The 110,642-nt window shown below is 69.0% G+C and carries 114 protein-coding genes and 2 pseudogenes; 54 read left to right on the top strand and 62 right to left on the bottom strand.

Translation table 11 applies throughout. From position 1 onward, the window contains the following. Positions 1 to 699: 699 nt before the first annotated feature. Together ABEA43_RS07970 and ABEA43_RS07965 are read left to right on the top strand one after the other, a co-directional pair. Entirely contained in the window at positions 700 to 849 is a 150-nt protein-coding gene (locus tag ABEA43_RS07970; protein WP_345559968.1) for a hypothetical protein, read from the top strand. Positions 850 to 1,199: 350 nt separating this feature from the next. Further along, positions 1,200 to 1,874, top strand: a complete 675-nt coding sequence (locus ABEA43_RS07965) for a hypothetical protein (RefSeq protein ID WP_345559967.1) — start codon at positions 1,200 to 1,202, stop codon at positions 1,872 to 1,874. A gap of 53 nt (positions 1,875 to 1,927) precedes the next feature. Here ABEA43_RS07965 and ABEA43_RS07960 read toward each other — a convergent pair whose 3' ends face one another. The 19 genes from ABEA43_RS07960 to ABEA43_RS07870 form a co-directional block, all read right to left on the bottom strand. Continuing rightward, positions 1,928 to 3,046: a methyltransferase domain-containing protein gene (locus tag ABEA43_RS07960; RefSeq protein WP_345559966.1), complete on the bottom strand. Its 1,119-nt coding sequence runs from the start codon at positions 3,044 to 3,046 to the stop codon at positions 1,928 to 1,930. A 26-nt stretch (positions 3,047 to 3,072) separates the two neighbouring features. Beyond that, positions 3,073 to 3,198: a hypothetical protein gene (locus tag ABEA43_RS07955; RefSeq protein WP_345559965.1), complete on the bottom strand. Its 126-nt coding sequence runs from the start codon at positions 3,196 to 3,198 to the stop codon at positions 3,073 to 3,075. Between the two features lie 103 nt (positions 3,199 to 3,301). Next, a complete protein-coding gene (locus tag ABEA43_RS07950) occupies positions 3,302 to 3,604 on the bottom strand; it encodes a hypothetical protein (RefSeq protein ID WP_345559964.1) in 303 nt (100 codons plus the stop codon). An 86-nt stretch (positions 3,605 to 3,690) separates the two neighbouring features. Then, a complete protein-coding gene (locus ABEA43_RS07945; protein WP_345559963.1) occupies positions 3,691 to 3,912 on the bottom strand; it encodes a hypothetical protein in 222 nt (73 codons plus the stop codon). A gap of 94 nt (positions 3,913 to 4,006) precedes the next feature. Next, positions 4,007 to 4,351 carry a hypothetical protein gene (locus tag ABEA43_RS07940; protein WP_345559962.1) on the bottom strand — a complete coding sequence of 115 codons (345 nt, stop codon included), beginning with the start codon at positions 4,349 to 4,351 and terminating at the stop codon, positions 4,007 to 4,009. An 84-nt stretch (positions 4,352 to 4,435) separates the two neighbouring features. Beyond that, positions 4,436 to 5,251, bottom strand: coding sequence for an N-6 DNA methylase (locus ABEA43_RS07935; protein WP_345559961.1), 816 nt, complete (start codon positions 5,249 to 5,251; stop codon positions 4,436 to 4,438). 69 nt (positions 5,252 to 5,320) lie between these two features. Further along, positions 5,321 to 5,578: a hypothetical protein gene (locus ABEA43_RS07930; protein ID WP_345559960.1), complete on the bottom strand. Its 258-nt coding sequence runs from the start codon at positions 5,576 to 5,578 to the stop codon at positions 5,321 to 5,323. Positions 5,579 to 5,592: 14 nt separating this feature from the next. Next, positions 5,593 to 6,888: a DUF3987 domain-containing protein gene (locus ABEA43_RS07925; protein WP_345559959.1), complete on the bottom strand. Its 1,296-nt coding sequence runs from the start codon at positions 6,886 to 6,888 to the stop codon at positions 5,593 to 5,595. 82 nt (positions 6,889 to 6,970) lie between these two features. Continuing rightward, positions 6,971 to 7,240 (bottom strand): hypothetical protein, encoded by a 270-nt coding sequence (locus ABEA43_RS07920; protein ID WP_345559958.1) that lies wholly within the window; start codon positions 7,238 to 7,240, stop codon positions 6,971 to 6,973. After that, entirely contained in the window at positions 7,230 to 7,481 is a 252-nt protein-coding gene (locus ABEA43_RS07915) for a hypothetical protein (RefSeq protein WP_345559957.1), read from the bottom strand. The genes ABEA43_RS07920 and ABEA43_RS07915 overlap by 11 nt, the downstream gene beginning before the upstream one ends. Before the next feature lie 120 nt (positions 7,482 to 7,601). Continuing rightward, complete coding sequence (locus ABEA43_RS07910; protein ID WP_345559956.1) at positions 7,602 to 7,730, bottom strand: hypothetical protein; 129 nt, start codon at positions 7,728 to 7,730, stop codon at positions 7,602 to 7,604. A gap of 13 nt (positions 7,731 to 7,743) precedes the next feature. Next, entirely contained in the window at positions 7,744 to 8,265 is a 522-nt protein-coding gene (locus tag ABEA43_RS07905; protein WP_345559955.1) for an antirestriction protein ArdA, read from the bottom strand. 298 nt (positions 8,266 to 8,563) lie between these two features. Further along, positions 8,564 to 8,842, bottom strand: a complete 279-nt coding sequence (locus ABEA43_RS07900; protein WP_345559954.1) for a hypothetical protein — start codon at positions 8,840 to 8,842, stop codon at positions 8,564 to 8,566. Further along, complete coding sequence (locus ABEA43_RS07895) at positions 8,839 to 9,024, bottom strand: hypothetical protein (protein ID WP_345559953.1); 186 nt, start codon at positions 9,022 to 9,024, stop codon at positions 8,839 to 8,841. Before ABEA43_RS07895 ends, ABEA43_RS07900 begins: the two co-directional genes overlap by 4 nt. Continuing rightward, positions 9,024 to 9,608 carry a DUF7178 family protein gene (locus ABEA43_RS07890; RefSeq protein WP_345559952.1) on the bottom strand — a complete coding sequence of 195 codons (585 nt, stop codon included), beginning with the start codon at positions 9,606 to 9,608 and terminating at the stop codon, positions 9,024 to 9,026. Before ABEA43_RS07890 ends, ABEA43_RS07895 begins: the two co-directional genes overlap by 1 nt. A gap of 141 nt (positions 9,609 to 9,749) precedes the next feature. Then, positions 9,750 to 10,046, bottom strand: a complete 297-nt coding sequence (locus ABEA43_RS07885; protein ID WP_345559951.1) for a hypothetical protein — start codon at positions 10,044 to 10,046, stop codon at positions 9,750 to 9,752. Between the two features lie 1,371 nt (positions 10,047 to 11,417). After that, the gene (locus tag ABEA43_RS07880; protein WP_345559950.1) at positions 11,418 to 11,735 is read right to left on the bottom strand and encodes a hypothetical protein; all 318 of its coding nucleotides are present in this window, start codon (positions 11,733 to 11,735) and stop codon (positions 11,418 to 11,420) included. Between the two features lie 46 nt (positions 11,736 to 11,781). Continuing rightward, on the bottom strand, positions 11,782 to 12,396 hold the full coding sequence (locus tag ABEA43_RS07875) for a hypothetical protein (protein ID WP_345559949.1): 615 nt from the start codon (positions 12,394 to 12,396) through the stop codon (positions 11,782 to 11,784). A 117-nt stretch (positions 12,397 to 12,513) separates the two neighbouring features. Continuing rightward, positions 12,514 to 12,894 carry an Lsr2 family DNA-binding protein gene (locus tag ABEA43_RS07870; RefSeq protein ID WP_345559948.1) on the bottom strand — a complete coding sequence of 127 codons (381 nt, stop codon included), beginning with the start codon at positions 12,892 to 12,894 and terminating at the stop codon, positions 12,514 to 12,516. Positions 12,895 to 13,016: 122 nt separating this feature from the next. Between ABEA43_RS07870 and ABEA43_RS07865 the strand changes: the two genes are divergently transcribed. From ABEA43_RS07865 to ABEA43_RS07840, 6 genes are all read left to right on the top strand, one after another. Continuing rightward, on the top strand, positions 13,017 to 13,265 hold the full coding sequence (locus tag ABEA43_RS07865; protein WP_345559947.1) for a hypothetical protein: 249 nt from the start codon (positions 13,017 to 13,019) through the stop codon (positions 13,263 to 13,265). Then, on the top strand, positions 13,258 to 13,761 hold the full coding sequence (locus ABEA43_RS07860; RefSeq protein ID WP_345559946.1) for a DUF6879 family protein: 504 nt from the start codon (positions 13,258 to 13,260) through the stop codon (positions 13,759 to 13,761). The genes ABEA43_RS07865 and ABEA43_RS07860 overlap by 8 nt, the downstream gene beginning before the upstream one ends. A 14-nt stretch (positions 13,762 to 13,775) precedes the next feature. Next, positions 13,776 to 14,624, top strand: coding sequence for a helix-turn-helix domain-containing protein (locus ABEA43_RS07855; protein WP_345559945.1), 849 nt, complete (start codon positions 13,776 to 13,778; stop codon positions 14,622 to 14,624). Positions 14,625 to 14,723: 99 nt separating this feature from the next. Then, on the top strand, positions 14,724 to 15,134 hold the full coding sequence (locus ABEA43_RS07850) for a hypothetical protein (RefSeq protein ID WP_345559944.1): 411 nt from the start codon (positions 14,724 to 14,726) through the stop codon (positions 15,132 to 15,134). Next, positions 15,134 to 15,487 carry a hypothetical protein gene (locus ABEA43_RS07845; protein ID WP_345559943.1) on the top strand — a complete coding sequence of 118 codons (354 nt, stop codon included), beginning with the start codon at positions 15,134 to 15,136 and terminating at the stop codon, positions 15,485 to 15,487. The genes ABEA43_RS07850 and ABEA43_RS07845 overlap by 1 nt, the downstream gene beginning before the upstream one ends. Positions 15,488 to 15,761: 274 nt before the next feature. Continuing rightward, entirely contained in the window at positions 15,762 to 15,890 is a 129-nt protein-coding gene (locus ABEA43_RS07840; protein ID WP_345559942.1) for a hypothetical protein, read from the top strand. Between the two features lie 71 nt (positions 15,891 to 15,961). On the opposite strand, the gene ABEA43_RS07835 is transcribed toward ABEA43_RS07840, so the two are convergent. Both ABEA43_RS07835 and ABEA43_RS07830 read right to left on the bottom strand, forming a co-directional pair. Further along, entirely contained in the window at positions 15,962 to 16,447 is a 486-nt protein-coding gene (locus ABEA43_RS07835; protein WP_345559941.1) for a deoxycytidylate deaminase, read from the bottom strand. 26 nt (positions 16,448 to 16,473) lie between these two features. Further along, complete coding sequence (locus tag ABEA43_RS07830) at positions 16,474 to 16,701, bottom strand: hypothetical protein (protein WP_345559940.1); 228 nt, start codon at positions 16,699 to 16,701, stop codon at positions 16,474 to 16,476. 374 nt (positions 16,702 to 17,075) lie between these two features. Here ABEA43_RS07830 and ABEA43_RS07825 point away from each other — a divergent pair, with 374 nt between their 5' ends. Further along, positions 17,076 to 17,270 (top strand): hypothetical protein, encoded by a 195-nt coding sequence (locus tag ABEA43_RS07825; protein WP_345559939.1) that lies wholly within the window; start codon positions 17,076 to 17,078, stop codon positions 17,268 to 17,270. A 168-nt stretch (positions 17,271 to 17,438) separates the two neighbouring features. Here ABEA43_RS07825 and ABEA43_RS07820 read toward each other — a convergent pair whose 3' ends face one another. Next, the gene (locus tag ABEA43_RS07820) at positions 17,439 to 17,783 is read right to left on the bottom strand and encodes a hypothetical protein (RefSeq protein ID WP_345559938.1); all 345 of its coding nucleotides are present in this window, start codon (positions 17,781 to 17,783) and stop codon (positions 17,439 to 17,441) included. Positions 17,784 to 17,997: 214 nt separating this feature from the next. Here ABEA43_RS07820 and ABEA43_RS07815 point away from each other — a divergent pair, with 214 nt between their 5' ends. After that, positions 17,998 to 18,228, top strand: coding sequence for a hypothetical protein (locus tag ABEA43_RS07815; RefSeq protein WP_345559937.1), 231 nt, complete (start codon positions 17,998 to 18,000; stop codon positions 18,226 to 18,228). A gap of 11 nt (positions 18,229 to 18,239) precedes the next feature. Here ABEA43_RS07815 and ABEA43_RS07810 read toward each other — a convergent pair whose 3' ends face one another. Beyond that, a complete protein-coding gene (locus tag ABEA43_RS07810) occupies positions 18,240 to 19,085 on the bottom strand; it encodes a CAP domain-containing protein (RefSeq protein WP_345559936.1) in 846 nt (281 codons plus the stop codon). Here ABEA43_RS07810 and ABEA43_RS07805 point away from each other — a divergent pair. Further along, positions 19,084 to 19,254: a hypothetical protein gene (locus tag ABEA43_RS07805; RefSeq protein WP_345559935.1), complete on the top strand. Its 171-nt coding sequence runs from the start codon at positions 19,084 to 19,086 to the stop codon at positions 19,252 to 19,254. The two genes, ABEA43_RS07810 and ABEA43_RS07805, sit on opposite strands and share 2 nt — an antisense overlap. 153 nt (positions 19,255 to 19,407) lie before the next feature. Here ABEA43_RS07805 and thyX read toward each other — a convergent pair whose 3' ends face one another. The 19 genes and pseudogenes from thyX to ABEA43_RS07715 form a co-directional block, all read right to left on the bottom strand. Next, positions 19,408 to 20,118 (bottom strand): FAD-dependent thymidylate synthase, encoded by a 711-nt coding sequence (thyX, locus tag ABEA43_RS07800; protein ID WP_345559934.1) that lies wholly within the window; start codon positions 20,116 to 20,118, stop codon positions 19,408 to 19,410. Between the two features lie 12 nt (positions 20,119 to 20,130). Beyond that, a complete protein-coding gene (locus tag ABEA43_RS07795; protein ID WP_345559933.1) occupies positions 20,131 to 21,924 on the bottom strand; it encodes a DNA polymerase in 1,794 nt (597 codons plus the stop codon). A gap of 63 nt (positions 21,925 to 21,987) precedes the next feature. Beyond that, positions 21,988 to 22,524 carry a hypothetical protein gene (locus ABEA43_RS07790; protein WP_345559932.1) on the bottom strand — a complete coding sequence of 179 codons (537 nt, stop codon included), beginning with the start codon at positions 22,522 to 22,524 and terminating at the stop codon, positions 21,988 to 21,990. Positions 22,525 to 22,550: 26 nt separating this feature from the next. Further along, positions 22,551 to 24,587: a ribonucleoside-triphosphate reductase, adenosylcobalamin-dependent gene (gene nrdJ / locus ABEA43_RS07785; RefSeq protein WP_345559931.1), complete on the bottom strand. Its 2,037-nt coding sequence runs from the start codon at positions 24,585 to 24,587 to the stop codon at positions 22,551 to 22,553. Continuing rightward, complete coding sequence (locus ABEA43_RS07780) at positions 24,584 to 25,252, bottom strand: hypothetical protein (RefSeq protein ID WP_345559930.1); 669 nt, start codon at positions 25,250 to 25,252, stop codon at positions 24,584 to 24,586. Before ABEA43_RS07780 ends, nrdJ begins: the two co-directional genes overlap by 4 nt. Before the next feature lie 20 nt (positions 25,253 to 25,272). After that, positions 25,273 to 26,091 carry a metallophosphoesterase gene (locus tag ABEA43_RS07775; protein ID WP_345559929.1) on the bottom strand — a complete coding sequence of 273 codons (819 nt, stop codon included), beginning with the start codon at positions 26,089 to 26,091 and terminating at the stop codon, positions 25,273 to 25,275. Then, complete coding sequence (locus ABEA43_RS07770; protein ID WP_345559928.1) at positions 26,082 to 26,291, bottom strand: hypothetical protein; 210 nt, start codon at positions 26,289 to 26,291, stop codon at positions 26,082 to 26,084. The genes ABEA43_RS07775 and ABEA43_RS07770 overlap by 10 nt, the downstream gene beginning before the upstream one ends. Beyond that, entirely contained in the window at positions 26,288 to 26,620 is a 333-nt protein-coding gene (locus ABEA43_RS07765; RefSeq protein WP_345559927.1) for a hypothetical protein, read from the bottom strand. The genes ABEA43_RS07770 and ABEA43_RS07765 overlap by 4 nt, the downstream gene beginning before the upstream one ends. Further along, positions 26,617 to 26,760, bottom strand: coding sequence for a hypothetical protein (locus tag ABEA43_RS07760; RefSeq protein ID WP_345559926.1), 144 nt, complete (start codon positions 26,758 to 26,760; stop codon positions 26,617 to 26,619). The genes ABEA43_RS07765 and ABEA43_RS07760 overlap by 4 nt, the downstream gene beginning before the upstream one ends. Continuing rightward, positions 26,760 to 27,125 carry a hypothetical protein gene (locus ABEA43_RS07755; protein ID WP_345559925.1) on the bottom strand — a complete coding sequence of 122 codons (366 nt, stop codon included), beginning with the start codon at positions 27,123 to 27,125 and terminating at the stop codon, positions 26,760 to 26,762. Before ABEA43_RS07755 ends, ABEA43_RS07760 begins: the two co-directional genes overlap by 1 nt. Positions 27,126 to 27,161: 36 nt before the next feature. Further along, entirely contained in the window at positions 27,162 to 27,800 is a 639-nt protein-coding gene (locus ABEA43_RS07750) for a toprim domain-containing protein (protein WP_345559924.1), read from the bottom strand. A 16-nt stretch (positions 27,801 to 27,816) separates the two neighbouring features. Next, a pseudogene (locus ABEA43_RS68120) lies at positions 27,817 to 27,921 on the bottom strand (CHC2 zinc finger domain-containing protein); the annotation flags it as partial. Positions 27,922 to 28,014: 93 nt separating this feature from the next. Beyond that, positions 28,015 to 28,143, bottom strand: coding sequence for a hypothetical protein (locus ABEA43_RS07745; protein ID WP_345559923.1), 129 nt, complete (start codon positions 28,141 to 28,143; stop codon positions 28,015 to 28,017). Beyond that, on the bottom strand, positions 28,140 to 28,571 hold the full coding sequence (locus ABEA43_RS07740) for an endonuclease VII domain-containing protein (protein WP_345559922.1): 432 nt from the start codon (positions 28,569 to 28,571) through the stop codon (positions 28,140 to 28,142). Before ABEA43_RS07740 ends, ABEA43_RS07745 begins: the two co-directional genes overlap by 4 nt. After that, the gene (locus tag ABEA43_RS07735; RefSeq protein WP_345559921.1) at positions 28,558 to 29,574 is read right to left on the bottom strand and encodes an AAA family ATPase; all 1,017 of its coding nucleotides are present in this window, start codon (positions 29,572 to 29,574) and stop codon (positions 28,558 to 28,560) included. Before ABEA43_RS07735 ends, ABEA43_RS07740 begins: the two co-directional genes overlap by 14 nt. After that, the gene (locus tag ABEA43_RS07730) at positions 29,466 to 30,296 is read right to left on the bottom strand and encodes a RecB family exonuclease (RefSeq protein WP_345559920.1); all 831 of its coding nucleotides are present in this window, start codon (positions 30,294 to 30,296) and stop codon (positions 29,466 to 29,468) included. Before ABEA43_RS07730 ends, ABEA43_RS07735 begins: the two co-directional genes overlap by 109 nt. After that, a complete protein-coding gene (locus ABEA43_RS07725; RefSeq protein ID WP_345559919.1) occupies positions 30,286 to 30,537 on the bottom strand; it encodes a hypothetical protein in 252 nt (83 codons plus the stop codon). Before ABEA43_RS07725 ends, ABEA43_RS07730 begins: the two co-directional genes overlap by 11 nt. 68 nt (positions 30,538 to 30,605) lie before the next feature. After that, entirely contained in the window at positions 30,606 to 31,034 is a 429-nt protein-coding gene (locus ABEA43_RS07720; RefSeq protein WP_345559918.1) for a hypothetical protein, read from the bottom strand. 824 nt (positions 31,035 to 31,858) lie between these two features. Then, entirely contained in the window at positions 31,859 to 32,662 is an 804-nt protein-coding gene (locus ABEA43_RS07715) for a Nif3-like dinuclear metal center hexameric protein (protein ID WP_345560781.1), read from the bottom strand. 116 nt (positions 32,663 to 32,778) lie between these two features. On the opposite strand from ABEA43_RS07715, the gene ABEA43_RS07710 reads away from it, so the two are divergent. The 3 genes from ABEA43_RS07710 (at position 32,779) to ABEA43_RS07700 (ending at position 36,455) form a co-directional block, all read left to right on the top strand. Further along, entirely contained in the window at positions 32,779 to 34,266 is a 1,488-nt protein-coding gene (locus ABEA43_RS07710; RefSeq protein ID WP_345559917.1) for a flavin-containing monooxygenase, read from the top strand. Positions 34,267 to 34,368: 102 nt separating this feature from the next. Continuing rightward, positions 34,369 to 35,397 (top strand): dipeptidase, encoded by a 1,029-nt coding sequence (locus tag ABEA43_RS07705; protein ID WP_345559916.1) that lies wholly within the window; start codon positions 34,369 to 34,371, stop codon positions 35,395 to 35,397. Then, entirely contained in the window at positions 35,394 to 36,455 is a 1,062-nt protein-coding gene (locus ABEA43_RS07700) for a M20 family metallopeptidase (RefSeq protein WP_345559915.1), read from the top strand. Before ABEA43_RS07705 ends, ABEA43_RS07700 begins: the two co-directional genes overlap by 4 nt. A 281-nt stretch (positions 36,456 to 36,736) precedes the next feature. Here ABEA43_RS07700 and ABEA43_RS07695 read toward each other — a convergent pair whose 3' ends face one another. Then, complete coding sequence (locus tag ABEA43_RS07695) at positions 36,737 to 37,138, bottom strand: SSI family serine proteinase inhibitor (RefSeq protein ID WP_345559914.1); 402 nt, start codon at positions 37,136 to 37,138, stop codon at positions 36,737 to 36,739. A 1,623-nt stretch (positions 37,139 to 38,761) separates the two neighbouring features. On the opposite strand from ABEA43_RS07695, the gene ABEA43_RS07690 reads away from it, so the two are divergent. From ABEA43_RS07690 to ABEA43_RS07670, 5 genes are all read left to right on the top strand, one after another. Beyond that, positions 38,762 to 39,736, top strand: coding sequence for a GNAT family N-acetyltransferase (locus ABEA43_RS07690; protein WP_345559913.1), 975 nt, complete (start codon positions 38,762 to 38,764; stop codon positions 39,734 to 39,736). 65 nt (positions 39,737 to 39,801) lie between these two features. Then, positions 39,802 to 41,241, top strand: a complete 1,440-nt coding sequence (locus tag ABEA43_RS07685) for an Nramp family divalent metal transporter (RefSeq protein ID WP_345559912.1) — start codon at positions 39,802 to 39,804, stop codon at positions 41,239 to 41,241. 544 nt (positions 41,242 to 41,785) lie between these two features. Next, entirely contained in the window at positions 41,786 to 43,657 is a 1,872-nt protein-coding gene (locus ABEA43_RS07680) for a zinc-binding dehydrogenase (RefSeq protein ID WP_345559911.1), read from the top strand. 17 nt (positions 43,658 to 43,674) lie between these two features. Continuing rightward, positions 43,675 to 44,664, top strand: coding sequence for a helix-turn-helix transcriptional regulator (locus ABEA43_RS07675; RefSeq protein WP_345559910.1), 990 nt, complete (start codon positions 43,675 to 43,677; stop codon positions 44,662 to 44,664). 5 nt (positions 44,665 to 44,669) lie between these two features. Beyond that, the gene (locus ABEA43_RS07670; protein ID WP_345559909.1) at positions 44,670 to 45,794 is read left to right on the top strand and encodes a C45 family autoproteolytic acyltransferase/hydrolase; all 1,125 of its coding nucleotides are present in this window, start codon (positions 44,670 to 44,672) and stop codon (positions 45,792 to 45,794) included. Here the strand turns inward: ABEA43_RS07670 and ABEA43_RS07665 are convergent. The 3 genes from ABEA43_RS07665 to ABEA43_RS07655 are packed head-to-tail and all read right to left on the bottom strand — an operon-like array spanning position 45,776 to position 49,463. Then, positions 45,776 to 47,263, bottom strand: coding sequence for an AMP-binding protein (locus tag ABEA43_RS07665; protein WP_345559908.1), 1,488 nt, complete (start codon positions 47,261 to 47,263; stop codon positions 45,776 to 45,778). The genes ABEA43_RS07670 and ABEA43_RS07665 overlap by 19 nt on opposite strands. Beyond that, positions 47,263 to 48,300, bottom strand: coding sequence for an acyl-CoA dehydrogenase family protein (locus ABEA43_RS07660; protein WP_345559907.1), 1,038 nt, complete (start codon positions 48,298 to 48,300; stop codon positions 47,263 to 47,265). Before ABEA43_RS07660 ends, ABEA43_RS07665 begins: the two co-directional genes overlap by 1 nt. After that, positions 48,297 to 49,463: an acyl-CoA dehydrogenase family protein gene (locus ABEA43_RS07655; RefSeq protein WP_345559906.1), complete on the bottom strand. Its 1,167-nt coding sequence runs from the start codon at positions 49,461 to 49,463 to the stop codon at positions 48,297 to 48,299. The genes ABEA43_RS07660 and ABEA43_RS07655 overlap by 4 nt, the downstream gene beginning before the upstream one ends. A 140-nt stretch (positions 49,464 to 49,603) precedes the next feature. Between ABEA43_RS07655 and ABEA43_RS07650 the strand changes: the two genes are divergently transcribed. The 3 genes from ABEA43_RS07650 (at position 49,604) to ABEA43_RS07640 (ending at position 52,771) form a co-directional block, all read left to right on the top strand. Continuing rightward, positions 49,604 to 50,947: a sensor histidine kinase gene (locus ABEA43_RS07650; RefSeq protein WP_345559905.1), complete on the top strand. Its 1,344-nt coding sequence runs from the start codon at positions 49,604 to 49,606 to the stop codon at positions 50,945 to 50,947. 184 nt (positions 50,948 to 51,131) lie between these two features. Continuing rightward, positions 51,132 to 51,731, top strand: a complete 600-nt coding sequence (locus tag ABEA43_RS07645; protein WP_345559904.1) for a TetR/AcrR family transcriptional regulator — start codon at positions 51,132 to 51,134, stop codon at positions 51,729 to 51,731. A 65-nt stretch (positions 51,732 to 51,796) separates the two neighbouring features. After that, positions 51,797 to 52,771, top strand: a complete 975-nt coding sequence (locus ABEA43_RS07640; protein WP_345559903.1) for an AurF N-oxygenase family protein — start codon at positions 51,797 to 51,799, stop codon at positions 52,769 to 52,771. On the opposite strand, the gene ABEA43_RS07635 is transcribed toward ABEA43_RS07640, so the two are convergent. Next, on the bottom strand, positions 52,743 to 53,537 hold the full coding sequence (locus tag ABEA43_RS07635; RefSeq protein ID WP_345559902.1) for a class I SAM-dependent methyltransferase: 795 nt from the start codon (positions 53,535 to 53,537) through the stop codon (positions 52,743 to 52,745). The two genes, ABEA43_RS07640 and ABEA43_RS07635, sit on opposite strands and share 29 nt — an antisense overlap. Positions 53,538 to 53,588: 51 nt before the next feature. Here ABEA43_RS07635 and ABEA43_RS07630 point away from each other — a divergent pair, with 51 nt between their 5' ends. Together ABEA43_RS07630 and ABEA43_RS07625 are read left to right on the top strand one after the other, a co-directional pair. Beyond that, positions 53,589 to 54,263, top strand: a complete 675-nt coding sequence (locus tag ABEA43_RS07630) for a copper resistance CopC family protein (RefSeq protein WP_345559901.1) — start codon at positions 53,589 to 53,591, stop codon at positions 54,261 to 54,263. Continuing rightward, positions 54,260 to 55,291, top strand: a complete 1,032-nt coding sequence (locus ABEA43_RS07625) for a CopD family protein (RefSeq protein ID WP_345559900.1) — start codon at positions 54,260 to 54,262, stop codon at positions 55,289 to 55,291. The genes ABEA43_RS07630 and ABEA43_RS07625 overlap by 4 nt, the downstream gene beginning before the upstream one ends. A 60-nt stretch (positions 55,292 to 55,351) precedes the next feature. On the opposite strand, the gene ABEA43_RS07620 is transcribed toward ABEA43_RS07625, so the two are convergent. Together ABEA43_RS07620 and ABEA43_RS07615 are read right to left on the bottom strand one after the other, a co-directional pair. Continuing rightward, positions 55,352 to 56,533, bottom strand: coding sequence for a hypothetical protein (locus ABEA43_RS07620; RefSeq protein ID WP_345559899.1), 1,182 nt, complete (start codon positions 56,531 to 56,533; stop codon positions 55,352 to 55,354). Positions 56,534 to 56,593: 60 nt separating this feature from the next. After that, positions 56,594 to 57,859 (bottom strand): cytochrome P450, encoded by a 1,266-nt coding sequence (locus tag ABEA43_RS07615; RefSeq protein WP_345559898.1) that lies wholly within the window; start codon positions 57,857 to 57,859, stop codon positions 56,594 to 56,596. A 45-nt stretch (positions 57,860 to 57,904) separates the two neighbouring features. Between ABEA43_RS07615 and ABEA43_RS07610 the strand changes: the two genes are divergently transcribed. From ABEA43_RS07610 to ABEA43_RS07595, 4 genes are all read left to right on the top strand, one after another. Further along, positions 57,905 to 58,312 (top strand): PaaI family thioesterase, encoded by a 408-nt coding sequence (locus ABEA43_RS07610; protein WP_345559897.1) that lies wholly within the window; start codon positions 57,905 to 57,907, stop codon positions 58,310 to 58,312. Between the two features lie 116 nt (positions 58,313 to 58,428). Further along, positions 58,429 to 58,836 carry a nuclear transport factor 2 family protein gene (locus ABEA43_RS07605; protein WP_345559896.1) on the top strand — a complete coding sequence of 136 codons (408 nt, stop codon included), beginning with the start codon at positions 58,429 to 58,431 and terminating at the stop codon, positions 58,834 to 58,836. A gap of 57 nt (positions 58,837 to 58,893) precedes the next feature. Further along, positions 58,894 to 61,479, top strand: coding sequence for a CocE/NonD family hydrolase (locus tag ABEA43_RS07600; RefSeq protein WP_345559895.1), 2,586 nt, complete (start codon positions 58,894 to 58,896; stop codon positions 61,477 to 61,479). Continuing rightward, on the top strand, positions 61,476 to 62,330 hold the full coding sequence (locus ABEA43_RS07595; RefSeq protein WP_345559894.1) for an ABC transporter permease: 855 nt from the start codon (positions 61,476 to 61,478) through the stop codon (positions 62,328 to 62,330). The genes ABEA43_RS07600 and ABEA43_RS07595 overlap by 4 nt, the downstream gene beginning before the upstream one ends. On the opposite strand, the gene ABEA43_RS07590 is transcribed toward ABEA43_RS07595, so the two are convergent. Continuing rightward, positions 62,327 to 62,785: a GNAT family N-acetyltransferase gene (locus ABEA43_RS07590; protein WP_345559893.1), complete on the bottom strand. Its 459-nt coding sequence runs from the start codon at positions 62,783 to 62,785 to the stop codon at positions 62,327 to 62,329. The genes ABEA43_RS07595 and ABEA43_RS07590 overlap by 4 nt on opposite strands. 232 nt (positions 62,786 to 63,017) lie before the next feature. On the opposite strand from ABEA43_RS07590, the gene ABEA43_RS07585 reads away from it, so the two are divergent. Further along, positions 63,018 to 65,138, top strand: coding sequence for an ATP-binding protein (locus ABEA43_RS07585; protein ID WP_345559892.1), 2,121 nt, complete (start codon positions 63,018 to 63,020; stop codon positions 65,136 to 65,138). Between the two features lie 15 nt (positions 65,139 to 65,153). On the opposite strand, the gene ABEA43_RS07580 is transcribed toward ABEA43_RS07585, so the two are convergent. Then, positions 65,154 to 66,074 carry a terpene synthase family protein gene (locus tag ABEA43_RS07580; protein WP_345559891.1) on the bottom strand — a complete coding sequence of 307 codons (921 nt, stop codon included), beginning with the start codon at positions 66,072 to 66,074 and terminating at the stop codon, positions 65,154 to 65,156. A gap of 646 nt (positions 66,075 to 66,720) precedes the next feature. Between ABEA43_RS07580 and ABEA43_RS07575 the strand changes: the two genes are divergently transcribed. Continuing rightward, positions 66,721 to 67,620: a proteasome assembly chaperone family protein gene (locus tag ABEA43_RS07575; protein WP_345559890.1), complete on the top strand. Its 900-nt coding sequence runs from the start codon at positions 66,721 to 66,723 to the stop codon at positions 67,618 to 67,620. A gap of 385 nt (positions 67,621 to 68,005) precedes the next feature. Beyond that, positions 68,006 to 69,046 (top strand): Gfo/Idh/MocA family oxidoreductase, encoded by a 1,041-nt coding sequence (locus ABEA43_RS07570; protein ID WP_345559889.1) that lies wholly within the window; start codon positions 68,006 to 68,008, stop codon positions 69,044 to 69,046. A gap of 34 nt (positions 69,047 to 69,080) precedes the next feature. On the opposite strand, the gene ABEA43_RS07565 is transcribed toward ABEA43_RS07570, so the two are convergent. After that, on the bottom strand, positions 69,081 to 69,872 hold the full coding sequence (locus ABEA43_RS07565; protein WP_345559888.1) for a tyrosine-protein phosphatase: 792 nt from the start codon (positions 69,870 to 69,872) through the stop codon (positions 69,081 to 69,083). Positions 69,873 to 69,936: 64 nt separating this feature from the next. Between ABEA43_RS07565 and ABEA43_RS07560 the strand changes: the two genes are divergently transcribed. Next, complete coding sequence (locus ABEA43_RS07560; protein WP_345559887.1) at positions 69,937 to 70,809, top strand: hypothetical protein; 873 nt, start codon at positions 69,937 to 69,939, stop codon at positions 70,807 to 70,809. Positions 70,810 to 70,911: 102 nt separating this feature from the next. On the opposite strand, the gene ABEA43_RS07555 is transcribed toward ABEA43_RS07560, so the two are convergent. Together ABEA43_RS07555 and ABEA43_RS07550 are read right to left on the bottom strand one after the other, a co-directional pair. Then, the gene (locus ABEA43_RS07555; RefSeq protein ID WP_345559886.1) at positions 70,912 to 73,437 is read right to left on the bottom strand and encodes an ATP-binding protein; all 2,526 of its coding nucleotides are present in this window, start codon (positions 73,435 to 73,437) and stop codon (positions 70,912 to 70,914) included. Positions 73,438 to 73,526: 89 nt separating this feature from the next. Next, entirely contained in the window at positions 73,527 to 75,635 is a 2,109-nt protein-coding gene (locus ABEA43_RS07550) for a M6 family metalloprotease domain-containing protein (RefSeq protein ID WP_345559885.1), read from the bottom strand. A gap of 105 nt (positions 75,636 to 75,740) precedes the next feature. On the opposite strand from ABEA43_RS07550, the gene ABEA43_RS07545 reads away from it, so the two are divergent. After that, complete coding sequence (locus ABEA43_RS07545; protein WP_345559884.1) at positions 75,741 to 76,898, top strand: PucR family transcriptional regulator; 1,158 nt, start codon at positions 75,741 to 75,743, stop codon at positions 76,896 to 76,898. 60 nt (positions 76,899 to 76,958) lie between these two features. Next, entirely contained in the window at positions 76,959 to 77,987 is a 1,029-nt protein-coding gene (locus tag ABEA43_RS07540) for an amidohydrolase family protein (protein WP_345559883.1), read from the top strand. A 65-nt stretch (positions 77,988 to 78,052) separates the two neighbouring features. Here ABEA43_RS07540 and ABEA43_RS07535 read toward each other — a convergent pair whose 3' ends face one another. Continuing rightward, positions 78,053 to 78,520 carry a MarR family winged helix-turn-helix transcriptional regulator gene (locus ABEA43_RS07535; protein WP_345559882.1) on the bottom strand — a complete coding sequence of 156 codons (468 nt, stop codon included), beginning with the start codon at positions 78,518 to 78,520 and terminating at the stop codon, positions 78,053 to 78,055. A 71-nt stretch (positions 78,521 to 78,591) separates the two neighbouring features. On the opposite strand from ABEA43_RS07535, the gene ABEA43_RS07530 reads away from it, so the two are divergent. The 7 genes and pseudogenes from ABEA43_RS07530 (at position 78,592) to ABEA43_RS07500 (ending at position 84,620) form a co-directional block, all read left to right on the top strand. Next, on the top strand, positions 78,592 to 80,325 hold the full coding sequence (locus ABEA43_RS07530) for an ABC transporter ATP-binding protein (RefSeq protein ID WP_345559881.1): 1,734 nt from the start codon (positions 78,592 to 78,594) through the stop codon (positions 80,323 to 80,325). A 104-nt stretch (positions 80,326 to 80,429) separates the two neighbouring features. Beyond that, entirely contained in the window at positions 80,430 to 81,683 is a 1,254-nt protein-coding gene (locus ABEA43_RS07525; RefSeq protein ID WP_345559880.1) for an MFS transporter, read from the top strand. A 112-nt stretch (positions 81,684 to 81,795) separates the two neighbouring features. After that, positions 81,796 to 82,227 carry an Hsp20/alpha crystallin family protein gene (locus ABEA43_RS07520; protein ID WP_345559879.1) on the top strand — a complete coding sequence of 144 codons (432 nt, stop codon included), beginning with the start codon at positions 81,796 to 81,798 and terminating at the stop codon, positions 82,225 to 82,227. 60 nt (positions 82,228 to 82,287) lie between these two features. Beyond that, complete coding sequence (locus ABEA43_RS07515) at positions 82,288 to 82,617, top strand: MerR family transcriptional regulator (protein WP_345559878.1); 330 nt, start codon at positions 82,288 to 82,290, stop codon at positions 82,615 to 82,617. A 34-nt stretch (positions 82,618 to 82,651) separates the two neighbouring features. Then, positions 82,652 to 83,053: pseudogene (locus ABEA43_RS07510) on the top strand (gamma-glutamyltransferase); the annotation flags it as partial. Positions 83,054 to 83,168: 115 nt separating this feature from the next. Further along, the gene (locus ABEA43_RS07505; RefSeq protein ID WP_345559877.1) at positions 83,169 to 84,203 is read left to right on the top strand and encodes a gamma-glutamyltransferase; all 1,035 of its coding nucleotides are present in this window, start codon (positions 83,169 to 83,171) and stop codon (positions 84,201 to 84,203) included. 93 nt (positions 84,204 to 84,296) lie between these two features. Next, positions 84,297 to 84,620 carry a DUF5709 domain-containing protein gene (locus ABEA43_RS07500; RefSeq protein ID WP_345559876.1) on the top strand — a complete coding sequence of 108 codons (324 nt, stop codon included), beginning with the start codon at positions 84,297 to 84,299 and terminating at the stop codon, positions 84,618 to 84,620. Here ABEA43_RS07500 and ABEA43_RS07495 read toward each other — a convergent pair. Continuing rightward, entirely contained in the window at positions 84,613 to 85,263 is a 651-nt protein-coding gene (locus ABEA43_RS07495; RefSeq protein WP_345560780.1) for an HAD family hydrolase, read from the bottom strand. The genes ABEA43_RS07500 and ABEA43_RS07495 overlap by 8 nt on opposite strands. Before the next feature lie 186 nt (positions 85,264 to 85,449). On the opposite strand from ABEA43_RS07495, the gene ABEA43_RS07490 reads away from it, so the two are divergent. Next, on the top strand, positions 85,450 to 86,106 hold the full coding sequence (locus ABEA43_RS07490) for a Uma2 family endonuclease (RefSeq protein ID WP_345559875.1): 657 nt from the start codon (positions 85,450 to 85,452) through the stop codon (positions 86,104 to 86,106). Here the strand turns inward: ABEA43_RS07490 and hrpA are convergent. Both hrpA and ppgK read right to left on the bottom strand, forming a co-directional pair. After that, a complete protein-coding gene (hrpA, locus tag ABEA43_RS07485; protein ID WP_345559874.1) occupies positions 86,096 to 89,965 on the bottom strand; it encodes an ATP-dependent RNA helicase HrpA in 3,870 nt (1,289 codons plus the stop codon). The genes ABEA43_RS07490 and hrpA overlap by 11 nt on opposite strands. Before the next feature lie 100 nt (positions 89,966 to 90,065). Beyond that, complete coding sequence (gene ppgK / locus ABEA43_RS07480) at positions 90,066 to 90,788, bottom strand: polyphosphate--glucose phosphotransferase (RefSeq protein ID WP_345559873.1); 723 nt, start codon at positions 90,786 to 90,788, stop codon at positions 90,066 to 90,068. A 217-nt stretch (positions 90,789 to 91,005) separates the two neighbouring features. Here ppgK and ABEA43_RS07475 point away from each other — a divergent pair, with 217 nt between their 5' ends. Beyond that, on the top strand, positions 91,006 to 92,058 hold the full coding sequence (locus ABEA43_RS07475; protein WP_345559872.1) for a TIGR03118 family protein: 1,053 nt from the start codon (positions 91,006 to 91,008) through the stop codon (positions 92,056 to 92,058). A gap of 165 nt (positions 92,059 to 92,223) precedes the next feature. After that, positions 92,224 to 92,970: a TenA family protein gene (locus tag ABEA43_RS07470; protein ID WP_345559871.1), complete on the top strand. Its 747-nt coding sequence runs from the start codon at positions 92,224 to 92,226 to the stop codon at positions 92,968 to 92,970. On the opposite strand, the gene ABEA43_RS07465 is transcribed toward ABEA43_RS07470, so the two are convergent. Then, a complete protein-coding gene (locus ABEA43_RS07465; protein ID WP_345559870.1) occupies positions 92,870 to 93,448 on the bottom strand; it encodes an HAD family hydrolase in 579 nt (192 codons plus the stop codon). The genes ABEA43_RS07470 and ABEA43_RS07465 overlap by 101 nt on opposite strands. Positions 93,449 to 93,577: 129 nt before the next feature. Here ABEA43_RS07465 and ABEA43_RS07460 point away from each other — a divergent pair, with 129 nt between their 5' ends. After that, on the top strand, positions 93,578 to 94,396 hold the full coding sequence (locus ABEA43_RS07460; protein WP_345559869.1) for a DUF4253 domain-containing protein: 819 nt from the start codon (positions 93,578 to 93,580) through the stop codon (positions 94,394 to 94,396). A gap of 83 nt (positions 94,397 to 94,479) precedes the next feature. Here the strand turns inward: ABEA43_RS07460 and ABEA43_RS07455 are convergent, their stop codons facing one another. Both ABEA43_RS07455 and ABEA43_RS07450 read right to left on the bottom strand, forming a co-directional pair. Then, positions 94,480 to 95,274, bottom strand: a complete 795-nt coding sequence (locus ABEA43_RS07455) for an SAM-dependent methyltransferase (protein WP_345560779.1) — start codon at positions 95,272 to 95,274, stop codon at positions 94,480 to 94,482. Positions 95,275 to 95,495: 221 nt separating this feature from the next. Next, the gene (locus tag ABEA43_RS07450) at positions 95,496 to 96,752 is read right to left on the bottom strand and encodes a Scr1 family TA system antitoxin-like transcriptional regulator (protein ID WP_345559868.1); all 1,257 of its coding nucleotides are present in this window, start codon (positions 96,750 to 96,752) and stop codon (positions 95,496 to 95,498) included. Positions 96,753 to 96,975: 223 nt separating this feature from the next. Here ABEA43_RS07450 and ABEA43_RS07445 point away from each other — a divergent pair, with 223 nt between their 5' ends. From ABEA43_RS07445 to ABEA43_RS07420, 6 genes are all read left to right on the top strand, one after another. Continuing rightward, positions 96,976 to 97,800 carry a hypothetical protein gene (locus tag ABEA43_RS07445; RefSeq protein WP_345559867.1) on the top strand — a complete coding sequence of 275 codons (825 nt, stop codon included), beginning with the start codon at positions 96,976 to 96,978 and terminating at the stop codon, positions 97,798 to 97,800. A gap of 173 nt (positions 97,801 to 97,973) precedes the next feature. Then, positions 97,974 to 98,645 carry a hypothetical protein gene (locus tag ABEA43_RS07440; RefSeq protein ID WP_345559866.1) on the top strand — a complete coding sequence of 224 codons (672 nt, stop codon included), beginning with the start codon at positions 97,974 to 97,976 and terminating at the stop codon, positions 98,643 to 98,645. Positions 98,646 to 98,658: 13 nt separating this feature from the next. Then, positions 98,659 to 98,874 carry a hypothetical protein gene (locus tag ABEA43_RS07435; protein WP_345559865.1) on the top strand — a complete coding sequence of 72 codons (216 nt, stop codon included), beginning with the start codon at positions 98,659 to 98,661 and terminating at the stop codon, positions 98,872 to 98,874. 73 nt (positions 98,875 to 98,947) lie between these two features. Further along, a complete protein-coding gene (locus tag ABEA43_RS07430) occupies positions 98,948 to 99,694 on the top strand; it encodes a maleate cis-trans isomerase family protein (protein WP_345559864.1) in 747 nt (248 codons plus the stop codon). Then, positions 99,691 to 100,857, top strand: coding sequence for an FAD-dependent oxidoreductase (locus ABEA43_RS07425; protein WP_345559863.1), 1,167 nt, complete (start codon positions 99,691 to 99,693; stop codon positions 100,855 to 100,857). Before ABEA43_RS07430 ends, ABEA43_RS07425 begins: the two co-directional genes overlap by 4 nt. Before the next feature lie 58 nt (positions 100,858 to 100,915). Beyond that, the gene (locus ABEA43_RS07420; protein ID WP_345559862.1) at positions 100,916 to 102,676 is read left to right on the top strand and encodes an RNA polymerase sigma factor; all 1,761 of its coding nucleotides are present in this window, start codon (positions 100,916 to 100,918) and stop codon (positions 102,674 to 102,676) included. Between the two features lie 38 nt (positions 102,677 to 102,714). Here ABEA43_RS07420 and ABEA43_RS07415 read toward each other — a convergent pair whose 3' ends face one another. Next, on the bottom strand, positions 102,715 to 104,649 hold the full coding sequence (locus ABEA43_RS07415; RefSeq protein ID WP_345559861.1) for a Xaa-Pro dipeptidyl-peptidase: 1,935 nt from the start codon (positions 104,647 to 104,649) through the stop codon (positions 102,715 to 102,717). 74 nt (positions 104,650 to 104,723) lie between these two features. On the opposite strand from ABEA43_RS07415, the gene ABEA43_RS07410 reads away from it, so the two are divergent. The 3 genes from ABEA43_RS07410 to ABEA43_RS07400 all read left to right on the top strand — a co-directional run. Then, positions 104,724 to 105,806, top strand: a complete 1,083-nt coding sequence (locus ABEA43_RS07410; protein ID WP_345559860.1) for an ADP-ribosylglycohydrolase family protein — start codon at positions 104,724 to 104,726, stop codon at positions 105,804 to 105,806. Between the two features lie 237 nt (positions 105,807 to 106,043). Beyond that, positions 106,044 to 106,703, top strand: a complete 660-nt coding sequence (locus ABEA43_RS07405) for a FadR/GntR family transcriptional regulator (RefSeq protein WP_345559859.1) — start codon at positions 106,044 to 106,046, stop codon at positions 106,701 to 106,703. A gap of 249 nt (positions 106,704 to 106,952) precedes the next feature. Next, positions 106,953 to 110,642, top strand: a 3,690-nt coding sequence (locus ABEA43_RS07400; protein WP_345559858.1) for a hypothetical protein, incomplete at its 3' end; no start/stop codon positions are given.

The following is a 110,642-nucleotide window of genomic DNA, read 5'->3' as shown; positions in this document are numbered from 1 at the left end:
ACGAGCACGAGTTGGTGGTCGAGTCGGTCGGCCCGGCCGACACCATCGAGGTGGGCTACCTCCCCTTCGGGGGCGGTGGCACCCCTGGCGAGCAGGGACCACCCGGAGAAGATGGCGCCAGCGCTTACGACATCGCCGTAGCAGACGGCTACACAGGCACCGCGGCCGAATGGCTCGCCTCCCTGCGAGGCCCGCAGGGCGAGCCCGGCCCGACCGGTCAAGTCGGTCCGGCCGGTGCGGACGGTGCGGCAGGCCCTGAAGGACCCGACGGCCCGCAGGGACCCGAAGGTCCCCAGGGCATCCAGGGCCCGCCTGGGGCGCAGGGTCCCATAGGCGTTACCGGTCCGCAAGGACCACAAGGCGTCCCCGGTGCGCGTGGCGAGACCGGCCCTCAAGGTCCGACCGGTCCTGAAGGACCTCAAGGGCCCGTGGGCCCAAAGGGCGATCAAGGTGTCCAGGGACCTGCGGGTTCCGCTGGTATCGGCATCGCTCCCGGTGGTCTGGCCGGTCAGGTCCTGGCCAAGGCCAGCAACGCCGACTACGACACCTACTGGACAACCGGCAGCGGCGGCGGGGAGGGCGGTGAGCCGATCCCCGGACCCGAGGGCAAGTCCGCCTACCAGGTGGCCGTGGTCAACGGGTTCGTCGGCACGGAGTCCCAGTGGCTGGCATCTCTCGTCGGCCCCGAAGGGCCGCAGGGTGGCCCTGGACCTCAAGGACCGCAGGGCGAGACCGGGCCAGCCGGCCAGCAAGGCGAGCAGGGCCTTCAGGGTCTCCAGGGGCCAGCCGGCCCCGCTGGTGACCAGGGACTTCAGGGTCCCGAAGGCCCGCAAGGTCCGATCGGCCTGACCGGCGCGACCGGTTCCCAGGGACCACAGGGTATTCAGGGTGTCCCCGGCCCGAAAGGAGACACCGGCTCGGCCGGTCCGGAAGGGCCTGCCGGTCCTCAAGGGCTTCAGGGCGTCCAAGGACCTCAGGGCCCCAAGGGCGATCAGGGAGGCCCCGGCCCCCAAGGTGATGTGGGCCCGCAGGGCGCACAGGGCATTCAGGGAGCTGCCGGTACACCCGGCGCTCAAGGTCCCCAGGGCGAGGCTGGCCCGCAGGGCGAAGTCGGCCCCCAAGGTCCCGCTGGCTCCCAAGGCGCGCAGGGCCCGGCCGGTAACGACGGCCAGGACGGCGCGAGCGCATACGCTCTCGCGGTGGCCGGTGGGTTCGTCGGCACACAGGCCGAATGGCTCGCCTCGCTGCAAGGCCCCCAGGGACCGCAGGGTGTGCAGGGTCCCATCGGTCCTGACGGCCCGCAGGGCATCAAGGGCGACACCGGAGCGACCGGCGGGCAAGGCCCGCAGGGTGAGCGCGGCCCGCAAGGCATTCAGGGAACCCAGGGCACGCAGGGCCCGAAGGGCGACACGGGCGCGACTGGCTCACAGGGTCCCAAGGGTGACAAGGGCGACCAAGGGATCCAAGGTCCTGAGGGCCCTCAGGGTCCAGCAGGCGAAGGGCTTACTTCGACAGCGTGGACCGACTGCACCTATGGCTCGGGCATCACCTCGTACAACACCGCGAACAAGGTCCAGGTGCGCCTGATCGGGTCCATGGTGTTCATGAAGGGGATGGTCAGGAAGACCGACAGCTCGAACCTCGGCACTTCCCTGGGTAAGAGTCAGGTGTTCGTCGTCGTCCCCGTGGGCTTCCGGCCCCCCACTGACGCCTACATCACGGTCACGGCTTTCGAGCACTCCACATCGGATGCCGTCCCCGTGTTCGCCGCGCAGGTGGCTGCCTCCACGGGCAACATCTTGGTCTTCCAAGGGTCCTCGTACCGAGGGACCGTAGCCCGACTCGAAATGTGCGCTTCCTGGCTCATCGACTGACGTGTAGAAGAAAGAAGGAAGTCCCCGGCTCAGTTGCAGCCGGGGACCACCCCTCATCGATGGATCGGCTGTGGGTGCTGCGTCGGGCTATCCAGCCAGATTCGCTGTCCCTCGGGGGTAACTGTCATGCCGAACCGCTCCCGGCCCGGCTCACCCCAGCCCACCCAGCGGAAGTAGGCGTCGGTTATCTCCTCCCAGACAGGCCGATCACCATAGAGGTACACCGGATACTCGGTGTCGCCAGGTCGTCCGTGCACCACCGCGTACTGGGCAGGGTCTTCGGGATCGAGGACCCACAGCCAGAACACACCCTCCTGGACAAGGGTGCGAGTGCGCAGACCGGTGAGCCCCGCCATAGCCAGACGAGCACCAGGCGACGCGCGCCCGATCATCCGGGGGTCCAGCCGGGTGACTGTCTCCCCGGTGTAGCGCTCGTCGGAATCCCCATCAGCGTCGCGCTGGGCGCGCATCAGCATGTAGGAAGCGAAGCCCGTGAACCGGCCAACCGCCCCGGTTCCGGGGACGACCCTGAGCCGCAGGCCGTGGCCGTCTCCCATGCCGCAGTCGTACGGGAGGACGATCGTCCCGCCCGGCCGGGTCTGCTCCACCCAGGCGTACGGCACGCGGTAGATACCGCAGGTGACGTGTACCCCGTCGAACGGGGCACGGTCTGGGCAGCCGGCCGCGCCGTCGCCGACGATCAGGCGAGGTTGCACGCCCGCAGCAGCCAGGTTCTTGGCTGCCTGCTCGGCAACGACTGGGTCCACCTCGACCGAGGTCACCTCGCCTTGGTCACCGACCAGGTAGCTGAGCAGCGCTGCCGTCCACCCCGTTCCGGTGCCCACCTCCAGCACGCGATCCCCCGACCTGGGCGACAGCCATTTCAGGAGATCGGCCACCGTGCTGGGGGCGGATGCGGACGAGGTTGGCTTGCGGGCTCCTAGCTCGATCGCGCCTGCGCCATCATCGACTTGCGTGATGATCGTGCTGTCGGCGTACACGGATGCCCACCATGTTGTGGGGTCGGTGTTGCGGTCGATGAGGGTTTCCCGCTCGTCGTATCCCTCCACGGACAGTGCCCGAGTCGGGATGAACGGATGCCGGGGTACCGAGCGAAGTGCGTCACAGATCCAGTCGGATCGGGGAGCGATGGCGATGATCTCGTCGAGCATCCCCTGGACCCGCGCCGATGGGTCGGTCACTTCTTCCCGCCGCCGCCGTGCGAGCCGCCGCCGCCGCCCTTCTTGTCGTCTTTGGCCGGGTCGGGTTTCGGAGGGACGTACGGCTTGTCCTTCTTCGGTTCGCCTTCGTGCTTGTTGCCCACGTGGGGAACTCCTTCGCGAAACTCTCGACCAGTCCGCGTAACGTGACGATACGGCTACACGCTGAGATCGACAAGTCACTTCTCGGACTGTGACCTCTAACCTTCAGTGCTGGGAATTGTTGGGCTCGCCGGCCTCCCCGCTGTGTGGAAGCCCAAGCTCCTCTTCCCACGCCTGGATGAGCGGATCGTCGGGACTCCTGCCCTGGGCGTACAGCATGAGCAGGTTCATGGCCGTGATCGCCTCGTTGCGAGTGAAGACCCGACCGTGATCCCAATCGCTGATCATCCAGCCGCCTGCGGGCGTCTTGGTGGCGACGTTCGGGATCACGTTGCTGATCATGCGATCGTCGTGAATCTCCAGCCACGCATCAGAACCCGCGATGCTCAGACGTCCTTCTCTCACCATGCGGCGGGGCGTACCCGGACCCAGGTAGACAACAGCCCCAGAAACGACAAAGACCCCCGGCCGAAGCCGGGGGCCCTAGCGGCTGACTATGAGGGCAGTCGGCGCTGTATGTCGATCAGGATGTCCAGCATTTGCGCCTGGGTGTCCTTGACCGCCGCGACCTCGGACCGGAGATCCTTCAGGCGGCTGTCCACGCTGTTGATGCGCTCGGTGAGCTGCTGGCCCTGTTCCATCTGGTCGGCCTTGATCTGGATCAGCTCCGAGTCCATCGTGGAGGCGAACCGGAGAGCCGCATCCTTCATACTCACTTCGATCTTCCCTTACCTTGGGGGTAAGGGACCTGGCTGATATCCGCAGTCAGGTCCCGCTGTCTTTCAGAGTAGCTGATCGTTATGTCCTAGATCAGTTCTTCTTGTCGTACTTCTCCATGAGGCTCGCCTTGCATCCGGCGAGGAATGCGTCGTGGTCCTCCGTCGAGGTCATCTTGGCTGTCGCGTTCAAGTCCCTCCGCGCTTCGTCCTTGATGGCGAACTCCAGCGCACCCGTGCAGGTGGTGTAACTGAGTCCCATGTTCTTCACGTACTCGTCGTTGCCGATCATGAATCCGTGCTGCTCGCCCTCGAAGTAGAAGCGGCTCTTGGCCATCTCCTCCGCACTGGCGGGGCCGTAGGCCACCCAGAGGGCGAAGCCGAGCCCGACGAGCGTGAGGGCCTGGGTGACGAGTAGGGGCTTCGTGAGGTTCTTCATGATCTCTCCTGTGGGATTGAAAGCGACTTGAGGGTACATTCAGCCCACAAGCGCCGTAACCGCCATAAACCTCACGGTTTGGTCTCAGCCCTCCATCAGTGCTTCAAACTCTTTCGTGGTCTTGATCAGCCTGTAAGCGCCAGCCGCTTGCTTGACCACCTCGGTCCACCGCTGAACTGCTCCGGCCTTGTGCTTGGTGGCCTGCCTGTCGTGGTCTCCGTGCCGGATCGTGTCTCCCTGGAACACGAGGACGTTCCCTCCCAGATTCCACACCAGGGCGTTGACCGCGCTGGCGGCTGCCGAGATGGGGTCAACGTCGGCCATGTGCCATACGTAGTCGGCGGGGTCACCGCCGAGCTGCTTGATGCGGTGGGCGTAGGCCCGCACCATGCCCCCGGTTCCGGCGCACGGCTCGCCGAACTCCTCACCCTTGGGCGGGACCTCCGGGATCATCATGGTCGCCATGGTCGCGCAGACGTCCGGGGGTGTGTGGTACTCGCCCAGGCCCTTCCGGGCTCCGTGTGAGCGCAGGTCAGTCACGACGTAGCTCAGGATGTCGGTCTCAAGACCCTGGACGGACTTGATCCGCCTGCGCATCGCCGCCTCAGCGACGGCCTTGGCCGCCTTCAGCGTGTGCTCGTCGGGGTCCTCGTCCAACCAGCTCGTGATCGGACGGGCCATCTCCGCCAGGTGCGGGTGATCCAGCCACCAGTACCCCCACACCTTCCGCAGCAGGGCTGCGAACTCCTCGGGGGCCATGGTGGGCAGCGTGATCAGCGCATCCGGGTGGGTGACCATCACGGAGGCCACTACACCCACGGGGACCTCCATCCGGCTTCCCCCATGGTGGCTGTACCAGACGGCGCTGACCGCCTCGGCGATCCCTTGCTCAGGTCTCATCGGTTCCCTTCCTCGGGCATGGAAAAGCCCCGGCCGGTCCGGCTCGGGGCTGCTGGTGACGTCTGGGCGTTACTCGTACGCGAGGTGCTCGAACACCTCTCGCGCCGTACGCCGGTTGGGGTAGAACTTCGTGCGGTGGGGCTGGTCGCTGGACCCGAAGTGCGAACGCTGGACGAACCAGCGGTGCGTGCCCCCGGCCAGGGTGAGGGTGACGGTTCCCGCACCCCGGATGTCTCGATCTGCCGTGTCGAAGAACCGGACCCGCGCACCCTCTCGGTCACGCGGGATGTCCGGCTTCCAGGCAAGCCCGTCAGGCTTCCAGGTCACTTCTTCCTTCTTTCTTAGGCGACCGCGAACAAGGCGTCGGTCGTCTCCTCAGTGATCTTCATGCGGTCAGCCGGCGAGTTGTCGATCTTGGACTCCTCCTCTGCCTCAACCCAGGTGAACAACGTGGCCGGGCGGCCACCCTCGGACCGGAGCTTGGAGGTCTTGACCTGCTCGCAGGCATCGGTGATGGCGCGGATCTCAGCGGCCCTGACCTTCTGGAACTTGCGGGCGACCTCGGTGGAGGTGACACCGTCGTCCCCGGCCTCCTGGATGAAGGCCAGGATGCGAGCCGGGATGTCATCCCCGGTCGCCTCGGCCTCGGGCAACGTGTAGGTCACCGTGGAGACCATGTAGGTGATCAGGGCCAGCGCAGCATCGAAGTCCTTGACGCTGACCTCCTGACGCTTGTCCGCCAGGGCGTAGAGCCCGGCCAGGCGGATCATGTACGCCATGGCTCGCTCGGTGTACTGCCCGAGAGCCTCGTTCCCGGTGGTCAGGGCGTCGCAGATCTCCCGGTGCTTAGACTCGAAGACCTTGGCCACCTTCGCGGGCACCGTCACATCGGTGATCTCCTGGGCGAAGTTGACCATCTGCCGGAAGCGGTTGCCCAGCTTCTCGATGGCCTCATCAGGGCTCTTGGTGGAGAACACCGGCAGCTTCTTGGACTGGTAGACCCAGACCGGGAAGAACCTGTTGTAAGTGCCGCCCGTGGCATCCTTGCTGCCGCTGATCGCACCCCAGTTGCGGGGCTGGATGTGGCCCACGATCGAGACGTGGGGCTTCATGATGATCAGGTCGGTCTGGCTCGTGCGGTGATTGATCGTTGCCCCGTCCCACGCCTTGCGCAGGTAGGTACCGATCTTCGTGTCCCGCTTGGCATTGGACACGAACGTGTCCATCTCCTCTTCAACGAACATCAGCGGAGCCGACACATTGCGGATCGCACGCTCGGACAGCTCGGCGGCGAAGCCCAGGCCCGTGGCCGGGCAGCCGTAGATCACGTTGTTGAGTCCGAAGGCCCCCAGGCCAGACGTGATCACCTTCATCGCGATGCCCGTGGCCGTGCCCTTGCGACCCACGCCGGTCGGGCCGACCAAGACCGGCCAGAAGCTCAGAGGCATGGACCCCTTGCCCGTGGCCACATTCGGTCCCTGGCCCAGGGCCGCGCTGAACCCGGCCAGCAGAGTCACGAGCACCCCGACGTTGGACCCTTCGGTGTACTCATCCAGCTCGTTGACCATCTCGCCAAGCGGACCGGTGAACATCTCATCCGTTGCGACAGGCATTTCGTTGGTGACGTTTTTCGACATGGCAAAGCCCTCTCAGTGCATGAAGTAAGTGGGGTGGTGTAGAGGCTCGGTAAGGCCCCCCGAAGGGGGCCAGGCCCAACCGCTAAACCCGAGTGCGTTCGTCGTTCCAGTGGTAACCGCAGTCCGCAGGGGGCAGACCCTCGCGAAGTTCCTCGACGCGCAGTTCTGCCATTTCCTCTTCCACCTCGGCGAGGTCCGTCATATCCACGCACCGGGCATCCTGAAGGTGGATTGAGAGCGCCAGGCTCTCCGCGTATTCAGGGCTGTGAGCGCTGACCACCCACGTGTATGGGGCCTCGCCGTCCTCACGCTCGCTGCCGGAAATGGTCACGGTGTAGGTCTTAAGCGGCATGGCGAATCTCCAGTCCATCAATGTCGAGCGTCACGCCCTCGGCTGAACCCCAGCCGTGGATTTCCTCGTGTGCGTGCATGACCGCCATGCGAAGCACGTGATGCCATTGGTCGGGGAACAGGGCCCGCAACTGATCGGCGATGATGTCCGTTGCGGTGGTCACCTCGCACGCGGGGTCACCGTGCTTGTTGTCGGTATAGAACTCGCGGGTAGCAAATCCCATGTCGATTGCGTCACTCATAGCAGTTTCCGTTTCCCTTGCATCGGTCGTCGTAATTGGCTTCGTGGCAGTGACTGAACCCGCACCAGTCGCAGGTGCCAGGGCACGTAGGCCCTTTGTCGCAGCACTCGATCTCATCCATCACTGAATCCGGTTAATCCCGAGCAGGTCGAACAGATCGCAGGGCCCGCAGAGCACTTGACCTTCCTCGACCTTCCAGAACTCCAGTCCGTTGCCGCATTTCTCGCAGAGCGGCTGTTCGTAACCCATGTGCGTGTACCTTTCAGTGACGCCAGAAGACGTGACCGTTGTCAGAGATCCAGAAGTCTTGCTCGAAGGAGACGACGTCCACCTCGACCGTGAAACCGGGAGGGACGTTCTTAAAGAACTCGGAGTAGACCTCAGCTCCGAAGTCGATCGCGAAGTCTTCAAGGGACTTCCACTGACCCCGGTACCTGTCGGGGAATTCGCTGATCGCTGCGCTGAGGTATTCGACGCCCCCGACGTTGGCGAGGTAGTCACTGAACGCGTCCCGCTCGTATTCGGGGAGATCGGTGAGGAATTCGTGAGCCTCCCAGACCGTCTCAAGGCTGGTGAGTTCACCGAACGAGATACCGCAGTCGCTTTCGTAGTCGCTCAGGATGAATTCCTCAGCGTTCCGCGTGACCTCCCCGACCTTGGACCGGAACTCGTCGAAGTCCTCGCAGGAGTCGAGGTCAATCCAGTCCCCGACGTGGCGACCTGAGACATACTCGGAGAGATTCCAGAAGTGAACCGAGATGTTGGGAGTAGCGGTCTTAAGCATGTGCATTTCCTTTCGCGATATGGTGAGCGGATTGCTCGGTAAGGCGGCCCGTAGGCCGCCAGGCCCAACACTCCGATCAGGGGATGCGGTTGGCCTCAACCAGCCGATAGAAGTACTTGCCGACGTACATAGGGCCGATGTGCGAATCGCAGTAGAGCCCGTTCGTTGAACGCTGAGCCCAAAAGCTGCTGTGCGTTGTTATGTGTGTGGCGTATTCCTCGCACTCGGTTGCCTGGCAATGCGTTCGCTTGAGTGGTGCGAAAAGCCAGTCGAGCCCGACTACTGGCGTGTCCATTGGTCAAATCCTCTCGATGGGAGAGCCACCGCAGGCCAGCTCGGCCGCATGGACGGGGCAATATGGGTCGCGGTATTCGCTGTCCAGGTACTGTGCCGGTTGGTCGCAGTCAGTGCATATTTCCGCCATTTGCGAGACGATCCCGATAATGGTTCCGGCGAGCGGACGCCTACCCAATGCGTGAGGTCCGCAGATTTCGTAGACCCGCACGAAGTCGAGATCCCTGATCTGCGCCTTGTGCGTTGCCTTGTCGAAGCAGAAGAGGATTTCGCAGGTGCTCATTTGGCCCCCTTGCATTCGTGCTTGAATCCCTTACTGACGACGCATTCCAGCCAGTCTCCGTCTTCGACGTCGTATATCTGAACCTCACAGAGTGCGCACCGCACCTGCATTCCGGCCCATATGTCGTTGTCGCTGAACACGAAATCCTTGAGCCGGTTGAGAATGGCGTCGGTGTCGAGCATTAGCCGTTCTTCCTTTCAATCCAGACGACCCAAGCAACGGCCTGGATTTGTTGTGGGAGATATCCGAGGCGCGATGCGGCCTCTCGATAGAGGTCCGCCATAAGCGCGTATCGACCCTTGGACCCAAGCCCGCGATCGGCATTCCCGTACCGCTGGCCTACGGCAATGTCATGTGCGTGTCGGTCAATGCAGATCGCATCCGAGTCGGTGGGATCAGCGATGCACCGGAAGAAATGCCCCGTCTTGCTCGCCATAGGTAGAACGACAGTGGGTGACTCACCGGCCATGATGCGGGCGGCCTTATTGATGGCGTCTCCCACATGTCCGGACGCCTGCCCCTTAAGGAATGCGCGGGCAGCGAGTTTCGTGTTCTCAGACCAGGACTTGTTTGCAGAAAGGGCAGCGATAACACCCGCACCGGCGACCACATTTCCACCGGAAATCATGTGCGCAAGCTGGTTGGCGGTCCGGTACCAGTTGAGCCCACGCTCAAGCTGGTCATGTGTGGCTGAATCCCATACGCGAAGGATGTTGTTGACATACATTTCGCGGGTTTCAGCATTGGGCTTGATCGGAATGGGCATGACAAACGCTCCCTTCTGAGGGGTGGATTTCGGAGAATGGGTGTCCCTAGTCGCATGTGAGGCGCTTACTCACGTCCGGAGACGCGCTAGGGACTATTCGTTTCCAGCCTTATGTATGAGGGCATGGTGATGCCTATGCACCTAGAAGGTATTGGCCTCCACGAAACCGGGTTCCGGCATGTAGAACCCACCGGCGAGGCTTTCGTAATCGCCGTAGTAATCCTGTGTGGCGTAGTACATCTCGATCATTCCGTATGCGCGCCACATGTCGGTGTGCTGGTCAAGGTACTTGATCTTGTCTCCGAACATGGCGTAAGCCTCGTGAAGCACGCGGCCATCAATGCGCTCATGGCGGAGGGTGAAGCCCTTGAGATCGCCCAAGCCATCGCGCATTTCGATTCCGTCGCGGTGCGGGTAGGCGCACGGGTTGAAGTCCATCGTTTCTCCCGGTTGTGATCAAAGGACCGCGCATTTCACGATCCCGTGACCACCGCCCGGAGGCGGTGTTTCAAAGCGAGTGCCCATCTCTCACTGCCGCCCGGGGATCATCGCGAGGACAAAGAGTCCGGGAGTCTAGGGCGCTCCCGCTTGGGTTCCGGTGCGGTGCGATCGTTCCGGCCGTCGCTGCCTTTTGTGGAGTTCTCAAGTGACTCGCCCGCCGGGCGACCTTTCCGAGTGGGGGCTCTCGGCGTGTCTCCCGGGGTTTTAGTCCCCGTCCGGCCCGGTGCTTTCGGGCGGTTCGTTCTGTGCTCCGTTTCGGTCGGTGTTGCTGACAGGCAGAACATTGCCGGATAAGGCTGGAAGTCGTCAAGCCGCTCCGTGGCAGTTTCCAGCCTTATGTTCGCTCGACTTCCACCCTTATATAGGCTCTGAGCAGGGCAAACACTGCTCGGCGATCTCCCCTAAAAATCTTGAAGTTCCCCTAGACAAGGCTTGCAACGGTCTCGGAGAGTCCCCAGGGAGTGGTCTAGGTCACAGAGAAGGGGGCTCTCAAGCCCCGGAATCGGCCCTCTGGTAACCGCCCTTGGGAGCGCCTCTAAGGGCGCTCTCTGGGAAGGGCCTTGGTAGGAGTCGGCCTTTCGGTTACTCCTCCGTGCGACCGCTACAGCACCACGCACACAACAGCGAGCACAGCACGGGGTTAGCGCTAGGCCACGCACACACAGGGCGTGGTGAGTAAGGCCACTGGCCTAGCGCTGTGAGTAGGCATGGGCATGAGGGGTGAGAGTGCAGTGGTGGTGATGAGTGGTGATGAGACAAGAGGTGATGAGGCAAAGGCCATGACATGAGGCATGGCGAAGAAAGAAGTAAGAAGCCATTGACCAGGCGAAACGTACTTACTTCTTACTCACTCACCGGTCCACGAGTGGATCAAGGATTGAGCTGATCAACAGGGGTGGGGGGATACCAAAGATCGTGCTACATGCGAGCCCGAGGGTTCTGGCTCCTCCGACCAAGTACAAGTCTGGGGATCGCTCTGTGGGCCCCTTCTGGGGCCACAAAAGGCCTGATCGTGAATGCGGCCCTGGAGCGAGAAAACCCTGCTCAGAGGGCCCTTGTGAGTCCTGGAACAGGGTTATCTGAGAGTGCCGGCGAGGGCGCCCGCGGCGACCCTGAAACTGCCTGTCTGTTGTCCATCAAAGTGCGGACCCTCTGGGATTTCATCACCAGCTCATCGGACAGGCGCCGAAGCTCCTGGGAGCGCTTGTGGAGTTCTTCACTGCGCTCGAACGGGTCCATGCACTCGGTATACCCCCCCTTGAGGTGCCCTCCACGAAGGGTAGAGCCCTGTGGGTTCGAGGGGGCTGGCTATGCGGCTATTCGGAGGCCTTTTACAGCCTCCAAGATCCCCACCGGGACCCAATATATGACGAAGTTGAGGCCGTCTTCCTGGCAGGCGTACAGCACGCGGCCGATCGACAGGTGCTCGGCGGTCTCCGCATCCTCCATATGCCCCATGTGCTCGGCCGGACAGGCACCTATGAGTAGAGAGTGTTCATAGATCCAGCCATCGGCATAGCGCTGCCGCGAAAGGACTGCCGTGCCGTCGTCATAGACCACTTGCAGCTCTCCAATCGGGCACAGGGGATCGGCTGGCCCGAACTTGTCGGCCAGGGTGTTCGGCAATCCAACCTCCAGGATGAGAGGCCGGCTTCTCAGCCGCCTCTATGGCTCAGTTCGGGCTTTGGTGGAGCGCCAAATCGCTCGGCTGGGCGTTGTCGGCCACCCAGAACTTGCTCACGAAGTGGGTGCCGGTCGACTCGACGGACACGATGGGGGCCGTTCGGGTTGGGAGCATGACCGGGAGCATGTAGAAGCTCGGCCAGGGGAGGCCGAGAGGCATGGTGACCTCGTAGATCCAGCCTGTGGCGCATCGAATGCGCTCTACGCGGAGTCGGGAGTCGTCGTGAAGCATCTCTGGGTCCGCCGTAGGGGTCGAGTAGTCGTATTGGGGGAGGCCGGCGGCCTCTTGGTAGGCCATGTCGTAGGCAAGGACCTCTTCCTCTGGCACCCAGACGCTCACGTAGTTGAAATCGCCCTCGGCGCAGGTGCGGAGGATGCGCCCCTTGAAGGGCGGGATGAGGAAGTGGGACGTTTCGACGTCCACCACGAGGCAGTTGGGGATCATGAACTCGTACATCTGCCCGTCGTCGTAACCCTGCCGAATGACGTGGAGGCCGGACTTCGTGTGAGTGAGCACTTCCAACTCGGTGGTGGGGCGCAGCGGGTTGCTGGGGCCGTGATCGAGGGGGCCCTTGTGTGATCTATGTCTCGGAGTGCTGTTCACGGGTTCAATTTTGAATGAACCCTCGCGCACTACCTGCCGGTATGTCTGTTTTGTGACCCAAGATCCGGTAAAGGGACGTTCATGTCCTTACATTCCCTTTACGTGTACCAGTGCGATTCAGGAAAGGACGTTCGGCCTTCCGGCCTCTCTCCATGCTTCCTCCACCTGCCAGGAGATCCCGCCTCTGTCAGGGACGTCCATCCCCTGCTTCTTCGCCCATGCGCGGGCGAGGGTGATGTCGCCTGGGGGCTTGGCCGACGCCCTCGTGCGGGTGGCCTTGTTGGGGCTGGTTGGGGCAGGGGCCGGCGTACTGGGAGGGTTGGTGAAGAGGGTGGAGCCCTGCTCGACGACCTCCCACGCCTTTAGGAAGGTCTCCTGGTCCTCATCGCACAGGTCATTGGACCTGTGCTGGCCTAGGGAGTTGACCCACTCGTTGTGGTGAGTGGCTTCTACCTCGTCCTTGTGCCAGTCGCAGATGCGGATGACCTTGGTCGCCATGGAACAGGACCTTACCAAGCGCATATGTGGACGTTCGGCATACCGCCTTGACCTGGAGTAGTTCTCGACTCACTCTCAGGTGGCGCGCAAGTCCGTACAGACTCGATGTCCTGGAGGGGACCATGAGGATACGGTTCTACGGCAAGAGCATGGGTGGCCCCAGCCAGTCTGGTAGCTGCCCTTCGGTCTCGGTGGACGAATCAGACCTCAGCTTGCTGATCGTTGGAAAGCGGGTAGGGGACCCGGCAGTGATCGCTGAGATCGTCAAGCACAGTCACATCGACCCGGACGAGGCCCTGGTCCGGGTTCCTGCGGATCTGCGCAAGGTTCTATGGGAGGCATTGGGTGGCGATGATCCAAACTTTGGCTGAGCTGTTCGGCCGCGCCGAACACAGCGTGACGCATCTGGAGATGCGGGACACCTACGGCTCCAACGAGCCTGACTTCGTGGCGTGGCTCGGTGGAACGTCAGTGGAAGAGTTGGAGAGGCTCGGCAACATGAACGCCTGGGTGGACCTCATCCGGGCGAATGTGAAGCGGGGCGTCACCTTCCGTCGTGCTCGGATTGTCTCCGAGCCGCACAGCGACTACATCGCCTTCGAGCACGCGGTATCCGGCTACTCGAACCTGGCCGGCGGGGAACTGGTCCGCTGGCTGCCTCGCCCGCAGGCAAAAGACATCCCCTTGCCGGGGTGTGACTTCTGGCAGATCGACGACGGCCTGATCTGCTGGGTGTTCCAGAGCGGCGATGGGGAGCCCGCGGGCTTCGAGATGTCGGAGAAGCCAGGCGAGGTCGAGCTGTGCCGGTTGGCCTTCGAGTCCGTCTGGCAACGGGCGGTCGACCATACGGAGTACAAGCCCTCCTAGTCTGACCTCCGCTCGTGCCAGCTTCACAGTCCTCCAGCGCTCAGCAGGCCCGCCAGGCCATCGCTGACCGTCTCAGGGAGATCCTTCTAGATTCCGGCCTGTCCGCCCGAGAGTTGGCGCGGCAGGCCGGTTGGGATGAGACGAAGTGCTCCCGTCTCGTCCATGCTCGCACCCCTCCTTCGGACAGCGACATCCGGCAGTGGTGCAACATCTGCGGGGCCCCAGAGGAGATCCCCAACCTGATCGCGGCCAGCCGCAACGCCAAGAACGCGTACCTGGAATGGCGCCGGGTTCAGCGCAGTCAGCGTCGGCTGCAAGAGCTGGGCCTAGAGCTGTACGAGAACAACTCGCTGTACCGCTTCTACTCCTCGAACCTCGTCCCGTGGCCGTTGCAGGTCCCGAGCTACATGCGCGCGGTCATGCAGCGCTTCTCAGACTTTCACCGGGCGGGGAACACCGACATCGAGGAAGGTGTGAAGATGCGGGTGGCGCGTCGGCGCTACCTGGAGGACGGCACACGCCGCTGCTTCATGGTGATCGAAGAGTCCGTGCTGCGGAACCGGATCTTCGGTGACGACATCATGCGCGAGCAGTTGCGCTACATCCTGAAGACGATGCGGCAGCCGAACATCTCGCTGGGCGTCATCCCATGGATGGGCCGTCGCGACCAGCATTCCTCCGAGACGTTCCACATCTACGGCGACGTCAACGTGTCCATCGAGCTGACCTCGGCCATCGTCACCATCACGCAGCCGGCCGAAATCGAGCTGTACGTCCGCTGCTTCGAGGACCTGAAAGCGGCGGCTGTCCACGGGCCGCAGGCGCGGGCCCTGGTAGAGGCTGCCACTGCTGCGCTCCCGTAAATGGCGCGCAAGTTTGTACATGTTCGTTGAGCCCGCTCAGGGCCAGGTCCTAGCGTCGAGTCACAGCCCCGCACCCGCAAGACGCTCACGGAGACCCCGATGACAGGAACCGACGCCCGAACGCCAGCCTCCGATGAAGCCCGCCTGGCAGTGCGCCGAGTCGGCCGCACCACCATGGTGCAGGTGAGTGACCTGATGTGTCCTGATCGCCTGATCCTGATGAGCGCCAAGTACTGGCGCCGCTGGAGAACCGAGGTGGCGAGTGGCCGGCTAACGCCGGAAACCGACGGCGAGCAGGTCATCATCGCAGTCCAGGACCTGTCGGTAAGCCGCGCCGTCCAGAAGGTCTTCACCACCGTGGCGGCGTACGAGGAGTTCCAGCAGGCTGCGTCCGTTGGGCGTTTCGACGGTCTCCAGCCGACTATGCCGGGGCAGGTGCACGGGCCGTGGACCTGGGCCTGCGGCACGGTGGAGATCGCAGATGGGGTTACCCGATCCGGGGTGGCGTGATGGTCACGGTCGAGTCGCTGCGGGCGGAGTTCGGGACTGTCTGGGAGATTCACGAGCTGCGCTGGGATTGGGCGGCCTCACGGCGCAAGTCGATCACTCAGCTCGCGTACGAGGGTGGGCACCTTCAGGTGCTCATGGCTCCGGATCTGGACGGGCTAGCTGTGCGGCTGGCGCAGCAGGCTGCCCTTGAGGATCCCGACCGAGTTCTGAACGGTGTGATGCTTTCGCCTGCTGAACTGCCGCCGCGCTCGCGCAGCCGGTTCTCGTTGACTACCCCGGCTGGGAACCATGACCATTCGACCGGTCCGCGCCCAGCCGGGGTGCAGTTCCCTCGGCAGATCAGCCGGGGGTGACTCTCCTGGAGCCCCCCAGGAAGCGAGGCCCCTGGCAATCCCGTCCGGAAAGGCCGACTTCCCCAAGCGGCCTTCGGCCGGGGGCCTCGCGCATAGACGGCCCCGGCTGGGCACTTTCTGACCACTCGACCGGTCCGCACCTCAGCCGGGGTTGCAGGTCCCCCAGATATCCCTTCCCAGGGGCTGGGGTTCGGGGCTCTGGTCTTCCCTCCGCATGCCCATGCTCGGTTGGCCAGGGCCCCTGTCATGTCCGCATGGTCACGAAGGAGTGCAGATGATCGCCCCGCCCAAGGCTGCCACCGAGACGACTGGTTCCGAGCCCGAGACCGAGGACCCTGCCGAGGCCCTGAAGGTCGAAGAGGAGTCCGTGGCCGACCAGCCGGCGGCCTCTGACAACTCGTGAGGGGGGACCTGTAGAAAAAAGAAAGAAGCCCCGCCCGGGACCGAGGGGGTCCCGAGGCGGGGCGATGCCTTTTACAGGCTCATGTAGTTGGGGTATCCGGCGCGTTCGCCGGGATAGATCACGAGGCTGACTCCTGCGCTCCTGATGAGTTTCACGCAGCTCGTGCAGGGTTGTCGGCTGGTGTAGAGGTTGGCGCCCTGACAGGACTTCCAGTCGGCTTCGAGAAGGACGTTGGCCTCAGCGTGAGTGCTGCGGCAATCACTGTAGCCAGGGCAGATGCTCTCGCCTCGTAGCGCTTTTGAAACTCGCTCGCATGGGCGCTCGATGCAGCCAGGAAGGCCGCTGCGGACCCCGTTGTACCCAGTACCAACGATGCGTCGATCCCCATTGACGAGCACTGCTCCGACACGATCGCGGACACAATCGCCTCGTAGTGCGACGTCGGCGGCGATGTTGAGGAAGTAGGTGTCCCAGTCGGGTCGATCCCGGCCGACGTAGATGGGTTGGGGATGCCGCTCACTGATGGTGTAGATCTCCTCGAAGTCGTCCTCCCCCATGGGGACCAGTGGAACTCCGTGCATGCTCAGAGCAGCGGCTCCTCGGGTGCATCCCACATCGTGTCGGCCAGGAGGTCGCTCAGCTCCTGGTGGAGCTTGACGGCGGCTTCGATGCTCAGCGGGGTGACGTGGTGGCTGGTAGTGCCGTGGACGCGGTGGGTGGTGCGCAGCACCACCACGTACTCCTGCTCGAAGTCGTGGTGACCTGCTTGGACGCTGGCGCGTCGGTGGATGGTGCCGTGGACGATATTCAATTCGAAGATCTTTTCCTACTGCTGAGTGTTCCAGATACGAAACGCATGCAAGCTTGTACTGCAACTTCTGTCAGATATTGCACCGCAGGGCAGCGTCAGCATGTCTATCGTGTTCACGCACGCACGCTTTTCGTAGAATCCAATTCGGTTCATCACCTTGACCTGCGGCTCCGCGTTTCCCTCTCAATGCAAGCGAACTTAAAGGCGAGGTTGAGATACTGCTCATCAAGCGAGCCGCAAGGCCCACCTGCTCCTCACAAGGAGCAGGTACTTATCCTCAGAACGCTGTCCGCCTCTGCCTCGGCGAAATAATGCGGGCAGCCTGAAGTAGAACCCACTGCACAAGGGGTGGTTAAGTCCACCGGAGGTTTGTCATGCGCAGTTTCGCGTACGTGTCGTTGGCGCTGAGCATCGCACTCAACTTCGCTTTCGGAGCGGCCATGACCGTTCGGGCTCTCGGCGCGGAGGTCCTGTCGGCCGTCACGAGTGGAGGCGCAGCATTTGTTGCCGTCGCCACGCTCGGCCTCGCGATCATTCATCTCATGGGTGGCTTCGAGAAGCAGCCTTAGCCGAACTCCTCGCATGCCTCCAATCCGGTGAGAACCCTGAGGGTCATCCGAGCAACACGCTTGCCAGGGCCAGGACTCCGAGGCCGATGGCCCCGAGGATGAAGAAGCCGAGGATGGTCATGAAGCCGATGAGGACGGCCTGGATGGCTTTCTCCATGAGGGGGCCTTTCAGAGTTCGAGGAGGGCTTCGATAGTGCGGATGCGCTGGTCCATGAGGGAGGCCGCGGCGAGGTCGCCGGCCTCCTGGGAGCGCTTGAGTTTCTTGCGGTAGCGCTCCAGGTAGCGCTTGGCCTTGCCTTCGAGGCTGCGGTCGTTGGCGCGCTGGGTGAGGTTGCGCAGGGCCTCGGCGTGGCGGGATGCCTGCTCGGCCTTCGCCATCTCCGCGAGCTTGGCGTTGTTGTAGAGGACGTCCAGGCGGCTCTTGATCTCGGCTACGAGCTTGCGGGTCTGCTCATCGCCCGTGTAGCCGTAGGCAGTCAGGTCCTTGTAGACGAACTGGTTGTACTCAGCCACGGGTTCCTCTCGGTAGGGGCTCGGGGATATGGGCACGACCAGCCCGACACCGATGGCCGCGCCCGGTACAAACATTGATTTAGGGACAGCCGAAATCCGCCTTATCCAACCTCAAGAAAGAATCTTGAAATGCGTGGTTCGGGGATCATGAAAACCCGGCATCATTTGTCTACGGGTCCCGCTTTGGGACCCACCCCACTAAGGAGCATGAAAAATGTCTGCTGTTGGAAACATGACTTTGGCGATTAGCTTCGGACTGAACGCAGGTTTGCTCTCTGGAATCGTCGCTGCGTCATTCGGGCAGGGCCCGTGGCCTTCTCTTGTCGCCGGTGCGTCGACTGGTGGAGCGGTTCTCACCCTGGTACTGACGATCATGACCTTGATCGGTTGCTTCTCGACCAGCCGCCTGAGCAAGCACTCGCCCGCCAAGGTCGAGGCTGCTTGAGCGAGCCTTCTTCATCGGCTCGCGAAGACCTGAGTCCAGTACTGATTAGATAGGCCAACGCCGATGTGAGTGAAGGAGCAGTTGAGGATGTTGGCTCGGTGGCCTGGGCTGCCGAGCCAGCCCTCCACAACCTGGGCCGCCGTGCGCTGACCGGCCGCGATGTTCTCGCCCCAGGTGCTGATAGGTGAGAAGCCCGAGCCTTCGATGCGGTCCCCAGGCCCTTCGCCGGATGGCGAGTCGTGGTCGAAGTAGCCCTTGGCGGCCATGTCCTTGGAGTGGGCGTAGGCGGCAGCGCGGAGCTTGGCCTCGTGCTTGAGCGGCTTGCAGCCGGCCTTGGCGCGTTCGGCGTTGGTGAGCTTCACGACCTGGTTCTCGGTGGTCGTGCCGACCGTCACGGCCGTGGTCGTGGTGGAGGGTTTCGGCGTCGAGCTGGCGGACGTGGACGGCTTGGGCGTACTGGTCGACCTCAGCCAGAACTCCGAGCGCCAGAGCTTGTCGCGGTTCTTGTAGCTGCGTCCGGTGCCCCACTTGGTCACCTGGACGGTCAGCAGTAGATGCCCTTCGGGCACACCCGCGTTGGTGGGGCTGGCCGGGGCCTTGCCTGCGGCCAGGTAGGCGAAGGTGTAGGTGTCGATGTCGATCAGGACGGGGTCTGTGGCCAGTTCGGCGGGCCAGCCGGGTCCGAAGTCGCACACTTCGCCGGTGGCGGTACGGCCTCGGGCCTTGACTGTGACCTTGGTTCCGAGCGGCCACATGGGGCTGGCGAAGCAGCCCTTGCGCATCTTCTGGCCGGAGGCCGGCGAGCCGGTGTCGCCTGCGATGCCTGAGCCGGTGTCCCAGAAGTAGGACGCCTTCATGACGCCGGTCACCAGTGCTGATCCGCTCGGGACGGTGGGCTTCGGTACGGCGGTCGGCTTCTTGATCGGGCTGGCGGTGGCTTTCGGGGTCTTGGTGGCGGTCTTGGCCGCGCTCGGCTTCGGCGTCGAGCTGGTGCTTGCGCTGGGCGTTGGTATCAGGTTGCCGTAGTCCTCCTGGAGCCAGGGTTCTGGGGAGGTCTCCAAGGACGACTCGGTTGAGACGGGTTCCCCGTCGTCGCCTGCGACGGCGAACGCGGCACCTACCGCAACGGAAAGGGCTGCCGCAGCGGCCCCGATTCCGACTCGTCTTACCAGGCTGCTATCAAGCGGCACGCCGAATTACCTCGTTTCCGATGGGGTCTGAACCGAAGTCCTGGAAGGACTGCGGGGCGATGGAGCGGAGCCAGGTGAGCAGCTCGCCGGCCAGCTCCTGGATCTCCGCGTCGGCGGCGATGTGGTAGCGCTTGGTCAGCACCTCGCGCCAGGCGCGCAGGTTGCCGGTGACGACCATGCCGACTGGTTGGGCGTTGAGCAGGAACGCTCGGGCGGCCTCGCGGGCCTGCTTGCGGGGCACGCCCAGCTCGGTCAGCTCGTTCCGCACCTGCACGTAAAGGTCGAGTGCCTGGTTGTGGAAGGCTTGAAGATCGCCCTCCAGATCGGTCCCCCGCAGGGCGGGCGGGACGACCGCTTCCTCGCCGGTCTGGTCCACGTACCGCTGGGACTCGACGGAGAAGGACAGGTGTCGGTGCCTGGTCAGCTCGGCGAGCAGTGACCGGCTGACGCCCTGGATGAGGAAGGTGACGCTGGAGTGCTCCAGCACGGAGTAGTGCTGGTGGTTGAGGATGTTGGCCAGGTAGCCACGGTTGGTGGCGGTGGTCGGGTTCTTGCGCTCCCACGCCTCGTAGCACTGGCGGCCTGCGGCCTCGGCCAGGGCATCAGGCCCGGTTGCCGCGCTCTCGCTCCGGAAGCCGGTGAGGTACTCGAACAGGTCGGACTGGAAGCGGGTATAGGCGATGGGGTTGACCTGCAACAAGGGGTGTTTCTCCTAGATGTCGGCCCCGTAGAGCGAGCCCCAGCTCCGCTGGGCCACCTCGGGGTCGGTGATGAAATCGACGCCTCGGATCTGGGTCCGGAGGCACTCGCCGATCTCCTTGGCGAGGGAGGGCGCCTGCTTCAGCGGCAGGCTGGCGACGACCTCGTCATGGATGGGCAGTCGCAAGAAAGAAGTAAGACCGGCCTTGTCGGCCTTGATCAGGCCACGGGCTGTCACGTCGCGCGAGGCGCTCTGGATGGCGTAGTTGATCGCGCTGTAGGACCGCTGCTGGTCCACGTAGAGGCGGCGGCCGGTGATGGTCTCGATGTAGCCCTGCTTGCCTGCAAGGCGGGTCATCTGCTTGGCCAGCTTGGCGACGCCGGGGTAGGCGGCGTTGAAGCCCGCGATGGTCTTCTTGGCCATGGCCTCGGGGATCTTGGCCTGCTCGACGAGGGCCTTCCAGCCCCCGCCGTAACACACCAAAAAGTTGGCCATCTTGGCGACCTTGCGGGTGACGCCTGCGGCGTCGGCGGTGATCTGGTGGAGGTCCTCGCCGTTGGCGAAGGCGGCGTACATGCGTTCGTCGCCGGACAGCGCAGCGGCCATCCTCAGCTCTTGTGCCGCGTAGTCGATCGAGGCCATGACGTGGCCTTCGTCGGCGAGGAAGCACCTTCTGACCATCCAGTCGCCTGACGGGAGGGTCTGAGCGGGGATACCGGTGATGCTCATCCGGCCTGTACGGGCCTGGAGCGTGTTGATGTTGGCGTGGCAGCGGCCGTGCTCGTCGGCGTTGGCCAGGAACGACTCGGGCCAGGTGCCCGCCCACTTGCCTGCCTTGCGGTACTCCTTGATGGCCCTGGCGAAGTACACGCCGTTGCCGGCCAGGTACTCCAGCAGGTCATCGTCCACCTGGGGCTTGCCGGACGGAGTCTGCTTGAACTCGGTGTGGCCCATGTAGACCAGCGCCTCGAAGACCTGGTCCGTGCTGCCGGGGTTGAACTCCTCCGGGTCGATGAAGTCGAGCTTGGAGATCTCCTGCTCGATCTCCATCAGCCAGTACTCCTCCTCCTGCCGGAGGCGGGTGGCCAGCTCGGCGGTGTACGGCTGGTCGAGCAGGAAGCCGTTCTTGGAGATGTCCGAGCAGATGCGAGCGATCTCGTGCTCGTAGCCGATCAGGTGTCGCGCGCTGGTGGGAACCTTCGGCAGCAGGGTCTTGGCCAGGACCCAGGCGAGCACCGGGTCCATCAGGCTGTACATCTGGTAGATCTCGTCGTCGATCGAGACCTCGCGGAAGTAGTCCTCCTTCTTGAGCTTGAGTTCCTTGCACTGCTGGCCGACGCTGCCCTTGATGTCCTTGGCGGCGATCGGGTCGATGTAGGTCTCGGTCAGCTCCTCAAGGGAGTGGCCTGTCCCGCCCTCCTTGCGGGCGCGGGAGTCGACCAGTCGGCTGAGGATTCCGGTGTCGATGGTCTTGGGGAACGTCTCGGCGAGGGGGACCCCCAGGTGACGGTCTGCCACCTGGAGGTCGAAGGAGGCGTTGTGGATGTAGAGCCTCTTGGCGTGCCGCACGGTCTGGGCGGCGTACCAGGCGAAGCGGGGGTGCCGCTCCACCGGCAGGAACCAGGTCTGGTCGCCTGCGGAGAACTGGGAGACCCGCAGCCGGAAGTCGGGCCGGTAGACCTCCAGGCTGGTGGTCTCGTTGTCGAACCCGAACTCCCGGTGCTGCTTGGCCCAGGCAGCGAAGGCGGGCAGGTCCTCCGTAGTCTCGATGACGTGGCCGGTGATGGGCCGACCGGCGAGCTTCATGCGGTGGACCCGCACTCCTACCTCCTGTTTCCAGCCTTATGTTTCAAGGCATGGCGAAGCGGACTACTTGACCCAGACGGCCTTGCAGGCGTCGGGGTCGTTACGGTCGAGCGGGCAGAAGTACGCCTTCCACGGGCCCTTCGCGCCGTTGCCGGTGACGTACTTCATCTCGCCGTGAGCGCAGGTCTTACCGGCCTGGCCGGGGGGCGGGGACTGGCGCTGCTGACCGCCGCCGTTGCCAGCGCTGCGCGCGGCCGGGGCGGTGCCCGAGTCGAGCGTCTTGGCGTACTTGGCCACCTTGGCGACGAGCGCCAGGAAGTCCTTGGAGCTGTTCAGCGTGGCCTCGGCCTCGGCGACGGTGTCGGAGTGGATGACGACCCAGGGGGCGTCGTAGCCCGAGCTGAACTTGATGGTGGTGACGATCTTGCCCTCGGAGGTGCCCTTGTTCACGGTGATGACGTTCTCCTTGCTCGGGGTGGTGCTGCTCGGGGGGACGGTGGCCTGTGCCTCGTCGCGGGGCGGGTCGGCGTAGGTGGCCTCTTCCGCCCAGGGGTCGTCGTTGGGGGTCTCGGAAGCCCAGGGGTCCTGGTCGAAGCTCATGTGTTTCCAGCCTTATGTATGTGGGGTCAGCGAATGGGGCATGCGCCGTTGGCGCAGTCCTCGTCGATTCCGTCTTCGACGGCTTCCAGGCCGGTGGCCTGGACCCAGTCCTCGTAGTCCTGCTGGGTGATGCGCTCGTAGGGGGCCAACTCGTATCCCCGCTCGGGGAAGATCGTGAAGCCCTTGAGAGTGGCGGCGTAGCGGTAGATGTGGTCGGCCACCTCGTCAGCCGTGTACTTGCTCGGGTCGAGGTTGGCGGTGAAGCTCACCGCGTTGTCGGAGAACTCGGTCTGGATCATCTCCTGGAAGGCCAGGAGCTGGTCCAAGGTCAGCTCGGCCGCTGTCTCCAGGATGTCGCCGGAGTGGCCTGCGGCCTCCACCCTCTCCAGGACGGCCTCCTTGGTCGGGATCTCCACGACCACGGTGTTGGCGGCCTGCGGGTCGGGCAGGACGTTGTAGCCGCGCTGTTGGTAGTCGGCGGCCTGCGCGACCTGGTCGGGGTCGATGGTGGAGAAGCGCACTCGGCGGATGTAGTACCGGGCGAAGATCGGGTGAATCCCCTCGGTCGTGCCGGGCAATTTCGCGATGCTGCCGGTCGGCGCGATGGTGGTCACCTTGACCGGCTCGGGGATGCGCAGGGCGAAGGAGAACTTGCGGGCCTCGTCTCGGATGATCTTCTTGAGCTTGCGGAAGATCGCCTGGACGTAGGGAATCTTCGGTGCCTCGCTGTAGCGGATGCCCATGACGGCCAGCGCTTCCTGCACTCCGAACAGGCCCACTCCGATACGCCGGTTCTTGGCCAGGATGGCTCGCTGGTTGGGGTCGTTAACGTCCCCGAAGGTGGCCCTGATGAGGAACCGCGTCATCAGCCTGGCGGCCCGCTCGGCTTCCTCGATGTCGAAGAACTGGGGGTAAGCGAAGGCGGCCAGATTGAGGTGGCCTAGGTTGCAGTTTTCGAAGGGTTCGAGGGCGATCTCTCCGCAGGGGTTGGTGGCGAACACCTGGCCGGTCTCGCCCACCTGGGACAGGTCGCGGTTCCACACGCCCGGCTCGCCGTTGTGGAGCATGCCGTGCGAGATGGCGTCCAGGACGGCCAGGGCGTGAAGCTGCTCGTCCTCCTCACCCGTGCCGCTGATGGCGTCGATCCAGTCGTTGTCGATGACCACGCTGATGTTGGTCGTCCAGTGGTCGCCGGCCTTCTTGCAGGCGATGAAGTCGAGGATGTACTCGTCATCCCAGGGGAGCATCGCCATGCGGGCCGATCGGCGGTTGCCGCCTGCCACGACGCACTGAGCGATTGAGTGGTCGATCGCCATGGCGTCGAGCGGGGAGACGGTCAGCCCTGCGCTGCGGTTGAGGACCGCTGCCACCTCGTGCAGCATCTTGGCCAGTGGGAGCGGGCCTGACGCGGTGCCTCCGAAGGTCTTGAGCCTGCTGCCTGCGCAGCGGACGTTGGAGACGTCGAAGACGCGGTCGAAGTGCCGGGTGTCCTCGCGGACGTAGGCGTCCAGGAGGTCCGACAGGGCGTCGGCCCAGCCTTCGCGGCTGTCGTCGATGACCATGGGCCAGTCCCACTCGTGGCTGTACTGCTTGGACAGCAAGCCCGCGGATTGCATGGCCTCGTAATCGGGGTGTCCTGGGTCGCACACGATGTGGACTTCCAGCACCCGACGTACCCGCCCGTAAGGAACAAGGAAGTCGGAGGAGTAGTTGCTGCCGACGCCGCCGCCCTCCATCAAGCGGAGGAAGCTGAACTCGAAGTGCTCGCTGAACCTGTCGGTCCAGCCGGAGGTGTGGCAGTTGAACAGGTACTGCCTGCCTCTGACCCCTGAGGCCCACAAGTGCCGGCCTGCCGGGAGGACGGCCATGTCGTGCATCAGGGAGTACAGCTCGTGGTGCTCGGCGGGGTCAGTGGCGCGGTGCCCGTCCCCGATGAGGGCGATGTTGCCCTTTACGACCCTGGACACGGTCTCGGGCCAGGTCTCTTTGCTGCCGTCCGCCTTGGTGCGGCTGTAGGTGCGGTTGTAGACGGTCTCGCCGGTGGGGCCGAAAGCGAAGGTCAAGCTGCGTTCTCCTGGTGGTAGGTGATGTTCTGGGCGCAGGCGTTGGAGGTGGCTCGGCGGCTGCCAGGGCCGTTGTCGTGAGCGCGGCCGAGGTGGCGGTTCAGCTCCTGGGTGAGCGCGGCCACGGCGCGATCGACGCTCCAGCGCTCGGGCTCGGCGAGGCCGACGTCCTCTGGGCCGAAGGCGGCGAGGATGGTGTCGTGGGTCTTGTCGCTGACCCGGTCGAGGGCGGCCTTGATGTCGGCCAGGTTGACCCACAGGTCCTTGTGATCGACGGCCACGCCGTGCTGGTCGGACTTGCTGGGCGTGGCGTAGGCGTCGGGGTTGTAGTAGGACTCGCGCAGGATCGCCCGGACTTCCTTCGGTGTGTAGACCGCCGTGGCGCTGTTCATCTGGTAGGCGTAGCTCTGCTCGCCGCAGTACTTGCTGGCCCGCTGGGACAGCAGCAGGTGCAGCACCTCGTACTCGGTCCGGCCGTGGTCGGCCGCCTGGCTGAGCTTGCGCTCGAAGGTGCGCCATTCCTCCAGGGCGCGGAGGGTGACCTCGGAGGCGATGTCTTCGGCTTCCATGGCCGGGAAGCGGAGGGCGAACTTGCGTCCGACCGACTTGGAGGCCCGCACCAGCAGGTCGGTGTGCTCCTGGCTGATCTCCACCAGAGTTTCCATCCTTATGTATGAGGGCATGGCTATGCCGCAGCTTTGAACTTGCCGTCAGAGGCGCGCTTCAGCGCGCCGTAGCGTTCGCCTTCGACGACGAAGCTGCCGTCGGTGAAGATGTCGATCGCGTGGGGGCTCACGTCGTACTTGCCGACGTAGAGCAGGCCGAAGCCCTGCTGCCAGTTGGCCACCCCGCCTGCGCCGAGGTAGCCGGCCTTCCTGACATCCATCAGATTGCCGACCTCGAAGCCCCAGCGGCGAATGGCTTTGCCGCCGATGTACTGGGAGGTGTGGCGGCGGATGCCGAGCCGGTGCGTGTGACCCATGATCACGTTGGCGCCTGCCTTGGCCGCGTGGTTGTAGGCGGTGGTACCGGCGATCTGGGACAGGCCCTTGATCTCGTGTCCGTGGATCACGACGGTGTCCGGCCCGATCTTGGTGAACGGGGGGATGACCTTGAAGCCGAAGCTGTCGAAGTCGAGCAGCTTGGCCGGATGGAACATCTCGGCGTACTCGGCCAGCGCCGGAGCTTTCTGGCTGAGGTAGACCATTGCCCGCTCGTCGTGGTTCCCGATCAGGAACTCGGTGTCCAGGTCGTAAACGGAGCGGAGGGGGCGGCTGAATTCGCGAATGAAGCCCTTGGCGTGCGACTTGACCACCTGCTTGTACTCCTCGATGGTTCCCTGCGACCAGCGGGAAGGGGAGGGCAGGTCGAGGAAGTCGCCGATCTGGATCACCCGGTCGGGCTGGTAGTCCCCGATGAAGTTGATGACGTTCTTGAGCGCCCTCTTGTCGTGGTACGGGTACTGAATGTCGCTGATCACTACTACGCGCTGGGTCACTCCCATACGCCCTCCTTGGCGAGCCGTTCGACGTTGTCGCAGTACATGAAGGTCCAGATCCCGTCCGGAGGGCTCCAGCGCCGCTTGGACTTGGGCTGGAGCGTGGGGTGGAAGGCGCAGTCGCTCTCGCACCACAGGCCGTCGCTCTGCCGCTTCTTGTGCCGCTTCAAGGCGGCGTAGCGGGCCCGGACGAGCAGGTCGTTCACTCGCCGGACTCCTCGTCGTCCTCGTCCGGGAGGTTGAGCATCGAGCGCTCCTCGTCGGAGAGGGCGTCGTCGTCCCAGATGTAGCCGATGTTCAGGTACAGGTCCCAGGAGCCGGGCAGCTCGGGGTCCTTCCAGATGAGGAAGCGTGCGCCCTGGACCTCGTCCTTGCGCTGGGTCAGCGCCTCCTGGACGAGCTTGGCCAGCATCCCTTCGATGGTGGCGGCGTTGGGGATGATCAGGCCCTCATCGACGTGGTAGCACCAGCCCTTGGCCTTGAAGAGGGCGGCCAGTTCCTCGGGGGCCAGTTCCCACTCTCCGGAGATCTTCAACTGTTGGCCCTTCGGTCAGCGGTGAACAGGATGGTGGGGACGAGCTTGGCGGCCTGCTCGTCGTCGAAGCCGTTCGCGGTCAGCTCCGCGAAGGCGGTCCAGGCGTCCTCGGCCGCCTGCTCGATGTGCTGGGCCAGCATCAGTACGCACCGCCCTGGGCGGCGAAGGTCTGCTGGTAGATCGGCGTGGAAACGGGCATCGACTGTGCGGCTGCTGCGGGGGCCGGCGTCTCGGTCTTGGCGTGGCGAGCCCTGTTGCTGGCGTAGCCGGCGAACGCCTTGTCGATGGCCTCGTTGAGCAGGCGGAGCTTGTAGCGCAGCATCACGTTGTAGGCGATGCCGTCTTCGACCTCCTCCATTGCGTACTGGATGATCTCCTGGAGGCTCATCAGCTCGAACTTCTGTCCGTGCTCCTCCTCGTACTGCTGCGCGCCGACGCTCAGGATGCGGCCCTGTACGGCGAGCACAGCGGTCATGACTTCCTTGGCGAGTTCTTCGCTGGTCACTGAGTTTCCATCCTTATGTATGAGTGCATGGGTACGTCAGGCTCCGAGCTTGGCGCGAAGCCCATCTCTGTCGTGGGCGGCGAAGAAAGAAGTAACGTCCCCACCGGTCATCGGGATCGGGCGGACGTTGTCGAGTCCGCTGTTGGCGACCTTGGCCGCCAGCTCGCGGCCGGGTTCGTCGTCGTCGTGCAGGATGTAGACGGCGTCGAATTGGACGAGGAGTCGTCGCCAGACCGGCTCCCAGGAGTTGGCTCCGGGGATGCCCACGGCGGGCAGGCCACACTGGTTGGCGATGATCCTGTCGAACTCACCCTCGGTCACGCAGATGTTGCGTGTACCGCGCTGGAGCGCTTCCGTCCCGTACATGCGGGGGATGTCGCCAGCGATTGACCGGTACTTGGGGCCGGGGCCTTCTCCGAGCTTGCGGAAGCGGATGGAGATGCACTCGCCGCCGGGGGTCAGGTAGGGGATGGACAGGTAGCCGGTCACGTGCTCGTGGCCCGGTTCAGGAGAACGGACGACGCCGATTCGGTGGAGGTTGATGCTTTCCTCGGTGAGCAGGCGTTCCGGGCCCGTCAGATAGGCCAAAGCCTCGTCGTCGAGCTGGTCGTGATACGCCCTGGAGGTCTTCTCCGTAAACCTCCTGGAGGACTGACTGGGGACTACAGCCTTCATCGAGTTCGACCCTTCTTACTAGGGTGTAGGCGTTGCCCTTGGCTCCGCAGGCGTTGCAGTGGAACGCCTCGAAGCGGACGCTGGCGGATGCATTGGAGTCGTCGTGGAAGGGGCACTTCATCGACTTCCATCGACCGCCTTCGGCCACGTAGGGCACGCTCGCTCCGAAGTGCTGCAAGAGCGGGGTGATGGGAAGCTCCACGAGTTTCCAGCCTTATGTTTGAGGGCGCGCGGAAACGGCCTCCTGCAACGCGCGCATGATCTCGGGGTTGCCGGGCTTCTTGTCGAGACGACGAGGGCGGGACAGGTCGCGGGGGGCGGCCGAGTGGTAGTAGCGGGTCATCGCTTTCTCCTCTGGCGTGAGTTGTTGTTGACTTCCTCGGAGGCGTAGCGCCTGCCGATGTGTTCGATCGCAGGCGGGAATTCCAGGTACTCAGCGGCGGCCCTCAAAACCTCCGGTCGGTCGCGGGCGGCGGTCAGCAGCCTCCCGTTGCACATGCGGCACAACAGCCCTCGGACGACCCCATCTCGGTGGTCATGGTCCACGCTGAGCCTCTGACGCCGGGTGCCCTTGCAGATGGCGCAGGCGCCATTTTGAGCAATGAACAGGGCGTCGTACTCGCCGGGCTCCAGCCCATAGGTCTTGCCGACCCTGCGGCGGTGGTGTGCCTCGCTGCGGGCCTTCTTCTGGCAGGTGGTGCAGATCCTGCCGCGTGGGCCCGAGTAGAAGCGCTCTTGGCGGTTGAGGCCGCAGCGCTCACACCTCTTCATAGCGCCGCCGCTCCGATGCTCCCTCGACCTCGACAGCCGCCTTGAACTCCTCCCAGACTTCGTCGGGCACACCTCCCCCTGGGGATTCCATGTCGTTGATGAGCATGCGGTCGAGATCGGCGTTCAGCTCGATCATCAGGTCGCCGGCCGCTGAGGCTTTGCCGCTTCGGTTCTTGAGGACGTAGACACCGAGCGCTCTGCCTTGTGGGGTGAAGGTTTCGGTGTAGGCCAGGCCCAGGACGAGGGTCTGGAGCTTGGTGATCTTCCCTCGGATGTCCTTGAGCTTGAGCGCCTGATCGCCGCTCTCGGCGTCTCCCACGACGTGGTGAAGCACCACGACGGCGGCCTCGGTCTTGCGGGCCAGGTCCACCAGGAAGCTCATGGTGGACTCCAGGCTGGTGAAGCCCTCCCCGCCCGACTCGTCGAAGACGTTGGCCAGGTTGTCGAGAACCAGCAGCTCAGGCCACTGTCCATACATATATGCATATGCATAGACTTCTTCCTCCAGGGCCGCCAGAGATGGAGCTGCGTCGAAGTCGAACCAGATGCGAGTGAAGTCCTTCAGGGCCCGGTCGTACTTCTCGCCCTTGCCTGACTTGTAGGCGGCCTCGATCTCCTGGACTCGATCGCCTGTCAGGATCGCCGCTGCGCGGTGGGCCTGGGTGACCTCGTCGGAGTCGGCGCTCATATAGATGCCTCGGCACCCGCTGCGGATGGCGAGGTTCAAGGTGAATGCGCTTTTGCCGACACCTGGAGCAGCGGCCACCATCGCCACCTGAGAGCGGCGGACGTGGACTGTCGCGTCGGCTAGGGACTGCCAGACGACGGGGATTGGGGCACCTGCTGCTTTGGCTTTTCGCTTGGCATGAGAAAGAAGAAGGATCTCCTCACCTCCTAGTTCATGAGTGGGCAGTGCTGGACGACGCCGCAGGTGCGGCAGGCGTCTCCGGGGTTGGGCAGGAACAGTCCCTGCTCGGCCAGCTCGACCTGGCGGACGAACCACTCCTTGATCAGGTCTTCGTCGAGCGTGGTCAGGTCGATGGGGGGAGTGGGTTTGCCGTCGCGGGTCATGAAGAAGTCGCCGAAGCTGACGTCTTCACCCAGGACCTCTCGCACGGCCTGGCGGTAGACGATGAGCTGGAAGGGCACGCTGGGCGACTTCGAGCCACTCTTGATGTCGCGGACCAGCAACTCGCCTGTACGGGTGTCCTGCATGAGCAGATCGATATAGCCACGGATGACGACGTTCGCGAACTCGATCTCGAAGCCGACCTCGGCGGCCGGCGAGCCGTCCGGCATCTCATAGGGCCGCAGACCATGGTCTGCGAGGTTGTAGTCGATGTAGTCGTAAACCTGCGCCAGGCCGCCCGTGTAGCGGTCCCGCAGATCGTTGACCACCTTCTTCCGGCCTCCGACCAACCACCGTTCTCGGTCGGGCTCGACCTCGTCAGCCTTGGCTATCTCTCTGCGCCAGGTGTCCTTGAAGACCTCTTGGGCCTGCTCGACAGGCATGGTGCGGTGGGACTTCTCCCACGCGTCTGCGGCCTCGTGGATGCTCGTTCCCTGCACGAGCCATCCGGCCGGGAGAGAAGGAAGTCGTAGGACACGCTCCAGTTCGTAGGACACACCGCATCGGGCGATGCTGGTGAATCGGGAGACCGATGTTCGTATGGGCAATATCGTTTCCAGCCTTATGTATGAGGGCGTGAAAAGGTCAGGCGGCATTCCAGAAGTTGAACGAGATGTCGTCGCCCGTGTTGAAGGCGTCGCGGAGCCTGGCGGTCTCGGGCAGGCGGTTGAGGGCGGCAACGAGAGCCAGGGGAGAGGTTCCCGTGTCTGCGGGGATGATGATCTCGAAGTACGTGCCTCCGTACCCCTGGGCCGAATGCACCTCGACGTCACGACCAACCCAGATCAGGCGAGGGGTGTTGAGGTCAGCGGCCAAGTCCTGGGGTCCGGTCGTCATTGTTTCCATCCTTATGTATGTGGTGCGAGAAAAAGCGCCCCCCGAAAGAGCGCTTTTCGAGGGGCGGTTCAGGGCTTCGGTTGCAGGGCTGCCCGCACGTCTTCGAGGACCATGCGGATATGCCAGTCAGGTTCTTCGGCCGGGCGCTCGAAGAAGCCGCGTTCCTTGGTGTAGTCGATGTCCAGGCCCGCGTCATAAAGGCGCGTGGCCCATCTGAGGCCGGTATTCATCTTGGCCAGGGGCACCGGGTGCCCCTGGGCTACTCGGCTCAGGCTGCGCAGGTTGGTGATTTCCCGAGTCTGGCCGTGCTCTCGTGCGACGCTCCAGGGGATGTACTTGGCGTGTGAAACGGTGATTCGCCTGACCAGGCCAAGGCGTTCGGCTGCCTGCTGAACGCCGCCTATTGTGACCCCGAAGTGTGTTGCAATCTCCTTGTAAGTCTTGCCCGCCTCGATCATGCTGCGGAGTTCAAGCGGGTCAATAATTCGATTAGCCATGGGTGGTCAGTCCTTCAGTAATTGACTAGGGTTCATTTGTGGCTCACCTACTTAAGGGGTGGTGCATTCAGCATCGAATGCACGAGGGGAAAGGGGAGGTTGACGTATCTCGAAAACGGGAGGTAATCATGTCGAGCTTTCTGCGTTGGGGAAGATTCGACAGCTCGGCCGAACGCACGGCGCGATGGGTCCGTGCGCTCGAAAAGTATCGAAGCTAGTGCAGGTTCCAACCCAGAGCCAGTCTTACCCGCGTGTGCGGGTCCATGGTTTTCGGTCGTGGTGTTCCACGGAACCTTTCTGTCACTGGGGCGCGGCAATCCATGCCGTCTTTGTATTTCTCCTCCTCACGAGAGCTGGCGGGTCGCTACTACGCTTAGCTACCAGTCCCGGACCGTTCTTCTGGCGACGGTGCCCATGGATTGTCATGTGTCGTGCGCGTCTCCGCTCTACTTCCGGCCTTTCGGCTGTTCGGCGGCGGTGCGCTTATGTCTCTAAGTTACCAGCCTTATGTTTGGCCGTCAACTCGTTTCCAGTCCGGCCAGCCGTTCTACCTGGGGTTTCTCCCCGGACTTCCCGGCCGCCTCTCGCGGCGACAAGAAGTACGTTACCAGCCTTATCTAGGCGTTGCAAGCCTTATGCAAACGATCACTCAGCGTGACCGCAGGCGGGCTGCACTCCATGTGCAGTCATGGGCAGACAGGGTGTTAATGATCTTGTTATGGGCACTTTCGGGTGCACATCTGAAGCTAGACCGGCTTTGATCGAGGATCGCGTTTTTGCAGGTCAGAGCAGAAGTTTGTGCAAAGAACGATCTACCCTTAGGGTTAGGAGAGTCCTTTTGTCCAAGCATCGGTGACCGTGGCGGAGACACGCGTTTCAACGGTAACGCCACTCGCGTGCAGGATCGACGCCGCGCTGTCGAGCCAGGGCCACTCGGTCGCCCAGTGGGCGGCGTCGATCAGCGCGGGGCCGCCGGTCTCCACGAACTCACTTGCCGGATGATGCCGCAGATCCGCCGTGAGGAACACGTCGACCTGCGCGGCGGCGGCCGTACCGAGGAGTGAGTCGCCCGCCCCCCCGCTGACCGCCACCCGCCGGACGGGGCGGGACAGATCGCCTGCCACGCGGATGCCCCATGCCGTTCTGGGCAGCCCCTGCGCCGCCTGCGCCGCGAACTCCCCCAGCGTCGTCTCCGCCGCGACCTCGCCGATGCGGCCGAGCCCGCGCCACGGGTCGTCGGGGAAGGGCTGGAGCGGCACGAGGTCGCCCACCAGCCCCACGGCCCTGGCCAGGGCGTCGGATACGCCGGGGTTGGCGACGTCGGCGTTCGTGTGGGCGGTGTAGAGGGCGATGTCGTTCTTGATCAGGGTATGGACGAGTCGTCCTTTCGGCGTGGTCGCGGCCACGCTGGTGGTGCCGCGCAGGTAGAGGGGATGGTGGGTGACGATCAGGTCGGCCTCCCACTCCAGCGCCTCCGCGGCCACGGCCGCGACGGGATCGACCGCGAACAGCACCCGCCGCACCGGCTGGGCCGGATCTCCGCAGACCAGCCCCACCGCGTCCCACGACTCGGCCCGGGCGGGCGGGTAGGCCGCCTCGAGCACCTCGATCAGGTTCGTCAACGTCACAGCAGCCACCAGCGCAGACTACCGGCCTGTGAGAGGGTCTCGGCGGGCGTGACGCGGGGTGTCGCCAGAACGGGGTTCGGCGTACTGTAAGTGAATCCTGACACGCGGAGGACGGCATGGCACCCAACGTCGCGATCATCGGAGCGGGGTTCGGCGGACTGTGCATGGCGATCCAGCTCGAACGGGCCGGGATCCGCTCCTACACGGTCTTCGAGAAGGCGGACGACCTCGGCGGCACCTGGCGGGACAACAGCTATCCGGGGGCGGGCTGCGACATTCCCTCGCATCTGTACTCGTACTCGTTCGAGAAGTACGCGAGCTGGACGCGCCGCTATCCCGAGCAGCCGGAAATTCTCGGCTACCTCGAACACTGCGCCGATAAATACGACGTCAGGCGGAAAATACGCTTCGGCACAGAGGTGCGGCGCGCCGTCTTCGCCGGCTCGGCGTGGGAGGTCACAACCTCAGGATCTGGTACGACGACCACTCCCGGGCATGTAGACGAGACAGGCGGGGACGGCGGCCTGCGGACCGAGACGTTCGACGTGGTCGTCATGGCGGTGGGGCAGCTCAACCGGCCGCGCCTCCCGGACATCGCGGGAATGCCGGATTTCGAGGGCGAGTCGTTCCACTCCGCCCGCTGGAACCACGACCACGACCTCACGGGCAGGCGCGTCGCGGTGATCGGCAACGGGTCGTCGGCGGCGCAGCTCATCCCCCGGGTCGCGGAGCAGGCCGAGCACCTGTCCGTCTTCCAGCGCACCCCGAACTGGGTGATCCCCAAGCCGGACGCCGCGTTCGGGCCGCTGACCCGGCTCGCGTTCCACTTCGTGCCGGGGCTCCAGCGGGCCTACCGCGAATGGATCTACCGGTACGCGGAAGGCACCCTCTACCCCGCGCTCGCCCAGGGGTGGAGCGTCGGCCTGCTCAAGAAGCGGGCGCTGGGGCACCTTCAGGACCAGGTGCCGGACCCGGCACTGCGCGCCAGGCTCACGCCCGGCTATCCGCCCGGCTGCAAGCGAGTGGTCATCGACAGCGCTTTCTATCCGGCGCTGACCAGGGCGAACGTCGATGTGGTCACCGACAGGATCGTACGGATCACGGCCAAGGGCGTCGAGACCACCGAGGGGCTGCGCGAGGTCGACACGATCGTCTACGCGACCGGTTTCAAGAGCACCGAGTTCCTGGTGCCGATCGAGGTCATCGGGCGGGACGGGCGCTCGCTGGAGGCGCAGTGGGCGGGCGGGGCGGCGGCGTACCTGGGGATCTCCGTGCCCGCCTTCCCGAACATGTTCCTGCTGTACGGGCCCAACACGAACCTCGGCCACAACTCGATCATCTTCATGATCGAATGCCAGGTGAATCACATCATGTCCTGCCTGCCGCACCTGTCCCGTTCTGGGCCGATCGAGGTGCGGCCCGAGGTCATGGCGGCGTGGAGCAGGCAGCTCGACGCGGCGATGGCGCGGATGGTGTGGGGCGGGGGGTGCCAGAGCTGGTACAAGACGGCCGAGGGACGCGTCACGAACAACTGGCCAGGTCCGACGACGCTCTACCGCAGGCTGACGGCCAGGCCGCCGCTTCCCGCGTACCGGTCCGCGTGAGCTCGCGGCCTCGGTTGGTCAAACCGTGGTCGTACAGGTGATCGAGAAAATCGGACTCAGGGCGCATTGGCCCGCCAGGACCTCCGCGATAACGTCCAACGCATGACGCTTTCCCTGCACCAACGTGCTGTCGTGGCCGACACTCACAACGATCTGCTCATGGCGGTCTCGGCCAGACCGCCGGGGCAGTGGGCGTCGTTCTTCCGCGAGAGATGGCTGCCCCAGCTCGTCGAGGGCGGCGTTGACCTGCAGATCCTGCCCGTCTTCATCGACAACCAATATCTGCCCGAGGGCGCGCTGCGACAGACGTTGCGCATGATCGAGTGTGCGCACGTGCTCGCCGAGGGCAACGCCGACCGGGTCCGGATCTGCCTTGACGCCGCCGGCATCGACCGGGCGATCGAGGAGGGCAAGATCGCCCTGGTGATCGCGTTGGAGAGCATGCCGGGCATCGACGCGAGCGTCGAGCTGATCTCGACCGTGCACCGCCTGGGCGTGCGGGTGGCGTCCATCGCCCACTTCGGCCGCACGCCCCTGGCCGACGGCAGCGGCGAGGACGCCACGGGCAGCGGGCTGACCTCCGACGGGGTGGCCGCCCTGGCCGAGATGGAGCGGCTGGGCATCGTCTTCGACGTGTCCCACCTGGGCGCCTCCGGCGTCGCCCATGTGCTGGAGCTGGCCACCAAACCGGTGCTGGCGACCCACTCCTCCGCCCGCGCGCTGCGCGACCACCACCGCAACCTCACCGACGACCAGCTTCGCGCGGTGGCCGCCACCGGCGGGGTGATCTGCGTCAACTTCTTCGCCCCCTTCCTCGCCGACCGCCCCGAGGACATGACGCTCGACCGACTGCTCGACCACATCGAGCACATCGCGGCCGTCGCCGGGATCGATCACGTCGGCCTCGGCCCCGACTTCATCCGCGAGGTCATGGACGACCTGACGCCGCCGTGCTGCGAGGGCGTCAACACCCGAGGCGTGGATCCGAAGGCGTCGGTGCCCGGTCTGGAGGGCCCGTCCGGGCTGCCCATGGTCACCGAGGGCCTGCTCGCCCGCGGCCTGCCGGAGAAGGACGTCATCAAGATCATCGGCGGCAACGTGCACCGGTTCCTCGGGGAGCGCCTCGCATGATCGACGATCTCGAACAGCTGGTCCTGTGCGAGTCCTTCTCCAGCGACCTCGCGGCCGTGGCCCGCAGCGCCGAGGTCGTGGCCGCGATGGGGGCTCGCCATCTGGGCGTCCGGCCGGAGTTCCTCGTGATCGACGGCGTCACGCACCTGCGCTGGACGTTCGGCACGCCCAAGGTCCTCCTGCTCGGCCATCACGACACCGTCTGGCCGATGGGCACCCTCGCCACCCATCCCTGGTCGGTGGTGGACGGGGTGGCGCGGGGGCCGGGGGTGTTCGACATGAAGGCGGGGCTGGTGCAGACGTTCCACGCGCTGGCGGGGCTCGACTCGCTCGACGGCGTCGCGCTGCTGATCACCGGTGACGAGGAGGTCGGCTCGATCACCTCGGCGAAGCTGATCGAGGACACCGCGCGGGAGATGACCGCCGCCTTCGTCATGGAGGCCAGCGCCGACGGAGGTGCGCTGAAGACGGCTCGCAAGGGCACTTCCCTCTACACCGTGCAGGCCCACGGCAAGGCCGCACACGCGGGGCTGGAGCCGGAGAAGGGCGCGAACGCCGGGATAGAGCTGGCCCACCAGATCCTGGCCATCGCGGCCATCGGGGCCGGCGCCACGACCGTCACGCCGACGGTCCTGTCCGGCGGCACCACTCTCAACACCGTTCCCGCCGCGGCTTCCGTCGGGGTGGACGTTCGCGTGGCCGAGGTCTCGGAGCAGACCCGGGTCGACGCGGCCATCCACTCGCTCAAGCCGGTCGTGCCCGGCACCCGCCTGGAGATCGCCGGCGGCCCCAACCGGCCGCCGCTCGAAAGCGCCATGTCGGCCTCGCTCTACGCGCTCGCGCAGGAGCTCGCGACGGGGCTGGGGATCGGGCCGCTGACCTCGGCCTCAGTGGGGGGCGCGTCGGACGGCAACTTCACGGCGGGGGTCGGGTGCCCGACGCTCGACGGGCTGGGGGCGGTGGGGGGTGGGGCTCATGCGGATCACGAGCACGTGGTGGTCGCCGAAATGCCCCGGCGCACAGCGCTCCTTCGCGCCCTGATCGACGCGGTCCGCTGACATGACGCCGCCCTCCGCCGTCGGGCGTGAGCGCCGGGCGGAGGGCGGGTCGTGCGGCCGCTCTTGCTGGAGGGGGCCGCTCTTGCTGCACGAGCGGGCCGACCTTCGCTGGACGGGCGGGCCAACCTAGCCAGACGGGGGGCCGACCTTTGCTGGACGAGCGGGCCGACCTAGCCAGACCGGCGGCGACCTGGCTAGGCGGAGGGCTGGCCTGGCTAAACGGGCGGGCCGACTTAGCCAGAGGAGGGGCCGACCTTTGCTGGACGAGCCGGCCGACCGTGCTAGATGAGCGGGCCGACCTTCCTTTCCAGGGCGCACTTGTTGGCGAACTCCTCGTAGTACGACGCCGGCCGACCGTACCAGCGGCCCCGCACCTCGAGCTCGATCGGATCGTAGATCCGCGGGCAGGGTCCGGGATTCACATTGAGGTCACCGACGTACCCGTCCACATCACGCAGCGCGGCACACGCGTCCACCGGCTGGGGGTGGAGCCCTCCGTCGGGGTCGCAGGTGAGGCGCATCGAGTAGGCGCCGCCGTCGCGGGGGGTGACGGTGATGAAAAGCTCGGCTCCGGGGGCGGCCGCGGCGCTGGCGGGGACCGCCGCGAACGGCCCCGCGAGGGCCGCGGCCGCGCACAGCCCTAGCGTGGCCACCTTGCGGGCTGCGGTCAGCACAAGCGTCATGGAAACCTCCCTGGTCACGGCCATTCCGAGCATGGAACGACGCACCACACATGACTACAGTGAGTGACTTATTCATGACCAGTAGTGGTGTAGGAATCTCAAGGTGGTTATGTGGTTACAGAGTGCTATCTCTACTGGTGAGGCGGCTTTCAGGAGGGATCTGATAGTGGGTCAGCCGGGCCCGCCTCCCACTCCGGGCCCCCGGGGCCTTGGGGAACTTGGGACGGGATCTTCGGGCCCTGGTGGGAGGTTGCCGCGTGGTCGCTCCGGCGTTCACGGACGGGCACGACTCGCCGACGTTGTCGTTCCAGTTGGCGTCTGAGCACGAGTTCGCGGTGAAGGTGATCCGGCCGGGACCGGTGACCGTGGTGACGAGCGTCGCGCACGCTCGGGAGATCGTGCGGTGGGAGACCTTCGACCGGCCGGCGCATGAGTACACCGACGAGGGCCGCGCCGCGAGGCCGGCAAGATCGCTCTGTCCCGGAGCAGGCCGAAATTGCAGGTGGAATCGGCGTTCCCATCCACTGGGGCGCTGCTGATCCGGCGAGCCGACCTCGACCTCATCGCCAGCCATGGGGACGATCTGCCCAGGTTGGCCGCCTCGCTGAAGTTCGGACGCACCACCGGCCTCCCTGCTGGTCGGCAAGCTGCCACCTCAGGACCATCCCCCCTGCCGGTCGGCAAGCTGCCACCCCAGGTAGGCAGAACGCGCCGGCCGCAGCGCCGAAGCTCACGCGTTGACGTTCGCCCAGCACAATCCCTCATGACGGCGTGCACCGTCATGATGGCAAGAAGATCGCGGTTGCCTCGGCGGCGAGTACGGCGGAGTGCGGGGCGTCCGGATCGGTTTGTGCCAGGTGCAGTAGCCCCAGAATGGCTGCGTAGGCGACCTGTGCCCGAGACGCCGCTCGGTCCGGTGGCAGGCCGAGCTCGCGGTAGGTACGAGTCAGGAGTTCCAGCCGGGCCCAGTTCACCCGGCCGACGCCGCTGGAGAACGCAAGTCCGCGTTCGCTGCCGGCTAAGGCATCAGCCGCGAACGCCAGGGCGGCGATGCGCCTGGCTCAGCACCCGCACAACGGTGACGCTACCGGTCAGCGGCGTAATGGTCCGCCACGGCGGGCGCGGTTGGCACGACGGGCGCGGTCCAGTCAGCCTGGCCTGCGCGGGGGGCACTGGGACCGGCAGGACCTGGCCGACCACTTCGGTGCCGGGCCGGCCGCTTCGGGTTCGTCGTGCCGCTGGCCGCCCTTGGGCGGGCCGACACAGCGGTATGACGGTCGGGGCTACAGCACTACAGGACCACAGGCACAGGCACAGGCGCGGTGGGACGGTCTGTGTGAAGGAGACCATGCCCGTGGCGGGGAACCCTCTGCGTGGCGCGACCCGCCGGGGTGACGGGACCGGCAAGGGCCGACGCGACCCCCAGGGATAGCGGGACCCGCAAGGGCCGACGCGACCCCCAGGGATAGCGGGACCCGCAAGGGCCGACGCGACCCGCAGGGATAGCGGGACCCGCAAGGGCCGACGCGACCCGTAGAGGTGGCGAAACCCGTATGGGGCGGCGCGGCCCGCAGGGCGGTGGGGCTGGTCGAAGTCTGGGTGGTGGCGTGCGTAAATGGGGGCATGAGCGGTTATGGCGAGGCGGCGGCTAAGGCGGCCGGTGTGGTGATTCGGGAATTGCAGGAGATAGCCGAATTCCAGCAGGTTTATCGGTTGTTTGATGAGATTTGGCATCCGGATCCGCGGAACGTGCCCGTGACGATGGAATTGATGATCGGTTTCGCGCACACGGGAAGCTACGTGGCGGGCGCGTTTGAGGGTGGGTCGCTGGTGGGTGCGTCCGTGGGGTTTCTGGCCGCCCGCCGGACGTTGCACTCTCATGTGACCGGGGCCGTCATCGGCCGGGGCATCGGCTACGCGTTGAAGTCGCACCAGCGGGACTGGTGTCTCGATCGTGGGCTCGAAAGGATCACTTGGACCTTCGATCCGCTCGTACGCAGGAATGCTCGGTTCAATCTGGTCAGGCTGGGTGCCATGCCCGAGGAGTACTTGGAGGACTTCTACGGGGTGATGGCGGATGCGATCAACGAGGGGGATGCGTCCGACCGGCTCCTTGCGGCTTGGCGGCTGGGAGACGGGGGTGCGACTGGGTCGGGTGTGGGGTCGGGGGCGGTTGGGGCTCTGGGTGAGGCTGGGGTCGGCACGGCGGGGAGCGCTGGGGGTCGGGCCGTGCTGGTGGAAGGAGAGGATAGGCGGCCCGTGGTGCGGGACGACGGATGGCCCTTGGTGCGCAACGGCGCGGGAGACGGGGTGCCGGACAGCGCCGGAGATGGGGGTCTGGAGAGCGCGAGAGCCGGAGGGCCGGAGAGCGTAGGAGATGGGGGCTTGGAGAGCGCGGGGAGCGGAGGGCCCGAGGGTATGGGAGAGGTGGTGTTGGTGGGGACGCCGGCGGATATCGAGAGGCTGCGGCGGGAGGATCCGGCGGCGGGGAAGGCGTGGCGGAGGGCTGTGCGGGAGAAGCTGGGCGGGTTGATGAAGGCGGGGGGACATGTCGTGGGATTTACGGATCGTGGGGAATACGTGGTGGTGATTAACTAGCTATTCCACTGCTGTTTCGGATCTCTGTAATGTGACAGGAAGGAAAGTCGAACAAGGAGAGCCGCATGGCGGAGTTCACTCCCACCGTTCCAGCGCGCGTTCTGCCGCCCGTCACCGTCCGCGATCTTCCCGAGCCGCCTCGATCGACCTGGCGCATCATCGGCCCCGGTCTGGTCGGCGCGGGGGTGGGGCTGGCGTCGGGCGAATTCATTCTCTGGCCGTACATCGCCTCCCAAGTCGGGCTCGTGTTCATCTGGGGAGCCGCGATCGGGATCATCACGCAGTGGTTCCTGAACATGGAGATCGAGCGCTACACCCTGGCCACCGGCGAGACCGCGCTGACCGGGTTCAGCCGGATGTGGAAGCACTGGGGCCTGGTCTTCGTGCTGATGACGCTCTGCTCGAACCTGTGGCCCGGCTGGGTGACCACGTCCGCGACCATGGTGACCTATCTGACCGGGTCCGGCGCGGGCACGGTGCGCTACATCGCGATCGGCATGCTTCTCGTGATCGCGCTCGGGCTGACGCTCGCGCCGGTGATCTATACCCTGCTCGAACGGGTCATCTTCGTGAAGATCGCCCTGGTGGCGACGCTGGCCGTGGTCGCGATCCTGTTCGCGATCAATGCCGAGAGCTGGGTGGAGCTGGGCAAGGGCCTCAGTGTCGGGGCCGAGTTCCCGGTGCCGCCGCTGGAGTTCGCGGTGCTCATGGGCGCCATCGCGTACGCGGGAGCGGGCGGCGGCCAGAACCTGTGCCAGAGCAACTGGATCCGCGACAAGGGCTTCGGCATGGGCCTGTACGTCCCGCGCCTGGTCAGCCCCGTCACCGGGCACGAGGAGGCGGCCGCTTCGACGGGCTTCCAGTTCTCCCCCACCAAGGAGAACCTGGCGCGGTGGCGGCAGTGGTGGCGGTTCGCGAACGTCGAGCAGGCCTCGACCTTCGCGCTGGTGTCGTTCGTGACGATCGCGCTCATGTCGATGCTGGCCTACTCCACCGTGTTCGGTAAGTCGGGGCTGGAGAACAGCATCGGCTTCCTGCAGGTCGAGGGCCAGGTGCTCCAGGAGACCGTCGGTACGTGGTTCGGCGTGCTGTTCTGGGTGATCGGGGCGCTGGCTCTGTTCGCCTCGGCCATGGGCATCGTCGACTACACCTCGCGGCTGGCCTCGGACGCCATCAAGACGGTCTATCTGCGTAACAAGTCCGTTTCCGTGAACCGGGTCTACTTCTACGTCGTCTGGGCGATGGCGTTGATCGGGTGCGGGATCCTGCTGCTGGGCTTCGACCAGCCGCTCATCCTGCTGGTGTTCTCGGCGAGCTTCGCGGCCGTGATGATGTTCGTGTACTCGATTCTGCTGATCGTCCTGAACCGCCGGTCCCTGCCTGAGGCGATCAAGGTCCGGTCGTACCGGCTGGGGGCGCTGGTCTGGTCGGTGGCGTTCTTCGGGACGCTGACCGTGCTGACGATCATCCAGCAGGCCCAGAAGCTGTTCGGGGGTGGGTCGTGAAGCACCACCCTTCGGCGCGGACGAGATCGGGGGCGGCCGAGGTCCGGTTCCGACCGGCTTGAGCTAACCGTGCGTGCATGTCGCTCGCCGCGGACGGGCTCTCGGTGGTGGCCGCGTATTGCGTGCCGCTCGCCGCCGGCAGGCTCATCCTGGTGGGCGCCATGTGCGTGCCGCTCGCCCCTGGCAGGCTCATCGTCGTGGGCGCATGTGCGTGCCGCTCGCCGCCGACGGGCCGTAGCGGCGGGTCGGGGGTGCCGCTCGCCGCCGACGGGCCCGTGGCGGCAGGTCGTGGGTGCCGATTGCCGCGGAGGGGCCCGTGGCGGCCGGGAGTGCGTGCCCTTGGCCGTGGCCTGCGCGTACGAGAGGGTGCGGGGTTCGGCAGGCGCGGGATGCGCCACGTGCCGGGAGTGGGTGACCAGCCGGCGCGTCCGGCTGCGAAGCCTGGGGACATCTGCGGCCATGACCGTTGGACGGTCATGGCCGGGCGGGCGGGTGTTCGGCGGCGGGTTGACCTCAAGTTAAGCTGAGGTACGAGACTCGATGGATGAACGTAGTCGAGGTAACCAAGTTCGGCGGTCCCGAGGTGCTTGAGGTCGTCCAGGGCGTGCCGGATCCCGTCGCAGGGCCCGGGCAGGTCGTGATCGGCGTCTCGGTGGCGGACGTCATGTCGATCGACGCGCAGCTGCGGACCGGGTGGGGACGCGAGTGGTTCGGCCAGGAGCCGCCGTTCGTGCCGGGCACGGGGGTGGCCGGGCACGTGCTGTCGGTGGGTGACGGGGTGGACCCCGGGTGGACGGGGCGGCGGGTGGCCGCGCTCGTGTCCGGCGGCGGGTACGCCGAGCGGGTCGTGGCCGACGTGGCGACGACGGTCGAGGTGCCCGGTGAGGTGCCCCTGTGGCGCGCGGCGGCTCTGGTGCAGGTCGGGCCCGCCGCGCTGAGCCTGGCGGAGGCGGCCGAGCTGAAGCCCGGGACGCGGGTGCTGGTGACCGGCGCGGGCGGGGCGCTGGGGCTCCCGCTCGTACGGCTCGCGCAGGCCGCAGGCGCGCACGTGACGGCCGCCGCCCACGGCCCGGCCAAGCGTGCGGCGGCCCTCGCCATGGGCGCGGCGGAGGCGATCGGGTACGCGGACCTGGTTGCCGCAGGCCCTGAACCGGCCGCGACGGCCGGCGTGGCGGGGCGAGGGCGCAGCTTCGATGTGGTGTTCGACGGGGTCGGGGGGCAGGTGGGGGCGGACGCGTTCGAGCTGGTGGACCGTGGCGGCAGGTTCTTCGCCTACGGCGTCCCCACCGGCTCGACGGCGCTGGTGGACCCGGCCGAGGCCGGGCGCCGGGGCGTGCGGGTCGTCGGCATGGAGCAGGTCCAGTTCGCCCCCGACGACTTCAGGAGCCTGGCGGAGCGGACCATGCGGGAGGCGGTCGCGGGCACGCTGGCGACCGTGGTCGGCCTGGCGCTCCCGCTGGAGCGCGCCGGCGAGGCGCATGCCGCGCTGGCCGCCCGCGAGCTCGTCGGCAAGGCGCTCCTGCTGGTCACCGCCCAGGCCGTGCGCTACAGGGCCCATGGCGGCCCCGAGGTGCTGGCGCTGGAGGAGATCCCGCTCCCCCAGCCCGGCCCGGGTCAGGTGCGGGTCGCGGTCAGGGCGGCCGGGGTGAACGCCCTCGACTGGAAGCTGCGCGCGGCCGGCACGGGCGCCACGATCGACGAGCCGCAGGGCACCGGGATCGAGCTGGCGGGCACGATCGACGCGCTCGGCCCCGGCGTCACCGGGTGGGAGCTCGGGCGGCCGGTGTTCGGCCAGGTGGCGTCCGGAGCCGCCGCCACGCACGCGATCGCCGAGGCGGGCGCGCTCCTGGCCAAGCCGGACGACCTCACCTACGAGGAGGCCGCCGCGCTGCCCGTCGCCGTCGGGACGGCGCGGCGCACGCTGCGCGAGCTCGGCGTCGAGGCCGGGCACCGGCTGCTGATCCACGCCGTCGCGGGCGGTGTCGGGCTGGCCGCCGCGCAGCTCGCCCTCGCGAGGGGAGCCGAAGTCGTCGGTACGGCCAGCGAACGCCACCACGCGTACCTGCGCGGCCTCGGCATCCACCCGGTCACCTACGGAGCGGGGCTGGCGGAGCGGCTTCCCCGGCCCGTCGACCGGGTGCTGGACGCCTCGGGCAGAGGCGAGCTGGCGCTGTCGGTCGAGCTCACCGGCGACCCCGCCAAGGTGGTCACCATCGCCGACCCGGCGGGCGCGGCGAAACTGGGCGTGCGGTTCTCCACCGGCGCGCCGGGCACGCCCCTGGACGTGGAGGGGGTGCGGCTGCCGATCGCCGAGGTGTTCCCGCTGGAAAGGACGGCCGACGCCCAGCGGCTCAGCCAGGAGGGCCACTTCAGCGGGAAGATCGTGCTGAACACGGAAGCAACCTTGCCGCGATAGCAGGCACACTGGTGCGCATGCTGGAAACCTCGGCGCGCCTGCTCAAGCTCCTGTCCCTCCTTCAGGCGCACAAGGACTGGTCGGGTCCCGAGCTGTCGGCCCGGCTCGGGGTCTCGACCAGGACGATCCGCAACGACGTCGAACGCCTGCGCTCGCTGGGCTATCCGGTGCACGCCACGCCGGGCGTCGCGGGCGGCTACCGGCTGGGCGCCGGGGCCGCGCTGCCGCCGCTGCTGCTCGACGACGAGGAGGCCGTGGCGGTCGCGGTCGGGCTGGGCAGAGCGGCGGGCGGGGGCGTGGAGGGCATCGAGGAGACCTCGGTGCGCGCCCTGGCCAAGCTGGAGCAGGTGCTCCCCTCCCGGCTGCGCCGCCGGGTGAACGCGCTCAACACCTACACCGTGCAGATCCCCGGCCAGGCGCGGGCCCTGGTCGCCCCCGAGGTGCTGACCACGATCGCGAACGCGGCCCGCGACCACGAGCGGCTCCGCTTCGACTACACGGCCCACGAGGGCGAGCCGACCGTGCGGAACGTGGAGCCGTACCGGCTGGTGCACCGGCGGGGCCGCTGGTACCTCGTCGGATACGACGTCGAGCGGCAGGACTGGCGGACGTTCAGGGTGGACAGGATGCGGCCGCGCACCCCGGCCGGGCCCCGGTTCACGCCGCGCGAGCTGCCCGAAGACGGCGACGTGGCGGCGTACGTGGAGAAGGGCGTCAACACGGCGATGTGGCGCTACCGGGCGACGGTGCTGCTGCACGCCCCGGCGGACCAGGTGATCGCGCTGCCGCTGGGGCTGGAGGTCGAGCCGGTGGACGACGCCACCTGCCTGATCAAGCTGGGCGGCGACGACCTGGGCGGGATGGCGGCGTGGATCGGGATGATCGGCCTGGACTTCGAGGTGCTCGATCCGCCGGAGCTGGCCGAGCAGGTGCTGCGGCTGGCCGAGCGCTATCACCGTGCGGTCAGCGGATGGTCAGGCGCCGGTCAGCGGCCCGCCGCACCGTAGGGGTCATGAAGAACATGACGCAGGTCGCGGGCAGCAAGGACGACTTCCAGCTCGTACGCCGGCTGACCCTTTCCGGCAGCCAATTCGAGATCGGCAGGGCACTCACCGAGGAGGCCAGGCGGCTGGGCTGGGCCCCCGTCCCCGGCCGGCCGGCGGTGAACCGGGCCCGCCGGACCTGGTTCGAACGCCACTGGCCGCAGCACCACGCCAGGATGGACGGCGCGGCGGCGGTCCTCGGTCTCGACCCCGACCAGGACGAGCTGGCGCTGGACGGGCTCAACTTCATCCCCGAGGGCTCCGGCTGCTCGGCCCTGTGGATCCCGCCGTCGGCCTCGGCGGACAGCCACGGCCGGGTCGGCCGCAACTACGACTTCTTCCCGACCACCGCCAGCGAGATCATGGGCACCGCCCCCAGGCCGAACGAGCTGCCCATGGCCGCGCGCCCCTATGTGATCACCACGGTGCCGGACGAGGGGCTCGCCACGACCGTGATCACCATGAACGATCTCGACGGCTGCATGGACGGCATCAACTCGGCGGGATTGGCGGTCATGCTGCTGATCGCCGACTTCGAGAACGCCACGCCGCCGGAGGGCGCCACCTCGCCGCAGGTCGGGCTGGCCAGCGTGCAGCTGCCCAGGTTCCTGGTCGACACCTGTGAGACGGTCGAGCAGGCCAAGCAGTCGCTGCTGGGCGCCAAGCACTACGACTACGGGACGGCGCTGCACTACCTGGTGGCCGACGCGCACGGGCAGGCGTTCGTGTGGGAGCGGGGCCGGGACGGGAGCGAGCACATCGTCGAGCTCGGCGACGGCCCGCTCTGCGTCACCAACCACCTGCTGCACCGCAATCCGGACCCGATGAGCCTGCCGGAGGACACCGAGCACAGCTTCGGCACCTTCGAACGGCTGCGCACGCTGCACGAGCGCAGCAAGGGCGTCACCATGTCACCCCAGGACCTGCGCGACAGCCTGCGCGCCGTCCGTCCGGCCGAGGATCCGCAGATCCCCTTCCGTACGCTGTGGAGCACCGTCTTCGACACCGCCGACCGTACCCTCTCGACCCGCTTCTACCTGGGCGACGGCGATCGCTACACCGAGGAGCTGGTGTTTCACGCCTCCGACAGGTAGTCGGCGCGCACCTTGGAGCGGGAGAGCTTCCCCGTGGGGGTGCGCGGGAGCAGCTCGCGGTATTCGACCACCTTCGGGTGCTTGAACCGGGCGATGCGCGGCCCGCAGTGCTCCAGCAGGTCGGCGGTGAGCGCGGGCCCCGGCTCGGCGCCGGCGGCGGGCTGCACGAGCGCGACCACGTTGTGGCCCCACTCCTCGTCGGGCACCCCGATGACGGCCACGTCGGCCACCGCGGGGTGTTCGAGCAGCGCGGCCTCGATCTCGGCCGGGTAGATGTTGACCCCGCCGGAGACGATCAGGTCGGTACGCCGGTCGCACAGGAACAGGTAACCGTCGTCGTCCAGGTAGCCGATGTCGCCCGGCGTGTACCACTCCCCCAGCATGCTGGCGGCCGTCTTCGCCGGGTCCTTGCGGTACTCGAACTTGCCGAGGCTGGACTTGACGTAGATCATGCCGGGCTCGCCGGGCGGCAGCTCCTTGCCCTCCTCGTCGACGATCTTCGCCTCGAACGTGGGGGCCGGCCGGCCGACGGTGCCCGGCTTGGCCAGCCAGTCGTGCGGCTTGACGGAGAAGGCGATCGTCGACTCCGTCGAGCCGTAGTACTCGTACAGGACGGGCCCCCACCAGTCCATGATCTGCTTCTTGACCGCGACCGGGCAGGCGGCCGCGGTGTGGATGACCTGCCGCAGGCTCGACAGGTCGAACCCGGCCTTGACGTCATCGGGGAGCTGGAGCATCCGGTGGAACATGGTCGGCACCATCATGGCGTTCGACACGCGGTGCCGCTCGATCAGCTCCAGGATGTTCACCGGCTCGAACTTGGGCGTGATGACCACGGTGTGCCCGAGGTGCAGCGCGAACTGCGTGTGCGCGCACGGCGAGGAGTGGTACATCGGCGAGGTCACCAGGTGGACCTCGTCGCCCGCCTTGAGGTCCACGACCTCGCCCAGGAACCACGCGTAGAGCGGCAGGATCCCCTCGGGGTCCGCGCCGGGCAGCGGGCGCTGCACGCCCTTGGGGAAGCCGGTGGTGCCGGAGGTGTACCACATGACCGCCCCGGAGGTCCGCTCCTCCGGCGCGTCCGCGGGCTGGCCCGCGGCCAGCCCGTCGAGGCCGGTCTCCGCGCCCGGCACGGCGTACCCGGGCCCGGTGACGACGACCTTGGCGTCGCAGTCGGCCAGGATGTACGCCACCTCCGCCGCCGTCAGGTGCCAGTTGATCGGCACGTAGTAGAGCCCGATCTGACCGGTCGCCATGAGCATGACGACCGCGTCGATCCCGTTGGGCAGCACGCCGGCCACCACGTCGCCGGTGCCGAGCCCGCGGGCCCTGAGGCCGTGGGAGACCTGGTTGACCCGGGCCAGCAGGTCACCGTAGGACGTCTCCGTGCCGTCGGTGTCGATCACCGCGAGCCGATCGGGGTCGGCGGCGGCGATGGCGTAGAAGCCGGGTAGCCCGGTGACGTCCATTACAGCTCCAGCAGGGTCGCGAGGCGGGCGCGGTGCAGGCGGGGCGGGCCGAGCAGCACTTCGTCGGCCTTGGCGCGCTTGTAGAACAGGTGCGCGTCGTGCTCCCAGGTGAACCCGATGCCGCCGTGCAGCAGCAGGTGGTCGCGGGCCACCTCGAAGCAGGCGCGGCCGATGTAGGCCTGGGCGAGCGCGGCGGCGCCCGGCAGCTCGTCGGGCGACTCGTCGGCGGCCCAGGCCGCGTATCTGACGATGGACTCGGCCTGTTCGAGCTTGCAGTGCATGTCGGCCAGCTTGTGCTTGACGCCCTGGTAGGAGCCGATGTAGCGGCCGAAGGTCACGCGGATCTTGGCGTAGGCGACGATGGCGTCCAGCGAGGCCCGCAGCACGCCGAGCTGCTCGGCGGCCAGCGCCACGCACAGCCGGTCCTCGATGCCGCTCTCCGGCGGGAATCCCAGCACTCTCGCGGGCGCGCCGTCCAGGACCACCCGGGCCTGGCCACGCGTGAGGTCGAGCGTCTCCAGGGCGGTCCTGGTGACGCCGGGCGCGGCCAGCTCGACGGCGACCATGACCACGCCGTCCGCGGCCAGCGCGGGCACCACCAGCACGTCGGCCTCCATGCCGCTGAGCACCTGCGTCAGCGTGCCGCGCACGACCGTGCCGTCATAGGTGACGCCGGCGTCCGGCCGGGCGAGCGTGGCCGTGATGCGGCCCTCGGCGATGCCGGTCAGCAGCTCCTTGTCCGGCGCGGGGCCGAGCCGGGTGACGGCGACGGCGGCGAAGACGGTGGCCAGGAACGGCCCGGGAAGCAGGGCGGCGCCGGTCTCCTCCAGCGCGACGGCCAGCTCGGCCAGGCCCGCACCCGCGCCGCCGTACTCCTCGGGCACGATCAGGCCGGACAGGCCGAGCTCGCCGTTCAGGCGGGCGTACACCTGCGGGTCGTAGCCTTCGCGGACCTTCTGGAGCGGTGCGGCCGTGCGCAGGAAGTCGCGGACGGCCTCGCGGAGCTGCTGCTGTTCTGGGCTGAGTACGAGCTTCACCCCTGCGTCCCCACCTTCAGGTCCTTGAACGGCACGGTCTTGTCCACCCGCGGCTCGGGAGGCAGGTTGAGCACCCGGTCGCCGATGATGTTGCGCATGATCTCGTTCGTGCCGCCGCCCAGCGCCATCGCGGGGGCCAGCGAGATCTCGCGCGCGAGGGGGTGATCGGCCAGCGCGCACTCGGGGCCGGCCAGCCGGGTGGCCAGGTCGGCCCTGAACATGGTCAGCTCGGCCAGCAGCAGCTTGGCCGCGCTGCCCCGGGCCCCCGGGAAGATCCCGGCCTTGGTCTCCTGCGAGAGCCGCTGGTTGAACAGGGCGAGCGCGCGGCTGCGGATGTGCAGCTCGACGAGCTCGTCGCGGACCAGCGGGTCCTCGGTGTCGACGGACCGGCGCAGCGCCTCGATCGAGGCCGGGTCGTCGCGCCGGCCGCTCATGCCGACGCCCGCCGAGATCGACAGCCGCTCGTGCAGCAGCGTCGTGACGGCCACGCCCCACCCGTCGTTGGCCTCGCCCACGCGGTGCTCGTCCGGGATGGGGACGTTGTCGAAGAAGATCTCGTTGAAGTTGGACCTGCCGGTCATGTCCCGCAGCGGCCTGACCGTCACCCCCGGGTGCCGCATGTCCACCACGAACATGGTCAGCCCCTTGTGCTTGGGCACCTCCACGTCGGTACGGGCCAGCAGCAGGCCCCAATCGGCGTGGTGGGCGACCGAGGTCCAGACCTTCTGGCCGTTGACGATCCAGTGGTCGCCGTCGAGCACCGCCCTGGTCTGCAGGCTGGCCACGTCGCTGCCGGCGCCCGGCTCGGAGAAGAGCTGGCACCAGATCTCCTCGCCACGGAGCAGCGGCCGGACGAACCGCTCGCGCTGCTCGTCGGTGCCCCGGTCGACCAGTGTCGGGCCGGTCATGCCGAGGCCGATCGAGAAGACGTACGTGGGGAGCGAATGGTCACGGGCCTCTTCGGCGAACGCGCGCTCCTCCGCCTGCGTCAGCCCCTGGCCGCCCCAGCGCTGCGGCCAGGTGATGCCGGAGTAGCCGGCGTCGTAGAGCCGGGCCATGAACTCCCTGGCCCGGGCGACCCCGTCCGCCTCCGGGTAGTCGTCCGCCGGAGCGTTGTCCTGGAGCCAGGCCCTGGCGGCGCGCCGATACTCTGCAAGGTTCACATCGTCTCCTTGGCATCAGTGCTCACTTACTCTAGTCAGGTCGCCGCAGGACGCATAGAGCATTGCTCTGGAGGTCTTTCCCCCCGTTTGGCAAGGAATCTCCGCCAATTCGAGGCGAAGCGACTTGGTGTGATCACCTGATGACCGTGATCACACGGTTGGGCCGGTCCATACGCGCGCGGCTGACCTCGTTCGCTTCCGTCGCCATGGCGCTGCTCTGCCTGGCGACGAGTTCGCTGTTGCTGTGGGCCGCCCACAGCACGGTCGTCGACTTCCGCAGGACCGAGCTGATCAGCGCCGCCCTGCGCGTGGTGCACCTGATCAAGGAGCACGATCTGCCGCGGACGATCTCCCTGGAGCTGTACGGCCTGCAGGTCGTCGACTCGTCCGGGCGCGTGGTGTCGTCGACGCCGAACCTGGTGAACGCGCCCAGGCTGACCACCATGGCCCCCGATCCCGACAACGCCAACCGCATGAGCGTGCTCTGCGGCCGGCCCGAGTTCGGCGGCGAGTGCCAGGTCCTCATCGCCTTCCGCGTCTACGAGCCGGACGGCGACTGGATCGTCTACGCCTTCACCCCCATGCCGCCCTGGTACGTCAGCACCCTCGCGCTCTCCGTCCTGGCCCTCGTCTCCGCGGCACTGGTGGCGCTGACCTGGTTCGGCGTCTCGCGGGTGGTGGCCAGGACCCTCGCCCCCGTGAACAGCATCACCCGCAGGCTGGCCGAGATCACCGTCGGGGACGGGGCGCTGCGCGTGCCGGTGCCCGGGAACGCCGACGAGATCAAGGCGCTGGCGGAGACCGCCAACCAGACGCTCGCCCGGCTGGAGAGCGCGATGGAGCAGCAGCGCAGGTTCGCCTCCGACGCCTCGCACGACCTGCGCAGCCCGATCACCGCCATGCGCGCCGAGCTGGAGGAGGCCATGCTCGCGCCGGACGAGTCGGACTGGCACGAGATCGGCGGCAAGCTGCTCACCAGCCTCGACCGGCTGCAGAACATCGTCACCGATCTGCTCACCCTGGCCAAGCTCGACGCGGGCGCGCCCGCCCGGTTCGCCGCAGTGGACCTGGCCGAGCTGGTCGCGGACGAGAGCACGCGGCCGCGGTCGAGGAGGATCATCACCACGCTGCAGCCCGGAGTGATCGTCACGGGCGATCGGCTGAGGCTGGCCCGCCTGGTCACGAACCTGCTGGACAACGCCGAGCGGCACGCCGAGAACACGGTCACCGTGACGGTGCGCGGCAACGGCGAGGCCGTGCTGGAGGTGCTCGACGACGGCGCGGGTGTGGCCCCCGAGCAGCGCGAGGTCGTCTTCCGCCGCTTCACCCGGCTGGACGCCTCGCGCAACAGGGACGCCGGCGGCACGGGGCTCGGCCTGCCCATCGCCCGCGAGATCGCGCGCACCCACGGCGGCACGCTCACGATCGAGGATTCCGATACCGGTGCGCGCTTCGTCTTGCGAATGCCGGTACGGAAGGACTGAACGTGGGTACTGAAAGGTTTTCGACCCTGATCGAGACCGCTACCCGGCGCACGGCTATCATGATCAAAATTACTGTGCGTCAGCGGCGCGGCCAGGCAGTGAGGGAGGTCTTTGGCGGCAGCCGAGCGGGAAGCGCCCGTTTTGTCCTGTAGATACGATAATTAAGAAGTTAGAGTTACACGCTGTGACACAAGGTTTCAGCCGATTACGGCGCGAGGATTTGCTCAAGACGGCCTGCGAGGTGATCGCGGAGCAGGGCTTCGGGCACACCAGGACCGTCGACATCGCCAGGGCCGCGGGCGTCAGCCAGGCACTGCTCTTCTACCATTTCGAGACCAAGGACCGGCTGTTCGCGCAGGCCTTCACCTATGCGGCCCGGCTGCATCTGAACGCCCTCGGTGACATCGAGCGGTCCACCGGCACCCCGCTCGACCGGCTGCGCATTCTGCTCAGACTGTGCTCGCCGGCGATCCCCACCGAGGGGTGGCGGCTCTGGATCGACGCCTGGGCCGAGGCGATGCGCAGCTCGGAGCTGGAGGAGATCTCACGGCGGATCGACTCGCAGGGCCGCCTGCTCCTGCGCTCGATCATCGAGGCGGGCGTGAGCTGCGGCGAGTTCAAGTGCGCCGACCCCGACGCGGCGACGTGGCGGATATTGGGGCTCATCGACGGCTTCGCGATCCAGACGCACGTACATCCCAAGGTGCTGTCCAGGCGCCGGGTCAACGTGCTGATCCGGACGGCCGCGGCGAACGAGCTCGGGCTGGCAGTCGAAAAGCTGTGATCCGTACCCTTCCCAGCGCTATTGGATAGTTCGTACAATTGCTGGGGAGGAGAGGAGCGCATGCGATGACATCCGCACCGAGCTCTACCACCGCCAGGGAAAGCGACGAGCAGGTCGCGAACAGGAGCGCTTACCGGGCGGTCATCGAACGCCTCTCGAAGGCGTCGGTGGACAAGCACTGGGAGCCGTACCGGGACATTCCGTGGGACGACCCCGAGTTCCTCGTGGACCCGGCCGATCCACGCTGGGAGCTGCCCGAGGTGGACAAACTGGGCGGCCACCCCTGGTACCGGAGCCGCTCCCCGGAGACGCGGTCCGCGATCGGCTTATGGCGGATCGCCACCGCGATGAAGATCGGGCTGCAGTTCGAGAACCTGCTCAAGCGCGGCCTGCTCAACTACGCCTACCGGCTGCCCAACGGCTCACCCGAGTTCCGGTACGTCTACCACGAGACCATCGAAGAGGGTCATCACGGGATGATGTTCCAGGAGTTCGTGAACCGCACGAAGCTCCCGGTACGCGGCATGCCCGGCCCGCTGTCGGTGATCGCGCAGGTGGCGCCGTGGATCCCGCTGATCTCGACCGAGCTGTTCTTCGTGTTCGTGCTCGGCGGCGAGGACCCGATCGACCACGTGCAGCGCAAGGTCCTGAAGGACGGGCAGGTCCATCACCCGCTGGAAGAGACGATCATGCGCATCCACATCGCGGAGGAGGCCAGGCACATCTCCTTCGCCCGGCACTACCTGCGCAACCGGGTGCCGCGGATGCCCGCCTACCGCCGGCTCCTGCTGGGCGTCGCCTCGCCGATCATCCTCGGCGTGATGGCCCGCATCATGCTGGCGCCTCCCGGGCCGATGATCAGGCGCTTCCGGATCCCCGCGCACGTGGTGTCCGAGGTCTATTTGCGTAATCCGGCCGCCAAGCAGGAGATCAGGGACTCGATCGGCAAGACGCGCGAGCTGTGCGCCGAGATCGGGCTGGTCAACCCGCTCACCCGGCGGATCTGGCAGGTCATGGGGATCTGGGCGGCTCCGCGCTGAGCCCGGCCGGCCGCCGGGCGATCAGGACCTCGGTGACCGTCCGCTGCTCCCACCTGCCCGACGGGTTCTGTGCCAGCAGCGCCGTCCTGGCCGCGTCGGTGAAGGCCGCCACCCTGTCGCCGAGGCGGGCGGGCGCGGTGTAGGAGTAGGACAGCTGCAGGCCGATCACCGCGTCCAGGTCGTACGTCCGGGCGTTCTCGTACAGCGTCGCGTCCAGGTCGCCGAACGGCGAGGTCGCCAGCACGTCGTTGTGGTGCTCGCCGCTGGCCTGGTAGGAGTTGGCGGCCGTGAACGTGTTCACCGCGAACGCGTCGCGCACCCGCCGCATGACCGGCTCCCACGGCCCTTCCTCCATGTCGCGGGGCGGCGGCCCGATGATGGCCACGACGCCGCCCGGGGGCAGCAGCTCGTCCAGCTCGTCCAGGACCGCGCGGCGGTCCATCCAGTGGAACGACCTGCCCATGACGATGTGGTCGAACGCCGGGAACGCGCGCAGCGTCGTGGAGTCGCCGGGGAGCCAGCTGATGTTCGGCGCGTTCGCCGCCAGGCGCCTGCCCTCGGCGAGCATCTCCTGGTCGGGATCGGCGGCCAGGACCCGGCGCACGCGGCGGGCCAGCGGGATCGCCACCGTGCCCGGACCGCAGCCCAGGTCCAGCACGGTGCTGTCCGCGCCGAACGTCATGGCCAGGTGCTCTATGGCCGGATCGCCGTGGCCGGTCCGGTATTTGGCGTAGTACGGCGCAGCGCCGCCGAACAGGTCTCCCATGAATGGGACCATATACAGGTTCGTAATGTGTTCAATGGAAGGTTCTGATCTGTGAGGCGGCTACTCACGGTCCTGCTGCTCGCCTTCGCCGCGGTGGGATTCGCCCCTCCGCCGGCGCAGGCGCACAACGTGCTGATCGGCAGCGACCCCAAGGACGGGGCCACGCTGACGGCCTCCCCCGAGCGGGTGACCCTGGTGTTCGACCAGGTGGTCCGGCAGGGATACGCGCAGGTGGGCGTGACCTCGGCGGACGGGTCCGGGTGGGCCGACGGGGCCGCCGTCGTCGCGGCGGAGCGGGTCTCGGTGAAGGTCAAGCCGCTGCCCGGCGGCGGCCCGTACACCGTGGGCTACCGGATCCTGTCGTCCGACGGGCACCCGGTCACCGGGAAGATCGCCTTCACCCTGGCGGCCGGCGCCACGGGGCAGGCCGCGCAGCCCTCCGCGGCGGAGAGCGCCGGATCCAGCGCCGACGCCGCGGAGGCGGCCGCCAACGGCGGGGCCGGGATGGCGGTGGTGTGGATCGTGGGCGCTCTGCTGGTGCTGGCCGCCGGCACCGCCGTCGCCCTGCGGCGCTCCGGCCCGCGCGCGGGCCCCGCCCCGGCACCCGAACCGGCACCCGAACCGGCACCGGCGTCCGGACCGGCACGGGAACCGGCGTCGTCCCGGACCGGGGGCGCGTCATCCGCGTCTCCGGAGAGCGTTGAGACAGAGGAGACGCGCACATGACGGTGACCGCTCCTGCTCTCCCCCGGCAGCGCGTAGGCGGGGGGCTCGTGGCAGGCGCGTTCGGCGTGTGCGCGATCGTGGCCGCCGTGGCCGCCAGCACCTTCACCGCGCAGGAGGCCGTGCCGGGCGTCCCCATGCCGGGACCGCTGGTGGCGGTCGGGCTGCCGATCGTGCGCGTGCTGCTCGATCTGGCCGCCGTCGCCGTGGTCGGGCTCAGCCTGGTGCCCAAGCTGCTCGGGTTCAACCACCCCGAGCTGACCGAGCCGGTCCTGGTGAGGGTCCGGCCGCTGGCCGTGCTGGCCGCCTGGGCGTGGGCGATCTGCGCGCTGCTGACGATCGTGTTCCAGACCGCCGAGCTCAATCCGGGAAGCGTGCCGACGTTCGGGATGATCGCCGGCTATGTCGAAAGCGTCGGCACGGGCCAGGGGCTGCTGTTCAGCGCCGCGTGCGCGCTCGCGGCGGCCGGCATCGGGCTGATGGCGGTGCGGTTCGGCGAGAAGGTGCCGGCCGAGCTGCGGGTGATCGTGGCGCTGTTCGGGCTGCTGCCCATCCCGGTCACCGGGCACGCGGTGAACTCCGTCTGGCACGACCCCATCATGATCTCGATGGAGATCCACGTGATGGGCGCCGCGGCGTGGGCGGGCGGGCTGGCGGCGACGGCCATCTTCGTCGCGCCGCACAAGGAGCTGCTGGGCCTGGCGCTGCCCAGGTTCTCCAGGATCGCCACGATCTGCCTGCTCCTGGTGAGCCTGTCCGGGCTGATCACCGGGCTGGGCACGATGGCGCTGACGCCGGGCGTGACGCTGCCCGGCGCGATCGTGACCAGCCATTACGGGCTGCTGGTCGTGGTCAAGCTGGTGCTGATGGCGTCGCTGGTGCCGCTGGCCGCGCACATCCGCTTCCGCCTGCTGCCCGCCGTGCGCAAGGGCCGGGCCACCGCCCTGATGGGCTGGGCGGCGGCCGAGGTGGGCATCATGGGGCTGGCCTACGGCGTGGCGGTGGCGATCACGCGAGCGTCGATCGCCTGAGGCCGCCAGAGCCGGAGGTCGCCTGAGGCTGAGGTCGTCGGAAAGGCGCCTGGAGGCCGGCTATGTGGCGGTCGCCGGGATGACCGGTGCGGCGTCGACGGGCTCGAGGTCGCGCCGGCCGGCGATCCACTCGGCCGCCAGCCACACGACCATAAGGCCGAGCCCGGCCCAGACGGCCGACGCGGTGACCAGCGGGGGCGCTCCGAGCAGCCCCTTCTGGCCCTGCAGCGCGCCGTACACCGGGCCCATGATCGCGCTCTGCGCCACCAGCGCCCCGTACGCGACGGCCGTGACGCCGATCGACCCCACCACAGCGCGTACGGCGGGCATCCGCACCAGGAACGCGACGTCCACCAGCAGCCCGGCGACGACGAGGAAGAACGGCAGCGCGGACGGCGGGAACCCGGTGAACGTCAGCAGCGGCCAGACCAGCGTCCTGAACCCCACGTAAGCGGCCGCCACGAGCGTCGCCGCGCCGAACCTGCCGATCATCAGCCGCGCCACGACCAGGACGGCCAGTCCCACGACGACGGCGTAGACCGGGTAGAGGAAGTCCGGCACGGGCAGCGCGAACTCCGTCATCATCGTCCGGTCCACCGGCCGCCCCATCTGGTCGGCCGCGAACTGCAGCAGGATCGGCTCGGCGTAGACGGCGTGGTTGTCCCAGGCGCCGATCGACAGGATGCCGTATTCCTGGTGCTGCTCGGGGAAGTGCACGTTCTCCAGGAAGAACGCGAGGAACACGGCCAGCACGACGGTCCGCTCCCTGCCGGGCGGCGCGCCCATGAACCAGCCGCGGACCACGCCCATGATCATGAAGAACGTGCCGGCGTAGAGCATGATGTGCGACGGGCTCCACGAGGTGATGTCGAGCCCGTTGACGCGGTGGTTGATCAGGTCGAGCGGGACCGCGACGAGGAAGATCCCGGTGCCCCACTGGATGAGCCGCAGCGCGGCCTTGTCCACGCCGTACCCGGTGTAGCCGTGGATGATGGTGAGGGCGAGGGCGAGCGCGGTGCCGGCGGAGTTGAGCAGGTGCGGCGGGGCCAGGTCGTCGCGCAGCCACTTGAAGTGCCACGAGACGTCCCACGCCGAGCCGAGCACTTTGAGGGTGAACGCCGCCAGCCAGCCGAAATAGAGCACCCGGAACAGGTCTTGCGGTGTCTCACGCCCCGCCTGGCCTCTGGTCCAGTACGGCAAGGCCCACTCGGCGGCCTTCTTGATCGATGCTGGAGACTTCACGGGAGGAAATCTTACGGTCCACCGCAACTCCGGCCCGCGACACCCCGTCCCTGAGGCGATTCACGGACCGGCGCGGCGGCTCAGGCGTACCGGAAGATGCTTGAGACCGTTCTGGAAGTTGGACGTGAGCCGCCGCGGCGGGCCGGCCAGCTCGACGTCCCAGGCGAGCAGCTCTCGGATGACCGAGCGGAACTGGGCGCGGGCCAGGTGCGCGCCCAGGCAGAAGTGCGGGCCGAAGCCGAAGCTGACGTGGTCGTTCGGGCTGCGGGCGACGTCGAAGCGGTCGGGATCGGGGAAGACGGCCGGGTCCCTGTTGGCGGAGGCGTGGTAGACGACCACTTTGTCGCCCGCGCGGATGTCTTGACCGCCGAGGGTGCGGTCGCGGGTGGCCGTGCGCCGGAAGTGCATGACGGGCGGCCAGAAGCGGAGCATTTCCTCGATCGAGGAGTCCAGCAGGGAGGGGTCCGCGCGCAGGCGGGCCAGCTCGGCCGGGTGGCTGAGCAGGGTGAGCAGCCCGCCGGGGATGCCGTTGCGCAGGGTCTCGTTCCCGGCGACGGCGAACAGGAAGAACATGTTCTCGAACTCCGCCTCCGTCAGCCCGCCCTTCCGCATGACCGACATGACGGACTCGCCGTCCACGGGCGTCTCGGCGAGGGCGTGCGCGTAGGCGAACATGTCGCTCAGCGCCGCCTTCGAGCGCGGGTTCGTGCCGGGCCGCAGCTCGGGCCGCGCCGCGACGGCCAGGCGGCCGGCCGGGGTCAGGGACTCGACGTCGGCCGTGGACAGGCCCGCGTAGTCGGCGTCCTGATAGCCGATCACGCGGGACGCCCAGTCGTACAGCAGCCGTTTGTCCTGCGCGGGCACGCCCATGACGTGGGCCAGCGTCCACACGGGCAGGTCGGCGGCCACCTCCACGAAGTCGCACTCGCCCGCGGCGAACAGCGCCGCCGCCCGCTCGGCGATCGTCCGCTCCAGCGCGCGCACCGCGCGCGGGGTGAAGGCGGCGGCCACGATCCTGCGCAGCCTGGAGTGGTCCGGCGGGTCCATGTTCAGCATCTGGACCTGTACGAAGGCCAGGTCGGCCGGCGTGTCGGGGTCGCGGATCTGGGTGGCGCCCAGGTGTGAGGAGAAGGTCGCGGGGTCGCGCAGGACCTGCTTGACGTCCGCGTGCCCGAACACCGCCCAGAAGCCGGGCCCCTCCCGCCACGGCCCGATGGCCGGCTCGGGAATCCAGCACACCGGCGATTCCTCCCGTAGCCGGGCGAACAGCTCGTACGGGACGGCCGTCTCGTACGTGGACGGCAGGAACACCTCCACCACCGGCATGTACGTCTCCTCCCTAGAGCCCGTTCCAGCGTGCATGATGGGCGGGTGACTCCAGAAGACGCAGAGGCGATTCTTCGCGAATACTTCGCCCCCTGGGTCCAGCGGCTCGGGCTGCGCGTGGAGGAGGTGGGCGAGCGCCACGCGATCGTCCGGCTCCCGTGGTCGGACGACCTGGCCAGGGAGGGCGGCGGGCTGTCCGGCCAGGCGATGATGGCCGCCGCCGACACCGCCACGGTCATCGCCATCTCGGCGGCGCGCGGCGGCTTCGTGCCGATGACCACGGTGCAGCAGTCGACCACGTTCCAGCGGCCGGTGGCAGGCAAGGACGTGCTGATCGACGTCCGCATCACGAAGCTGGGCCGCACGCTGGCCTTCTCCGAGATCACCCTCACGGCCGAGAACGGCTCCGAGCCGGCCGCCCGCGCCTCGACGGTCTACGCCATCCTCGGCTGAGGCCGCACGTCCGCGCAGGTAGGGCGGCCCTTTATCTCTCAGGTAATCGCCACGGTGCCCGATTCGCGGCAGGCTGCTCACCGGAACGAAACGGACGACACTTCTCGGGGACGATCATGACGCGGGACATCGTGCAGGAACTGCTGCGCCGGATGGGCGAGGGCGACTACGACCGGATCGCGGAGCTGTTCGCGGACCAGATCGACTGGCAGCTCGACTGGCCCGCCGAGGGGCACCCGGCTGCGCCGTGGATCCGCGCCAGGACGGGCCGCAAGGACGTGGGCGAGCACTTCCGCCTGCTGGACGAGCACCACGTGCCCGAGCTGAACGGCACCTCGGTGACCCGCGTCCTGGTGGACGGGGCCGACGCCGTCGTGTTCGGGACGATCGCGCAGACCGCCAGGGCCACCGGCGTGGCCTACACCTCCGCGTTCGCGCTGCACCTCACGGTCGAGGACGGCCTGATCACGCGCTACCACATCTACGAGGACAGCCTGAGCGTGGCACTCGCCGTCGCAGGGTGATCACGGCGGGAGCGCCGTCTCAGGGATCTCTCAGGTGCTGAAAGTAAGCTCGCGGTCATGAAGCGTGTGGCCGCACTGGTGGTGGCGCTCGTGCTCATCGGGGTGACGACGTGGCTGGTGTGGCCGTCGGATGCTGATGTGCGGGGCCAGGACCAGAAGATAACCGTCGTCGACGGACCAGCCGACGACCAGAGGGTCGAGCTCGATGCGACGTTCTTCCCGCCACCCGATGGCGGGAAGGCGCCTGTCGTGCTGCTCGCCCACGGTTTCGGCGGCAGCAAGCAGAGCATGCGGCAGCAGGCGATCCGCCTCGCCCAGGACGGCTACGCCGTGCTGACCTGGTCGGCCCGCGGGTTCGGGCGCTCGACCGGCGAGATCGCGCTCAACTCACCCGACTACGAGGTCAAGGACGTCAAGCAGCTCATCGACTGGCTGGCCAAGCGGCCGGAGGTCCAGCTCGACGGCGCAGGCGACCCGCGCGTGGGCATCGCCGGCGGCTCGTACGGCGGCGCGATCGCCCTGATGACGGCCGCCTTCGACCAGCGGGTCGACGCGATCGTCCCGCAGATCACCTGGGCCGACCTGGCCGACGCGCTCTTCCCCAACAACGCCGCGGTCCCGGCCGCCGGCGGCCAGGGAGCGCGGAGCGCCGCCGTGCCCGCACTCGGCCAGGGCGTCGAGAGCGGCGTCTTCAAGCGCATGTGGGCGGGCATCTTCTTCGGCCAGGGCGTCTCGCTGGACAGCTTCGCCCAGCAGGCCGAGCGGCAGGCCGCCGGGCCGCTGACCGCCGAGCAGGCGCGGTGCGGCAGGTTCCTGCCCGCGATCTGCGACATCTACCAGCAGGTCGCCAAGGACGGCAAGGCCACGCCCGAGGCCGTCGCCCTGCTGCGCAAGTCGAGCCCGATCACCGTGGCCGGTCAGATCAAGGCCCCCACCCTGCTCATCCAGGGCCAGCGGGACTCGTTGTTCCCGCTCGGCCACGCCGACGCCAACGCCAAAGCTATCGCCGCCGCCGGCACCCCGGTCAGCCTGGCCTGGTTCGACGGCGGTCACGACGGCGGCAACGGCGAGGCCGACTGGGTGTACGACCAGTCCGCGGCCTGGTTCGCCCGCTACCTGAAGGGCGACAGCTCGGCGGCGCAGGTCAGCGCGTTCACCGTGACGCGTGACGGCGGCCGCGACCCGGGCACCCGCCAGCGCATCCGCCTGCACCCCGAGGCCGCCTCCTATCCGGGCCTCGCGGGCACCGGCACGACCTCCGTGCCGCTCAGCGGCCCCGAGCAGAACATCGTCAACCCGCCGGGCGGCGCGCCGGCCTCCATCTCGACGGTTCCCGGCATCGGCGGCCTGCTCGGCGGCGGTCAGACCGCCGGCGGGGTCTCGATCGACATGCCGGGCCAGAGCGCCGCGTTCGAGTCGCCGCCGCTCACCGAGCCGCTGCAGCTCACCGGCTCGGCCACCGCCACGATCAAGGTGTCGGGCAAGGGCGAGGCCACCCTGTTCGCGAAACTGTACGACGTGGCCGAAAGCGCCCAGCTGCCCGCCCTGCCCGGCGGCCAGGTGTCGCCGATCCGGGTGACGATCCCCGAGGGCGCGGGCAGCGCCCAGGCCACGATCACGCTGCCGGCCGTGGACTACCGCTTCGCCGTCGGCCACCGGCTCCGGCTGGTCGTGACCACGACCGACATGGGGTTCGCGACGCCCGCCGAGCCGGCCGCGTACCAGGTCTCGCTGGCCGCCCCCGCGCTCGCCGTGCCCACGGTGCGCACGCTGGCCGCGCCGCCGACCGGGGTGGCGTGGTGGGTGTGGGCCATGCCGCTGGCCGCCGTGGTGATCGCGGCCGGCCTGCTGGTGACGGGCCGCACGCGGACCAGGGCCGAGTCCGCGGACGGCTCGGGCGACCCGGACGTGCCGCTGGAGATCAGCGGGCTGACGAAGGCGTACAGGAACGGGGAGCTGGCCGTCGACGGGCTGTCGTTCCGCGTCGAGCGCGGCCAGGTCCTCGGCCTGCTCGGCCCGAACGGCGCCGGCAAGACGACCACGATGCGGATGATGATGGGCCTCATCCGGCCGGACGGCGGCGAGATCCGGATCTTCGGCGACCGCGTGACGCCGGGGGCGCCGGTGCTGTCCAGGCTCGGGTCGTTCGTCGAGGGGCCCGGCTTCCTGCCGCACCTGTCCGGGCGCGACAACCTCGAGCTCTACTGGGCCGCCACCGGACGGCCCGCCGCCGACGCCCGCTTCGACGAGGCGCTGGAGATCGCGGGCCTCGGCAAGGCCCTGGAGCGGGCCGTACGGACCTACTCGCAGGGCATGCGCCAGCGGCTCGCCATCGCCCAGGCCATGCTCGGGCTGCCCGACCTGCTCGTGCTCGACGAGCCCACGAACGGCCTCGACCCACCCCAGATCAGGGAGATGCGCGAAGTGCTCAAGCGCTACGCGGACGACGGCCGCACCGTGATCGTCTCCAGCCACATGCTGGCGGAGGTGGAGCAGACCTGCAGCCACGTGGTGGTCATGCACCGGGGCAAGCTGGTCTCGACCGGGCCGGTGTCCTTGCTGCTCAGCTCGGCCGCCACGACGAACGGGCACGGGCCGCGCCTGGAAGACGTGTTCCTCGACCTCATCGGAGACCGATCATGACCACCGCGACCGCCGCGCCGGGCTACGCGCCCCGCCATACGCTGCCGCTGCGCGTGGAGATCGTCAGGCAGTTCAAGCGGCGCCGGACGATGGTCATGTTCGGGCTGCTGCTGGCGCTGCCGTGGATCCTGGTGATCGCGTTCCAGTTCGGGCCGCAGTCGAACGCGCCGACCCAGTCGCTGCGCATCTCCGACCTGGCGACGGAGAGCGGCCTGAACTTCGCCGCCTTCGCCCTGTCGGTGTCGGCCAGCTTCCTGCTGGTGGTGGCGGTCGCGCTGTTCTGCGGCGACACCGTGGCCAGCGAGGCCAACTGGTCGTCGCTGCGCTACCTGCTGGCCGCCCCGATCCCGCGGGACCGCCTGCTGCGGCAGAAGCTGATCGTGGCGCTCGGCTACTCGGCCGCGGCGGTGATCTGCCTGCCGGTGATGGCGCTGCTGGCGGGCACGCTGGCGTTCGGCTGGAACGACATCCAGGTGCCCGTCACCGGCGAGACGATCCCGGCGTTCGACGTGCTGCCGCGCTTCGGGATCGTCATCGGGTACGCCCTGGTCAGCCAGCTCGTCGTGGCCGCGCTGGCGTTCCTCGTCTCGACCATGACCGACTCCCCGCTGGGCGCGGTCGGCGGCGCGGTCGGGCTCTGGATCGTCTGCAACATCCTGCAGGCGGTCGAGGCCCTGGGCGTGCTGCGCGAGTTCCTGCCCACGTTCTGGAACAACGCGTGGACGGACGCCCTGGCCCCCGAGCTGGACTGGAGCGGCATGGCCAAGGGCGCCTCGGTGTCGATCACGTACGCGGCGATCCTGCTCGCGATCGCCTTCCGCCGGTTCCGCAGGAAGGACGTCGTGAGCTAGATCGTCCGGGTGAAGGTGACCAGGCTCGTCCCCGGGCCGTTGTAGCCGGGGACGGGCTCGCTGACCGTGAAGCCCATGCGCCGGTGGAAGGCCTGCGAGGTCGTGTTCACCTGCGCGGTGATGGCCTTCACGACGTGCCGGTCGTGGCCGCGGGCCAGGTCGAAGAAGCGCTCGTACAGGGTGCGGGCGACGCCGCCGGCCCGCGCGCCCGGGTCGACGCCGACGAAGTGGATGTACGCCTCCCCGGCCGCGGACGGCGACATGAACCCGATCAGGAAGCCCGTCATCCCGGACGGGCCCTCGGCGATCAGGCTCGTCCGGTGGAAATGATCGAGGAAGAGCCTGGGCAGGGATCCCAGGATCGGGCGCCCCCACCAGTCGTCGATCACGGCCGCTATGGCGTCGTAGTCGGAGGGGTCGGCGGCGCGCAGGACGGGGGCGGGGAGCCGGGTCACTCCTGGTCAGCCCCAGTGCGGGGGCTTGTTCTCCAGGTAGAAGGCATCGGGATCCTCAGATCGCCAGTCGCCCCAGCCCTCGTCCGTGTCGTCCGCTGTCTGCTCTGGGAGAAAATCTTTCACGCACAACATGCTACCCAGGCGGACAAACCGATACCTGCCGTGTCCGCAGGTGCAAGGACAGGCCGGAGTGACGGCGGTACGATGCGTAGGCAGGTGTTGCCTACCCCCCGTGAGGCTGCTCATGGCCACCCCGTCAGGTTGGCGGCGAGAAGGCAATCTACCGGCGGAGCTCACCAGCTTCATCGGCCGGACCCGCCTCCTCGCCAACCTCAAACGGCATCTCGGCGAGTCCCGTCTGGTAACCGTCACCGGCATCGGGGGCGTGGGCAAATCGCGAACGGTGCTGCGCCTGGCGCACCAGCTGCGTGCCCTCTATCCCGACGGCGTCTGGTTCGCCGACCTCGCCCGGTTGCAGGACGCGGGCATGGTCAAGCACACCATCTCCTCCGCGCTCGGCATCGCCGACCAGTCCTCACGGGCCGAGTCGGAGTCGCTGTCGGAGTGGGTGGGCGAGCGCGACATGCTGCTCATCATCGACACGTGCGAGCACCTGCTGCAGGGGTGCGCCGAGCTGGTGCACGAGCTGCTGGAGGCGGCGCCCAACCTGAAGGTGCTGGCCACCAGCAGGCAGTCGCTGCACCTGCCGTACGAGCACGTCGTGCCGGTCCCGCCGCTGCTGGTGCCGGGCGACGACCCGACGGAAAACCTGTTCACCAACGAGTCCGTCCAGCTCTTCGCGGCCAGAGCCGGGGCCAGCGTGCCCGATTTCGTGCTCGACGAGGAGAACATCCATGCCGTCGCCGAGCTGTGCCGCCGGCTCGACGGCATCCCCCTGGCCATCGAGCTGGCCGCCGTGCGCCTGCGGGCCCTGTCCGTGGAGCAGATCCTCGGGCTGCTGGCCGACCGGTTCAGCCTGCTGGCCGGCGCGAGCCGGACGGCGCTGCCCCGGCATCAGACGCTGCGCGCGGCCATCGGCTGGAGCCATGAGCTGTGCGAGCCGGCCGAGCGGCTGCTGTGGGCGCGGCTGTCGGTGTTCGCGGGCGACTTCGAGCTCGACGCGGCCAGGTTCGTCTGCTCCGACGGACGGTTGCCGTCGGAGGACATCACCGATCTGGTCACCGGGCTGGTCGAGAAGTCGATCCTGCTGATCAGGAGCAACCACGCGGGCGTCCGCTACAAGCTGATCGACACCCTGGCCGAATACGGCGAGGAGTGGCTCGACAAGCTCGGTCAGTCCGAGCAGATGCGCCAGCGGCATCTGGAGTACTACCTGAGCCTGGCCCAGCGCAGCGAGGACGCCTGGTCGGGGCCGCGGCAGATCTACTGGTTCGTCCGGATGCGCCAGGAGCACGACAACGTGCGGGTGGCGCTGGAGCACGCACTCAAGACGCCGGGCAAGGCGGTGCTGGCGCTGACCCTGCTGTCGTCGCTGTGGTTCATGTGGGTGTGCTGCGGGTTCGCCCGCGAGGGCCGCCTCTACCTGGAGAAGGCGCTGCAGGCCAATCCCGTGCACAGCAGGGAGCGGTGCAAGGCGCTGTGGGTGCTCTCCTACGTGCGCAGCGCCCAGGGCGACAGCACGGCCGCCCTCCAGGCGGCCGAGCAGTGCAGCACCGAGGCCGTCAGGGTGGGCGACTCCAAGGCGGTGATCCTGGCCTCCAAGATGCAGGGCACGGCGGCGCTGCTCCAGGGCGACCTGCAGAAGGCCAGCGCGCTGCTGGGCGTGGCGATCGAGTTCAACACCGACAACAAGGAGCTCAACCCCGGCCTGCTGCCCGCCATCGTCGAGCTGTCGATCGTGCTGACCGCGCAGGGCGAGCTCTACGAGGCCGAGTCGCTGCTGCAGGACTGCCTGCAGGTGTGCAGGGAGCGCGGCGAGCTGTGGGTGAGCTCGTACGCGCAGTGGATGATGTCGTCCACCAGGCTCGCGAACGGCCGGTCCGACGAGGCGTTGCAGAGCGCCAGGGAGGGGCTGCGGATCAAGCGGCACTTCCACGACACGCTCGGCACGCTGATCGTGCTGGAGACGACGGCGCGGATCTTCGCCACGCTGGGCGAGCTGCCGCGCGCCGCCAAGCTCCTGGGGGCGCTGCAGCAGAACTGGCGGACGGCGGGGCTGCCCCAGATGGGCGCGCCGTTCCTGACCGAGGACCACGACGGGTGCGTCAGGGACTGCAAGCGGCAGATGGGCGAGCTGGCCTACAAGAGCGCCTTCGAGGAGGGCGCGCGGCTCGACCTCGACGAGGCGTCCGATCTCGCGCTCGGCGAGACGGACGCCCCGGACGAGGGCTGAGGCCGTAAGGGACCGTCAGCCGGCCTGTGACCAGCGGGTGTCGTCGGGCCAGGCGTGCACGTAGCGCGCGCTGCCCAGGGAGAACGCGATGTGCCCGCGCACCCAGTGCTCAAGGCCGCGTACGTATTTGCGGACCGGCAGGGTGGCCCAGTGGTCGAGCGCCGCGCGCCGGTCGATGAACGCCGCGATCGCGTCGTTGTGCATGTGGGAGACCTCGATCAGGGCCTCTTGGAGCGAGTCGGTCTTGTGCGTGGCCAGCACGGTCACGAGGTTGTGCCTGGCCTTGTCGTTGCCGCGCTCCTTGGCGTACGAGAGCAGGTCGTTGTCCCATCCGATCAGGTCGCACGCCAGGTCGGACAGCATACGGACATCGGGGTGGTGCCACTCCTCGGCTTCGAGCCGGTAACCGCCGCCCGCGTCGATGAGGGCGAAGCAGGTATAGGTGGCGCCGGTGATGCGGCGCATCAGGACATAGTCCTCTGGGGTGGGGATGAGGTCGGCCTCGCGGTTGGCCGCTTCCCAGATCTGGGCGAAGAGGTATTCCTTCACCGTGATCCGCCAGCGGTCCACCTGCGCGGGAGTGGCGGCCTCGGAGATCCGGTGCAGGATCTCGGTGAGTGCCAGGCCGAAGGTGTCGGTGTGGTCGGCCTCCCTGCGTCCGTCGAGGATCTCCAGGAGCGGCGGCAGGGCACGGGCCAATGCTGAGGCCCGGTGTCCCATGAGCTCGCCCTCGCAGAACGCGTCGTCGAACGCGAAGAGCCAGTTGTACCAGTCGTTGATCAGCCGGAGGCTGTCACGCGGCACGGTGGGGTTGGTCCGTGCGGCGAGCAGGCCGATCTTTGAGCGCCGGAAGTGTTCGATCGTCTCGGCGCCGTTGAGCATGTTTGAGGCGGCCAGCCATGCGTGGCTCTCCGCGTCGACCTCCGCGGCGTGCACGTTGATCTCGTTGGGGAACGGGCATGGGAGCGGAGGGATGTGGAGCGGTCGCCTACTGAAGGAGTGCGCAGAAGTAGCCACGTCACCCAGCATGACGATGGACTGTTCGAAAGGCCACACTCGGCGAAGTCGAGGGCTTTTATGCTTATTTCATACTATGAAGCTTATTGCGAAAAGCATTGGATAAGCTGGTCATTCGCGCACTTTCGCGCCGTGTCCACCGCTGACGGCGCCCTGGCCATCGGGCCGGCTGCCGCGTCCGGCAACGCCCTGACCATGGCAGACTCCTTCTTGCCGCTCGCCGGCGCCGTGCTCGGCCGCCCACGACCGTTGACGGTGCGGGGACCGGCACCGGATGTGACAAGCAGGCGAACCGTCTCAGCGTGACCGTAATAAGCCGCCGGCATCAGCAAAGTGTCACCTTTGCCGTCAGCGAGGCCGGCCGGCACATCCGCTTCGGCACACGCGCGCCGCGCGCGCCGGTGTCCGCCCGCCCCGGCCAGGCCGAACGACGTGGTGGCGGCCCCTTCCAGCTCCGGGTCCCCGTCAATGGACCCTATTGTGCCTCGATAGGGTGCCGTGCACGGAATCGTTCGGACCCGCCGTAGGTTCTGGAGAAGAGTACCTAGGGAAAGGCTGTCCAACCGTGTTCGACCCGAAGGACCTCTACAAGCTCGCAGACGATGCGCCCGAGCTGCCCGATCCGGTGTTGCTGTACCACTTCGACGGGTTCGTCGACGCGGGTGGCGCCGGACGCCTCGCGCTGGGCCACGTGCTGGCCGAGCTGGAGCACCGGGTCGTGGCGACATTCGACGTGGACCGGCTGCTCGACTATCGGTCGCGGCGGCCCATCATGACGTTCGACACCGACCGCTGGGTTGAGTGCGAGAGCCCCGAGCTGGCTGTTTATGCTGCGAAAGACTCGACGGGGACGCAGTTCCTGGTGATGAGCGGGCCCGAGCCCGACCGGGAGTGGGAGCTGTTCACCAAGGCCGTGGCGGCGCTGGTCGAACGATTGCGGGTGAGCAAGCTGGTGACGTTGCACGGGATCCCGATGGCGGTCCCGCACACCAGGCCGCTCGGCGTCACGATGCACGCCAGCCGTCCGGAGCTGATCAACTCGCAGACCAGCGCGTTCGGGCGGGTCCAGGTGCCGGCGAGCGTCTCGGCGCTGCTGGAGTTCCGGCTGGGGGCGAAGGGGCACGACGCGCTGGGCTACGCGGTGCACGTGCCGCACTACCTGTCGCAGGCCGAATACCCGACCGCCGCCGTGACCGGCCTGGAGGCGGTGACGAGGGGGACGGGGCTGGTGTTCCCGATGGACGCGCTGCGCGACGCGGCCGAGCGCACGACGACGGAGATCGAGGAGCAGATCCAGGCCTCCACCGAGCTGTCCACGGCGATCAGCGGGCTGGAGCAGCAGTACGACGCGTTCGCGGGGGGCGCCGACCGCGAGAACCTGATGGCCGAGACTACGCCGATGCCCACGGGGGACGAGCTCGCCGCCCAGTTCGAGCGCTTCCTCGCCGAACGCGACGACGATTGACGCACTCAGCGGCTGCTCTCCTCGTTCAGGGCCTCTCCCGTTCGGTGTGGCCCGCCGTCCAGGGCCTCTCCCGTCCAGTGCGGCAGCCCGCCGTTCAGGGCCAGAAGACCTTCCATCCGGTACGGCTGCGCCCGGCCGGCCCGCCACCCGCCGCACGGGGCTGAGGGCCTTCCAGGAGCACGGCTGCTGACCCTTCAGTGGCCGGCCGCCGTTACGACGCGCGCTGTGGGCCCTCGGAGGGAATCCGCGAGCCATCGTCACGACCCGCACCGTGGGCCCTCGGAGATCGCAGGGGACGTGACTTGCGCCCTCCGCGAGTCGGTCGTTCGCGACGCGCGTCGTGCCCCTCGGAGTGGATCACCGGTGGCCGGGATAGCCTGGGCGGATGAGGGAGATCCGCGTCGGGTTGATCGGCTACGGCACCGCGGGGGCGTACTTCCACGCGCCCCTGATCCACGCCACCCCCGGCCTGACTCTGGCGGCCGTCGTCACCAGGAACGCGGATCGGCAGGCCGAGGTGGCCGCGAAGTACGGCGCCACCGGCGTGCCCGATATGGAAGACCTCTGGGATCGGTGCGACCTCGTGGTGGTCGCCTCGCCCAACAAGACGCACGTGACCGCGGCCGCCTCGGCGCTCACCCACGGTCTGCCCGTTGTCGTGGACAAGCCGCTGGCCAGGACCGCCGAGGAGGGCCGCGGCCTGATCCGGCTGGCCAAGGAGCGGGGTCTCATGCTGACCGTGTTCCACAACCGGCGCTGGGACGGCGACTTCCGCACCGTGCGGCGGCTGGCCGGCGAAGGGCTGCTGGGCGAGGTGCTGCGGCTGGAGTCCAGGTTCGAGCGGTGGCGGCCGGTGCCCAAGGGCGGCTGGCGGGAGACCGGGGGCGCGGAGGAGATCGGCGGCCTGCTCTACGATCTCGGCAGCCACCTCGCCGACCAGGCCCTGCACCTGCTCGGCCCGGCGCGCGAGGTCTACTGCGAGAGCGATGTCCGGCGGGCGGGGGTGGCCTCCGACGACGATACGTTCATCGCGCTGACGCATGCGAACGGAGGCCGCTCGCATCTGTGGGCGAGTTCGCTGGCCGCGTTGCGCGGGCCCAGGTTCCGGGTGCTGGGGTCGGCGGGGGCGTACCAGAAGTATGGGATGGACGTGCAGGAGGAGCGGCTGCGGGCCGGGATGGCGCCGGACGCTCCAGGGTTCGGGGAGGACGTCGAGGAGCGCTTCGGGGTGCTCGGGGACGAGGACGACCAGCGGGTCGTGCGGACCGAGCCGGGGGCGTACCTGGACTTCTACCGTGGGGTGGCGGCGGCGCTGCGCGAAGGCGCGCCACCGCCGGTGGATCCGGAGAGCGCGGTGGACGTGCTGACCGTCATCGAGGCGGCCCACCTCTCGGCCGCCCAGCGCATCGTCGTCCACCTGAGCTGACCCGCGGCAGCCGGCCCCACAGGCCCTGAGCCGCTCAGTCGCGGAGGCGGGTGTGCATCGCGGCTGTGTCGGAGGCCGTCCAGCCGTGTTGCGTCAGCCAGCCCAGCGGCCCGCCGAAGCGTTCGTCGAGGACGCCGAGGAACTGCTCGATGTACCGCGCCCGCGGCCGGTGGTCGTCCGCAGGGCGGGAGTCCAGATCCCCCCGGTACGTGTCGGAGCCCCGCAGCCGCTTGAGTATCAGCTCCAGCCGCTCACCCGTGGCCACGTAGTCCTCGACGATCGCCTCCCGGGTCGCCCCGGCCAGTTCGAGCGCCAGCGCCGACAGCACGCCCGTGCGGTCCTTGCCCGCCGCGCAGTGCACCAGCGCGGCCCCGTCGTCCAGCGCCATCGCCCGCAGCGCGGCCACCACGCTGTCCGGCCGGTCGCGCAGGTAGCCGAAGTAGAAGCCGGTCACCCGCAGCTCCTCGTCCGGCGCGCGCTCGGCCCAGGGCAGCACCCGGTCGCCGTCGATGGTGTCCGCCTCGACGTCGGTGTGCCGCCCTCCTTCCGCGAACAGCGTCAGGTGGTGATGCCGCACCTCCGGCGCCTGGGTCAGCGGCCCGGGCCCCTCCAGCGACACCTCGGCGTTGGAGCGCAGGTCCACCACGTTCCGCAGGCTCAGCTCGCCCACCAGCAGCGCCACGTCCCCGGGGGTGAGCCCCTGGAGATTGTCGGAGCGGAAGATCCGCCCGCGACGGGTGCGGTCACCGTCGTGCGTGGGCAGTCCGCCCAGGTCACGCACGTTCACCGCGCCTTCAAGATCGATCCACCGCGTCAGCTCTCTCATTATTACGACCCTATATGTCCGCCAAATATGAGCGAATTCGAGGTTCATAACGCAGCATGAACGTATGGATCCACGAGCGCTGCCTCCACGCCTGGTGATCGATCCATCGCTGCCCCCGGAGATCTCGGTCGAGCTACGGTCGAGCCCTCACCTTCTCCGCCTGGCTCGTTCCGGCAAGCGAATGGACACCACGACCAACCCCGCCCTGCTCTTCGTGCTACCGGGCTTCCTGATGCTGATCTACGTTCTGACCGACTTCCGCGGCGTGCTCGCCGCGACCCTGGCGGTCGGCCTGATCGTGCTGATCCGATGGATGGCCCTGGACAGCACCTATCGAGCGACGAGACGAAGACTCCGGCTGGCCCAGACCCACGCGGACCGCTACATCCTGCCTGAGGACCTGGACTATCCCTGTCAGATGCTGCTGCGCCGCGCCCAGAACGCGGTCGAGGCGATCTTGCACTCCAAGGTCCACCGGGCGGGCCTGATCGACACGATCGAGAACCAGGTGTCGCTGCCGGAGGAGATCTGGCAGATCGCCCATCGGCTGCGTCGGCTGTCGTCCATGCACGCCGAGCACGGCCGGCTGATCCCCCGCGAGCTGCCCGCCGGCATGGAGGACGCGTTCAAGCCCTACACCAGCGCGCTGGACGCCGCCTGGTCGTCGCTGTCCCAGCGGATCCGCCATCTGGAGGGGTACGCCAAGCAGGTGCTCAAAGCGGACAAGGTCTACCACGCGCACCTGAGGCTGGAGGCGCTGGCCGCCAAGACCCCCGAGTACCAGCGGCTGATCGCCGACACCGTGCGGGACGAGCTGGCGTACGAGCGCATCAGAGAGCTGGCCGACCAGGCGGCGCACGTGCGCAAGCTGTTCGAGGAGAGCATCATGGAGGCCAGGCAGGCGGCCGGCGAGCTGATCAGGTCGCCGCTCACCTAGCGGGTCGCGGCACCGCCCACCGGGCGCGACACGGCGCCGCGCGGCGCCAGCCGGCGCGGCACGGCGGCGCCCGGCGCGGCACGGCGCCGCCCACTCAGCGGGTCATGGCGCCGCGCGCCGGAGGAGCTCCAGGGTCCTGCGCATGCCGGCCTCGTTGCCGAGGCTGCGGTAGATGTCCCTGGCCTGCTCCAGCGGCGGCACGGCGGCCCCAGGGCCGCCCGCGTCGAGGTGCGCCTCCCCGAGGTAGCGCAGGCTGCGCGCCATCCACCACCGGTCCTCCAGCTCCTCGAAGCCGAGCACCGCCCGCCGCAGCTCCAGCTCCGACTCCTCGATCCGGCCCAGCCGGGCCAGCGCCCGGCCGGCCGACACGGCGGTGCGGGCCACCCCCCACGAGTCGCCCAGCGCGACCAGGATCTCCTCCGACCGCCGCACGTAGTCGAGCTCGCGCAGCCCGTTGTCGGGGTCGCCGACCTCGCCCGCCGCGCGCAGGCAGCGGGCCTCCTCCCACAGCTCCCCGCGCTGCTTGAACATCTCGGAGGCCCGGTCGAGGCTGAAGCCCGCCCTGGTGAAGAGGTTGGCGGAGAGCCGGTGGTCGCCCGCCCGGTGCTCGCCGCGCGCCTGGGCCGCCAGCACCTCGCCGTAGACGCGCAGGGTCTGGGCCTCGGAGTAGCGGTTGCCGTCGCGCTTGAAGATCTCCAGGGCGTCCTCCAGCAGGTCCCTGGCCTCCTCCGGCCGCCGCTCTGCCATGCGCATCTCGGCCAGGTTGCGCTGGGTGCGGGCCATCCACCACAGGTCCTCCTCGCCCTTGAACGCGGTGATGGCCCCGATCAGGAAGTCTTGCGCCCGGTCCAGGTGCCCGTCGCTGAACAACGTCATCCCGACCGTGCGCATGCAGCGGGCCGCCCACCACGACTCGCCCAGCTCGGTGAAGATCTCCAGAGCGCGTTCGGCCTCGCCCAGCGCCCGCTCGCGCAGCCCCAGACCGCCATGCACGGAGGCGCTGTCGAGCAGCGAGATCGCCAGCGAACGCCGGTCGCCGATCCGCGTGGCGGCCTCGCAGCCGAGCTCGGCGGCGAAGACCCAGTCGGCCCAGTACGCCCGCAGCGAATGGCACAGCGAGCAGAACGCCCTGGCCAGCCCCCACGTCAGCTCCCACATCTGGAGCTGGCCGGCTAAGTTGATCATGGCGAGCAGCGTGAGCCGCTCGGCGTTGAGCCAGTCGCCGGCCTTGACCTCCCCGTCGGCGGTGGACCGGCGCCCGCCCCTGCTCCAGTCTTGCGGCCAGCGGTTCTGGGCCGCCTCCTCGGCGCGGCGGCGGTAGCCGTGCAGGACGCGTTCGATGGCGGACCTGCGGCGCTCCGCCTCGTCCTGCTCGGCCAGCTCCGTGGCGAACACCCGGACCAGGTCGTGCAGCCGGTAGCGCATGGTGCCGGTCTGGTCGGTGCCCGACCACTCGGCGAGCTGGGCGTCGATGAGGGCTTCGAGCTGGTCGGCGCCGTCGAGGCCGGAGACGTCGAGCAGCTCGCCGGCCACCCAGCCGGGCACGTCGGGCGCGGTGAGCGAGCTGAGCAGGCGCAGCAGGCGGCGCTGCACGCCGGTGCAGTCGTCGTAGCTGAGCTGCACGGAGGCGCGCACGCTCTTGTCGACCGTCGGCGCGAGCTCCAGCGCGTCGAGGCGGCGGCGGGTGTCGGCCAGCCGGCCGGCCATCTCGCGCATGCTCCACTGCTCGCGGGTGGCCAGCCGGCCGCCGCAGATGTTGATCGCCAGCGGCAGGTGGTCGCAGAGCTTGACGATCTCCTTGGCGGAGCTCAGGTCCTCGACGATCCTGGCGCCGCCCGCCAGCCTGGCCAGCAACTCCACACCGTGCGCCTCGCTGAACACGCCGAGCCGCGTGTCATGCGTGCCGTTCAGGAACAGCGGCGCGCGCGAGGTGACCAGCACCGCGCAGCCCGCCTCGGCCGGGATCAGCGATTTGACCTGGTCGGCGTCGTGGGCGTTGTCGAGGCCGATGAGGATCTTGCGGCCCTTGGTCCAGGTCAGCCAGAGCTTGCGTAACTCGTCGAGCCCTCCTGGGTCGGTGGTCAGGCGGACGTCCAGCGCGCGCAGGAAGCCCATCAGCACTTCCTCGGGACGCACGGGGGCGTCCACGCCGCCGCGCAGGTCGGCGTAGAGCCTGCCGTCGGAGAACCAGCCGGCCACCTCCTGCCCGAACCTGGTCACCAGGGCCGATTTGCCGACGCCGCCGCGGCCGTACACGGAGACGACGAGCGGCGGTGAGAGGTCGGAGGACTTCCGGCGGGCGGCGAAGACGTCACGCAGCTCGGCGAGCGACTCCGCGCGCCCGGTGAAGTGCTCGGGGACGGGCGGCCACTGGTCGGGCGCGAGCGCGGCGGGATCGGCGCGCACCTGGCGCTTGGGCCTGCCGCCCTCGGTGGTGGCCCAGGTGGTCAGTCCCACGAGGACGGCCGCCGCCATCGTCACGCCGATCTTGGCGATCGGCGGGATCTCCCATTCCACGGACGCCGCCAGCACGCTCGCGGCCGCCGCCGCCAGCCCGGCGGAGACGGGCGCGGCCCATCGGATCCTGCGCCGTGGCCGCGGCCTGTCCGGCAGGTTGTCGCCTGTCAATCAACGCCCCCCAATGCGATGACTCCGTGCGATGACCCGATTCAAGCGGATGGGGTACGGCGGGCGCCAGCCGTACCCCATCCCTTCAGCTACAAGCCGATCACGTGACAGGTGGCCGTCATCGTCTTGCTGGGGTCGCTCTCCGACGTGGCGGTGAGCTTCACCCTGGCCAGCCGGTCACCGCCGGCCTCGCGCACCGCGTTCACGGTCACCGGCTGCTGCTTGCCGAAGGCCACCGCGGCCAGCGCGTTCGGGGTCTGGACGCTCCAGCCCTTGCCCTGGACCTCGGTCTTGAGCCGGTAGACGTCGGAGCTCAGGTAGGCGCTGACGTCCTCCGGGTGCTGGCCCTGGACCGGCGCCGCCTTGCCGGTGTTGAACAGCGGGAACTTGCAGGTCGAGACGTTCCTGCCGCTCGGGAGGCCGGCCGTGGGGAGCAGCTTGACGCCGCGCCGCTGCGGGCCCGCGCCGTCGAGCGAGCGGATCGCGACCGTGTAGGAGAGGTGGCCGTCACGGTCGCGCTTCACGTCGGTGACGTAGAAGTGCAGGCGGTTGGCCTGGTCGACGTACTCGTACTGGCTGCCGGAGTCGGTCCCGGCGTGGAAGAGCGCGTCGGACAGCTGACGGTAGTCGCCGATCGTGATCGGCACCTGCGTCCCGTCGGGCATGACGTAGTCGGTCATGTTGATGTCCTGCGGATTGGCGTCGACCACCCACTCGAACGGAGCGGGGTTGTCCTGGTTCTTGGTCTTGGCCAGCAGGACGCCGGAGTCGGGGGTGAAGGAGTCGCTGCCCATGCGGTCCACGACCTCGACCGTGTAGTTCTCGTAGCCGCCGCCGTCGCAGAGCGGGTCGGTCTGCGCGCAGGTGCTCTTGTCGCCGGTGTCGAAGGAGACGTTGACGCCGGCGAGCTCGCTCTGCCCCGGCTGGACCACCCGGGCCTTGACCTTGGCCGTGACCAGGCCGGAATCGTCGAGCGCCTCCCTGGACAGGCGCAGGACGTTCTGCTCGTCCACCATGCCCAGCTTGATCTTGTTGCGGAGCATGTGCTGGGCGCCCATGGACGCGCCCGCGGTGGGCGGGATCAGCCAGCGGGAGTGCGGGCCGCCCGGCCCGTTGAAGCTGCCGCGGCTGAGCATCTCCCAGATCCCGGTGTACGCCCTGCGCACCGGCACGGCGTACGGATTGTTGTAGTTGTCCGCGATGCCCATGATGTGGCTCAGCTCGTGGGCGTACACGGCCATGCCGGAGCTCTCGGCCTGCACCGAGTCGACGCCGAAGCGGGCGTTGGGCCAGAAGTTGGAGCCGGCCTGCCAGGAGGACCATTCGACGTAGCGGGTCTTGATCCAGTTGGGCAGCGCGGGGTCCGGCGGGCCCCACTCGTCCGGCACGGCCTCCTTGGCCGGGAACTTCATCATCCCGAACTCCTGCCAGGTGGACGACTCGTCCTGGCCGGCGCTCAGGTAGAAGACGAAGTCGAACTGCTTGGCCGTCTCCTCTCCCACGGCGGCGAGCCAGGCGGCGTTGCCGTCGGTGCGCAGGTTCTTGGTGCACACGTCGCCGGCGGGGCAGGAGGAGGTGCCGTTGAACGACGACTCCAGGGCGTACTCGTGGTCCTTGCCCGGCATCGTGTACGGGCCGAAGCCGGTCAGGTCCACGCCGATCCGGCCGCCGGAGTCCTCCATCCAGTACTCGTGGATGGTGTGGCCCTTGTTGAGGTCGTTCGGGGTGTTGAGGAAGTCCTGGTAGAACTTCGCGACCTGATCACGCGGGACGTCGTGGGCCTCGGCGCTCGGGTTGGCGTAGATCGTCGCGCCCTTGGGCTGGGTGACGACGAACTCCTGGTTGGGATAGTCGAGCAGCACGAGCGCACCCTTGAACGTGCGCTTCGAGCCCTTGACGGCAGGGTCGTTCCAGTTCGTGCCGGGCGGCCGTTTGTAGTCCGCCCACGTCATCTGGTCGGGATTCTCCCAGTTCTGCGGGTCGAGGGGCTTGAGACCGCCCGGTGGGCGGGTGCGCAGCGCCTGGCCGTCAACGGGTGCGTCGAGTTGCCAGGGCTGCGTCTGCGGCCAGTGGTTCTGCCGCCACGGGTACTCGGGATCAGCGGGGGGTGCTGCGGAAGCAGGGGTCGCCATCAGGCTCACCGGGATCAGCACGAGGGCCGCCAGCAAACCCTTCAGCAGCTTCTTCGGGGCATTCACGGATTGACGGTATAGACGTTATTGACAGAGATCACCGATCAGTTGTAGGGAAGACGTGTAGCGACCTTTCCGACAAATGTTGAAAAATCCATGTGAAGGTGTGTTGTGGCGGATCTGCAGCGGACTGTCGACGAGCTCGCCGCCCGTCTCGGCCGACCCCTCCTGCTGGAGGACCGCGTGCAACGTGTCGTGGCCTACAGCGAGCAGAGCGGCGTCATGGACGACATACGCCGCGACTCGATCCTGCGCCGGCACACCTCACCAGAGGTACGCCAGTGGCTGCGCGCCACGGGCGTCCACGAGGCGGCCGCCCCGCTGCGCACCCCCGGCGCGCCGCATCTGGGCCTGCTGCCGCGCGTCTGCGTCCCGGTACGGCACGCCGACGGGCTGCTCGGCTTCCTGTGGTTCATCGACGCCGAGCCGGCCATGTCGGACGGGCACGTCGCCGAGGCCGCGGCCGCCGCCCCCGCGATCGCACTGGCCCTGTTCCACGAGAGCCTGGCCACGGGGCTGGCCTCGCACCGGGAGCTGGAGGCGGTCACCGGGCTGCTGCTCGGCGAGCGGGACGCGGCCACGCAGCTCATCGAGGCGGGGGCGTTCCCGCAGGCGCAGCCGGTGACCGTACAGGTGGCCAGGCCCTGCGCCGCCGAGCCGGACGAGACGCTCCGGCTGGGGCTGGAGCAGGGGTTGCTGACGCTGCGGCGGCGGCTGGGCGGGCACCATCCGCTGCACCTGGTCCGCTTCGACCACGCCGTGCTGCTCACCGCCGGGCCGCCGGTCTCCCCCGACGAGCTGCACGCGGCCATGCCGGTGCCGGTGGTGGTCGGGATCGGGCGGTCCAGGCCGGTGCTGGCGGAGGCGGCGGAGTCGTACCGTGAGGCCAGGCACGCCGCCGAGGTGACCGCCCGCGTCCCGGGGCTGGGGCGGACGGCGGAGTGGGCCAAGCTCGGCGTCTACCGGATGCTCACCCACCTGCCCGACCAGGAGCTCCATCCGGGGCTGGAGGGGCTGCTGGCGGACGCCCAGTACCTGCCGCTGCTGGAGACGCTGGAGACCTACCTGGACCTGGCGGGCAGCGCGGTCGCCACGTCGCGGGTGCTGCGGCTGCACCGCACGTCGCTGTACTACCGGCTGCAGCGGGTGGAGAAGCTCGCGCGCACCGATCTGAAGGACGGCGGGGAACGGCTGGCGCTGCATCTCAGTCTCAAGATGGCCCGGCTGTCCGGGCGGTACTCGCCGAGGGATTCGCATAATTCGTCCTGATTGCGCTACCTGTCCTGGCTCACGTTTAATGCCGAGAGGGAAAATCCGACGGGAGTGCTGATGCGCAAGCGTGCCGGGCCGAGTCTGGGCAGGCGCGCGCCCGCACCCGTGGTGATCCACTCGGCCCCGCTCGTGCTGCCGATCTGCGCCGAGCCGATCCGCGACGGCGCGGTGGCGGTCATGGGCGATCGGGTGGCCGGGGTCGGGCCGCGGGCCGAGCAGCTCTCGTCGTTCCCGGCCGCGCGGGAGGTGCGGTGGGCGGGGATGATCGTGGCCGGGCTGGTCGACGCCTGCTCCGCCGGCGTCGCCCCCGGGGTGACCGCGCGGGCCGGCGTGGTGTCCGATCTGACCGATCCGCCGGGGCTGCCGGGGATCTCGTACGTCGAGGTGTCCTCCGCGAGCGAGGAGGAGTGGGAGGCGCGCGAACGGGACGCGGTCATCACGGCGCTCCGCGAGATCGAGCGGCCGTGCGCGGTCGGGCTCGCGGCGCGCACGCGGGATCCGCAGGTGCTGGAGGACGTGGCGGTGCTGGCCAGGACGTTCGGGCTGCGGCTGCTGGTCGATCTGGGCCGGCACTCGCCCGCGGCGCTGGACGAGGCCGGGGTGCTGGGCACGCTGTGCCACGTCGCGTGCGCGCGGCCGCTCGACCCGGGCGAACGCAAGCTGCTGCGGCTGCGCAGGACCGTCGTCGCCCTCTGCCCGTGGGAGCCGTCCCCGGTGGGCGACGTGCTGGCGCTGTTCGACGAGGGGAACGTCATCGCCCTGGGCACCGGCGGCCCCGCACTGGACGGGGCTGTCGTGAGCCCGCTGGAGGTGGCCGGGGCGATCAGGCGGCGCGTGCGGGAGCTCGGCCTGCGCCCCAGAGGGCTCGACCGCAGGCTGGTCGAGGCCGCCACGATGGGCGGCGCCACGGCGCTGGGCATGGACCGGGGCGCCGGCCGGATCGGGTCGCTGGCCCCCGGCGCCCGCGCCGACTTCGCCGTCTTCGACGCGCGCGGCCGTTACCCGTACGCGGCCCTGCTCGCCCAGCCGGCCTGCCTCGGCACGGTCGTCGGCGGCGTACTCACCCCGCCGCCCGCCGCCGCCTGACCGGCTCGCCCGGCCCCGGCTGAACCGACCGTCAGCCCGCCGCCGTGTGACCGGCTCGCCCACCCCTACCTGAACTGGCCGTCCACTAGCCCCAGCAACCCTCTCAGCTGCTCCCGCTGCTCCTCCGACAGCACCGCGAACAGGTCCTCGCCCGCCTGGACGCGCGCGTCACGGGCCCGGTCGGCGGCGGCCTGCCCCTCGGGAGTGATCACGACCAGCGTGGAGCGGCGGTTGGCGGGATCGACCTCCCTGCGCACGAGCCCCGCCTCCTCCAGGGCGTCCACGACGGGAGTGAGCGAGCGCGGCACGATCCGCAGCTCGTCGGCGAGCTGCACCATCCGCAGCGGCCGGTCGGCGTCGGCCAGCACCCTGAGCGCCCGCGCCTGGCCGGGGTTGAGCTCCAGCGGCACCAGCCTGCGCACGTAGCCATGCCGCAATCGCTTGCTGACCAGGTGCAGAAGCTCAGCCAGCTCCTTACCGGCGACACTGCCGACAGCGCCGTTCCCGGTGCCGCCTCCCCTACCGTCTCCCATGCCGCAAGTTTAACCGGAACAAATATGAGTTAACCTCTGTTTGAGTGGACATCTGATTAAGGAGGCGCCACTTGGAGGACGAACCTCGCGCGCCACTCGGGCGCATCATCAAACTCTTCACCCCCTATCGCGGCCGCCTGGCCCTCGTGGCCGTGCTCATCCTGCTGTCGTCGCTGGTGGCGCTGGCCTCACCGTTCCTGCTCCGCGAGGTGCTGGACGTGGCGATCCCGGCCAGGGACGCCGGCCTGCTGACCATCCTGGCCCTCGGCATGATCGCGGTGGCGGTCGCCACGAGCGTGTTCGACGTGCTGCAGACCCTGGTGTCCACGACGATGGGCCAACGGGTCATGCACGACCTGCGCATCTCGGTCTACAGCCACCTGCAGCGCATGTCGCTGGCGTTCTTCACCCGTACCAAGACCGGCGAGGTGCAGTCGCGCATCGCCAACGACATCGGCGGCATGCAGTCGGTGCTCACCACGACGGCCTCTTCCTTCATCTCCAATCTCACCACCGTGATCGCCACGATCGTGGCGATGGCCGCGCTCGACTGGCGCCTGACGGCGCTCTCGCTCGTGTCGCTGCCGGTGTTCGTGTGGATCAGCCGCAAGGTCGGCACCGAGCGCAAGCGCATCACCTCCGACCGGCAGCGCAAGCTGGCCACGATCTCCGCGATGGTCCAGGAGTCGCTGTCGATCAGCGGCATCCTGCTGGGCCGTACCATGGGCCGCTCCACAGAGCTGACCGAGCGCTTCGGCAAGGCCTCCGACGAGCTGGCCGACCTCGGCGTGCGCATGAGCATGGCCGGGCGCTGGCGGCAGTCGTCGATCCAGATCGTGATGGCCGCGATGCCCGCGATGATCTACTGGGCGGTCGGCCACACCGGCTCGATCTCGGTCGGGACGCTGGTGGCGTTCACGACCTTGCAGACGAGCCTGTTCCGGCCGGCGGTCTCGCTGCTGCGGCTCGGCGTCGAGGTGCAGGTCTCGCTCGCGCTGTTCGGCCGCATCTTCGAGTATCTGGACCTGCCGGTGGACATTCATCCGGGTGGTAAGACGCTGCCGGCCGTACGCGGCGAGGTCCGCTTCGAGAACGTCGGCTTCGCCTACGACGAGGCGCCCACCCTCACCGGCGTGGACATCACCGTGCCCGCGGGCTCCAGCCTGGCCGTCGTGGGCGAGACGGGCTCGGGCAAGACCACGCTCAGCTACCTGCTCCCCCGGCTCTACGACGTGGACGAGGGGCGCGTGACGATCGACGGCCAGGACGTGCGGGAGCTGACGTTCGAGACGCTGAGCGACGCGGTCGGGGTGGTGTCGCAGGAGACGTACCTGTTCCACGCGTCGATCGCCGACAACCTGCGCTTCGCCAAGCCGTCGGCCACGGACGAGGAACTGGAGGCGGCGGCGCGGGCGGCGCGCATCCACGACCACATCGCCGCGCTGCCCGACGGATACGACACGCTCGTGGGCGAGCGCGGCTACCGCTTCTCCGGCGGCGAGAAGCAGCGGCTGGCGATCGCCAGGACCCTGCTCCGCAACCCGCCGGTGCTGATCCTCGACGAGGCCACCAGCGCCCTGGACACCCAGACCGAGCGGGCGGTGCAGGAGGCCCTCGACACGCTGGCCCGGGGCCGTACGACGATCACGATCGCGCACCGCCTGTCCACGGTCAGGGACGCCGAGCAGATCGTCGTGCTCGACCGCGGGAAGGTCGTCGAGCGCGGCACCCACGACGAGCTGATGTCCCGCGCGGGCCAGTACGCGGCCCTCGTCAGCAGGGACGAGCCGCTCGAACTCGTCTGATCCCTTTTCAAACGTGTCTTGCCTCACAATCCGGTCAGACCGGAATCCCGTCGCCGGAGCACCGTGTTTGTTCCCCCGGTGCATCGTCAAGGCAAGGACCCGTTTTGTCTCCCTCCTCCTCCACGTTCAGAGCGCTGCGGCATCACAATTACCGGCTCTGGGCGGGAGCTGACATCGTCTCCGTCACCGGCACCTGGATGCAGGTGCTGGGCGTCAACTGGCTCATCCTCACGCTGACGGGCTCGGCGACCAGCGTCGGGCTGAGCCTGGTCATGCAGGCGCTGCCGACGCTGCTGCTGGGCATGTGGGGCGGCGCGCTGGCGGACCGGCTGCCGAGCCGGCCCGTGGTGATCGCCGCGCAGGTCGCGCAGGCGGGGCTCGCGGCCGTGCTGGCGGCGATCGCGCTCTCCGGCGCCACCTCCGTGCTGCCGATCTACGGGGTCGCGCTGGCCGGGGGCGTGGTGACCGCGCTGGGCGGGCCCGCGCTCGGCCGCTTCGGGGCCGAGGTGGTGCCTCCGTCCGATCTGCCGAACGCGATGGCGCTCGGCTCCGTCCTCAACTCCGCCGGCCGCATCCTGGGCATGAGCCTGGCGGGCGCGCTGCTGCCGTTCACCGGCAGCGGCGGGCTGTTCCTGATCAACGCCGCCAGTTTCTTCGCGGTGATCGCGGCGGTCGCGGCCATGCGGCGCGCGGAGTTCCATCGGCTGGCCGCCTCCGAGCGGCAGCCCGGCGCCGTGCTCGACGGCCTGCGGTACGTGCTGCGCACCCCCTGGCTGCTCGTCGTCCTCGCGCTCTGGTTCGTGTCGGGCAGCGTCGGGCGCAACTACCAGGTGACCATGGCGGCCATGAGCGCCGGTCCCCTGGAGTCGGGCGCGGCCGGGTACGGCCTGCTGTCCACCGTGTTCGCCGTCGGCACGGTCGTGGGCGGCTTCCTGGCCGCCTCCAGGCCGGAGCTGACGATCCGGCTGCTGCTCGTCATGGCGTTCGTGACCGGAGTCGTCCAGGCGGTGAGCGGGCTGATGCCGGGGCTGTGGGCGTTCGCGGCGATGCTGCTGCCGATCGCGGCCGGCGCGGTGGCCATCGACACCACCGTCTCGGCGCGGGCGCAGATCGACAGCCCCGAGCCGATGCGCGGCCGGGTCATCGCGGCCCTGTCGATCGTCAGCGCCGGGGCGGGCGCGCTCGGCGGGCCGCTGCTCGGGTGGCTCAGCGACACGCTCGGAGCGCGGATCTCGCTGGAGATCGGCGGGGTGGCGTGCGTGGTGGCCACGCTGCTCGCCGCGGTCGCGCTGGCGCGGCTGTCCGGGCAGACGGTCAGGGAGGCCGCCCGGCTGCGCCCCAGCATGGAGAACGCCTGACCAGCAGGTCAGAAGGCTCTCACCACAATTGCATGCACGCGAGCATGAAGCTAACCTACAACTGGAGTTGGAGATTAGCTCTGACTCATCAGTCAGCTAGGAGGTTTGGACCATGCTGTTGACCTCGATCGATCCGTTCTTCCAGGAGTTCGAGCGCCAGTTCGACCGCCTGACCCGCCAGACCTTCGGCGGCGGTGCCGCCGTCATGCCGATGGACGGGCTGCGCCGCGACGATGATGTGCTGCTGCGCTTCGACCTGCCCGGCATCGACCCCGGCTCCATCGAGCTGACGATCGACCGCGGCGTGCTCAGCGTCAGCGCGCGCCGCGAGGAGGAGATCGGCGAAAACGAGCGGCAGTTCGTCCGCGAGCGCCCCATGGGCACGTTCACCCGGCGCGTCTACCTCTCCGAGCACCTGGACAGCGAGAAGATCGACGCGGGCTACGCCGACGGCGTGCTCACCGTCCGCATCCCGGTGCTGGAGCGGGCCAGGCCGCGCAAGGTGGAGATCACGCACGGCGAGACCAAGGCCATCAGGGCCTGACCCGCGGTCCGGGGGCGGGCGCCTCCACCGGCCCGCCCCGGAGACCGCGAGGAGGTCCCCATGTCCGACCTGCCCTTCGACGACGAGCTCGCCCCTCTCTACTCCCTCGGGCAGGTGGCGGAGATGCTGCAGGTCCAGCAGGCGTACTTGCGCAGGCTGGATCAGCACGAGGTGATCAGCCCGAGCCGGTCGAGCGGCGGCCAGCGGCGCTACTCCCGTCACGACATCCTGGTCGTCCAGCACGTCACGCGGATGACGGAGGAGGGGATGACGCTCATCGCCATCCGCCGCATCCTGGAGCTCGAACACCAGATCGCCGCCCTGCGCAGGGAGCTCGACGAAGCCCGCGGCCGGCTGCGGGAGCTGGAGGGGCCGCCCAGGAAGAGATGACGGCTCGTGCGCGTACCCGCCGGCCCGTAATCTCATGAACGTGCACAACACGAGATACGCGCCCGCGGGCATGATGTGCAGCGTCGACCACCTGGCGTCCGCGGCCGGGCTGGCGATGCTGGACCGCGGCGGGTCGGCCGCCGACGCGGCCGTCGCCGCCAACGCCGTCCTCTCCGTCGTCGCCCCGCACATGTGCGGCCTGGGCGGCGACCTGTTCGCCCTCGTCCACAGCGCCGCCCCTGGCGGGGGTGTGACGGCGCTGAACGCCTCCGGCCGGGCCGGATCCGGCGCCGATCCCGCCAGGCTGCGCGCGGAGGGCCACGTCCGCATGCCGCACCTGCACGACATCAGGTCCGTGCCCGTGCCGGGTTGCGTGGACGGCTGGCACGCGCTGCACGTCAAGCACGGCCGCCTGCCCATGGCGGAGCTGCTCGGGCCGGCGATCAGGCTGGCCCGCGACGGGTTCCCCGCCTCGCCGCTCATGGTGCAGGGCGCGCGGGCGGCGGCCGGGCGGCGGCGACTTCGCCTCCGTACGCGCCGCGGGCGACCGCGTGACCAGGCCCGGCGTGGCCCGCGCGCTCCAGGCGGTGGCCGAGGGCGGCAGGGACGCCTTCTACCTGGGCGAGTTCGGGCGGGGCCTGATCGAGCTCGGGGCCGGCGAATACACCGAGGCCGACCTGGCCAGGCCGGGCGCCGACTGGGCGGAGCCGCTCAGGGTGCGCGCGTTCGGGCACGACGTCTGGTCGATGCCGCCCAACTCCCAGGGCTACCTGCTGCTGATGTCGCTCGGCATCGTGGACGGGCTCGACCTGCCCCGGTCCCCGCGCCACCCCGTCTGGGCGCATCTGCTGGCCGAGGCCGCCAGGGTCGCCGGGCACGACCGGCTCGACGTGCTGCACGAAGACGCCAAGGACCTGCTCGAACCCTCCGAGATCGCGCGGCGGCGGGCGCTGATCGACCCGGCGGCCCGGCTCCGGCTGCGCGCGCCTGCCAGGCAGGGCGACACGACGTACCTGTGCGCGGTGGACGGCGACGGCATGGGCGTCTCGCTGATCCAGTCGAACGCGTCCGGGTTCGGCAGCATGCTGTTCGAGCCCCGTACCGGGATCAATCTCCACAACCGCGGCATCGGTTTCTCCCTCAAGCCCGGCCACCCCGCCGAATACGGACCGGGCCGCCGGCCGCCGCACACGCTGACGCCGGCGCTGATCACCCGCCCCGACGGGACGCTGCGCACGGTCGTGGGCACGATGGGCGGCGACGCGCAGCCGCAGATCCTGCTGCAGGTCATCACGCGGCTGCTCGGGCACGGGGAGGAGCCGGGACAGGCGATCGCCGCCCCGCGCTGGCGGCTGGGCACCGGCGGGACCGGGTTCGACACGTGGGAGGCGCCCGACGACGCGATCATCGACCTGGAGGAGGGCTCGACCTGGTCCGACGGCCTGGCGGCGCTGGGGCACCGGGTGGCGGCGCTGCCGTACGGGAGCTCGTTCGGGCACGCGCATCTGATCGACGTACGCGCTGACGGGATGCTGGCGGGGGCCGCCGACCCGCGATCCCTGGTGGGCTCGGCGATCGGGCGCTGAGCCCGCGGACCTGTAGGCAAAGAAGCGCCACCGCCCGCCCCAGGGCAGGCCAAGTCGTAGGATTTCGGTCTGCTCCCTGGGTAGGGGGCGCATATGACCGAACAACCTCCAGACCGATACGGCTACGCCGACGAGCAGGAGATCGAGATCGAGGAATGGACCGACGATCTCGGCCTGCGCCATGAGGTCACCGAGGACGACCCGCAGCACAGGGACACCCTCGACGAACGGCTGCGCCGGGAGGCTCCTGAGCGGCCGCACCGCGGTCCGCGCCCCCAGCATCAGCTCGTCCAGCCGGACGAGGGCCTGGCGCCCGACGTGGACGACGAGGAGATCGGGGAGGACTACGAGTCCGCCGACGACCTCCCCGCGGAGGAACGGGCCGTCCGCATCGACCCGGACGAGAACCTCACATAAGCCGCAGCGCCGGCAGCAGCGCATGGAGGTCGTCGACGATCACGTCGGCGGCCTCCGCCTGCGGGCGCTCAGCGTGCAGGTAGCCCCAGGGGCCGCGGCGGAGCAGCGCGGTGCGCATGCCGGCCGCGGCGGCGGGCAGCACGTCGTTGTCGAGCCGGTCACCCACGTAGAGGATCTCGGCGGGCGGGTGCCCGGCGACCGCGGCCACCTTGGCGAAGAACCCGGGCTCCGGCTTGGACACCCCCCATCCCTCGGAAGTGTGCACGGAGTCGGCGGGCAGCTCCATGGCGACGAGGGCGTCATAGGCCCGTCTGGGCTGGTTGCCGGCGATGATCACCTGGTATCCGGCCGCGCCGATGGCGGCCAGGGCGTCGCGCACGTCGGGGTAGAGGTCGCCGGCGTCGAACCGGTTGCGCAGGCCCTCAGGATCGTCGCGCTCCCAGGCGGCCTCCTCCTCACGCAGGTCGAAGCCGGGGCGTACGAGCTCGAAGGCGTCGCCGTGGGGCCGGTCCAGCGCGGCCATGCCGCCGAGCGCGCCCATCAGCACGAAGCTGCTCACCCCGAGCCGGCCGGCCCAGCGCGTCCAGATGCGCGTCTCGTCGATGAGCGTCTCTCCGACGTCGAACACCACGGCCTTGACCATCGATCCCCCTGCTCCGGCAATCACCTACAAGAGGATTTTTCCACGTGATCGGCACAGACCCGGCATGCGGGGACCGGGTGATCGGCCACGCCTCTCGCCGTCCGCGTGGATGGCCGGTTGTGGTGGCATGACCCCTGGAGAGCTGAAATACTCAGCGTGCCCGTTCGAATACGAAGGGACAGGTCGATGGTAGCCATGGCGATCGAATCTCAGGCGACCCAGCCAGAGGAAACCGGCACGCACACATCTCCGGCGGCGGCGTCCAGGCCGAAGCCGGAGGAGGCCTTCGCGCGCGCGCCACAAACCGCAAGAGAGTTGTTCGATGCCCTACCCCCCCTCCCCGGTCACCGGGCCGAGGTCATCGAAGGGAACCTGATCGTGAGCCCGATGGGCAGCCCGGAACACGGCTGGATGGCCGCGGACCTGCACGATGTCCTCCTCCCGGCGAGAAGGGAGCGAGGATGGCGTGGAGCTCCCGGGACCGTGAACATCTGCATCGAAGGACCCCGGGATTCGCTCGCGCCGGACTACGTGCTGTCCCCCGCCGAGTGCCCCCGCTGGGGTGAGGGGGAGTTGCTGTCGTCCGGCGTGCTCATGGTCGCGGAGGTGGTGTCGCGCAGCAGCACGCACACCGACCGGGAGAGCAAGCGGCGTCTCTACGCAGTGGGCGGGGTGCCGGTCTACCTGCTGATCGACCCGATCGCCCCAGAGCCGGCCGTGACCGCGTTCAGCGAGATCAAGGACGGCGTCTACCAGGTGATGTCCACGGTGATCGTCGGCACGCCGATCAAGCTGCCGGCCCCCGTCGGCCTGGAGCTCGACACCTCCATTTTCAAGGTGTGAGCTTCTCCATCGCCTTCGCGATCCGCTTCTCCGACACCGGCGTCGGCGTCCCCAGCGTCTGGGCGAAGAAGCTCACCCGCAGCTCCTCGATCATCCACCGGATCTCCACCACGTCCGGATCCCCGCGCCGCGCCGGATGCAGCTTCTCCAGCACGTCGTGATAGTCGTCCTCGACCTTGTGCACCCGGTCCATCCACTCCTCGTCCCGCCACGGCTCCTCGGGGAGCTTGCCGAGGCGGCGGTCGATCGCCCGGAGATAGCGCAGCACGTCCGACAGGCGCCGGTTGCCGGTGGCCGTGACGAAGCCCGGATAGATGAGCTTGCCCAGCTGGTCGCGGATGTCGTCGGTCGAGGCGCTGTGCCGCATGGCCTCCAGCCGGGCCCCGGCCTCGTGCCAGACGCTCAGGATCTGCTCCACCTTCGCCAGCACGTCCGCCGAGGTGTCGTAGAGGTTGGCCCGCACGTGCTGGTAGAGGCGGTCGAAGCCGACCGGGTCCCAGGCCGGGCCGCCGGTGGCCTGCATGAGCTGGTCGATCGCCGCGTTGACCACGTCGTCGAACAACGCCACCGCCCCGCCGTGCGGGCTGCGTGACAGGGCCAGCTTGGCCTGGTTGGACAGGCCGCCGAGCAGGGACTTGGCCGGGTTGGTGACGTTGAGGAGCAGCAGGCGGCGGACGCCGGGCCAGTGGGAGCGCCGCTGCTCGGCCTGCGTCTCGAAGATCTTGATGGACACCGAGTCGCCGGCGTCCACGAGCGCGGGATAGCCCTTCATCCGGCCCTGCTCGAAGACCTTGGGCAGGGTGCCGAAGCTCCACGTGTGCAGGCCGGTCTGCTCCAGGTCGTCGCCGGCGGCGGACAGGGTCTGGCGCAGGCGCGGCGCCAGCCGGCGCTTGAGCGCGTCGAGGTCTTTGTCCTCGGCCACCGTGCGCTTGCGCTCGTCGATCACCCGGTAGGTGATGCGCAGGTGGTCGGGCACCTGGTCGAGCTGCCAGGCGTCATGCGGCACCCGGACTCCGGTGAGGCGCAGCAGCTCCCGCTCCACGGCCGCGAGCAGCGGCTCGCCGCCCTGCTCGACCGCCGCGAGCACCTGCTTGGCGTAGTTGGGGGCGGGGACGAAGTTGCGGCGCACGTGCTTCGGCAGCGACCTGATCAGCGCGGTGATCAGCTCCTCGCGCAGGCCGGGGATCTGCCAGTCGAAGCCGTCGGAGTTGACCTGGTTGAGGACCTGCAGCGGCACGTGCACGGTCACGCCGTCGGCGTCCGTCCCCGGCTCGAACTGGTAGGTCAGCTTCATCCGCTGGCCGAGCTGCCGCCAGGCGTCGGGGTAGTCGTGGGCGCTGACGTCGGCGCCCTCGTTGACCAGCATCTCCGGCGAGAACGCGAGCAGCTCGGGCTGCTCCTGCCTGGCCTGCTTCCACCACGAGTCGAAGTGCCGGGCCGAGACCACGTCGGCGGGCACCCGCCCGTCGTAGAAGTCGAACAGCGCCTCGTCGTCCACCATGATGTCGCGGCGGCGGGCCCGGTTCTCCAGCTCCTCGACCTCTTCGAGCAGCCTGCGGTTGTCCTTGAGGAAGCGGTGGTGGGTGTCCCAGTCGCCTTCGACCAGCGCGTGCCTGATGAACAGCTCCCGCGACAGGTCGGGGTCGATGCGGCCGTAGTTGACCTTGCGGCCGACGACGAGCGGCACGCCGTAGAGGGTGACCTTCTCCAGCGCGATCACCGCGCCCTGGTTCTTCTCCCAGTGGGGCTCGGAGTAGGTGCGTTTGACCAGGTGCTGGGCGAGCGGCTCGACCCAGTCGGGCTCGATCTTGGCGTTGACGCGCGCCCACAGGCGGGAGGTCTCGACGAGCTCGGCGGACATGACCCACTGCGGCTGCTTCTTGGCCAGCGCCGAGCCGGGGAAGACGGCGAACCGGGCGTTGCGGGCGCCGATGTACTCCTGGATCGGCCTGCGGCCGTCGGAGCCGCGCTTCTCCACGACGTCCTTGACGCCGATGTGCGACAGGAGCCCGACGAGCAGGGACACATGCACGTGGTACGGCTGCGCGGGCTCGCTGTTGGGCTGCGCCCCGAGCGAGTGGCGGAGCTGGCTGTAGATGTCCTGCCACTCGCGGACGCGCAGGTAGTTGAGGAACTCGGCCTTGCACAGCCGCCTGAACGCGCTGGAGGACAGCTCCTTCTGCTTGTCGCGCAGGTAGTTCCAGACGTTGAGGTAGGCCAGGAAGTCGGACTCGGGGTCGGCGAAGCGCCGGTGCTTCTCGTCGGCCTGCTGCTGCTTGTCGGAGGGGCGTTCGCGCGGGTCCTGGATGGACAGGGCGGCGGCGATCACCATGACCTCGCGCAGGCAGCCGTTCTTCTCGGCCTCCAGCACCATGCGGCCCAGCCGCGGGTCGACGGGCAGGCTCGCCAGCTTGCGGCCGACGCCGGTCAGCCGGCTCTGGGCGTCGAACGCGCCCAGCTCGTGCAGCAGGCTCACGCCGTCCTTCACCTGGCGGCGGTCCGGCGGCTCGACGAACGGGAACGCCTCGATGTCGCCCAGCCCGATCGAGGTCATCTGCAGGATGACCGAGGCCAGGTTGGTGCGCAGGATCTCCGGGTCGGTGAACTCGGGCCGGTTGAGGAAGTCTTCTTCCTCGTAGAGCCTGATGCAGATGCCGTCGGAGGTGCGGCCCGAGCGGCCCTTGCGCTGGTTGGCGCTGGCCTGCGAGATGGGCTCGATCGGCAGGCGCTGCACCTTGGTGCGGTGACTGTAGCGGGAGATGCGGGCGAAACCGGGATCGACGACGTATTTGATGCCGGGGACCGTGAGCGACGTCTCCGCCACGTTCGTGGCCAGGACGATGCGGCGGCCGGTGTGCCGCTGGAAGACGCGGTGCTGCTCGGCGGCGCTCAGGCGGGCGTAGAGGGGCAGGATCTCGGTGTTGCGGAACTCGGCCTTGGCCAGGGCGTCGGCGGCGTCGCGGATCTCCCGCTCGCCCGACAGGAACACCAGGACGTCGCCCGGCCCCTCGCTGATCAGCTCCCTGCAGGCCGCCACGATGCCCTGCGTCTGGTCGTCGTCCTCCTCCAGCGGCCGGTAGCGGACCTCGACCGGGTAGGTGCGGCCGGAGACCTCCACGATCGGCGCGTCGTCGAAGTGGCGCGAGAACCGCTCGGGGTCGATCGTGGCGCTGGTGATGATCACCTTGAGGTCGGGGCGCTGGGGCAGCAGCTGTTTCAGGTAGCCGAGGATGAAGTCGATGTTGAGGCTGCGCTCGTGGGCCTCGTCGATGATCAGCGTGTCGTACTGGTCGAGCATCCGGTCGTTCTGCAGCTCGGCCAGCAGGATGCCGTCGGTCATCAGCTTGACCAGGGTGCGGTCGCTCGCCTGGTCGGTGAAGCGCACTTTGTAGCCGACCGTCTCGCCGAGGTCGGTGCCGAGCTCCTCGGCGATGCGCTCGGCGACCGTGCGGGCGGCGATGCGGCGGGGCTGGGTGTGGCCGATCAGCCCGCGTACGCCGCGCCCGAGCTCCAGGCAGATCTTGGGGATCTGGGTGGTCTTACCGGAGCCGGTCTCGCCCGCGATGATCACGACCTGGTGGTCGCGGATGGCCGCGAGGATGTCGTCCTTGCGCTGGGAGACCGGCAGATTTTCCGGATATTTCACCTCTGGTACGGCTTCGCGGCGCCGGGCCAGGCGCTGCTCGGCACGCTCCACGTCGGCGAGGATCTCCGCGACGATCTTGTCGCGGGTGTCGCGCGAGCGAACCCGGCGCATGCCGTCGAGCCGGCGCCGCAGCCGGCGCTGGTCGCGGGGCATGAGCTCGGGCAGGCGAGACTGGAGCTCGGCGAGTGGAGAAGACAACGAAGGTGTTCCCATACTGCTATCAGGATATTTGAGCCCCGCGGCCTCGGAGCCAACCGGCCCATGGTGCCTGATCGCGCGGGTCTCGCGCATCCCAATATCAGCAGGCGGGACGTCAGGGGCCGTCGGCGGCGGCGCGGGCGGCGCCGATGATGCCAGCCTCGTTCTGCAGACCGGCCGGGACCACCGGCGTGTCGATGTGGACGAGCGGCAGGAACTTGTCCGCCTTCTTGCTCACGCCCCCGCCGATGATGATCAGCGACGGCGAGAACAGCATCTCGACGTGCCGCAGATACTCCTCCACCCGCCCGGCCCACTTCTCCCAGCTCAGCTCGTGCTCCTCGCGCGCCCGCGCCGACGCCCGGTGCTCGGCGTCCTTGCCCCGGACCTGGAGGTGCCCCAGCTCGGTGTTGGGCACCAGCTTCCCGTCCGTGAACAGGGCGCTGCCGATCCCCGTGCCGAACGTCAGCACGAGCACCGTCCCCTTCCGGTCCCGTCCCAGCCCGAAGGTCATCTCGGCCGTCCCGGCCGCGTCGGCGTCGTTCAGCACCGTCGCCCCGCCGAACAGCTTCACCGCGTCGACCCCGACCCAGGAGTGGTGCACGTTCGCGGCCGTCAGCACCACCCCGTCCACCACGACGCCGGGAAAGGTCACCCCGACAGGACCGTTCCAGCTGAAATGCGCGACGACGGCGGCCACCACTTCTGCCACCTCATCGGGCTTGGCCGGCTGCGGCGTCTCGATCCGCAACCGCTCCTGCGTCAGCTCGCCGGCCTCGGTGTCGACGGGCGCGCCCTTGATTCCGGAACCACCGATATCGATGCCCAAAACTTTCATGGTTCTCCTTCTCCCCCGCACGGCGCGGAAAAACTCCCGCGCCGCTATTTCCGGGCCTGACTGAACCCACTCCACGCCCTCCGCGTATCTCGCGTCACAAGCGCTAACTAGGAGGCAACGGATGCGGCCTCGCATCATCACACTCTGCGCTGTTGCGGTTGTTTTGGGAGCGACTCTCACCACTCCCGCACACGCCACCACCAGGACTCGTTTCGACGTGATCAACCTTGTGTCGGACATCAAGGGCAAAGCCCCGGTCACCGACCCCAAGGTCGTCAACCCATGGGGCCTGGCCATGGGCAAGACTCTGTGGGTTTCGAACACCGGAACCGGCAGCGCCACCGTCTACTCCGGCACGGGAAAGAAGGAGCAGACGGAAGTGGCCATTCCGGGCGGCGCCCCGACTGGCCAGGTGTTCAACCCGGGCGATGGCTTCACCGTCAAGGGCAAGCCCGCCACGTTCATCTTCTCCAGCCCGAGCGGCGCCATCACCGGCTGGAACGCCGAGGTGGATCCGGCCAACGCGGTCATCGCGGCGTTCACCCGCGGCGCCGACTACAAGGGACTCGAGCTGGCGGAGACGGACGACGGAGCATTCCTGCTGGCCGCGGACTTCGCCAGCGGGCGCATCCACGCCTTCAACGAGGACTTCGAGCGCATCAAGCTGTCCCGCTGGCAGTTCAGGGACTCCTCCATCCCCTCGACGTACAAGGCCTACAACGTCGCCGTCGCCAACGGCAACATCTGGGTCTCCTACGCCCTGCGCGACCAGACCACCGGCAAGCCCGTCTTCGGCGCCGGCAAGGGCTTCGTGAGCCGTTACGACGGTGACGGACGTCTGACCGGCCGCATCTCCAGGGTCGGGCTCAACGCCCCCTGGGGCCTGACCGCCGCCCCCAAGGGCTGGGGCCAGTACGCGGGCGCGCTGCTGGTCGGCAACTTCGGCGACGGCACCGTGCAGGCCTACAAGAACGGCCGTCACCTGGGCTCGCTGCGCTCGGCCAACGGCCAGCCGATCGTGCTGCCCGGTCTCTGGGACCTCGAGCCCGGCACCGCGGCCACCGGCGGCGAGAGCTCCCTGTGGTTCTCCGCGGGCATCGACGGCACCAAGCACGGCCTGATCGGCGTGATCGCCCCTCAGGGTACGAAGGTGAGCTCCAGCGGCACTCCGTCGAGCACACCGTCGGCCACCCCGACCGATCACTCCGGCCACAAGTCGAGCGCCCCCACTACCCAGCCACCCTCCCAGAATCCCTACGGCGGGTACTGACCAGGCGCTCTTGCGCCGCCGCTCCCAGTCAAGGCGAGAAGCGCAGCTCGCTGAGCACGGCTGGGGGCGGCGGTCCTATGACGTTTCCGGCGCGGTTGGCGCGAGCCGCGCCGGAAACAAACCCCACTCGCCCGGTTCCGGGGCGCCGCGTCTACAGTCGGGGCCGTGAGTGAGCGAAGCTTCAGCGAATGGCTCAGGCGGCAGTGCGAGCCCGAGTGGACGGCGGTGGTGACGCACCCGTTCGCCATGGCGATCACGACGGGCGCGGCGGCCGGCGACGACATGCGGCGTTACCTGGAGCAGGACTTCCAGTTCGTGGACTCCTTCACGGCGCTGCTCGGGGCGGCCGTGGCCAGTGCCGACACGTTCGAGGCGCGGGTGCCGTACGGGCAGTTCCTCGGCCAGGTGGCGACCACGGAGGAGAAGACGTACTTCCATCGGGCCCTGGCAGAGCTGGGCGGGCGCACCGACGCCGCGCCCGAGCCGGTGACGGCGGCGTTCCAGCAGCTCATGGCCGAGGTGCGTGCGGGACAGGACTACCTGCTGATCGCCACCGTGCTCTGCGTGGCCGAGTGGTGCTACCTGGGCTGGGCCTCGCGGGCCGTGGAGCCGCTGCCGGAGAGCTTCGTCCACCGGGAGTGGATCGAGCTGCACGAGGGCGCGGAGTTCCGCTCCTGGGTGGCCTTCCTGCGCGGCGAGCTCGACCGGCTGGGCGCGGCGCTCGGCGAGGAGCGGCGCCAGGAGGTGCTCCAGGTGTTCCGCCGGACGGTGGAGCTGGAACGGGCCTTCTTCGACGTGGCCGCCGCCTGGGTCAGCCGAGCACGGCCGCCAGGTCGCCGAACGTCCGGTAGTGCAGCCCCGTCATGCCGAGCGCCCGCGCGGCCTCCACGTTCGGCAGCCGGTCGTCGATGAACAGGCAGCGCTCGGCCGCGACCCCGGCGCGTTCGACGGCGATCTCGTAGATCCGCCTGTCGGGCTTGGCCACGCCGACCCTGGCGCTGCTGACCACGTCGTCGGCGAAGTAGGTGAGCCCGAGCTGGTCCATGTGCAGCTCCAGCGTGTCCATGGCGTTGGTCACGATGATCACGGGCACGTGCTGCTGCACCCTGGCCAGCAGCGCCCTGACCTCCTCGTCCACCCAGAACCGCACCCGTATGAACTCCCCCACGGCCGCGCGCGCCCGCTCGTCGCCGCCCAGCGCCAGGGCGATGGACTCGGCCCACTGCTCCTCGCTGACGTGGCCGAGCGTCGGCGGCATGATCAGCTCGGGGTCGAAGGCCGTCTTCATCAGCGGCAGACCGTATCTGGCCTCGATGTCGGCCTGGGCGGCGTGGTCGAACTGGCGCAGCACGCCGTCGAAGTCTGAGAGAACCGCGTCAAAGGGGATCACAGCCCCCCATTGTGCCGGGTGAGCGCGCCGGCGTCGCGGCCGCCGGATTTTCGCCACCCGCCCCAGGTGCGGGGGCGACCGGCGGCATTACCATCTCCGAGACAGGATTCGGTATCGGAATGGTAGGGCATGGACGATCATCAGCTGCCACGAGAGCTGTGCCAGCTGTTCACCGACGGCGGCAGGGAGCGCCGGCTGCCCGCGGGGCTGCCCCCCGGCGACGTGGTCTGGCCGGATCCGACCTACACCCATCAGGGCGAGGCGGTCAGGCCGGCGTTCTGGATGAGCGACGAGCCGGCGGCCGGCGAGGACTGGGCACGGCTGCGCGCCTGGCATCCGCACAGCGGTCTGTGGCCGGTCCTGCTGGACGAGTCGGCGCAGCCTTGGGGCATCGGCCAGATCGTGCCGGACGACCCGCGCCTGATCGACCACTTCACCGCCGAGGGGTTCATGACCGAGGTGTGGCAGGAGTGGGTGTCGCAGATGCCGCAGGACGCGCTGGAGGAGCTGGAGCCGTACGGCGCCCTCTGCCCCGGCACGGCCGCGCCCGGGGTGCTGAAGGCCGATCCCGAGGCGGTCGCCGGCTGGCTCGCGGGCGAGCTGGCCGCCAAGGCGATGCCGCTCGGCCTGGTCGCGGCCGCGCGGGGCTCCGACGCGCTGGCGGTCATGGGCTGGCAGGGCGCGCTGCACCACAACGAGTGGATGGTGCCCATGGCGGCGGTGGTGCGGAGCTGGGAGGACCGGTTCGGGGTGCGGGTGGTGAGCGTCGGCTTCAACACGCTGGAGCTGAGCGTGGCCGCGCCGCCCGCCGATCCTGAGCACGCGCTGCACGTGGCCGCCGAGCATTGGGCGTTCTGCCCCGACAACGTCGTCCAGGGCCCCGGCGACCTGCAGGCCTACGCCGAGCAGATCATCGGCGCGCACGCGTGGTCGTTCTGGTGGGACTGAATCCCGCTTTTACGCTCGCGTTCGGCGTCGAGCCGCCCAAGGCTCCGGCCGGAGCCTTGGGCGCGACCGAGGTGTGACGGGTTTCAAGGGATGTGTGCCACGGCGCCGTAGCTGCCCGACGAGCTCGGCTGCTCGAAGCAGGCGGGCTCGTGACCGTCGGGCCGCCATTCCGGCACCCACACCAACCCCGGATCTACCAGCACCAGACCGTCGAGCAACGCCTTGACCTCCTCCCGGGTGCGAATCGCGTGGCCGGGAAGTGTCATCGCCACCAGGTCGTGAATGGCGGACAGCAACTCCGGCGGGATTCCGTCGAACGTGGTCTGCAGCAGGGACAGGTAGCTCCGTTCAGGCACCACCTGCCGGATCCGTTTGATCACGTAGTGGAAGTGCTCGTCGTCGTTCAGACTGTGAGTCGACAGCAGCAGCACGGCCATGGGCCGGTCCCAGTCGAGGAACGTCTGCACGACCCGGTCGTCGAGGACGTCGTCGATCTCGCGGATGTCGCCCTCTACGACACGTACGAGGTCGGTGACGGGCTCGATCGTGGCCCTGGCTCCGGCCAGCACCATCGGGTCGCTCTCCACGTACACGACACGGGCCGACGCGGCGCACAGGGCGTCACGGGCTATGTCGTGCAGTTGCCTGCCGGCGGGCAGGCCGCTGGGGACACCGCTCCCGACGATCACGAACTGGTCCACACCCTCGGTCGCGAGGTGACGGACAACGCGGCATAAATAATGAAGTACGGCCCGCGCGGCGGTCGTCGTGACGGGAGCTGCCTGGTCGTAGCGGCGCATTGCGTCTCTGTCCGCCACGAAATTGTTCTTTCCACCCGCGGCGGCATCGAGAATGCGGGTGATCCTCGCTTGGGTCATGTCCAGCTTCGCCAAGTTTCGGATGGCACGCTGACGCATTGAGTGTTGCCCCTTTCCCCTCGCCCACTATCTCGGGAAAAGCTGATCCTTTCGGACCCCACTCGATGACCCAGACCATATGATCCTCGCTACACCGAGGAAGACAACCGGAAAACCTATTAGTTTTCGGTATATGTGCGTTACCTCGGTTATGCGTAATGATCTCGCACTCAGGAAACAGATCACTTTCCGAGCGAACGCGAAAGCCTCTCGCGATGGAAATTCAGCACCTCGAACGTCTCGTCGCGCGTGGTGGTCGTCACCGACAGCTTCGTGAACGCCTGGTGGTACGCCTCCACCGTGGCGGTCTCGGTGATCAGCTCCTCCGACTCGATGCCGTGGGCGCACGCGATGTCGGGCTCGAACGCCTCGGCGAAGCGCCAGAGCGTGAACGGGCCGGTGCGCGGCACGTAGGCGGGGTCGTCCATCGGCACGACGTGCAGCGAGACGTTGGGCCGCTTGGCGTGGTCGATCAGCATGTCGAGCTGCCGGAGCTGGACGTGCTGCCCGACGATCGACCGCAGCAGGACACTCTCGTCGATCACCGCCCACACCACGATCCCGCCGTCGCGCGCCACGGCCTCCTGGCGGGCCATCACCAGGGCCAGCGCCTCCTCGACGGTCTGCTGCCCGAGGGTCGCGGGCCCGGCCACGGCGATGGCGGCCCTGGCGTATTCCTCGGTCTGCAGCAGCGGCGGCACGAACTGGGTGTGATAGGTGCGGATCACCGTGGCCCGTTGTTCGAGCGCGTAGGTGGTGGCCAGCCAGACCGGCACCGAGTGCGCGTCGTACCAGGCGGCCTCGCGCTCGCCCCTGGCCAGCGACAGCACGTATTCGCGGATGGGCGGGGCGGCGACGCCGTAGACGGTGAGCAGGCGTTCGACGGTGATGGGGGCGGGGGCCAGCCGGCCCTCCTCGATGGCGGGGACCGCGGCGGCGCCCCTGCCCATGGCGGTCTCGACCTGCTCCACGGAGAACTGGGCGGCCAGCCGCAGGCCGTGCAGCCGCTTGCCGAGCGCCCGGCGCTGCGGCCCGCTCAGCGGCGCGACCGCGTCGGGGATGTCGGAGGTGGGCTCCGGCTCCTCGGGCAGGCCCTCGGCCCTGCGGGCGAGCTCGACCACGCCGCGCAGCACGGCCAGCGAGCTCTCCGACAGCCCGGAGGCGGACAGGCCGATGGTGGCCGCCCGCAACTGGAGGTCCTCCACCGTGCCCGACTCGAGATGGTCGTCGCCGACCAGCCAGCCCACGCTCACCTGGAGGCAGGAGGCCAGGGCTCTGAGCACCTGGAGTGTCGGGTTGGTCTGCTTGCCCGTGCGCAACTGGCTGACGTAGGCGCGGGTGATGGGGATGCCCGCCTCCGTCAGCGTGGAGGCGACCTGCGCGCCGGTGAAACCGCGCTTGGTCAGCGCGAGATCGAGCCGCTCGGCGAAGTTCGCCACGGCACACCTCCCTACCGCCCGTGAACATTTCCAGCGTAAGGGACTCAGGCCCCACTGTCCCCTGCCATGCGGGCAAGCTCTGCCCGCGCTGGCAGCTATCAACTTATGCGGAAACTGTCAGTTGACATAGCCCTAGCCGTCAGCGGACTATCGGAGCGTGTGGTAACTGAGACTTAACAGTCAAGGGGTTCTGGAGAGTTCTCCGACGAGGAGGTGGCCGGACGTGACCATGGATTCCGCGGACATCAGTTCCCGGTTCCTCGATGATCCGGCGTACCACGGGCAGGAACGAGTGGTCCAACGCGTCTGCGCACGTGTTGCGGGCACCGACGTACATGTGGCGAGCCTGCCGCTCGGCGGTGTCCAGGTCTGGCTGGACGAGCCCGGTCACCGCTGGCGGTTCTACCACCGGATGGCCCGCGAGCTGCGGCTGGCCGGATGGCACACCGAGACGGGACCTGATCGGCTGCTGTTGCTCGGGTGGAGTGCGGTCTGCCTGAGCCACCGCGCCAGAATGCTGGGCGCGGCCCTGAGCGGGCGGCTGGCCGACTTCGACAAGACGGCGTTCATGGCCGTCATGATCTCCACCCGGCTGTGTCACGAGGGATTCCCGATCGAGGGGCTTCCGGCCGAAGTGGAGGCTCGCTGCGGCGACGCGCTGCGCTGGCCCGCCCGGCTGGCCGATCTCGACGGCCTCGAACGCAGGTCGTCGCTGGAGCCGCTGAGGCTCAGACTGGCCCAGGTGGCCGGTCTGGAGGCCAAGGTGAGCCGTCGCTGTGGCGAGCATCTCTCGCTCGCCTCGAAAGTCGCGCGTGCGGTGGCCGGTGGTGCGGAACCGGGCTCCCTGCGCGCGAGCCAGTCTCCAACGAGTCAATCCCGTACGGGTCAGTCCCGTGCGGGGCAGTCACGGGCGGCCCAGTCGTCCACGGATCGTCCGGCCATGGCCGGGCCGTCCACGACAGGGCCGCGGGCCGGGCTGACGGAGCGCATGGTCTGCGTCAGCGTGCCCAACAACGTGACCACGAGCAAGCGGACGACGACGCGATGACGCCAAGACTTCTCTCCGGGTGTCCGGCGATCCAGCCGGACGGGCCGAGCGTGCGCACGCTCGGCCCGGCCCTCCACTGCCTGGGCGCGGCGCCGGTCATCACGACCGCGCCCCGGCAGGCTCTGCGAGGAGGGCGGCCTGGCCGGAGTCGTGGCCATCGAATCGCCGCCGCGATGATGTTCCCCGTCTCGCGCGTGCTCTGCGGCGCGCGCGCAGGCGGCGGGATGCTGGTGCTGCAGTCGAAGAACGGATGGTCGCCGGCCGGGCCCGGCCGGCGCGATCCGTTCGTCCCCTGCGTGGGTATGTCGGCAGCACTGACGCTGCTGGCCCCGGCGCTTCCCCACCCCCCCGGCACCGTTCGGCACGTGCCGACATCCGTCGGCCCGGTGTTGTTGGCCAGCGCGACAGCGGCTGGCGTGCTGGCCATTTCAAGGGGTTGCGTCTGGGGTCGGCTTTCTCCGTGCCCTTCTCCGTGTCCGGAAATTACGGACACATGCGCTCTCGCGGCCGGTCACCGTACCGGTCGCCTCGGGAGCGTCCACGCGCAGTCGGTCTTTTCGCCGACCGCCGTTCTGCTCGCCGCCACGGCGCTGGTGCGGGTCGCCGGGGCGTCGGGCCGTGAGACCGGTCATCGATCTCACCGCGCGGCGGAAGAGGGGCCGGCGATACCACGCCGGCTCCTCGCCGTGCCGCGCGACCGCTTCGGTCTGATCCGGAGCAGGCTCGCTGAGCTGTACGACCGTTTCGACCACGTCATGAGCCAGGCCAGGGAGGCACTGGCCCGCTACGACGTCTCGTTCATCCCTGGAGTCACTGGAGTCACTGGAGTCACCAACCCGCAATGATCAGGAGTTGCCCATGCTCACCGACGACTTGCGCAGGTACCCACCACACGAAGTCCACGCGCGCGGCCAGAGGCCCGGCACGCCGCCGCCGTCCTGGGGCGAGGACCAGGACGACGTCCCGGCGCCGGCGGAACCCGCGCGCACCGTGCACCGATTGCGCCGTATCCGGCAGGTGTCCGTGCGGGCCAGTACCGAGATCGACCAGGCGCCGCGGCACCGCGCGTCCTGACCACGTCTTCTCTCCCAGGAGGGGAACCCCAAATGCGCACCGTCCTCGCACCCGCACGTAACGGGGGTGTGCCATGAGCCGCAGCAGGGTGGGCGTGATCGTCGCGCCCGCGAACCCGTCGGCGGAGCCCGAGCTGACCCGGCTGCTCGGCTCGCGTGCCGACATGCACGTCACCCGCTTGCCCGTACGGCCGGGATCGCTGGCCGAACGGCTGGAGAGTTACAACGAGGCCCTGCCCGACCTGGTCTGGGCGTTCGACGGCCTGCCGTTGAGCGCGATGGTCATGGCCTGCAGCGAGCCCCGCTATCTGATCGGTCCCGACGAGGACCGCGGCCAGTGCGCCGATCTGACCACCGCGACCGGAGTGCCGTTCGCGTCCGCCACGCTGGCCACGCGTGAGGCGATGGAGCACGTCGGGGTGAGCGACATCGTCCTGGTGTCGCCGTACGAGCCGTGGCTGACCGAGCTGGCCGAGCGGTTCTGGAAGAGCGCGGGCCTGAACGTCACCCAGGTGGTGCAGGTACGCGCCAAGGACGGCTACTCCTCCTACGCGGTCACCCCGTCCGAGTTGATCACCCAGGTCGAGCTGGCTGAGCTGCCGGCCGACGCCGTGCTGCTGTTCACCGGCACCGGAATGGCCACGCTCCCCGTGCTCGGCCCGCTGAGCACCGGCAACGACCGCGTCCTGCTGACCTCGAACCTGTGCACCGCCTGGTGGGCGCTGTCCAGGGCCGTGGGCCGGCATGTGACGCTCAGCCGCGTGCCCTACCGCCGCTACATGAGGGCTCCGCGAGGGGCGCACATGGGAGGCGCGGCATGAACGGCGTCATCGTCGTCGGAGCGGGACCCGCCGGACTGACCGCTGCTCTCTCCCTGGCCAGGGCCGGCGTCCCGGTCACCGTGCTGGAGCGCGAGAGCGAGCTCGGCAGGCAGGCGCGGGCCTGCACCTTTCACCCGGCCACGCTCGACCTGCTCGACGACCTCGGCGTGGCCTCCCGGCTCGTCGCCAAGGGCCGCGTCGTCGATCGCGTGCAGTGGCGCGACCGGTCGGGGATCGTGCTGGCCGAGATGGGCATGGACCGCCTGGACGGCCTGACCAAGCATCCGTTCAGGATCCACGCCGACCAGACCGCGCTCACCCCGTTGCTGCTGGCCGCCCTCAGCGCCTACCCCGACGTGGACGTGCGGTTCGGCACGCACGTCGACGGCGTGGCGGAAGGCGGCACAGGGATCCGGGTCCGCGTCGGCCACACCTGGACGCGGGCCCGGTACATGATCGCCGCCGACGGCGCGCACAGCACGGTGCGGGGCTCGCTCGGGCTGCCGTTCCCCAGGTCCGCCTATCCGACGCAGGCGCTGCGGGTCTTCACCGACTCGCCGCTCGACCGGCTGCTGCCGAGCCTGGCGCCGCTCACGTACGTGCGGGACGTGCAGCAGTCGTGCACGCTGCTCGCGCTGCCCGACCACTGGCGGATCATCTTCAAGATCCCCTGCGACTCGCACGAGCCGCTGTCCCCGTCGAACCTGTCCCTGCTGGTCCGCAGGGCTCTGCCCGGAGCCCGCGAGCCGATCCACGTGACCGGGGCCGACCGGTTCGGCCTGTCCAGGGGGGTGCTGACGTCGTACCGGTGCGGGCGGGTGCTGTTCGTGGGCGACGGCGCGCACCTGACCTCCACGGTCGGCGGGCTCAACATGAACGCGGGCATCCACGACGCCGCCGAGGTCGGGCAGGTGATCGCGGCCGTGATCGGCGGCCACGCGCCACCCGCCGCGCTGGAGGCGTGGGCCTGGCGGCGGCGTTCTGTGCTGCTGCAACGGGTGATCCCGCGCGGCGAGACGCGGCTGGTGGGCGTGCGCGAGCGCGACAGCGCCAGGCTCGCGGCGGCCATGGCCGGGCTGCGCGCCATCGCGGGCGACCCGGACGCGACGCGTGCCTACCTGGCGCAGGCGTCGCTGCTGGACACCGTGCCGGGAAAGACCTGACGTGCCGCCGTGAGGAGCGCGCTGTCCCGCGTACCGACTGGAGGAGGTGTGACACCGGATGTGGCGAACCCTGTCTGATGACGCTCGCCAGGCCATTCGTGACCTGTGCGACAAGCACGGAGCCCGCCTCTACGACTACTGCCGCACCGAGCTCGCCGCCGGCGAGGCCGAGCAGGCGGTCGCCGGCACGGTGCTGACGGCCTACATGTACGCGGAACGCGTGATGGATCCCGCCCTGCGGCGGCCCTGGCTGTACGCGGTGGCCCGCGCTCATCGCACGGTCGCCGCCAGGCCCGCGAGCATCGGCTCCTGGTCGCGCCCCGGGCGCATGTCGGAGCTGCTGCCCGAGGCGCTGCTGTCCCTGGAGCGCCCGCAGCGGGAGCTGCTCGACCTGTCCGTACGCCACGGCCTGTCCGACGTGGAACTGGCCGCGATCTTCGAGCTCGGCCTGGCCGAGGTGCACACCATCGTCGCCGCGGCCGCCGCCGGCCTGGAGGAGTGGTTCGCCGCGATCATCGCCGCGCGCGGCCACGACGGCTGCCCCGATCTGACGGCCCGCGTGTCGGCCTGGGTCGCCTCTCCCGGCAGGCGGGCCAGAGCCAGGATCGGCCGGCACATCCAGTCCTGCGCGACCTGCCAGGCCGCGCCCAGGACCATGTCGGCGGGTGCGCTCCTGCGCCGCCTGCCGATCACGACACTGCCCGGAACACTTCCCAACCGGCTGGCGTCGGCGCAGCCGCTGCCTGGAGACGGGCCCGTCTGGAGAGCAGACGGCTTCCCCGTGCAGGCGCGCACTCTGATGGAGCAGGGCTCGGCCCCCGCTCCACCGGACGCCGACGTCACGCCGCCCGCCCCGGTCGCCGGCCCCACGACGGCGACCGCGGGAGAGCCCTGGTCGGCGGCGGGCGCGGCTGCCGCCGACCAGGAGCACCCGCCGGCCCAGGCCGTGCGCGGACGGCATCCGTTCACCCCGCCCAGCCGTACGCGGGCCTTCCGCGGCGCGAGCGAAGGCCAGTACGGCGACAAGCTCGTCTACAGCGCCGTGGTCAAGGGCTCCGGCAATGGCTCGCACAGCAACGGGGCCATCATCCGCTACGGCGGGATCACGCTGGGCGCCGACACCTACGGCCTGGAGAAGCTCCAGGGCGACGGCGCGCAGTGGCAGCAGTTCTGGCGGGACCGGCCGGAGGACGACGATCCCGAGGCCGGGGCGCCGATCAGGGCGGTGGCCAGGCTCGGGCTGATGGTGGGCGTGGGGCTGCTGGTGGCGGGCCTGGTCTGGGCCGTCATGAACGCCCGCGAGCACCCGGCCACGATCACCAAGGCCGCGGCGGAGACGAGTGTGCTGCTGGAGGAGCCCTCGCGCTGGGTGGCCGCGGCCACCACCGCCGCCGCCGGATCGAGCCTGACGAGCGTGGCCAAGAAGGCCGACCTGCCCAGACCGGCGCCTCCGGTGGCCCGGCTGTCGCCGGCCTCGCTCTGGCTGGGCTCCGGGCGTACCGGGTCGTTCTCGCTGGCGTGTTCGGGGCGCTGCCAGATCGTCTCGGCCACCGGCACGGACGGCATCGCGGTCTCCGGCACGACGGTCAAGGTGCGCGCGTCCGCCCTCCGGGCCGGCTGCGCGCAGCGGCCGAGCGTGCATCGGGGCAAGGTCACCGTGCGGTGGGCGGGCAGGGCCACCGGCGACGGCACCCGCACCGGCGGCGTGAGCGCCGGGAAGGGCACGCTGACGTTGAGCGTGGCCTGGACCACCGCCGGAGGCAAGGGCTCACGCCTGCTGGACTCGCGTCGCGACGCCTTCGGGAGCACCTGCGAGTAAGGGCCTTGGGCTCTCGCGAGCCCAAGGCCGCGAACGGATCAGAAGAACTGGAACTCCGGGTCGGGCTCCGGCAGGTCGAGCCGCTCAGGCCCGCGGAACGTGGCCGTGTCCTTCGGCACGTCCGCCAGCGGCGTCCCGAGCACGAACGGCACGACGACGCTGCTCTTGGCCAGATCGACGGTGACGGTCGCGCCGGTTCCCGCCTCCCCCGTGTAGGTGGAGTCGGTGCCGGCGATCACGAGGCCGATCCTGTGGCCCTTCCTGAACGTGTAGTCCTGCGGCAGCGTCAGCCACTTGACCGTGCCGTACGTGCCCACGGGCAGCGGGGTGGCCTGGCTGAGCGAGCCGCGGTTCTGCACGTCGATCCAGCCGCGGGCGACGATCTCCAGCGGGCGGGTGGCCACGTTCGTGGCGACCTTCCGGTAGCAGGCGTCGTCGGCCGCGGTGCTCTCGCCGTGGCAGTCCTCCTCGGTCAGCGTGGTGATGCCCTGGCCGCGCCGCCAGTCGACGCGGGGGCTCTCGCCGAAGTCGACGAGCAGGGCGGTCAGGTTGGCGGTGGGCTTGTCCAGCTTGACCCGCAGGTCGGCGGTGGGCGTGCCGGACAGGCGCAGGCTCAGCGGGAGCGCGCCCGTGGTGAACGCCACCCGTCCCGGGTTGGCCGTGCCGACGTCCGCCACCATGTCGGTCTCGCTCAGTGCGAGGTCGGTGAAGGACGCGGTGCTGTTCCTGGCGGCGGGCTTGAGCCCGAGCGTGCCGTCGGCGGCGGGGCGCAGCGACGCCTTGAGCGCGAACGGCGCGGGCCAGTCGCGCTGGCTGATCCACTGCGCCGGGCCGATCTCGACGTCGGCCCTGGGCTCCTGGGCGATCCCGTTGCGCACGCCGAGCAGCCAGAAGTCGAACCAGCGATGCAGGGTGTCCACCCACAGGTCCCTGCGGCCCTCGAAGTCGAACGGGTCCACGTGCTGGGTCTGGCCGACCCAGATCTTGCGCGGCACGTTCCGGTCGGCCAGGGCCTTCCACCAGGTGGAGAAGTTGTCGGGCTTGACGTTGAGGTCGTTGACCGTGTGGATGACGAAGACGCTCGCCTTGACCTTGGAGACGTCGCCGAGCAGGCCGCCGAGGTAGTCGCGTTCGGCCCAGAACGGGTTGTAGTCGCCCGTGTCGTCGCCGTCCTCCGCGTCCATCTTGTCGCGTACGGGCTGGCACTTGGGCTCTGGGTCGGTGTCGACGTAGTTCGCCAGCCAGGAGGCGTAGTCGTAGTTGTAGATCACGCCGTTGGAGCGCTGGTATTTGTACCAGGAGCTGATGGCCGAGATCGGGACGATCGTCTTGAGTCCCTCGACCCCGGTGGCGGCGACGGCGTTGGCCAGCGTGCCGTCGTACGACTTGCCGATCATGGCGGACTTGCCCGTGGTCCAGTCGGCCACGGCGGGGGTGCCGTCGGGCTTGGCGGCCTTGGCGCGGCCGTTCAGCCAGTCGATGACGGCCTTGCCGCCCAGGACGTCCGCCTTGCCGCCGATGTCGGGGCAGCCTTCTGACCTGGTGGTGCCGAGCATGTCCACGTTGAGGACGGCGTAGCCGCGGGGGACGAAGTAGTTGTCGTAGAACAGCGGGAATTTCGCGACATTTCCGGCGGCGTCGTATATTTTCCGTTCTGCCTCGTTGCCGCGGCCTGAGTTGTCGTAGTACGGGCTCTCATCGATGATCACCGGCACCTTGAGCCCCGGGCCGGATTCCTTGGGCCTGATGAGGTCCACGCGTACTTTGTCGAGCTTGCCGTCCAGGTCGCTGTCGACGGTGGACTCGACGTACACGTGCTCGCGGATCGCGTCCGCGTAGGAGAAGACCGGCTGCGTACGGCCGTTCTCGACGGTGATGGCCGGTCCGGCCGAGGCCTGGGCCGTGGTCTGGGCCGGGGTCGCGATCGCCAGGGTGAGGGCGATGGCGAAGAGGGCCGGGCGTAATGGTGGCACGCGTGACCTCCGTGGCAGTCGACGAAACAACCCGCAATCTCTCAGACGGCCTGGGAGCTGGCAAGATCCGGGGCATGGATGTTCACGAGAGAGTTCGGGGCTGCCTGCTGGGCGGGGCGGTCGGGGACGCGCTGGGGGCGCCGATCGAGTTCCAGTCGCTGCGGGAGATCCGCCGGCAGTATGGCGCGGAGGGCATCACCGGATATGTCACGGATTGGCGGGGCAAAAGCGCGCTGATCACGGACGACACGCAGATGACCCTCTTCACGGTCGAGGGCCTCCTCCACGCCCGCACCACCGGCCTGCTCCCCCTCCCCGGCACCCCATCCCACCCGGACGGCGGCGCCCAAGGGGCTCCGGCGAGCGGCGGGCCGGAGGCGTACGGCGGCGTCGTGGCGGGGGTGCGGCAGGCGTACCTGAGGTGGCTGGACACGCAGGACCACCGCCGGCCGCCGGCCGCCGACCAACCGCACCGCACGGGTGCGCTGCGGGAGGAGGAGTGGCTGTACTCCAGGCGGGCACCCGGCAACGCCTGCCTGTCGGGGCTGCACCGGCACTTCCCCGGCACGTCCTCGTGGGGCGAGCCCGGGCCGGTGAACCCGGACTCGAAGGGGTGCGGCACGGTGATGCGCTCGGCCCCGTTCGGCCTGGTCACGACGGAGGCGCGGGAGGCGTTCGAGCTCGCGGCGGCGTGCGCGCAGATCACCCACGGGCACCCGACCGGCTACCTGGCGGCGGGGGCGTTCGCGGCGATCGTCGCGCGGCTCATGGGCGGTGAGGCGCTGACCGCCGCCGTCCACCAGGCAATGGAACTGCTGGCCGGTTACCCGGCGCACGAGGAGACCACGGCGGCCCTGCGCGCGGCGGTGGCCCTCGCGGCGGGCGGCGAGCACACGCCGGAGCGGGTCGAGTCGCTGGGCGGCGCATGGGTGGCGGAGGAGGCGCTGGCCATCGGCGTGTACTGCGCCCTGGCCGAGCCGGTGGTCGAGCGGGCGCTGCTGCTGTCGGTCAACCACTCGGGTGACAGCGACTCGACCGGTTCGGTGTGCGGCAACCTCCTGGGGGTGATCCACGGCGGCACCGGCCTGCCCGCCGCCTGGCTCCGCCCGCTGGAGGGCCGCGACACCATCGAACGCCTGGCCACCGAACTCACCTGAACGCCCCCGGGACACGCCGAACCTGTACGCCCCGGGACACGCCGAGCCCACCCGAACGCCACCACCCGCGCGCCGGGCCCGCCCGCACGCGCGCCACCCTGGACACGGCGAACTCGCCGGATCGGCCGCCCGAGCCAGAAGGACTTCCAGCGGGCGAGGGGCTTCCCGTGTGAGGGCCCCGGCGGGGCGGCGGCAGCGTCTAGGCTGGGGGTTCTTCAGCCGTTGAGAAGAGGGTGCATGCGAAACGTCGCTCGGACCTCGCTCGTGGACGCCGCCATCGACGAGCTCCGCAGGGAGATCGCGGGCGGTGTGTGGCCCGTCGGCACGAAGATCCCGTCCGAGAGCCAGCTCGCGCAGAGCCTCGGCATGAGCAGGCTGTCCGTACGCGAGGCGGTCCGGGTGCTGGCCCACGCCGGGCTGCTGCACACCCGGCAGGGTGACGGCACGTACGTGACCGCCACCGACGAGTCCAAGGTCGCCCTGCGCAGGAGGCTCGACACGGCGGCCGCCATGGACATCATCGACGTACGCCGCGGGCTCGACCTCGTGGCGGCCAGGCTGGCGGCGGGCAGGCGTACCGATGAGGACCTGGCCGCGATGCACGAGACGCTGGCCCGCAGGGACGCGGCCGGGCGGGCGGGCGACCTCGACGGGTTCGCGGACGCCGACGTCGAGTTCCACCTGCAGGTGGCCGACTCGGCGCACAACGCGCTGCTCGGCGACCTCTACCGCAGCATGAGCGACGCCCTGCGGGACAGCGTCAGGGACCAGGAGCAGGCGGCGCTCGATCCCGACACCTCCCACGACGACCTGCTGCGCGCGATCGAGGACGGCGACGCGGCTGCGGCCATCGCGGTGTCGGTCGCCATCCTGGACCAGCAGGAGCGCGAGCTCTGACCCCCGCATAGGGGCGTGCGCTCCGAGCCCCGCATACGGATGGCCCCCTTGAGCTCCGCATACAGGCGCGCACCCCGCACCCGGGCCCGTGCGCTCTGAACTCCGCATGCGGGCGCGTCCTTTGAGCCCCGCACACGGGCCCGTGCCCTGAGCCCGTGTGAGGGCGTGTGCGTTTGCTGATCACCGGACAAATCATGATTTGTGCGGCAAGGTCGTGAGCTGTCGCCGACCTGCTGTGGGGTTTCGCTCATGAACTGGCTGTTGTGTCCCGGTTGCGAGGCAGTTCTGCCTGCCGGTCCGCTGGACGCCTGCCCCGGCTGCCGGCTGCTCCTGCGGGGACCGGCCGCCGACGACTACCTCGCGGTCTCGGACATGCTGGCCCTGCTGGACGAACGCCGTACCGAGCTGGTGCGACGCCGCGACGAGGCCCTCGCGAGCATGCGCGACGCCACCGCGGCGGCAGCCCTCCCGAGCATGGCGAGTGTCGCCATCGCGGAGCCCGTGGGTGTGGCCACCACCGCAGGAGCGACCGCCGCCGCGTCGGTGAAGGTCGCACGGAGGCCCCCGTCCCGGCCGGTGGAGGATGCTTCCGCGGAGGCGGAAGCGGCGGCGGCGGCGCCCGGGCGGGATCTGTCGCATCGGGCGGTGCAGAACGTCCTGCTCCTGCTCGGCGGCGTGCTGCTGTCGATCGCGGCGGTGGTGTTCACGCTGGTGAGCTGGCAGGTCCCCGCGCTGCGCGCGCTGATTCTGAGCGTGTTCACGCTGGGGGTGCTGGCCGCGCCCTGGCTGCTGGTACGCAGGCGGCTGGTCGCGACCGCCGAGACCGTGGCGCTGATCGGGCTCGTGCTGATCCCGCTGGACGGCGTCGCGATCAGGCAGGTCTTCGACGAAGGCGGACCCTCGGCGGGGCCCGGGCTCGGTCCGTGGTGGGGATGCTCGCTGATCGCCGCCGCGATGACCGTGGCGTGGGCGGCGTACTCCCTGCGTGCCCCGCTGCGCCTGCCCGCGCCGGTCGCGATCGTGCTGGCCCAAACGCCGCTGCCGCTGGCCGGGCTGGCCTTGGCGAGCTCCTCCACGCTCGGGTCCGGCTGGCTGGCGGGGGCGCTCATCGCGACGGCCGCCGCGGACCTGGCCCTGTGGCAGGCGGCGCGGCGGGCGCGGGCCGCCGCCGAGTACCTGACGACGGCCGTCGCGGGCTCGATCGCCTGGCTGCTCGGCGCGGGCCTCGCCGCCTACCTGGCGGTCACGCCCGGCGACATGCTCGCGCCGTTCGAGGCCGTCGTGCCGTCGGTGGCCCTTCTCCTGGCCGGCGTGCCGTTCGCGGCCCTCGTCCTAGGCGCCGCTTCCGTGGTGGCGGCCTGGTGGGCGGCGGCCACGCGCGGCCGGACGCGGCGGCTGCTGATCGCCGCCTTCGCCGCTCTCGCCGCGGTGGCCGGCGTCTGGGCCGTGCCCGCCTCGGTGGTGCCCGGCTCGTGGCGGCCCGCCGTACTCGCGGCTGTCTCTTGCCTGCTTCTCGCCGCCACGCTCAGGCTTCCGGTACGGCTGCGCGACGGCCTGCGCACCGGCGGCGTGCTCACGCTGTCGGCGGCGGCCTCCTGGAAGCTGTACGCGGTGGCCTCGGCCGCCCTCGCCCCTCTGGGCTGGGTGACGTCGATCTGGCAGGACGTCACCGGTCCCGCGGCCGAGCTGCTGGGCCCAGGCGGCGTCCGGTGGGGCGACACGGCGGCCACCCCGGTGGTGATGGCGGCCGTCGCGGCAGGGCTGGCGCTCGTCCCGCCTCGTGGCGAGGTGTGGACTGCGGGGCTGCGGCAGAGGCTGTGCCTGGGGTTCGGCTCGCTGGCGGTGCTCACGGCTCCACCGGCTTTGGGGATGGCCTACGAGGTCGCGCTGGGGGTGCTGGTCGCGCTGAGCGGCGCCCTGCTGCTGACGGCCGCCCGCCGCCCGGTCCCCACGATCCCGCCGCAAGCCGAGCCTGCCGACCCCGCCGCGGGAGCCCGGGCCGAGGGCGGGCGGACGTGGACGGGGAATGCCGCGCTCTGGGTGGGTGGGTATCTGGCCGTGCTGGTGATGTGCTGGGCCCTGGCCGACCGGCAGGCGACGGCCGTGGTGGCGGCCGGGCTGCTCCTGCCGCTGGCCGTCTGCGCCGTGGCCGCGAAGGACCGCGCCGTGCAGGTGGCGGGAGGCGCCGGGGCGGTGATCGCGGCCGGGCTGCTCCTCTGGGCCCTGCTGCCCACCGGCCTGGCCGCGGCGCTCGCGCTGCTCGGCGTGCGGGCGGCCACGCTCGTGGTGACGCGTCCCTCACGGAAGCTGGCCGCCGCCGTCGTACGCGCGCCCCGCACAGGCCGCACCCTCGCGCTCGGCTCGCTGGACCGGCTGACCAGGGTCGTACGGCCGGGCGGGCGAACGGCCGTCGAGGTCGCGGCCATGGCGCTGGCCGCGTTCGCCCTGACCCGGCCCGGACTGGACAGCGGCAGGCTCGCCCTCGTGCTGGCCATCGGCGCGGCGCTGGCGGCGGCCTCGGCGTGGCGGCGGCCGAAGGGCCCGTGGCGTACGACGGCGGTGATCGAGGCCTGCGTGCTGGCCGCCTTGGCGCCCCTTCCGCTCAGCCAGGCGGTCGTCCCCGCGCTCATCGGCCCGTACGGCTGGCTGACCCACGCCTGGACCGGCGCGACCGGCGGCGCCCGTGAGGCGCTCAGCCCGGCAGCCGGCGCGTGGCCGGAGCAGCCGCTGCTGCTGCCCGTCCTGATCCTCGCCGGCGCCGCCGGGGCGGCCGCCGCCTGGGCGCGATGGGGCAGGCCGGCCGCGATGGGCGTGGCGATGATCGTGTTCCCGCTGGTCGCCACCACGTTGCCGCTGGTGGCCGATCTGCCGTACTGGGCGGCCCTGGTCTTTCTCGTCGCGCTCACGGCCGGGCTCGCGCTCTGGTCGGCGGTGAGCCGGTCGGCGGCGGGCAGCGCGAGCCTGTGGACGGCGACGCTGGCCGTGTCCTGGTCGCTCGCGGACCGTACGGCGACGCTCGCGGTGCTGGCGGCCATCGTCGTCACCGGGCTGCTGTGCGCGTTCCGTGGCAAGGGCTCGCCGGTCACGAGCGTGGCCTCGACGGTCACCGGCCTGGCGATCGGCGCGGAGAGCGTGGCCGCGGCGCTGGGCGGCGGGCTCGGCCGGGCCAACGCCGCGCTGGTCCTGCTGCTGGTCGCGGTGCTGCTGTCGCGGGCCGCCGCGCTGCCTGTCCTGCGCGCCGCCGTCGCCGGGCCCGTGGGCGGGACGGCGCTGGCGTTGTGGACGGTCGCCGCCATGCTGTCCGGCGACGTGGCGCGGCTGTCGCTGGTGCTGGCGGTCGGCGGTCTCGCGCTCGCCGGGGCGGCCGGGCGGCTGCGTGAGGTGCCCCGGTCGGGCGCTCACCTGGTGGCGGGCCTGGCGGCGGGGCTCGCCCTGCTGCCGCATCTGCCGGTGTGGTTCGAGGTGGTGTCGCGGCCGTACGCGCACCTCCTGCGTCCGTGGAGCGAGCGGTACCAGGGGCAGGCGGCCGTGAGCGGGCCGGCCGGGGCTCCGCTGCTGGTGGATGCCGGGTTCGAGGTCACGGGGGCGGTGACCGCGCTCGGGGTGGGGGTGTTCGTGGCGGTGGCCGGCGTGCTCATCGCGCGCGGGACGCGCGGGGCCGCCGCCGCGCGCGCCGCGGCCGTCCTCGCCGTGCCCGGCTGCCTGGTGCTGGTGCCCGCCGTGGCGGGGCTGGCCTACCCGTGGCTGCTGGCGTTCTACGGGGTCGTGCTGGTGGCGCTGGCCGTGCAGGCCGCCGTCCTGCCGCGGGCGGGGGTCGCGGGGGCGGTGGCCGTCGGGTTCGGGGCGCATCTGGTCGTGTGGGCGCTGGACGTGGCGTCGTACACGCTGGTGGTGCTGGCCGGGGTGGCGGTGCTGGGCCTCGCGGCCGGGGTGGGCGGG

It is taken from the genome of Nonomuraea rosea, assembly GCF_039539705.1.
Classification (GTDB): Bacteria; Actinomycetota; Actinomycetes; order Streptosporangiales; family Streptosporangiaceae; genus Nonomuraea; species Nonomuraea rosea.
The sequence above is the reverse complement of the archived record's forward strand: the minus strand, read 5'-3'. Positions and strand labels throughout refer to the sequence as shown.

Bases quoted from the DNA above. Each gene is read 5' to 3' on its own strand.
- ABEA43_RS07690 (WP_345559913.1), top strand. From the start codon at position 38,762: ATGAGCGGTTATGGCGAGGCGGCGGCTAAGGCGGCCGGTGTGGTGATT.
- ABEA43_RS07825 (WP_345559939.1), top strand. From the start codon at position 17,076: ATGCGCAGTTTCGCGTACGTGTCGTTGGCGCTGAGCATCGCACTCAAC.
- ABEA43_RS07560 (WP_345559887.1), top strand. From the start codon at position 69,937: ATGGATCCACGAGCGCTGCCTCCACGCCTGGTGATCGATCCATCGCTG.
- ABEA43_RS07940 (WP_345559962.1), bottom strand. From the start codon at position 4,351: ATGAAGAACCTCACGAAGCCCCTACTCGTCACCCAGGCCCTCACGCTC.
- ABEA43_RS07960 (WP_345559966.1), bottom strand. From the start codon at position 3,046: ATGCTCGACGAGATCATCGCCATCGCTCCCCGATCCGACTGGATCTGT.
- ABEA43_RS07515 (WP_345559878.1), top strand. From the start codon at position 82,288: ATGTCCGACCTGCCCTTCGACGACGAGCTCGCCCCTCTCTACTCCCTC.
- ABEA43_RS07495 (WP_345560780.1), bottom strand. From the start codon at position 85,263: ATGGTCAAGGCCGTGGTGTTCGACGTCGGAGAGACGCTCATCGACGAG.
- ABEA43_RS07615 (WP_345559898.1), bottom strand. From the start codon at position 57,859: ATGCCGGTGGTGGAGGTGTTCCTGCCGTCCACGTACGAGACGGCCGTC.
- ABEA43_RS07675 (WP_345559910.1), top strand. From the start codon at position 43,675: ATGCTGGAAACCTCGGCGCGCCTGCTCAAGCTCCTGTCCCTCCTTCAG.
- ABEA43_RS07490 (WP_345559875.1), top strand. From the start codon at position 85,450: ATGGTAGCCATGGCGATCGAATCTCAGGCGACCCAGCCAGAGGAAACC.
- ABEA43_RS07865 (WP_345559947.1), top strand. From the start codon at position 13,017: ATGAGGATACGGTTCTACGGCAAGAGCATGGGTGGCCCCAGCCAGTCT.
- ABEA43_RS07780 (WP_345559930.1), bottom strand. From the start codon at position 25,252: ATGGAAACTCTGGTGGAGATCAGCCAGGAGCACACCGACCTGCTGGTG.
- ABEA43_RS07910 (WP_345559956.1), bottom strand. From the start codon at position 7,730: ATGGGTTACGAACAGCCGCTCTGCGAGAAATGCGGCAACGGACTGGAG.
- ABEA43_RS07750 (WP_345559924.1), bottom strand. From the start codon at position 27,800: ATGAAGGCTGTAGTCCCCAGTCAGTCCTCCAGGAGGTTTACGGAGAAG.
- ABEA43_RS07925 (WP_345559959.1), bottom strand. From the start codon at position 6,888: ATGTCGAAAAACGTCACCAACGAAATGCCTGTCGCAACGGATGAGATG.
- ABEA43_RS07795 (WP_345559933.1), bottom strand. From the start codon at position 21,924: ATGAAGCTCGCCGGTCGGCCCATCACCGGCCACGTCATCGAGACTACG.
- ppgK (WP_345559873.1), bottom strand. From the start codon at position 90,788: ATGAAAGTTTTGGGCATCGATATCGGTGGTTCCGGAATCAAGGGCGCG.
- ABEA43_RS07430 (WP_345559864.1), top strand. From the start codon at position 98,948: ATGAGCCGCAGCAGGGTGGGCGTGATCGTCGCGCCCGCGAACCCGTCG.
- ABEA43_RS07650 (WP_345559905.1), top strand. From the start codon at position 49,604: ATGACCGTGATCACACGGTTGGGCCGGTCCATACGCGCGCGGCTGACC.
- ABEA43_RS07540 (WP_345559883.1), top strand. From the start codon at position 76,959: ATGCGCAAGCGTGCCGGGCCGAGTCTGGGCAGGCGCGCGCCCGCACCC.
- ABEA43_RS07815 (WP_345559937.1), top strand. From the start codon at position 17,998: ATGTCTGCTGTTGGAAACATGACTTTGGCGATTAGCTTCGGACTGAAC.
- ABEA43_RS07405 (WP_345559859.1), top strand. From the start codon at position 106,044: ATGCGAAACGTCGCTCGGACCTCGCTCGTGGACGCCGCCATCGACGAG.
- ABEA43_RS07920 (WP_345559958.1), bottom strand. From the start codon at position 7,240: ATGCCGCTTAAGACCTACACCGTGACCATTTCCGGCAGCGAGCGTGAG.
- ABEA43_RS07570 (WP_345559889.1), top strand. From the start codon at position 68,006: ATGAGGGAGATCCGCGTCGGGTTGATCGGCTACGGCACCGCGGGGGCG.
- ABEA43_RS07440 (WP_345559866.1), top strand. From the start codon at position 97,974: ATGATGTTCCCCGTCTCGCGCGTGCTCTGCGGCGCGCGCGCAGGCGGC.
- ABEA43_RS07500 (WP_345559876.1), top strand. From the start codon at position 84,297: ATGACCGAACAACCTCCAGACCGATACGGCTACGCCGACGAGCAGGAG.
- ABEA43_RS07410 (WP_345559860.1), top strand. From the start codon at position 104,724: ATGGATGTTCACGAGAGAGTTCGGGGCTGCCTGCTGGGCGGGGCGGTC.
- ABEA43_RS07900 (WP_345559954.1), bottom strand. From the start codon at position 8,842: ATGAGCACCTGCGAAATCCTCTTCTGCTTCGACAAGGCAACGCACAAG.
- ABEA43_RS07605 (WP_345559896.1), top strand. From the start codon at position 58,429: ATGACGCGGGACATCGTGCAGGAACTGCTGCGCCGGATGGGCGAGGGC.
- ABEA43_RS07725 (WP_345559919.1), bottom strand. From the start codon at position 30,537: ATGACGACCGGACCCCAGGACTTGGCCGCTGACCTCAACACCCCTCGC.
- ABEA43_RS07870 (WP_345559948.1), bottom strand. From the start codon at position 12,894: ATGGCGACCAAGGTCATCCGCATCTGCGACTGGCACAAGGACGAGGTA.
- ABEA43_RS07600 (WP_345559895.1), top strand. From the start codon at position 58,894: ATGAAGCGTGTGGCCGCACTGGTGGTGGCGCTCGTGCTCATCGGGGTG.
- ABEA43_RS07695 (WP_345559914.1), bottom strand. From the start codon at position 37,138: ATGACGCTTGTGCTGACCGCAGCCCGCAAGGTGGCCACGCTAGGGCTG.
- ABEA43_RS07670 (WP_345559909.1), top strand. From the start codon at position 44,670: ATGAAGAACATGACGCAGGTCGCGGGCAGCAAGGACGACTTCCAGCTC.
- ABEA43_RS07935 (WP_345559961.1), bottom strand. From the start codon at position 5,251: ATGAGACCTGAGCAAGGGATCGCCGAGGCGGTCAGCGCCGTCTGGTAC.
- ABEA43_RS07950 (WP_345559964.1), bottom strand. From the start codon at position 3,604: ATGGTGAGAGAAGGACGTCTGAGCATCGCGGGTTCTGATGCGTGGCTG.
- ABEA43_RS07805 (WP_345559935.1), top strand. From the start codon at position 19,084: ATGACGCCGGTCACCAGTGCTGATCCGCTCGGGACGGTGGGCTTCGGT.
- ABEA43_RS07905 (WP_345559955.1), bottom strand. From the start codon at position 8,265: ATGCTTAAGACCGCTACTCCCAACATCTCGGTTCACTTCTGGAATCTC.
- ABEA43_RS07535 (WP_345559882.1), bottom strand. From the start codon at position 78,520: ATGGGAGACGGTAGGGGAGGCGGCACCGGGAACGGCGCTGTCGGCAGT.
- ABEA43_RS07745 (WP_345559923.1), bottom strand. From the start codon at position 28,143: ATGACCCGCTACTACCACTCGGCCGCCCCCCGCGACCTGTCCCGCCCT.
- ABEA43_RS07810 (WP_345559936.1), bottom strand. From the start codon at position 19,085: ATGAAGGCGTCCTACTTCTGGGACACCGGCTCAGGCATCGCAGGCGAC.
- ABEA43_RS07720 (WP_345559918.1), bottom strand. From the start codon at position 31,034: ATGGCTAATCGAATTATTGACCCGCTTGAACTCCGCAGCATGATCGAG.
- ABEA43_RS07455 (WP_345560779.1), bottom strand. From the start codon at position 95,274: ATGACCCAAGCGAGGATCACCCGCATTCTCGATGCCGCCGCGGGTGGA.
- ABEA43_RS07775 (WP_345559929.1), bottom strand. From the start codon at position 26,091: ATGGGAGTGACCCAGCGCGTAGTAGTGATCAGCGACATTCAGTACCCG.
- ABEA43_RS07680 (WP_345559911.1), top strand. From the start codon at position 41,786: ATGAACGTAGTCGAGGTAACCAAGTTCGGCGGTCCCGAGGTGCTTGAG.
- ABEA43_RS07520 (WP_345559879.1), top strand. From the start codon at position 81,796: ATGCTGTTGACCTCGATCGATCCGTTCTTCCAGGAGTTCGAGCGCCAG.
- ABEA43_RS07705 (WP_345559916.1), top strand. From the start codon at position 34,369: ATGACGCTTTCCCTGCACCAACGTGCTGTCGTGGCCGACACTCACAAC.
- ABEA43_RS07915 (WP_345559957.1), bottom strand. From the start codon at position 7,481: ATGAGTGACGCAATCGACATGGGATTTGCTACCCGCGAGTTCTATACC.
- ABEA43_RS07790 (WP_345559932.1), bottom strand. From the start codon at position 22,524: ATGAGCTTCGACCAGGACCCCTGGGCTTCCGAGACCCCCAACGACGAC.
- ABEA43_RS07885 (WP_345559951.1), bottom strand. From the start codon at position 10,046: ATGGACTTCAACCCGTGCGCCTACCCGCACCGCGACGGAATCGAAATG.
- ABEA43_RS07435 (WP_345559865.1), top strand. From the start codon at position 98,659: ATGCTCACCGACGACTTGCGCAGGTACCCACCACACGAAGTCCACGCG.
- ABEA43_RS07760 (WP_345559926.1), bottom strand. From the start codon at position 26,760: ATGCTGGCCCAGCACATCGAGCAGGCGGCCGAGGACGCCTGGACCGCC.
- ABEA43_RS07895 (WP_345559953.1), bottom strand. From the start codon at position 9,024: ATGCTCGACACCGACGCCATTCTCAACCGGCTCAAGGATTTCGTGTTC.
- ABEA43_RS07635 (WP_345559902.1), bottom strand. From the start codon at position 53,537: ATGGGAGACCTGTTCGGCGGCGCTGCGCCGTACTACGCCAAATACCGG.
- ABEA43_RS07640 (WP_345559903.1), top strand. From the start codon at position 51,797: ATGACATCCGCACCGAGCTCTACCACCGCCAGGGAAAGCGACGAGCAG.
- ABEA43_RS07710 (WP_345559917.1), top strand. From the start codon at position 32,779: ATGGCACCCAACGTCGCGATCATCGGAGCGGGGTTCGGCGGACTGTGC.
- ABEA43_RS07665 (WP_345559908.1), bottom strand. From the start codon at position 47,263: ATGGACGTCACCGGGCTACCCGGCTTCTACGCCATCGCCGCCGCCGAC.
- ABEA43_RS07595 (WP_345559894.1), top strand. From the start codon at position 61,476: ATGACCACCGCGACCGCCGCGCCGGGCTACGCGCCCCGCCATACGCTG.
- hrpA (WP_345559874.1), bottom strand. From the start codon at position 89,965: ATGGGAACACCTTCGTTGTCTTCTCCACTCGCCGAGCTCCAGTCTCGC.
- ABEA43_RS07890 (WP_345559952.1), bottom strand. From the start codon at position 9,608: ATGCCCATTCCGATCAAGCCCAATGCTGAAACCCGCGAAATGTATGTC.
- ABEA43_RS07420 (WP_345559862.1), top strand. From the start codon at position 100,916: ATGTGGCGAACCCTGTCTGATGACGCTCGCCAGGCCATTCGTGACCTG.
- ABEA43_RS07685 (WP_345559912.1), top strand. From the start codon at position 39,802: ATGGCGGAGTTCACTCCCACCGTTCCAGCGCGCGTTCTGCCGCCCGTC.
- ABEA43_RS07850 (WP_345559944.1), top strand. From the start codon at position 14,724: ATGACAGGAACCGACGCCCGAACGCCAGCCTCCGATGAAGCCCGCCTG.
- ABEA43_RS07835 (WP_345559941.1), bottom strand. From the start codon at position 16,447: ATGGGGGAGGACGACTTCGAGGAGATCTACACCATCAGTGAGCGGCAT.
- ABEA43_RS07845 (WP_345559943.1), top strand. From the start codon at position 15,134: ATGGTCACGGTCGAGTCGCTGCGGGCGGAGTTCGGGACTGTCTGGGAG.
- ABEA43_RS07730 (WP_345559920.1), bottom strand. From the start codon at position 30,296: ATGCCGCCTGACCTTTTCACGCCCTCATACATAAGGCTGGAAACGATA.
- ABEA43_RS07840 (WP_345559942.1), top strand. From the start codon at position 15,762: ATGATCGCCCCGCCCAAGGCTGCCACCGAGACGACTGGTTCCGAGCCC.
- ABEA43_RS07740 (WP_345559922.1), bottom strand. From the start codon at position 28,571: ATGAAGAGGTGTGAGCGCTGCGGCCTCAACCGCCAAGAGCGCTTCTAC.
- ABEA43_RS07565 (WP_345559888.1), bottom strand. From the start codon at position 69,872: ATGAGAGAGCTGACGCGGTGGATCGATCTTGAAGGCGCGGTGAACGTG.
- ABEA43_RS07700 (WP_345559915.1), top strand. From the start codon at position 35,394: ATGATCGACGATCTCGAACAGCTGGTCCTGTGCGAGTCCTTCTCCAGC.
- ABEA43_RS07460 (WP_345559869.1), top strand. From the start codon at position 93,578: ATGGACGATCATCAGCTGCCACGAGAGCTGTGCCAGCTGTTCACCGAC.
- ABEA43_RS07625 (WP_345559900.1), top strand. From the start codon at position 54,260: ATGACGGTGACCGCTCCTGCTCTCCCCCGGCAGCGCGTAGGCGGGGGG.
- ABEA43_RS07425 (WP_345559863.1), top strand. From the start codon at position 99,691: ATGAACGGCGTCATCGTCGTCGGAGCGGGACCCGCCGGACTGACCGCT.